Origin of the sequence: Nonomuraea sp. NPDC049637 (assembly GCF_040675235.1) — a bacterium.
In the GTDB taxonomy this organism is placed as follows: domain Bacteria; phylum Actinomycetota; class Actinomycetes; order Streptosporangiales; family Streptosporangiaceae; genus Nonomuraea.
In genome coordinates this window covers 54400-165982 of the sequence record NZ_JBFAOM010000016.1, presented here as the reverse complement: position 1 = coordinate 165982, position 111583 = coordinate 54400, and the positions used below count along the sequence as shown (strand labels likewise).

At 70.9% G+C, this 111583-nt stretch carries 116 protein-coding genes and 1 pseudogene (2 of these 117 running past the window's edge); 46 read left to right on the top strand and 71 right to left on the bottom strand.

Annotated features, from left to right (window positions below):
• From nuoE to AB0J71_RS23360, 8 genes are all read right to left on the bottom strand, one after another.
• Positions 1-219, bottom strand: partial view of an NADH-quinone oxidoreductase subunit NuoE gene (nuoE, locus tag AB0J71_RS23395; protein ID WP_364415929.1) — the start only. Its footprint begins 438 nt before the window's first position; only the first 219 of its 657 coding nucleotides appear in the window; it begins with the start codon at positions 217-219; its stop codon lies beyond the left edge, outside the window.
• Entirely contained in the window at positions 216-1541 is a 1326-nt protein-coding gene (locus tag AB0J71_RS23390; RefSeq protein WP_352322511.1) for an NADH-quinone oxidoreductase subunit D, read from the bottom strand. Before AB0J71_RS23390 ends, nuoE begins: the two co-directional genes overlap by 4 nt.
• Positions 1538-2143 carry an NADH-quinone oxidoreductase subunit C gene (locus AB0J71_RS23385; protein ID WP_352322542.1) on the bottom strand — a complete coding sequence of 202 codons (606 nt, stop codon included), beginning with the start codon at positions 2141-2143 and terminating at the stop codon, positions 1538-1540. The genes AB0J71_RS23390 and AB0J71_RS23385 overlap by 4 nt, the downstream gene beginning before the upstream one ends.
• A gap of 98 nt (positions 2144-2241) precedes the next feature.
• Positions 2242-2793, bottom strand: a complete 552-nt coding sequence (locus tag AB0J71_RS23380) for an NADH-quinone oxidoreductase subunit B family protein (protein ID WP_352322512.1) — start codon at positions 2791-2793, stop codon at positions 2242-2244.
• Positions 2794-2795: 2 nt separating this feature from the next.
• Positions 2796-3191: an NADH-quinone oxidoreductase subunit A gene (locus AB0J71_RS23375; RefSeq protein ID WP_352322513.1), complete on the bottom strand. Its 396-nt coding sequence runs from the start codon at positions 3189-3191 to the stop codon at positions 2796-2798.
• Between the two features lie 64 nt (positions 3192-3255).
• Entirely contained in the window at positions 3256-4509 is a 1254-nt protein-coding gene (locus AB0J71_RS23370; RefSeq protein ID WP_352322514.1) for a geranylgeranyl reductase family protein, read from the bottom strand.
• Between the two features lie 183 nt (positions 4510-4692).
• Entirely contained in the window at positions 4693-4806 is a 114-nt protein-coding gene (locus AB0J71_RS23365; RefSeq protein WP_352322515.1) for a DUF397 domain-containing protein, read from the bottom strand.
• A 425-nt stretch (positions 4807-5231) separates the two neighbouring features.
• Positions 5232-5948, bottom strand: a complete 717-nt coding sequence (locus AB0J71_RS23360; protein WP_352322516.1) for a demethylmenaquinone methyltransferase — start codon at positions 5946-5948, stop codon at positions 5232-5234.
• Positions 5949-6121: 173 nt separating this feature from the next.
• On the opposite strand from AB0J71_RS23360, the gene AB0J71_RS23355 reads away from it, so the two are divergent.
• Positions 6122-7327: a hypothetical protein gene (locus tag AB0J71_RS23355; RefSeq protein WP_364415927.1), complete on the top strand. Its 1206-nt coding sequence runs from the start codon at positions 6122-6124 to the stop codon at positions 7325-7327.
• Here the strand turns inward: AB0J71_RS23355 and AB0J71_RS23350 are convergent.
• Complete coding sequence (locus AB0J71_RS23350; RefSeq protein WP_352322518.1) at positions 7324-7542, bottom strand: DUF4229 domain-containing protein; 219 nt, start codon at positions 7540-7542, stop codon at positions 7324-7326. The two genes, AB0J71_RS23355 and AB0J71_RS23350, sit on opposite strands and share 4 nt — an antisense overlap.
• 256 nt (positions 7543-7798) lie before the next feature.
• Between AB0J71_RS23350 and AB0J71_RS23345 the strand changes: the two genes are divergently transcribed.
• Positions 7799-8020, top strand: coding sequence for a BldC family transcriptional regulator (locus AB0J71_RS23345; protein ID WP_026214226.1), 222 nt, complete (start codon positions 7799-7801; stop codon positions 8018-8020).
• A gap of 165 nt (positions 8021-8185) precedes the next feature.
• Here the strand turns inward: AB0J71_RS23345 and AB0J71_RS23340 are convergent, their stop codons facing one another.
• The gene (locus AB0J71_RS23340; protein ID WP_352322519.1) at positions 8186-8428 is read right to left on the bottom strand and encodes a hypothetical protein; all 243 of its coding nucleotides are present in this window, start codon (positions 8426-8428) and stop codon (positions 8186-8188) included.
• Positions 8429-8438: 10 nt separating this feature from the next.
• The gene (locus AB0J71_RS23335) at positions 8439-9416 is read right to left on the bottom strand and encodes a hypothetical protein (protein WP_352322520.1); all 978 of its coding nucleotides are present in this window, start codon (positions 9414-9416) and stop codon (positions 8439-8441) included.
• Positions 9417-9539: 123 nt separating this feature from the next.
• Here AB0J71_RS23335 and AB0J71_RS23330 point away from each other — a divergent pair, with 123 nt between their 5' ends.
• Positions 9540-9827, top strand: a complete 288-nt coding sequence (locus AB0J71_RS23330) for a PLDc N-terminal domain-containing protein (RefSeq protein ID WP_352322521.1) — start codon at positions 9540-9542, stop codon at positions 9825-9827.
• Here the strand turns inward: AB0J71_RS23330 and ccsA are convergent.
• From ccsA to AB0J71_RS23305, 5 genes are all read right to left on the bottom strand, one after another.
• Positions 9824-10783 (bottom strand): cytochrome c biogenesis protein CcsA, encoded by a 960-nt coding sequence (gene ccsA, locus AB0J71_RS23325; RefSeq protein ID WP_352322522.1) that lies wholly within the window; start codon positions 10781-10783, stop codon positions 9824-9826. The two genes, AB0J71_RS23330 and ccsA, sit on opposite strands and share 4 nt — an antisense overlap.
• Positions 10773-12335: a cytochrome c biogenesis protein ResB gene (locus AB0J71_RS23320; RefSeq protein WP_352322523.1), complete on the bottom strand. Its 1563-nt coding sequence runs from the start codon at positions 12333-12335 to the stop codon at positions 10773-10775. The genes ccsA and AB0J71_RS23320 overlap by 11 nt, the downstream gene beginning before the upstream one ends.
• Complete coding sequence (locus AB0J71_RS23315) at positions 12335-13057, bottom strand: cytochrome c biogenesis protein CcdA (RefSeq protein ID WP_352322524.1); 723 nt, start codon at positions 13055-13057, stop codon at positions 12335-12337. The genes AB0J71_RS23320 and AB0J71_RS23315 overlap by 1 nt, the downstream gene beginning before the upstream one ends.
• Complete coding sequence (locus tag AB0J71_RS23310) at positions 13050-13613, bottom strand: TlpA disulfide reductase family protein (RefSeq protein WP_364415925.1); 564 nt, start codon at positions 13611-13613, stop codon at positions 13050-13052. Before AB0J71_RS23310 ends, AB0J71_RS23315 begins: the two co-directional genes overlap by 8 nt.
• 71 nt (positions 13614-13684) lie before the next feature.
• Complete coding sequence (locus AB0J71_RS23305; protein ID WP_352322526.1) at positions 13685-14323, bottom strand: histidine phosphatase family protein; 639 nt, start codon at positions 14321-14323, stop codon at positions 13685-13687.
• A gap of 241 nt (positions 14324-14564) precedes the next feature.
• Between AB0J71_RS23305 and AB0J71_RS23300 the strand changes: the two genes are divergently transcribed.
• A complete protein-coding gene (locus tag AB0J71_RS23300; RefSeq protein ID WP_352322527.1) occupies positions 14565-15425 on the top strand; it encodes a DMT family transporter in 861 nt (286 codons plus the stop codon).
• A gap of 55 nt (positions 15426-15480) precedes the next feature.
• Here the strand turns inward: AB0J71_RS23300 and AB0J71_RS23295 are convergent, their stop codons facing one another.
• Positions 15481-16401, bottom strand: coding sequence for a LysR family transcriptional regulator (locus AB0J71_RS23295; protein ID WP_352322528.1), 921 nt, complete (start codon positions 16399-16401; stop codon positions 15481-15483).
• Positions 16402-16584: 183 nt separating this feature from the next.
• On the opposite strand from AB0J71_RS23295, the gene AB0J71_RS23290 reads away from it, so the two are divergent.
• On the top strand, positions 16585-17484 hold the full coding sequence (locus AB0J71_RS23290) for an EamA family transporter (protein ID WP_364415923.1): 900 nt from the start codon (positions 16585-16587) through the stop codon (positions 17482-17484).
• Here AB0J71_RS23290 and hemL read toward each other — a convergent pair.
• The 7 genes from hemL to AB0J71_RS23255 form a co-directional block, all read right to left on the bottom strand.
• Complete coding sequence (gene hemL / locus AB0J71_RS23285; RefSeq protein ID WP_364415921.1) at positions 17426-18715, bottom strand: glutamate-1-semialdehyde 2,1-aminomutase; 1290 nt, start codon at positions 18713-18715, stop codon at positions 17426-17428. The genes AB0J71_RS23290 and hemL overlap by 59 nt on opposite strands.
• Before the next feature lie 48 nt (positions 18716-18763).
• Positions 18764-19393: a bifunctional DNA primase/polymerase gene (locus tag AB0J71_RS23280; protein WP_352322531.1), complete on the bottom strand. Its 630-nt coding sequence runs from the start codon at positions 19391-19393 to the stop codon at positions 18764-18766.
• 128 nt (positions 19394-19521) lie between these two features.
• The gene (gene hemB / locus AB0J71_RS23275; protein ID WP_364415919.1) at positions 19522-20505 is read right to left on the bottom strand and encodes a porphobilinogen synthase; all 984 of its coding nucleotides are present in this window, start codon (positions 20503-20505) and stop codon (positions 19522-19524) included.
• Entirely contained in the window at positions 20502-22007 is a 1506-nt protein-coding gene (locus AB0J71_RS23270; RefSeq protein WP_352322533.1) for a bifunctional uroporphyrinogen-III C-methyltransferase/uroporphyrinogen-III synthase, read from the bottom strand. The genes hemB and AB0J71_RS23270 overlap by 4 nt, the downstream gene beginning before the upstream one ends.
• A 35-nt stretch (positions 22008-22042) precedes the next feature.
• Positions 22043-22948: a hydroxymethylbilane synthase gene (gene hemC, locus AB0J71_RS23265; RefSeq protein ID WP_352322534.1), complete on the bottom strand. Its 906-nt coding sequence runs from the start codon at positions 22946-22948 to the stop codon at positions 22043-22045.
• Positions 22945-24201 carry a glutamyl-tRNA reductase gene (locus tag AB0J71_RS23260; RefSeq protein ID WP_352322535.1) on the bottom strand — a complete coding sequence of 419 codons (1257 nt, stop codon included), beginning with the start codon at positions 24199-24201 and terminating at the stop codon, positions 22945-22947. The genes hemC and AB0J71_RS23260 overlap by 4 nt, the downstream gene beginning before the upstream one ends.
• Positions 24198-24875 carry a redox-sensing transcriptional repressor Rex gene (locus tag AB0J71_RS23255; protein WP_352322536.1) on the bottom strand — a complete coding sequence of 226 codons (678 nt, stop codon included), beginning with the start codon at positions 24873-24875 and terminating at the stop codon, positions 24198-24200. Before AB0J71_RS23255 ends, AB0J71_RS23260 begins: the two co-directional genes overlap by 4 nt.
• A gap of 113 nt (positions 24876-24988) precedes the next feature.
• On the opposite strand from AB0J71_RS23255, the gene AB0J71_RS23250 reads away from it, so the two are divergent.
• The gene (locus tag AB0J71_RS23250; RefSeq protein WP_352322537.1) at positions 24989-25222 is read left to right on the top strand and encodes a glutaredoxin family protein; all 234 of its coding nucleotides are present in this window, start codon (positions 24989-24991) and stop codon (positions 25220-25222) included.
• Between the two features lie 10 nt (positions 25223-25232).
• Here the strand turns inward: AB0J71_RS23250 and AB0J71_RS23245 are convergent, their stop codons facing one another.
• Positions 25233-26642, bottom strand: coding sequence for an antibiotic biosynthesis monooxygenase (locus tag AB0J71_RS23245; RefSeq protein WP_364415917.1), 1410 nt, complete (start codon positions 26640-26642; stop codon positions 25233-25235).
• 288 nt (positions 26643-26930) lie between these two features.
• On the opposite strand from AB0J71_RS23245, the gene AB0J71_RS23240 reads away from it, so the two are divergent.
• The 3 genes from AB0J71_RS23240 to AB0J71_RS23230 are packed head-to-tail and all read left to right on the top strand — an operon-like array spanning position 26931 to position 29097.
• On the top strand, positions 26931-27494 hold the full coding sequence (locus tag AB0J71_RS23240; protein WP_352322539.1) for a sigma-70 family RNA polymerase sigma factor: 564 nt from the start codon (positions 26931-26933) through the stop codon (positions 27492-27494).
• Positions 27495-27554: 60 nt separating this feature from the next.
• Positions 27555-28205 carry a DUF5667 domain-containing protein gene (locus AB0J71_RS23235; protein ID WP_364415915.1) on the top strand — a complete coding sequence of 217 codons (651 nt, stop codon included), beginning with the start codon at positions 27555-27557 and terminating at the stop codon, positions 28203-28205.
• A gap of 22 nt (positions 28206-28227) precedes the next feature.
• Positions 28228-29097, top strand: coding sequence for an HAD-IB family hydrolase (locus AB0J71_RS23230; protein WP_364388508.1), 870 nt, complete (start codon positions 28228-28230; stop codon positions 29095-29097).
• Positions 29098-29193: 96 nt separating this feature from the next.
• Here the strand turns inward: AB0J71_RS23230 and AB0J71_RS23225 are convergent, their stop codons facing one another.
• The 9 genes from AB0J71_RS23225 to AB0J71_RS23185 all read right to left on the bottom strand — a co-directional run bounded on the left by AB0J71_RS23225 (position 29194) and on the right by AB0J71_RS23185 (position 36456).
• Positions 29194-30207, bottom strand: a complete 1014-nt coding sequence (locus AB0J71_RS23225; protein WP_352325269.1) for an LCP family protein — start codon at positions 30205-30207, stop codon at positions 29194-29196.
• 2 nt (positions 30208-30209) lie between these two features.
• Entirely contained in the window at positions 30210-30791 is a 582-nt protein-coding gene (locus tag AB0J71_RS23220) for a sigma-70 family RNA polymerase sigma factor (RefSeq protein ID WP_352325268.1), read from the bottom strand.
• A gap of 58 nt (positions 30792-30849) precedes the next feature.
• A complete protein-coding gene (locus AB0J71_RS23215; protein WP_352325267.1) occupies positions 30850-31635 on the bottom strand; it encodes an SDR family NAD(P)-dependent oxidoreductase in 786 nt (261 codons plus the stop codon).
• A 117-nt stretch (positions 31636-31752) separates the two neighbouring features.
• Positions 31753-32622, bottom strand: coding sequence for a lysophospholipid acyltransferase family protein (locus tag AB0J71_RS23210; protein WP_352325270.1), 870 nt, complete (start codon positions 32620-32622; stop codon positions 31753-31755).
• A gap of 26 nt (positions 32623-32648) precedes the next feature.
• Positions 32649-33644, bottom strand: a complete 996-nt coding sequence (locus AB0J71_RS23205; protein WP_352325265.1) for an NAD-dependent epimerase/dehydratase family protein — start codon at positions 33642-33644, stop codon at positions 32649-32651.
• Between the two features lie 22 nt (positions 33645-33666).
• Positions 33667-33765, bottom strand: coding sequence for an AURKAIP1/COX24 domain-containing protein (locus AB0J71_RS23200; protein ID WP_018654693.1), 99 nt, complete (start codon positions 33763-33765; stop codon positions 33667-33669).
• Positions 33766-33940: 175 nt separating this feature from the next.
• Positions 33941-34144 (bottom strand): helix-turn-helix domain-containing protein, encoded by a 204-nt coding sequence (locus AB0J71_RS23195; protein ID WP_026214222.1) that lies wholly within the window; start codon positions 34142-34144, stop codon positions 33941-33943.
• 312 nt (positions 34145-34456) lie between these two features.
• Positions 34457-35239: a phosphatase gene (locus tag AB0J71_RS23190; RefSeq protein ID WP_364415913.1), complete on the bottom strand. Its 783-nt coding sequence runs from the start codon at positions 35237-35239 to the stop codon at positions 34457-34459.
• Positions 35240-35292: 53 nt separating this feature from the next.
• Positions 35293-36456, bottom strand: a complete 1164-nt coding sequence (locus AB0J71_RS23185) for an acetoin utilization protein AcuC (protein WP_352325263.1) — start codon at positions 36454-36456, stop codon at positions 35293-35295.
• Between the two features lie 205 nt (positions 36457-36661).
• Between AB0J71_RS23185 and AB0J71_RS23180 the strand changes: the two genes are divergently transcribed.
• The 4 genes from AB0J71_RS23180 to AB0J71_RS23165 all read left to right on the top strand — a co-directional run bounded on the left by AB0J71_RS23180 (position 36662) and on the right by AB0J71_RS23165 (position 40079).
• Positions 36662-37711 carry a histidine kinase gene (locus tag AB0J71_RS23180; RefSeq protein WP_352325262.1) on the top strand — a complete coding sequence of 350 codons (1050 nt, stop codon included), beginning with the start codon at positions 36662-36664 and terminating at the stop codon, positions 37709-37711.
• Entirely contained in the window at positions 37708-38367 is a 660-nt protein-coding gene (locus tag AB0J71_RS23175) for a response regulator transcription factor (protein ID WP_352325261.1), read from the top strand. Before AB0J71_RS23180 ends, AB0J71_RS23175 begins: the two co-directional genes overlap by 4 nt.
• Positions 38368-38448: 81 nt before the next feature.
• A complete protein-coding gene (locus tag AB0J71_RS23170; protein ID WP_364415911.1) occupies positions 38449-39339 on the top strand; it encodes an ABC transporter ATP-binding protein in 891 nt (296 codons plus the stop codon).
• Positions 39336-40079, top strand: a complete 744-nt coding sequence (locus AB0J71_RS23165) for an ABC transporter permease (RefSeq protein WP_352325259.1) — start codon at positions 39336-39338, stop codon at positions 40077-40079. Before AB0J71_RS23170 ends, AB0J71_RS23165 begins: the two co-directional genes overlap by 4 nt.
• A gap of 62 nt (positions 40080-40141) precedes the next feature.
• On the opposite strand, the gene proC is transcribed toward AB0J71_RS23165, so the two are convergent.
• Together proC and AB0J71_RS23155 are read right to left on the bottom strand one after the other, a co-directional pair.
• A complete protein-coding gene (proC, locus tag AB0J71_RS23160) occupies positions 40142-40936 on the bottom strand; it encodes a pyrroline-5-carboxylate reductase (protein WP_352325258.1) in 795 nt (264 codons plus the stop codon).
• A 40-nt stretch (positions 40937-40976) separates the two neighbouring features.
• Complete coding sequence (locus AB0J71_RS23155; protein WP_364415909.1) at positions 40977-41858, bottom strand: proline dehydrogenase family protein; 882 nt, start codon at positions 41856-41858, stop codon at positions 40977-40979.
• An 81-nt stretch (positions 41859-41939) separates the two neighbouring features.
• Here AB0J71_RS23155 and AB0J71_RS23150 point away from each other — a divergent pair, with 81 nt between their 5' ends.
• The 7 genes and pseudogenes from AB0J71_RS23150 to AB0J71_RS23120 all read left to right on the top strand — a co-directional run bounded on the left by AB0J71_RS23150 (position 41940) and on the right by AB0J71_RS23120 (position 50093).
• Positions 41940-42383 carry a hypothetical protein gene (locus AB0J71_RS23150; protein WP_364415907.1) on the top strand — a complete coding sequence of 148 codons (444 nt, stop codon included), beginning with the start codon at positions 41940-41942 and terminating at the stop codon, positions 42381-42383.
• A gap of 236 nt (positions 42384-42619) precedes the next feature.
• Positions 42620-44491, top strand: coding sequence for a molecular chaperone DnaK (gene dnaK / locus AB0J71_RS23145; RefSeq protein ID WP_352325253.1), 1872 nt, complete (start codon positions 42620-42622; stop codon positions 44489-44491).
• Positions 44491-45090 carry a nucleotide exchange factor GrpE gene (gene grpE, locus AB0J71_RS23140; RefSeq protein WP_352325252.1) on the top strand — a complete coding sequence of 200 codons (600 nt, stop codon included), beginning with the start codon at positions 44491-44493 and terminating at the stop codon, positions 45088-45090. The genes dnaK and grpE overlap by 1 nt, the downstream gene beginning before the upstream one ends.
• A 21-nt stretch (positions 45091-45111) precedes the next feature.
• Positions 45112-46293: a molecular chaperone DnaJ gene (dnaJ, locus tag AB0J71_RS23135; RefSeq protein ID WP_352325251.1), complete on the top strand. Its 1182-nt coding sequence runs from the start codon at positions 45112-45114 to the stop codon at positions 46291-46293.
• A gap of 3 nt (positions 46294-46296) precedes the next feature.
• A pseudogene (locus AB0J71_RS23130) lies at positions 46297-46578 on the top strand (helix-turn-helix transcriptional regulator); the annotation flags it as partial.
• A gap of 72 nt (positions 46579-46650) precedes the next feature.
• On the top strand, positions 46651-49221 hold the full coding sequence (gene clpB / locus AB0J71_RS23125) for an ATP-dependent chaperone ClpB (RefSeq protein ID WP_364415905.1): 2571 nt from the start codon (positions 46651-46653) through the stop codon (positions 49219-49221).
• A gap of 218 nt (positions 49222-49439) precedes the next feature.
• The gene (locus tag AB0J71_RS23120) at positions 49440-50093 is read left to right on the top strand and encodes a hypothetical protein (protein WP_364415903.1); all 654 of its coding nucleotides are present in this window, start codon (positions 49440-49442) and stop codon (positions 50091-50093) included.
• A gap of 153 nt (positions 50094-50246) precedes the next feature.
• Here the strand turns inward: AB0J71_RS23120 and AB0J71_RS23115 are convergent, their stop codons facing one another.
• Positions 50247-50777: a tetratricopeptide repeat protein gene (locus AB0J71_RS23115; protein WP_352319079.1), complete on the bottom strand. Its 531-nt coding sequence runs from the start codon at positions 50775-50777 to the stop codon at positions 50247-50249.
• Positions 50778-50950: 173 nt separating this feature from the next.
• Here AB0J71_RS23115 and AB0J71_RS23110 point away from each other — a divergent pair, with 173 nt between their 5' ends.
• Entirely contained in the window at positions 50951-51310 is a 360-nt protein-coding gene (locus AB0J71_RS23110) for a hypothetical protein (protein ID WP_352319081.1), read from the top strand.
• A 190-nt stretch (positions 51311-51500) separates the two neighbouring features.
• Here AB0J71_RS23110 and AB0J71_RS23105 read toward each other — a convergent pair whose 3' ends face one another.
• From AB0J71_RS23105 to AB0J71_RS23095, 3 genes are all read right to left on the bottom strand, one after another.
• Positions 51501-52169 carry a TetR family transcriptional regulator gene (locus tag AB0J71_RS23105; RefSeq protein WP_352319083.1) on the bottom strand — a complete coding sequence of 223 codons (669 nt, stop codon included), beginning with the start codon at positions 52167-52169 and terminating at the stop codon, positions 51501-51503.
• A 577-nt stretch (positions 52170-52746) separates the two neighbouring features.
• Positions 52747-53820, bottom strand: coding sequence for a CapA family protein (locus AB0J71_RS23100; RefSeq protein WP_352319085.1), 1074 nt, complete (start codon positions 53818-53820; stop codon positions 52747-52749).
• 59 nt (positions 53821-53879) lie between these two features.
• Positions 53880-54707 (bottom strand): helix-turn-helix transcriptional regulator, encoded by an 828-nt coding sequence (locus AB0J71_RS23095; protein WP_352319086.1) that lies wholly within the window; start codon positions 54705-54707, stop codon positions 53880-53882.
• Between the two features lie 109 nt (positions 54708-54816).
• On the opposite strand from AB0J71_RS23095, the gene AB0J71_RS23090 reads away from it, so the two are divergent.
• Positions 54817-56226 carry an MFS transporter gene (locus AB0J71_RS23090; RefSeq protein WP_364415901.1) on the top strand — a complete coding sequence of 470 codons (1410 nt, stop codon included), beginning with the start codon at positions 54817-54819 and terminating at the stop codon, positions 56224-56226.
• A gap of 265 nt (positions 56227-56491) precedes the next feature.
• Here AB0J71_RS23090 and AB0J71_RS23085 read toward each other — a convergent pair whose 3' ends face one another.
• Complete coding sequence (locus tag AB0J71_RS23085; protein WP_352319089.1) at positions 56492-56716, bottom strand: DUF397 domain-containing protein; 225 nt, start codon at positions 56714-56716, stop codon at positions 56492-56494.
• Between the two features lie 56 nt (positions 56717-56772).
• On the bottom strand, positions 56773-57636 hold the full coding sequence (locus AB0J71_RS23080; protein WP_352319091.1) for a helix-turn-helix transcriptional regulator: 864 nt from the start codon (positions 57634-57636) through the stop codon (positions 56773-56775).
• Positions 57637-58305: 669 nt separating this feature from the next.
• Here AB0J71_RS23080 and AB0J71_RS23075 point away from each other — a divergent pair.
• From AB0J71_RS23075 to AB0J71_RS23050, 6 genes are all read left to right on the top strand, one after another.
• Positions 58306-58521: a hypothetical protein gene (locus tag AB0J71_RS23075; protein WP_364415899.1), complete on the top strand. Its 216-nt coding sequence runs from the start codon at positions 58306-58308 to the stop codon at positions 58519-58521.
• Between the two features lies 1 nt (position 58522).
• Entirely contained in the window at positions 58523-59173 is a 651-nt protein-coding gene (locus AB0J71_RS23070; protein ID WP_364415897.1) for a hypothetical protein, read from the top strand.
• A 119-nt stretch (positions 59174-59292) separates the two neighbouring features.
• A complete protein-coding gene (locus AB0J71_RS23065; RefSeq protein WP_364415895.1) occupies positions 59293-61518 on the top strand; it encodes a molybdopterin-dependent oxidoreductase in 2226 nt (741 codons plus the stop codon).
• Between the two features lies 1 nt (position 61519).
• Entirely contained in the window at positions 61520-62131 is a 612-nt protein-coding gene (locus AB0J71_RS23060; protein ID WP_352319099.1) for an HD domain-containing protein, read from the top strand.
• 120 nt (positions 62132-62251) lie between these two features.
• Entirely contained in the window at positions 62252-63073 is an 822-nt protein-coding gene (locus AB0J71_RS23055; RefSeq protein ID WP_352319100.1) for a Rieske 2Fe-2S domain-containing protein, read from the top strand.
• A 29-nt stretch (positions 63074-63102) separates the two neighbouring features.
• Positions 63103-63942, top strand: coding sequence for an NAD(P)H-binding protein (locus tag AB0J71_RS23050; RefSeq protein ID WP_352319102.1), 840 nt, complete (start codon positions 63103-63105; stop codon positions 63940-63942).
• Here the strand turns inward: AB0J71_RS23050 and AB0J71_RS23045 are convergent.
• From AB0J71_RS23045 to AB0J71_RS23035, 3 genes are all read right to left on the bottom strand, one after another.
• Positions 63939-64169, bottom strand: a complete 231-nt coding sequence (locus tag AB0J71_RS23045; protein ID WP_352319104.1) for a hypothetical protein — start codon at positions 64167-64169, stop codon at positions 63939-63941. The genes AB0J71_RS23050 and AB0J71_RS23045 overlap by 4 nt on opposite strands.
• A gap of 51 nt (positions 64170-64220) precedes the next feature.
• Positions 64221-65147 (bottom strand): SPFH domain-containing protein, encoded by a 927-nt coding sequence (locus tag AB0J71_RS23040; protein WP_352319105.1) that lies wholly within the window; start codon positions 65145-65147, stop codon positions 64221-64223.
• A 95-nt stretch (positions 65148-65242) separates the two neighbouring features.
• Positions 65243-66031 carry an ABC transporter ATP-binding protein gene (locus tag AB0J71_RS23035; protein WP_352319106.1) on the bottom strand — a complete coding sequence of 263 codons (789 nt, stop codon included), beginning with the start codon at positions 66029-66031 and terminating at the stop codon, positions 65243-65245.
• Between the two features lie 89 nt (positions 66032-66120).
• Between AB0J71_RS23035 and AB0J71_RS23030 the strand changes: the two genes are divergently transcribed.
• Positions 66121-66837: a hypothetical protein gene (locus tag AB0J71_RS23030; RefSeq protein WP_364415893.1), complete on the top strand. Its 717-nt coding sequence runs from the start codon at positions 66121-66123 to the stop codon at positions 66835-66837.
• Between the two features lie 36 nt (positions 66838-66873).
• On the opposite strand, the gene AB0J71_RS23025 is transcribed toward AB0J71_RS23030, so the two are convergent.
• Entirely contained in the window at positions 66874-67497 is a 624-nt protein-coding gene (locus tag AB0J71_RS23025) for a response regulator transcription factor (RefSeq protein WP_352319110.1), read from the bottom strand.
• On the bottom strand, positions 67494-68612 hold the full coding sequence (locus tag AB0J71_RS23020; protein WP_364415891.1) for a GAF domain-containing sensor histidine kinase: 1119 nt from the start codon (positions 68610-68612) through the stop codon (positions 67494-67496). Before AB0J71_RS23020 ends, AB0J71_RS23025 begins: the two co-directional genes overlap by 4 nt.
• A gap of 112 nt (positions 68613-68724) precedes the next feature.
• Between AB0J71_RS23020 and AB0J71_RS23015 the strand changes: the two genes are divergently transcribed.
• The 4 genes from AB0J71_RS23015 (at position 68725) to serB (ending at position 72351) form a co-directional block, all read left to right on the top strand.
• Entirely contained in the window at positions 68725-69381 is a 657-nt protein-coding gene (locus AB0J71_RS23015) for an SDR family oxidoreductase (protein ID WP_352319114.1), read from the top strand.
• Positions 69378-70388 (top strand): S-adenosylmethionine:tRNA ribosyltransferase-isomerase, encoded by a 1011-nt coding sequence (locus AB0J71_RS23010; protein WP_352319116.1) that lies wholly within the window; start codon positions 69378-69380, stop codon positions 70386-70388. Before AB0J71_RS23015 ends, AB0J71_RS23010 begins: the two co-directional genes overlap by 4 nt.
• Positions 70389-70484: 96 nt before the next feature.
• Positions 70485-71060 carry a hypothetical protein gene (locus tag AB0J71_RS23005; protein WP_352319117.1) on the top strand — a complete coding sequence of 192 codons (576 nt, stop codon included), beginning with the start codon at positions 70485-70487 and terminating at the stop codon, positions 71058-71060.
• A gap of 73 nt (positions 71061-71133) precedes the next feature.
• Entirely contained in the window at positions 71134-72351 is a 1218-nt protein-coding gene (gene serB, locus AB0J71_RS23000) for a phosphoserine phosphatase SerB (RefSeq protein ID WP_352319119.1), read from the top strand.
• Here the strand turns inward: serB and AB0J71_RS22995 are convergent.
• The 5 genes from AB0J71_RS22995 to AB0J71_RS22975 all read right to left on the bottom strand — a co-directional run bounded on the left by AB0J71_RS22995 (position 72341) and on the right by AB0J71_RS22975 (position 80059).
• Positions 72341-74494, bottom strand: a complete 2154-nt coding sequence (locus tag AB0J71_RS22995) for an FUSC family protein (protein ID WP_364415889.1) — start codon at positions 74492-74494, stop codon at positions 72341-72343. The genes serB and AB0J71_RS22995 overlap by 11 nt on opposite strands.
• Before the next feature lie 15 nt (positions 74495-74509).
• A complete protein-coding gene (locus AB0J71_RS22990; protein WP_352319123.1) occupies positions 74510-74980 on the bottom strand; it encodes a histidine phosphatase family protein in 471 nt (156 codons plus the stop codon).
• Positions 74981-75296: 316 nt separating this feature from the next.
• The gene (locus AB0J71_RS22985) at positions 75297-77609 is read right to left on the bottom strand and encodes a sodium-translocating pyrophosphatase (protein WP_352319125.1); all 2313 of its coding nucleotides are present in this window, start codon (positions 77607-77609) and stop codon (positions 75297-75299) included.
• Between the two features lie 1672 nt (positions 77610-79281).
• On the bottom strand, positions 79282-79707 hold the full coding sequence (locus AB0J71_RS22980) for an ATP-binding protein (RefSeq protein WP_352319127.1): 426 nt from the start codon (positions 79705-79707) through the stop codon (positions 79282-79284).
• A 1-nt stretch (position 79708) separates the two neighbouring features.
• On the bottom strand, positions 79709-80059 hold the full coding sequence (locus tag AB0J71_RS22975; RefSeq protein WP_043629845.1) for an STAS domain-containing protein: 351 nt from the start codon (positions 80057-80059) through the stop codon (positions 79709-79711).
• Between the two features lie 409 nt (positions 80060-80468).
• Here AB0J71_RS22975 and AB0J71_RS22970 point away from each other — a divergent pair, with 409 nt between their 5' ends.
• Positions 80469-82823 (top strand): DEAD/DEAH box helicase, encoded by a 2355-nt coding sequence (locus AB0J71_RS22970; RefSeq protein ID WP_364415887.1) that lies wholly within the window; start codon positions 80469-80471, stop codon positions 82821-82823.
• On the opposite strand, the gene AB0J71_RS22965 is transcribed toward AB0J71_RS22970, so the two are convergent.
• Together AB0J71_RS22965 and AB0J71_RS22960 are read right to left on the bottom strand one after the other, a co-directional pair.
• Positions 82820-84814, bottom strand: a complete 1995-nt coding sequence (locus AB0J71_RS22965; RefSeq protein WP_364415885.1) for a hypothetical protein — start codon at positions 84812-84814, stop codon at positions 82820-82822. The two genes, AB0J71_RS22970 and AB0J71_RS22965, sit on opposite strands and share 4 nt — an antisense overlap.
• Before the next feature lie 967 nt (positions 84815-85781).
• Positions 85782-86240, bottom strand: coding sequence for a MarR family transcriptional regulator (locus AB0J71_RS22960; protein WP_352319133.1), 459 nt, complete (start codon positions 86238-86240; stop codon positions 85782-85784).
• A 64-nt stretch (positions 86241-86304) separates the two neighbouring features.
• On the opposite strand from AB0J71_RS22960, the gene AB0J71_RS22955 reads away from it, so the two are divergent.
• Together AB0J71_RS22955 and AB0J71_RS22950 are read left to right on the top strand one after the other, a co-directional pair.
• The gene (locus AB0J71_RS22955; protein ID WP_352319135.1) at positions 86305-86673 is read left to right on the top strand and encodes a VOC family protein; all 369 of its coding nucleotides are present in this window, start codon (positions 86305-86307) and stop codon (positions 86671-86673) included.
• Positions 86660-87523 (top strand): NAD(P)H-binding protein, encoded by an 864-nt coding sequence (locus tag AB0J71_RS22950; protein ID WP_364415882.1) that lies wholly within the window; start codon positions 86660-86662, stop codon positions 87521-87523. Before AB0J71_RS22955 ends, AB0J71_RS22950 begins: the two co-directional genes overlap by 14 nt.
• 172 nt (positions 87524-87695) lie before the next feature.
• On the opposite strand, the gene AB0J71_RS22945 is transcribed toward AB0J71_RS22950, so the two are convergent.
• From AB0J71_RS22945 to AB0J71_RS22910, 8 genes are all read right to left on the bottom strand, one after another.
• Positions 87696-88058, bottom strand: coding sequence for an Rv3654c family TadE-like protein (locus AB0J71_RS22945; RefSeq protein WP_352319139.1), 363 nt, complete (start codon positions 88056-88058; stop codon positions 87696-87698).
• Between the two features lie 227 nt (positions 88059-88285).
• Positions 88286-88666 carry a TadE family type IV pilus minor pilin gene (locus tag AB0J71_RS22940; RefSeq protein ID WP_352319141.1) on the bottom strand — a complete coding sequence of 127 codons (381 nt, stop codon included), beginning with the start codon at positions 88664-88666 and terminating at the stop codon, positions 88286-88288.
• Positions 88663-89043 carry a DUF4244 domain-containing protein gene (locus tag AB0J71_RS22935; protein WP_364415880.1) on the bottom strand — a complete coding sequence of 127 codons (381 nt, stop codon included), beginning with the start codon at positions 89041-89043 and terminating at the stop codon, positions 88663-88665. Before AB0J71_RS22935 ends, AB0J71_RS22940 begins: the two co-directional genes overlap by 4 nt.
• Before the next feature lie 167 nt (positions 89044-89210).
• Positions 89211-89999, bottom strand: coding sequence for a type II secretion system F family protein (locus AB0J71_RS22930; RefSeq protein WP_364415878.1), 789 nt, complete (start codon positions 89997-89999; stop codon positions 89211-89213).
• A gap of 159 nt (positions 90000-90158) precedes the next feature.
• Positions 90159-90848: a type II secretion system F family protein gene (locus AB0J71_RS22925; RefSeq protein WP_364415875.1), complete on the bottom strand. Its 690-nt coding sequence runs from the start codon at positions 90846-90848 to the stop codon at positions 90159-90161.
• 37 nt (positions 90849-90885) lie between these two features.
• Positions 90886-92049, bottom strand: coding sequence for a TadA family conjugal transfer-associated ATPase (locus AB0J71_RS22920; RefSeq protein ID WP_364415873.1), 1164 nt, complete (start codon positions 92047-92049; stop codon positions 90886-90888).
• Positions 92046-93086: a septum site-determining protein Ssd gene (ssd, locus tag AB0J71_RS22915; protein WP_364415871.1), complete on the bottom strand. Its 1041-nt coding sequence runs from the start codon at positions 93084-93086 to the stop codon at positions 92046-92048. The genes AB0J71_RS22920 and ssd overlap by 4 nt, the downstream gene beginning before the upstream one ends.
• A gap of 733 nt (positions 93087-93819) precedes the next feature.
• Positions 93820-94599, bottom strand: coding sequence for an oxidoreductase (locus AB0J71_RS22910; RefSeq protein WP_352319200.1), 780 nt, complete (start codon positions 94597-94599; stop codon positions 93820-93822).
• Between the two features lie 461 nt (positions 94600-95060).
• Here AB0J71_RS22910 and acs point away from each other — a divergent pair, with 461 nt between their 5' ends.
• From acs to AB0J71_RS22890, 4 genes are all read left to right on the top strand, one after another.
• Positions 95061-97034: an acetate--CoA ligase gene (gene acs, locus AB0J71_RS22905; protein ID WP_352319202.1), complete on the top strand. Its 1974-nt coding sequence runs from the start codon at positions 95061-95063 to the stop codon at positions 97032-97034.
• 186 nt (positions 97035-97220) lie between these two features.
• The gene (locus AB0J71_RS22900) at positions 97221-97661 is read left to right on the top strand and encodes a phage holin family protein (RefSeq protein ID WP_352321392.1); all 441 of its coding nucleotides are present in this window, start codon (positions 97221-97223) and stop codon (positions 97659-97661) included.
• Positions 97651-98568: an alpha/beta hydrolase gene (locus AB0J71_RS22895; RefSeq protein WP_352321390.1), complete on the top strand. Its 918-nt coding sequence runs from the start codon at positions 97651-97653 to the stop codon at positions 98566-98568. Before AB0J71_RS22900 ends, AB0J71_RS22895 begins: the two co-directional genes overlap by 11 nt.
• A 16-nt stretch (positions 98569-98584) precedes the next feature.
• The gene (locus AB0J71_RS22890) at positions 98585-99028 is read left to right on the top strand and encodes a DUF309 domain-containing protein (protein WP_364415869.1); all 444 of its coding nucleotides are present in this window, start codon (positions 98585-98587) and stop codon (positions 99026-99028) included.
• Here AB0J71_RS22890 and AB0J71_RS22885 read toward each other — a convergent pair.
• Positions 99025-100215, bottom strand: coding sequence for a MarP family serine protease (locus AB0J71_RS22885; RefSeq protein WP_352321387.1), 1191 nt, complete (start codon positions 100213-100215; stop codon positions 99025-99027). The two genes, AB0J71_RS22890 and AB0J71_RS22885, sit on opposite strands and share 4 nt — an antisense overlap.
• A 103-nt stretch (positions 100216-100318) precedes the next feature.
• On the opposite strand from AB0J71_RS22885, the gene AB0J71_RS22880 reads away from it, so the two are divergent.
• Positions 100319-100810 carry a HEAT repeat domain-containing protein gene (locus tag AB0J71_RS22880; RefSeq protein ID WP_352321385.1) on the top strand — a complete coding sequence of 164 codons (492 nt, stop codon included), beginning with the start codon at positions 100319-100321 and terminating at the stop codon, positions 100808-100810.
• A 57-nt stretch (positions 100811-100867) separates the two neighbouring features.
• On the opposite strand, the gene AB0J71_RS22875 is transcribed toward AB0J71_RS22880, so the two are convergent.
• Together AB0J71_RS22875 and nth are read right to left on the bottom strand one after the other, a co-directional pair.
• Entirely contained in the window at positions 100868-101533 is a 666-nt protein-coding gene (locus AB0J71_RS22875) for a CoA pyrophosphatase (RefSeq protein ID WP_352321383.1), read from the bottom strand.
• A 49-nt stretch (positions 101534-101582) separates the two neighbouring features.
• Positions 101583-102305 carry an endonuclease III gene (nth, locus tag AB0J71_RS22870; RefSeq protein WP_352321382.1) on the bottom strand — a complete coding sequence of 241 codons (723 nt, stop codon included), beginning with the start codon at positions 102303-102305 and terminating at the stop codon, positions 101583-101585.
• Between the two features lie 76 nt (positions 102306-102381).
• Between nth and AB0J71_RS22865 the strand changes: the two genes are divergently transcribed.
• Together AB0J71_RS22865 and AB0J71_RS22860 are read left to right on the top strand one after the other, a co-directional pair.
• Positions 102382-102810, top strand: coding sequence for a hypothetical protein (locus AB0J71_RS22865; RefSeq protein WP_352321380.1), 429 nt, complete (start codon positions 102382-102384; stop codon positions 102808-102810).
• A gap of 133 nt (positions 102811-102943) precedes the next feature.
• Complete coding sequence (locus AB0J71_RS22860; RefSeq protein WP_352321378.1) at positions 102944-103624, top strand: Crp/Fnr family transcriptional regulator; 681 nt, start codon at positions 102944-102946, stop codon at positions 103622-103624.
• Here AB0J71_RS22860 and AB0J71_RS22855 read toward each other — a convergent pair.
• The 4 genes from AB0J71_RS22855 to AB0J71_RS22840 are packed head-to-tail and all read right to left on the bottom strand — an operon-like array spanning position 103606 to position 105869.
• A complete protein-coding gene (locus AB0J71_RS22855) occupies positions 103606-104394 on the bottom strand; it encodes an MBL fold metallo-hydrolase (protein WP_352321376.1) in 789 nt (262 codons plus the stop codon). The genes AB0J71_RS22860 and AB0J71_RS22855 overlap by 19 nt on opposite strands.
• Complete coding sequence (locus AB0J71_RS22850) at positions 104391-105209, bottom strand: NUDIX hydrolase (protein ID WP_352321374.1); 819 nt, start codon at positions 105207-105209, stop codon at positions 104391-104393. The genes AB0J71_RS22855 and AB0J71_RS22850 overlap by 4 nt, the downstream gene beginning before the upstream one ends.
• Positions 105210-105258: 49 nt before the next feature.
• The gene (locus AB0J71_RS22845; protein WP_352321372.1) at positions 105259-105717 is read right to left on the bottom strand and encodes a RidA family protein; all 459 of its coding nucleotides are present in this window, start codon (positions 105715-105717) and stop codon (positions 105259-105261) included.
• On the bottom strand, positions 105714-105869 hold the full coding sequence (locus tag AB0J71_RS22840; protein ID WP_352321370.1) for a hypothetical protein: 156 nt from the start codon (positions 105867-105869) through the stop codon (positions 105714-105716). The genes AB0J71_RS22845 and AB0J71_RS22840 overlap by 4 nt, the downstream gene beginning before the upstream one ends.
• Before the next feature lie 131 nt (positions 105870-106000).
• Here AB0J71_RS22840 and AB0J71_RS22835 point away from each other — a divergent pair, with 131 nt between their 5' ends.
• Together AB0J71_RS22835 and AB0J71_RS22830 are read left to right on the top strand one after the other, a co-directional pair.
• Positions 106001-107005 carry an ArsA-related P-loop ATPase gene (locus tag AB0J71_RS22835; protein WP_352321368.1) on the top strand — a complete coding sequence of 335 codons (1005 nt, stop codon included), beginning with the start codon at positions 106001-106003 and terminating at the stop codon, positions 107003-107005.
• On the top strand, positions 107002-108129 hold the full coding sequence (locus tag AB0J71_RS22830; RefSeq protein ID WP_352321366.1) for an ArsA family ATPase: 1128 nt from the start codon (positions 107002-107004) through the stop codon (positions 108127-108129). The genes AB0J71_RS22835 and AB0J71_RS22830 overlap by 4 nt, the downstream gene beginning before the upstream one ends.
• A gap of 53 nt (positions 108130-108182) precedes the next feature.
• Here the strand turns inward: AB0J71_RS22830 and AB0J71_RS22825 are convergent, their stop codons facing one another.
• Positions 108183-108479 (bottom strand): WhiB family transcriptional regulator, encoded by a 297-nt coding sequence (locus AB0J71_RS22825; protein WP_090771382.1) that lies wholly within the window; start codon positions 108477-108479, stop codon positions 108183-108185.
• A gap of 244 nt (positions 108480-108723) precedes the next feature.
• Here AB0J71_RS22825 and AB0J71_RS22820 point away from each other — a divergent pair, with 244 nt between their 5' ends.
• Positions 108724-111075: a transglycosylase domain-containing protein gene (locus tag AB0J71_RS22820; protein WP_364415867.1), complete on the top strand. Its 2352-nt coding sequence runs from the start codon at positions 108724-108726 to the stop codon at positions 111073-111075.
• A gap of 317 nt (positions 111076-111392) precedes the next feature.
• Here AB0J71_RS22820 and AB0J71_RS22815 read toward each other — a convergent pair whose 3' ends face one another.
• Positions 111393-111583, bottom strand: the final stretch of a protein-coding gene (locus AB0J71_RS22815; protein WP_352321362.1) for a GatB/YqeY domain-containing protein. Its footprint extends 265 nt past the window's final position; only the last 191 of its 456 coding nucleotides appear in the window; the start codon falls outside the window, past its right edge; its stop codon occupies positions 111393-111395.

Genomic DNA, 111583 nt, shown 5'->3' with positions numbered 1-111583 from the left:
CTTGTACATCGTGTAGAAGGTGGCCACGCCGGTGACCTCGGCCTTGCTCAGGCCCAGCATCTCGGCGCAGAACTCCTTGCCGTCGTCGGAGACGTAGCCGTCGGCCGACTGCACGAGGTGGAGCAGCGGCAGCAGGGCGGACCGCGTCTTGGGGTAGCGGCCGATGATCTCCTTGGCGTCCTGTTCGAGACGCTCGCGGACTTCCGGTGAATAAGTCACCGGTCCACACCTCCCATGACGGGGTCGATAGAAGCCACCGCGGCGATCACGTCGGCGACCTGGCCGCCCTCCGCCATGGCGGGGAAGCCCTGCAGGTTGCAGAAGGAAGGCTCGCGGAAGTGCACGCGGTACGGGCGGGTGCCGCCGTCGCTGACGACGTGCGCCCCGAGCTCGCCCTTGGGCGACTCGATGCTCGCGTACGCCTGGCCGGCCGGGACCCGGAAGCCCTCGGTCACCAGCTTGAAGTGGTGGATCAGGGCCTCCATCGAGCTGCCCATGATGTGCGCGATGTGGTCGGGCGAGTTGCCGAAGCCGTCGGGGCCGAGCGCGAGCTGCGCGGGCCAGCCGATCTTCTTGTCCTCGATCATCACCGGGTCGCCCTTGAGCGGGCCGGCGATGCGGTCGAGAGCCTGCTCGATGATCTTGAGCGACTCCTCCATCTCCCGCATGCGCACGAGGTAGCGCGAGTACACGTCGCAGCCGCGCTCGGTGGCGACCTCGAACTCGTACGTCTCGTAGCCGGAGTAGGGCTGCGACTTGCGCAGGTCCCAGGGCAGCCCGGCGGCGCGCAGGATCGGGCCGGTGATGCCGAGCGCCATGCAGCCGGTCAGGTCGAGGTAGCCCACGTCCTTGGTGCGGCGCACGTAGACGGGGTTCTCGTCGAGGAGCTTGCGGATGTCCTTGATCCGCTTGGGCATTTCCTTGAGGAACTCGCCCACCTTGTCGACCGCGCCCGCGGGCAGGTCGACGCTGACGCCGCCCGGCCTGACGTAGGCGTGGTTCATGCGCAGACCCGTGATGTACTCGAACAGGTCCATGATCATTTCGCGGTCGCGGTAGCCGAACAGGAACGGCGTGGTCGCGCCCAGCTCCATGCCGAACGTGCCCATCGCGACCAGGTGCGAGGCGATGCGGTTGAGCTCCATCATCATCACGCGGATGGCCTGCGCCCGCTCGGGCACGCGGTCGGTGATGCCGAGCAGCTTCTCCACGCCCAGGCAGTACGCGGTCTCGTTGAAGATCGGCGAGAGGTAGTCCATGCGGGTCACGAACGTGGTCCCCTGGGTCCACGTCCGGTACTCCATGTTCTTCTCGATGCCGGTGTGCAGGTAGCCGATGACGCTGCGCGCCTCGGTGACCGTCTCACCGTCGAGCGTCAGGACCAGGCGGAGCACGCCGTGCGTGGACGGGTGCTGCGGGCCCATGTTGACGACCAGGCGCTCTTCCTCGGTGTCGCGCGCGCCGCCGACGACCTCGTCCCAGTCTCCGCCGGTGACCGAGTAGACCTTGCCCTCTGTCGCCTCGTCATAAGCGGTGCTCATGAGTAAGACCTCCTCTGGTCCGGCGAGGGGATGGTGGCGCCCCGGTACTCGACCGGGATGCCGCCGAGCGGGTAGTCCTTGCGCTGCGGGTGACCGTCCCAGTCATCCGGCATCATGATCCGGGTGAGTGACGGATGGCCGTCGAAGACGATTCCGAAGAAGTCGTACGTCTCCCGCTCATGCCAGTCATGACCAGGGTAAACGCCCACGGTGGATGGAATGTGCGGGTCGGCGTCCGGTGCGCTGACCTCCAGGCGCACGCGCCTGTTGTGGGTGATCGAGCACAGGTGGTAGACGGCGTGCAGCTCCTCGCCCTTCAGGTGCGGGTAGTGCACCCCGGAGACGCCGAGCGACAGCTCGAAACGCAGGGCCGGGTCGTCGCGCAGCTTCTGGCAGACCTCCACCAGGCGCTCGCGGCGGACGTGCAGGGTCAGCTCGCCGCGGTCGACCACGACGCGCTCGATGGCGTCGTCGAGGGCGAGGGCGTCGACCAGCTCGTCGAAGTAGCCGCCGTACGGGCGGGGCGTGGAGATCTGCGGCGCCCGGCGGACGACGAGACCGCCGTAGCCGGAGGTGTCGCCGGAGTCGTGCGCGCCGAACATGCCGTGCCGGGCGACGGGCGCCTCGGGGACGGCCGGGACCGAGGCGGCCTCGGGGGCCTCCCCGCTCTCCGGGCTCCCGGGAAGGTGGTCGGGCGAGGTCACTTTCCGGCCCCCTGGTCGATCAGCGGCAGCGTGCGCAGCGCCCGCAGTTCGAGGTCCTCGATCTGCTTGGCGCGGTGGGCGCCGAACTTCATGTTCTGGATCTTGTCGTGCAGCTTCACGATCGCGTCGATCAGCATCTCCGGCCGCGGCGGGCAGCCGGGCAGGTAGATGTCGACCGGCACGACGTGGTCGACGCCCTGCACGATGGCGTAGTTGTTGAACATGCCGCCGCTGGAGGCGCACACGCCCATGGCGATGACCCACTTGGGCTCGGCCATCTGGTCGTAGATCTGCCGCAGGACGGGCGCCATCTTCTGCGACACGCGCCCGGCGACGATCATGAGGTCGGCCTGGCGAGGAGACGCCGAAGCGCGCTCCATGCCGAAGCGCGCCAGGTCGTAGTGGGGGCCACCGGTGGCCATCAGCTCGATGGCGCAACACGCGAGGCCGAACGTGGCCGGCCACACCGAGCTCTTCCGCGCCCATCCTGCGGCGGCTTCGACCGTGCTGAGGATGAACCCGCTGGGGAGTTTCTCTTCAAGTCCCATTTTCAGTCCCAGTCCAGACCCTTGCGGCGCCACACGTACGCGTAGGCGACGAGCACGGTGACGATGAACAGCAGCATCTCGACCAGCGCGAACAGCCCGAGGCCGGACGCGATGGTGGTGCCCGCGTCGTTCTTCAGCGGCGCGAAGGAGACCGCCCACGGATAGAGGAAGATGATCTCGATGTCGAACACGATGAAGAGCATCGCGGTGATCATGTATTTGAGCGGGAACCGTCCGCCACCGACCGGCTGGGGCGTCGGCTCGATGCCGCATTCATAGGCGTCAAGCTTCGCGCGGTTCCAGCGCTTGGGTCCGGTGAAGGGAGCGATGGCGACCGAGAAGATCGCGAAGCCCCCCGCGAGAACGGCGAGCACCAGGATGGGCACGTAAAGGTCCATCGCTACGCCTCCTCTGGAGTCGCCGCGCGCGCCGGCGCGCAGCTTGATGTGTCTGTCGTGGGAATCATGCTGGTGGGGCGACCTTCGAGAGAGCGTTGATGATCATGTCGGACGCATCGCCTCGCCGGTCGGTGAGATTACCAAGGAGCTTGAGCGCGAAGCGCATCAGCCTCGGGTGTGGCAGGCCGTGCCTGGTCCCGAAGCTCATCACACCCGGCTTCCCAATCGCCTCGACGAACAACCTCCCCAGGGTGAAGTAGCCGCCGTAGGCGTCCTTCATCACCTGGGGGTAGGTCCTCAGGATCCGCTCGCGCTGTGCGGGAGTGGTGTCCTTGAGTGCCTTCGCGATGATCTCGGCGGCGATCTCGCCGGTCTCCATGGCGTAGGCGATGCCCTCGCCGTTGAACGGGTTGATGGACCCGCCGGAGTCACCCACGAGGATAAGACCCCGCGTGTAGTGCGGCTGCCTGTTGAAGGCCATCGGGAGAGCGGCGCCGCGGATGGGGGCCGTCATGTTCTCCTCGGTGAAGCCCCAGTCGGCCGGCATGGCCCTGCACCAGCGCTTCAACAGGTCGCGGTAGTCGATGTTGCCGAACTGGGCGCTGGTGTTGAGCAGCCCGAGCCCGACGTTGGCGGTGCCGTCGCCGACCCCGAACACCCAGCCGTAGCCGGGGAGCAGGGTGTCGCCGTCCCACAGCTCCAGCCAGGTCTCCAGGTAGTCGTCGTCGTGGCGGGGGCTCTCGAAGTAGGTGCGGACGGCCACGCCCATGGGCCGGTCCTCCCGCTTGTGCAGGCCCATGCCGATCGCCAGGCGGGTGCTGTTGCCGTCGGCCGCCACGACCACCCGGCTGCGGTACGTCGCGCCGTCCTTGGTGCGCACGCCGACGATGTGCCCGCTGCGGTCGTCGAGCACCGGCCCGGTCACGGTGACGCCCTCCATGAGGCGCACGCCGTTCTTGACCGCGTTGGCCGCGACGATCTGGTCGAAGTCCTTGCGGGTGCGGACCAGGCCGAAGTCGGGGAAGCGCTCCAACTGCGGCCAGTCGAGCTCGAAGCGGAGGCCGCCGCCGACGACGCGCAGGCCCTTGTTCCTGATCCAGCCGGGCGCGTCGATGTCGACGCCCATGTTGAGCAACTGCTTGACGGCACGTGGCGTCAGGCCGTCGCCGCAGACCTTCTCGCGGGGGAACCTGGTCTTCTCCAGGAGCAGCACGTCGAGACCGGCCTGAGCGAGGTAAAAGGCGGTTGCGGAACCGGCGGGACCGGCGCCGACGACGATGACGTCGGCGTCAGCCTGTATGGCTGGTGGCACGGTCACTGGACTGTCCTGTCCTACACGCTCGAAGGCCTCGGGGTCTTGCGCCTTCGTTCCTTTGTGAACCCCTTCACAAACTTGTCGGCCCGCAGTCTACTGCTTTTCCTGTACATAGTGGCAGTCGGGGTACGGATCCTGGACACGACAAGGCCCTCCGTCGTCAACGAAGGGCCGGGCACGGGAACGTCAGACTTCGAACTCGGCGTTGCGCACTCCACCGACGAACTCGACGCAGTCGCCGGCGGCCGCGCTGAGACTGCTCCTGCGCCATCCGTCCGGCGAGACAGTGGGACCGCTCATCGGACGGACTACCTCCCGAGTCTCATTGGTCTGGACCAATGACGGTAGCCAACAGAAGATCGGCCGAGCCTGCAAGACACGCCACGATAACCATGCCGTTACGATTGTTGTGCCGTTGGCAGAGCGCGCCCGGCCAAGAAGGCCGTCTTCCTCTTCCTCGGCGAGGGTCACCCTCGCCGGCGGCCCGTCCTGGCCCGGATCCGGCGTTCGGCCGGTGAGCGGGACGCTCGGCGGCGGGCTTGCGGTGGCGGCGGGCTTTCTCCGATCCCTGGATCCCTTCCGAGAAATCGCGAGATATGCCCACAAAGGCCGACGGCAACCGGAAAGAGGCCCTGTCGTCATCCGGCGAGAATTTCCCTCCGGCAAAAGACGGAAAACGATTCCAGGAACTTTCGCCATGACCGCCCGCCCGTGGCCGGAGCGGCTCAGGCGGGCTTGAACGCCCGGTGGACGGCGACGATGCCCATCGTCAGGTTGCGCCAGGCGACCCGCTCCCAGCCGGCGTCGCTGATCGTCCGGGCCAGCGTCCGCTGGTCGGGCCAGTCTCTGATGGACTCGGCCAGGTAGTCGTAGGAGTCGTCGTTGGAGCCGAACACCTTGGCCACCTTGGGCAGGGCCCGCATCAGGTATTCGCGGTAGACCAGGTCGAACGGCCCGAACGTGACGTGCGAGAACTCCAGGATCACCAGCCGGCCGCCCGGCCGGGTCACGCGGAGCATCTCGCGCAGCGCCTGCGAGGTGTCGTGCACGTTGCGCAGCGCCACCGAGATCGTCACCGCGTCGAAGACGTCGTCGGCGAACGGCAGCCGCATCGCGTCGCCGGCCACGAAGGGGATGCCGGGCCCGCTCAGCGAGTTGCCGCCGTGCCGCTGCACGCCCGTGCGCAACATGCCGAGGGAGAAGTCGGAGGCCACCGCGCGGGCGCCGAGGCTGGTGAAGCTGTCGGTGGAGGTGCCGGTGCCCGCTCCCAGGTCGAGCACGACCTCGCCGGGCCCCGCGTCGACGGCGGCGGCCACGGCCTTGCGCCAGAGCCTGACCTGCCACAGCGAGGCCACGTCGTTGACCAGGTCGTAGCGCCGGGCGGTGCGATCGAACATCGCGGCGACCTCGTCCGGCTGCTTGTCCAACTGAGCGCGCGTCATGCGGACAAGAGTACTCACGCGGCCAGGGGGGTATTCGCCGGGCGTTACGGCCTTTGACCAGCCCCCACTACGGCCTTTGACCAGCCGCCGCCGGGCCGCCGGCGAGCCAGGCCCTTGCGGCAATTCACGCAAAGTAGCGGCACCGCTACCGAACGTCTGCTAGTTGTTGGTGAATGCTTGCCCGTGTCGCCCTTGCGGCGATCATCGCCTCGGCCCCCGTCGCGCACCCCCGCGTGGTCTCGGCCGACCCGGTCGACAACACCCCCCACGTCCTCGACGGCATCGTCAACGCCATCGCGCTGGTCGGTGGCACCGTCGTCGTCGGCGGCTCGTTCAGCGAGGTCAGCGATGCCGGGCGCACGTACACGCTGCGCCGGGCCAACCTGTTCGCCTACGACCTGGCGACCGGCCGCATCCTGCGCGACTTCGCGCCGTCCGTCGCCGGGCCGGTCTACGGGCTGGCCGCCGGCGACCACGGCACGGTCTACGTGGGCGGCGCCTTCCCCGGCGTCAACAACGTCGGCGCCCGCGCGCTCGCCCGGATCAGCGTCGCCGACGGGCAGCTCGTCGACGGCTTCCTGCCCCGGATCGAGGGCGGCATGGTCACGACCCTGGTCAGGAACGGCTCCAGGCTCTACGTCGGCGGCGACTTCGTCCGGCCGCGCATCGCCCTGGCCGGGCTCGACGCCGCGACGGGCGTGGCCGACCCCGGCTTCGCCGTCACGCCGGGCGAGCCGCTGACGTCCAGGGTGAAGGTCCAGGCCCTCGCCCTGTCGGGCGGCCGGCTGGCGGTCGACGGCTCGTTCACCACGCTCGGCGGGCGGTCCCGGCCGCAGCTCGGGCTGATCGACGTCAGCGGGCCCGTGGCCAGGGTCGCCGACTGGCGGACCGAGGTCTACGCGCAGCGCTGCGCGGAGGCGTTCCCCTCCTACGTGCGCGGCCTCGACTTCGCCCCCGACGGCCGCTCCTTCGTGGTCGTCACGACCGGGGGCCCGAAGGGCCGCATGTGCGACACGGCCGCCCGGTTCGAGACGTACGCCGCAGGCCCGGACGCCAGGCCGACCTGGACCAACGCCACCGGCGGCGACTCGCTCTACGCGGTGGCGGTCACCGGCTCAGCGGTGTACGTCGGCGGCCACCAGCGCTGGCTGGACAACCCGCAGGGCCGCGACTCGGCCGGCCCGGGAGCGGTGCCCCGCGAGGGCATCGGCGCCATTCATCCGCGCACGGGAAAGGCGCTCGCCTGGAATCCCGGCCGTGAGCGGGGCATCGGCGTGAAGGCATTTCTGGCGCACAAGACCGGCCTACTAGTCGGTAGTGACACAACGCGACTCGGACGGGAGTACCATGCCCGGATTGGCATGTTCCCCCTGCCCTAGTCGTCCTGCGGCTCCGGCCGGTCGATCCGGCCGCTGAGGCGGGCGCTGACGGCGTCACGCTGCTTCGACAGCAGCACGTAGCTGGCTATGCCGCTGATGACGAAAGCGGCCGCGAGCAGGAACAGCGGGTTTTGCAGGCCGACGAGGTACAGAACACCCAGGGTCACGACAAACAGGGCGATCCGCGACGCGGTGTAAACGAGAACGGGATGCACAGGTTCGAGGTTACTCGTCCCTGCGTAGCGGTCGCTCTTCGCATCGGACGCGAGCGCTGCTACTGTTCCAGTAAGGGTGTTTCGTAAAGAAACACCCACGAGAGCCCCAAAGAGGCTCTATCATATAACAATCGGGCAGTCAGCTGATAACAACCCGTGATCTTTGTCGAAAACCACGGATAAATCAGGCTTCGCTCGACACACTGGTTACCTGTCCGCCCGCTGGCAGGAAGCGGGATGCGAGGGGGAGAGATTGGTGGAGAGTAGCAGCGAGCGTCTGCTGACCCCAGGAGAGGTTGCCGCCCTCTTCCGGGTAGACCCAAAGACGGTTACGCGCTGGGCTGCGGCAGGCCGCATCAGCAGTATCCGCACCCCCGGAGGGCACCGGCGCTTCCGCGAGTCGGAAGTGCACGCCCTTCTTCGAGGCGAGGACGTTCTCACGGCCGACAGGCCAGCAGGTGAGTCCCCGCGCGTGTGACGTTCCGTCTAGTCGGTGATCCTGAGATCCGCCAGGATCACCGCTGGCGGGACCTCTATTCGCCTCATCTCGTGAGGCCGTGAACGAGCATGCCTGCGGGCCACACTTCCCGAGGGCAGGCACGGGGCGGCGCCAACCGCCGACCGTGGCTGGCGTCTGTCCTTCTCAGACGTCCTCCTGGCTGGCCTTGAAGGCCAGGAACTCGCGTTCGAGGTCGTCGTTCTCCTCTTCCCAGCGACTGCGGCGCTCGGCCGCCTCCTCCTCGGTCACCGACTCGGGCAGCCACTTGTCGTAGTCGGGATCGCCGGGCTGCACGTCCACGTACGCGTTGCCGATCAGACGCCCGTCTTCGCTGGTCAGGCTCTGCGGCACGCGCAGGGTCCCGTCAGCGAGCCGGATGACGTACATGGGTGATCACCTAGATTCCGTAGCGCCGGTTGAAGAAGAGCATGACGTCGAGCGCCATCCGTGTGTCGCCGCCGAGCATGTCGACCAGGGCCGGGCGCTGGCGGGCGGCGATGGCGGCGAAGGCGTCGGCGAAGAACTCCTTGCGGCCCAGGCCGTTGCCCTGGCGGTGGAAGGTCGAGGCCAGCTTGGGGAAGGCGTTCTCGTAGAGCCGGACGAACTCCGGCGAGTCCGACACCCATTCGCCGTGGAAGGAGTCCAGGTCGTCGATGGCGTGGCCGACCTCGTGCATCATCACGTCCGGCGTGGGTGAGGGGCGGTCGCCCACCACGATCTTGCGGTCGCCGTACGCGCCGGCGCAGATGTCCCAGGTGGCCCGGCCGGACGGGAGCGGCGCGCCGCGTAAGTAGCCCATGTCGTCGAGGTCGGGGACGCCGCCGGGGCCGACGTAGATGCCTTCGAGGCCGGCGGCCAGCAGCTCCTTCAGCCGGTCGGGCAGCCGGGCCAGGCTCTCCACGGCGCGTACGGCGTCCTTGGAGGGCGGGCCGTGCCGGGCGTCCCACTGGCGGTGGAGGATCTTCTCCAGCTTGCCGCAGTGGCGCAGTCCGTCGCCGATGGAGGGGGCCTCCGGCCTGTTGGGCTGGGCCCTCGGCGGCGTGTCGTCGAGCTCGAAGTCGTACCAGGTGTAGCGGGGGCGTTCGGCGACGGCGGCGGGCAGGCGGGCTGCGCGCTCGCGCAGCGAGAGGCCGTCCCAGGTGACCTCGCGCCGCTGGGGGTCGCCCGGACGGGCGAACCGTTCCGGCTGCTGCTCCCTGCGCCGCTCCGCGCCCTTGAGCTGCTCTCTCGGGACCTCGGGGCGGCTCTCCCTCCGCCGGGACCAGAAGGAACGGTCCGCGTCCGGAGGAGCCTCGTCACGCCGCGAGAAGAGGTACGACCCGCGGCGCCACCAACGGCCGCGCCGATGTCGGCCCTTGTCGTGAGAAAAGGCCATCGCACCCCTTCACGCCGCTTCCATGGCGAACCGGGTTCCACGGTACGACGCTGATCTTCCCTAGTCATCCGAAACGGGACATCGTCCGACACGATCACGTCGCGGATGGCTTACAGTTCGGGCATGGCAGGTGTTCTGATCGGCCTGGCGTTGCTGGCCTTCTGGCTCTTCTCGCTCTTCGACGTCATCACCGCACCCGAGGAAGAGGTCCGGAACGTACCAAAGGCGCTGTGGGTCCTCATCGTCGTGCTGGTCCCGCTGCTCGGCGGCGTGATCTGGATGCTGCGCGGGCGGCCCAGGGCCGAGCGCGACCCGTGGCCGGTGCCGCCGGGCCCGGGCGCGCCGAAGGGCCCGGACGACGACCCCGACTTCCTGAGAGATCTCGACCGGCGGATGCGCGGCGAGGACTAACCGCTGACGTCGGCGTAGCTGTGCAGGCCGGAGATGAAGATGTTGACGCCGACCAGGTTGAAGATCAGGCACCCGAACGCCAGCAGCTGCACGATCATGGCGGCCCTGCCCCGCCAGCCGGCGGTCACCCTGGCGTGCAGGTAGGCCGCGTACGCCACCCAGGTGATGAACGACCAGACCTCCTTGGGGTCCCAGCCCCAGTATCGGCCCCAGGCGCGGTCGGCCCAGAGCGCGCCGGCGATGACGGCGAACGTCCACAGCGGGAAGGCCAGCACGATCGCGCGGTGGGCCACCCGCTCCAGGTCGTCGCGGCTGGGCAGGCGCGACAGCCCCTCGCCGCGCACCAGGAACAGCACGCCCGACACGCCGGCCAGCGTGAACAGCCCGCTGGCCAGGATCGCCGCGGTGACGTGGATCGCGATCCAGTACGAGTTCAGCGCCGGCACCACGGGACCGGCCGCCGTGTAGAGCACCTTGACCGCGAACCCGAGCCCGAGCGTGGCGGCGATCATGACGAACGCGCCCAGGAACCGCACGTTCTGGCGGACCTGGGTGAACAGGAACGCGGTCACGGCGGCGAAGCAGATGGCCACCACGAACTCGTACATGTTGCCCCACGGCCACCGGCCGACCGCCAGGCCGCGGGTGATGATGGCGCCGAGGTTGGCGGCCCACCCGATCCAGGCCAGCACGAGCGCGACCCGCCCGGCCCTGGCCCCGCCCGCCATGACGGGCACGGGCTCGGCGACGGGCGCCTCGGCCTCGGTGGCGGCGTCGCCGTCGGAGGGGGCGCCGACCGTGACGGGCTGCCGGGCGGCCCGCTTCACGGCCGCCTTGCCCAGGACGGCCCTTCCGAAGGCCAGCTCCATCGCGAAGCCCACCATGGCGATGATGTAGAGCAGGACGGCGCCGACGACGAAGTTGTCGCTCAGCCCGGCCAATTGCTCAGCGGACATGCTGTTCTCCTGCTGATAGAGCCTTGACGATCTCGGCGAACTCCTCGGCGAAGCCCGCCGCGGAGCCCTCGGTACGGGTCAGGCCGCCCACGTCGACCCGCCCTTCCCTGACCCGCACCCAGACGCGCCGGCGGCGGATCATCAACGACAGCGCGATGGCGACCACCGCGACGGCAGCGGCGACCAGCGCGGGCACCCGCCCGGGGTCGTAGGCGGTCTGGAGCGTGATCCACTCCTTGACGCCGGTGAACTCCAGCTTCCCCGCGCCGCCGGGCAGCTCGGCGGACTCCCCCACCGACAGCGGCTTGGTCGCGAACGATCCCCGCACCACGGGGACGACCTTGCCGTCGAGCTCGTCCGGCAGGATCTTGTAGACCGACTGCGGCTTGCCCGACCGCATGCCGAGGTCGCCCACGTAACCGCCGAGGAGCTGCACCTGCGGCTGGAGCTCGCCGGGGAAGGCCGAGGCGTAGGTGCCGTCGGTTAGCGGCACGCTGGTGGGCAGGAAACGCAGCAGGAACCCCAGCTGGGACGGCTGCGCGTCGGGCGCCTTGACGACGCACGACGAGGTCAGCGTGGCCTTCTGGTCGATCAGGCAGGCCACGGGCCCTTCGTAGGCGACCTGGCCCTTGCCGTCGGTGACCTTGAAGACGGGTGCGTAGCCGTGGCCGATCAGGTACGTCTGCGTCCCGTCGACCTCCAGCGGGTCGTTGACCTTGAGCTCGTAGTCGCGGGCGGGCGCGCCGGGCCGGTCGTGCACCTTCAGGTAGGCGGAGTAGTCGAGCTCCTGGCCCTTCTTGTCGCCCTCGACCTGGTAGGTGGCCTTGAAGTCGGTCAGCTCGAACGAGAACGGCTGGAGGGACTCGGCCGAGACCTGACTGCCGGGGATGAACCTGTCGTAGGCGGCCACCGTGTTGGCGAAGCCGTCGCCCTCGACGACCAGGACGTTGCCGCGGTAGCCGTACAGGGAGCCGAAGCCGACCGCGAGCAGGATGCCGAGCAGCGCGACGTGGAAGAACAGGTTGCCGGTCTCGCGCAGGTAGCCCTTCTCGGCGGCCACCCAGCCGTCGCCGGTGACGACGCGGAAGCGCATCTTGCGCAGCCGCCCGGCGGCCTCCTCCACGGTGAGGTCGCCCTCGAAGGAGTCGGAGTGCGGCAGCCGGGACAGGTTCTTGGGCGCGGCGGGCGGCTTGCGGCGCAGCTCGCGCAGGTAGGTGGCGGTGCGCGGGATGATGCAGCCGACGAGCGAGGTGAACAGCAGCAGGTAGACGGCGGCGAACCAGACCGAGGTGAACACCTCGAAGAGCTGGAACCGGTCGTACCACTCGGCCAGGGTCGGATTCTGCTGGTAGAGCTGGGCCACCTTGTCGGGTTCGACGCTGCGCTGGGGCACCAGCGAGCCCGGGATCGAGCCGAGCGCCAGCAGGAAGAGCAGGATCAGCGCGGTCTTCATCGAGGTGAGGGTGCGCCAGCCCCACCGGAGCCAGCCGACCGGCCCCATGCCGGCCTGCCGCGGCTCGCGCTCCTCGCGCACCAGCTCGTCGACGCTCATCAGATCACCGGCTCGAACGCGCCGATGAGCCCCTGCATGGCCGCGATCATCGCACCCCACAGTCCGGTGACGAGCAGCAGCCCGACGGCCACCATCATGCCCCCGCCGATCCTGGTGATCAGCCGGGTGTGCCTGCGCACGGCCTGGAACGTGCGCAGCGCCTTGCTGTAGGCCAGGGCGGCGGCCACGAACGGCAGCCCGAGGCCCAGCGCGTAGGCGACGGCCAGCAGGGCGCCGCGCGAGGCGCTGCCCTCGTTGAGCCCGAGCGTGAGCACGACGGCCAGCGTGGGGCCGATGCACGGCGTCCAGCCCAGGCCGAACACCACGCCGAGCAGCGGCGCGCCGGCCAGGCCCGCGGCCGGCAGCTTGTGGATGCGCACGTCGCGCATCAGGCCGGGCAGCACGCCGAGGAAGGCCAGCCCGAGCAGGATCGTCAGGACGCCGAGCACCCGCGTGATGACCTGGGCGTTGCCCAGCATGATCGAGCCGAGCCCGCCGAACAGCGCGCCGCTGAGCACGAACACCAGCGCGAACCCGGCCACGAACAGCACCGTGCCGAGCACCAGCCGCCCCCGCTTGGGGTCGGCGCTCATGCCCGTGACGTACGACAGATAGCCCGGCACCAGCGGCAGCACGCACGGCGACAGGAACGACACCACCCCGGCCAGCAGCGCGATCGGCACCGCGAGCAGCAACGAGCCCGAGGCGACGACGTCACTCATCGTGCACCTTGGTCACCGTGTTCATCAGGTCGGTGTACTTGACCGCCCCGAGCGCCCTGGCCGCGATGCGCCCCTGCTTGTCGATGACCAGCGTGGACGGGATCGCCGCGGGCGGCACGGTGCCCTGGAAGGACAGCGCGACCTTGCCGGGCTGGTCGAAGATGTGGGAGTAGCCGGTCTGCTCGGTGCGCTCGAAGGCGAGGGCGTCGGCCTGGCGGTCCTTGAAGTCGATGCCGAGGAACTGCACGTCGCCCTTGGTCTTGGCGGCGACCTCCTTGAGCACCGGCGCCTCGGCCCGGCACGGGCCGCACCACGAGGCCCAGAAGTTGATCACCACGACCTTGCCCTTGTGGGCGGCCAGCGAGGCCGTGCCGCCGTCGAGCGTGGGGCCCTCGACCGGCGGGGCCGCCTTGCGGTCGGCGGCGTCGAAGACCTGCATCTTGCCGTCGCCCGCGACGAACCGGGTGTCACCCACCTGGGGCTGCCCGCTCTGGTTGGCCGCGCAGCCCGCGGCCAGCGCGGCCAGGAGAACGAGGGAGATGGACGTCGCGCGCACGGAGGATGATCTCCTTGTACTACAACCGGTAGAGCTTGCAACTCTACCGGCGGGCAGACATGGCCCCGACATCAGGCCCCTGGTACCGACGGCCCCGAACTCAGCGATCCGGCCGGCTCGCTGTAGCCGACGCTGACCAGGCGGTCGCCCTCGAAGGTGAAGGTGGTGAGGCTGGCCAGCGCGCACTGCCTGCGGCGCGGGTCGTGCCAGAGCCGGCGGCCCTCGGCGGCCATCCTGATCGTCCAGATCGGGAGCTGGTGGCTGACCAGCACGGCCTCGTGCCCGCGCGCGGCCGCCCTGGCGTCGTCGACGGCCGCCTTCATGCGCGCCACGATCGCCGGGTACGCCTCGCCCCACGACGGGCGCAGCGGGTTCCAGAAATAGCGGTAGTTGCGCGGGTTGCGGAAGATGGCCAGCCCCTGGCCGACCGGACGGCCCTGCAGCATGTTCGCCGCTTCGAGCAGGCGGTCGTCCTCGGTCACGTCGAGGCCGAGCTTGTCGGCGAGCGGGGCCGCGGTCTCCAGCGCGCGTTCGAGCGGCGAGCTGTGGATCGCGACGATGTCGCGGCCGCCGACGGCCTTGGCGACCGTCTCGGCCATGAGCCTGCCGGTGTCGGACAGGTGGTAGCCGGGCAGCCTGCCGTACAGGATGCCGCCGGGATTGTGCACCTCACCGTGGCGCAAAAGGTGGACGACGGTCGTTTCAGCCATGGTGTGCCACAGCCTATCCGTTTCGATGCCGGTCATAGTCAGGGGCTGCCTGGTCCGGCATTTCGCGCGCAGGTATGGTCGGGACGACTGCGCCTAGGGTTCCGCGTCCGGTCCGCCTCCCCCGTCACACAACCAGGGCCGGAAGACAGGTCCGAGCGGCGCCGCGGCCCGCCGGGCCGTACAGCTGACGGGACAAAAGCCTGGAGGCTCCTCTCCGTCACCGCTGGAAGGAGTCGCCCGGATGAGCCCTTGGGCGCTGGTCCTCATTCTCGTCGCCGCCGTCGCGCACGCCACCTGGAACCTGCTGAGCAAGAAGGCGGCCCAGGCCGACGGCATCGTCTTCCTCTGGCTGGTCGGGGTCGTGGCCATGGTGGTGTGGAGCCCGCTGTTCGCGGGGTTCCTGCTGGTCACGGGCGCCCGGCTGTCGTGGGGCGACCTGGCGGTGATCGGCGGCAGCACGGCCCTGCACCTGGGGTACTTCGTGCTGCTCCAGCGCGGCTACGGCGCCGGCGACCTGTCGCTGGTCTACCCCGTCGCCCGCGGGACGGGGCCGATGCTGGCCAGCCTGGTCGCCGTGTTGTTCCTGGACGAGCACCCGGCGCCGGCCGGCGTGGCCGGGATCGTGCTCGTCGGCGTCGGGGTGTTCATGATGAGCGGCGGCGCGGCCGGGCGGGGCGACCTGCGGGGGCTGGCGTCGGGGCTGGTCGTGGGGCTGTTCATCGCCGGGTACACGGTGTGGGACTCGCAGGTGGTCAGCGCGTTCGCGGTGGCGCCGATCATGCTCAACTACCTCGGGGAGGTCGGGCGGGCGCTGGCGCTCACGCCGTTCGTCGCCGGGGCCAGGCGGCGGCTGGTCGGGGCCGTGTGGCGGGAGCACCGGTCGCGGATCGTGGGAGCGGCGTTCCTGATCTTCCTGTCGTACCTGCTGGTGCTGGTCGCGTTCACGATGGCGCCGGTGAGCGTGGTGGCGCCGGCGCGCGAGGTGAGCGTGCTGATCGCGGTGCTGCTCGGCGGGCGGCTGCTGGCCGAGGGCGACCTGCGGCGGCGGCTGCTGGCGGCGGGCGTGATCCTCGGCGGCGTGGTGGCGATCGCGCTCAGCTGAGCGCGGGTCGGGCGGGTGCGCGGCCGGGTGCAGGGCCGGCTGCGCGCCTGGGTGCTCAGTTGACCGCCCAGGCGTTCTCCTGTTCGCGGCTGACGCCGATCAGCGCCTCGACCGTGGCCCTGATCGCGGGACGGCGGGCCGCGTCGGTGCGCCACACCGCGTAGATGCGGCGCGTCTGCCGCGGCATGATCGGCACCAGCCGCACGCCGTCGGGCACGCAGTCGCGGCCCAGGCGCGGCACGATCGCGCAGCCGAGCCCGGCGGCGACCAGCGCGAGCTGGGTGGGGTACTCGTCGGCCATGCACGCGATCTCCGGCTCCAGCGAGGCGTTGCGCAGCGTGAAGACCAGCCAGTCGTGGCAGACCGTGCCGGGCGACGAGCTGATCCACCGCTCGCCGTGCAGCTCGGCCAGCCCCACCTCCCTGCGCCCGGCCAGCGGATGGCCGGCCGGGATGGCGACGTCGGCCACGTCGTCGAGCAGCGTGGCCCTGGACAGGCCCTCGGGCATGGCGATGGGCCGGTTGAGCCAGTCCTGCATCACGCCCAGGTCCAGCTCGCCCCTGGCCACCTCGCGCAGCACCCGCTCCGGCTCGCGCTCGTAGAGCTGCACGTGCAGGTCGGGGTGGTGCCTCTTGAGCTGGACGAGCGCGCCGGGCATCAGGCCGCGGGTCGCGGTGGCGAAGGCGGCGATGCTGAGCCGGCCGACGACCTCGCCGCGCAGCGCCTCGAAGTCCGCCTCCGCGGTCTCGACCAGGGCCAGGATGCGCTCGGCGTGCTCGGCGAGCAGGCCGGCGGCGTCGGTCAGCCGCACGCCGCGGCCGTTGCGCTCCATGAGCCGGGCGCCGGTCTCCCGCTCCAGCTTGGCGATCTGCTGGCTGACGGCCGACGGGGTGACCATGAGCGCGTCGGCCGCCGCGCCGACCGACCCGTACACGTGCACGGCGTGAAGGGCCTTGAGCCGGTTCAGGTCCAACATGTAAGCCAGACTAAAGGGTTTAGCGTAGAAAGTCTCGCTTGTCCTTGTATCTGAAGCAGATGAAAATATATGCATGCGAATCATTAAGAGCAGGAAGCCCGAGACCCGTTCCACCTCGTACCTGAAGGTCCTCGCCGAGCAGGCCCGCGAGCAGCGCAACCGGTACCAGAAGACCCGCTCTGCGTGAGCCCCCGCCACCTCGCCCTAGCCGTCGGCCTCGCGGCCGTGTGGGGCTTCAACTTCGTCGTCATGCAGGTCGGCCTGAAGCACTTCCCTCCCCTGTTGTACGCGGGGATCAGGTTCACCCTGGCGGCGTTCCCCGCCCTGCTGATCGTGGGGCGGCCCGGAGTCCCGTGGCGCTGGGTCGCCGGGGTGGCGGCCACTCTCGGAGTGGGTCAGTTCGGCCTGTTGCTGGTGGGCATGCGAGCGGGCATGCCGGCCGGACTGACCTCTCTCGTCCTGCAGATGCAGGCGTTGTTCACCGTGCTGTTCGCGGTGACGCTGCTCGGCGAGCGGCTCACCGCCCGTCGCGTCCTCGGCCTGGCGGTCGCCTTCTGCGGCCTGGCCCTGGTGGCGTTCGACTTCGGGGTGTCCGGCCCGCTGGGCGCGTTCGCCCTGTGCGTGGCCGCCGCCGCGGCCTGGGGGCTCGGCAACGTGGTCCAGCGCAGGGCCGCGCCGCCGGACTCGCTGCGGTTCATGGTCTGGGTGAGCGCCTTCTCGGCGCCGCCCCTCCTGCTGCTGTCGTTGCTGGTCGAGGGGCCGCCGGTGCTGGCCGCCCCCGCCGAGGGCTGGTTGTCGCTGGCCTACGTGGCCTTCGTCTCGACGCTCGGCGGGTTCGGCGTGTGGGGCTGGCTGCTGCGCCGGTACGACGCCTCGACCGTGGCGCCGTACACGCTGCTGGTGCCGGTGTTCGGCATGTCGTCGGCCGCGCTGGCGGCCGGCGAGCCCCTCTCCTGGACCGAGGTCCTGGCCGCGGCCCTCATCGTCGCCGGCGTGCTGTACGCCGGCACCAGACCGCGCCGCGCTACAGAACCGCCGCGGCCGCCTTCGCCGCTGCCGGCAGGGCCTCGCCGATCCGGTTGAGCGCCTCGTCGTCGTGCGAGGCCGACAGGAACCACGCCTCGTACGCCGACGGCGGCAGGTAGACGCCCTGGTCGAGCATCGCGTGGAAGAACGCGGTGAAGGCCACCGTGTTCTGCGCCTTGGCCTGGTCGAAGTTGCTGACCTCGCCCTCGGCGAAGAAGATCGAGAACAGGCTGCCGGCACGCTGCAACCGGTGGGGCACGCCCGCCTTCGCCAGCGCGTCGGCCGCCGCGTCGCCCACCGCGAGCGCCGCGGCGTCGATGCGCGCGTAGGCGTCGGCGTCGAGGGCGCGCATGGTCGCCAGGCCGGCGGCGCAGGCCAGCGGATTGCCGGACAGCGTGCCCGCCTGGTAGACCGGGCCCTCCGGAGCCAGGAAGGCCATCACGTCGGCCCGGCCGCCGAACGCCGCCGCGGGCAGGCCGCCGCCCATGACCTTGCCGAACGTCATCAGGTCGGCGTCGACCGGGTCGAGGCCGTACCAGCCGGCGGAGGAGACGCGGAAGCCGGTCAGCACCTCGTCGACGATGAGCAGCGCGCCGTTGGCCGTGCACAGCTCGCGCAGCCGGGCGTTGAACCCGTCGCGCGGCGGGACGACGCCCATGTTCGCCGGGCACGCCTCGGTGATCACGCAGGCGATCTCGGCGGCCGCGAACGCCTCCTCCACCGCCTGCACGTCGTTGTACGGCAGCACGATCGTGTCGGCCGCCGACGCCCCGGTCACCCCGGGCGTGTCCGGCAGCCCGAACGTCACCACGCCCGACCCGGCCGAGGCCAGCAGGGCGTCGACGTGCCCGTGGTAGCAGCCGGCGAACTTGATCACCTTGGACCGCCCGGTGAAGCCGCGCGCCAGGCGCACCGCGCTCATCGTCGCCTCGGTGCCGGAGCTGACCAGGCGCACCTTCTCGACCGGCGCCATCCGGGCGACGATCTCCTCGGCCAGCTCGACCTCGCCCGGCGTGGCGGTGCCGTAGGAGAAGCCGTGCGCGACCGCGCCGGAGACGGCCTCGACGACCGCGGGATGCCGGTGGCCCAGGATCATCGGGCCCCAGGAGCAGACCAGGTCGACGTAGCGGTTGCCGTCGACGTCGGTGATGTACGGCCCCTGGCCCGAGGCCATGAAACGCGGCGTGCCGCCCACCGCGCCGAATGCGCGCACGGGCGAGTTGACGCCGCCGGGCACCACTTCCCTGGCGCGGGTGAAAAGACCTTCGGAGTTCTGTGTACGGCTCACCCGACCCAGGTTAGTCCCGCAGGTCCGTGCCCCCGCCGCGGGGCGTGCTCAGTCGGCGAGCCATTCCAGGATGCGCAGCGGGTCGGGCAGCGGACGGCCGTCGGGGGGCCGCAGCCAGGAGACCGGCTGGCCCGAGGGCAGCATCGAGGGCGGCGCGAGCACGTAGCTGTCGCGGCAGTGCCAGCGCAGGCCCGGCGTGTCGTCGATGGTGGCCGGGTCGCAGTCGAGCTGGCAGGACCACCACTCGTCCTCGTCCTCGGGATTGCCGCGGGTGGCCACATAAAACAAGACCCGGTCGCCTTGAGCGGCGACCGGGCCTGGGTGGGCTCCGGCGGCGTCGATCCTGGTGAGGGCCGACAGGCCGGCGGCGAGCGGTACGTCGAACACGTCGAACACGCGCCCTGTGGGCAGGATCACGCCGGCCTCCGGCTCGCTCTCCCACCAGCGGGTGAGCAGCGTCGTGTCCGTCGTGGCCTGCATGTGCCAGGCGGGCGAGAGCGGATGGGCGCCGGGGTCGGGACAGCCGACGCGGTCGCACGAACACGCGCGCGGGCCGTGCCGCAGCGGATAGGCACCCGGCACGACCGGCCAGCCCAGGGACGCGTACTCCAGCACGGAATCGATGCGTGTCGGGCGCGACCGCTTTCTGGTACGCCGAGCCAGTGGTACCCCCACCATGGTGTCTCCCGTCGAGTCAGCGCCTGAGGAGGTCCCGGCTCCGGGCCGTTCGCACACCGCGGGACACACCAGCACTTGTCATCGCACTCTAACGCACACGCCTCAGGAGTTGACGGGAAACCCCTTGGTTAGAGCTGGCGCGCCACTTCCGTCGCCCAGTACGTGAGGATCATGTCGGCGCCGGCGCGCTTGATGGCGACCAGCGACTCCATGATCGTCCGGTCGCGGTCGATCCAGCCGTTGGCCGCCGCCGCCTCGACCATCGCGTACTCACCGCTCACCTGGTAGGCCGCCACCGGCACGTCGACCGCGTCGCGCACCCGGGTGATGACGTCGAGGTAGGCCAGCGCCGGCTTGACCATGACGGCGTCGGCGCCCTCGGCCAGGTCGAGCCTGACCTCGCGCAGCGCCTCCTCCAGCGGACCGGCCGGGTCCTGCTGGTGGGTGCTGCGGTCGCCGAACTGCGGCGCGCACTCGGCGGCCTCGCGGAACGGGCCGAAGAAGGCGGAGGCGTACTTGACGGAGTAGGACAGGATCGGGACGTCGGCGTGGCCGGCCCCGTCGAGCGCGGCGCGGATGGCGCCGACCTGGCCGTCCATCATGCCGCTCGGCGCGATCATCTGGGAGCCTGCGTCGGCCTGGGCCAGCGCGATGGAGGCGTAACGCTCAAGCGTGGCGTCGTTGTCCACCTCGCCGGACGGGGTCAGGATCCCGCAGTGGCCGTGGTCGGTGAACTCGTCGAGGCAGGTGTCGGCCATGACCACGAGGGCGTCGCCGACCTCGGCGGTCACCTCGCGCAGCGCGACCTGGAGGATGCCGTCGGGGTCGTCGGCCGCCGACCCGGTCGCGTCCTTGACCGCGGGGATGCCGAACAGGATCAGGCCGCCCACGCCCGCCTCGGCCGCGTCGTGCGCGGCCTTGCGCAGCGAGTCGCGGGTGTGCTGGGACACGCCCGGCATGGACGCCACCGGCTGCGGCGCGTCGATGCCCTCCTTGACGAACAGCGGCAGGATCAGGTCCGCGGCGTGCAGCCGCGTGCCCGACACCATCCGGCGCAGCGCCTGGCTGCGACGCAGGCGCCGGGGACGTGCGACGGGGTACTGGGCGCTCACTTGGCTCTCCTCCTGGCGCCACGGCGGTTCTGGGAGGGCCTGCGCGGGCTGTCACCCGCGGCCACGGCCGCCTGGCGCTGCTTGGCACCGAACTCGGCCAGCGCTGCGGCCAGGGCTGATGCGGATGGCTTGTCGGACATGACGTCGACCCGGAGGCCGAACTCCTCGGCCGTCTTGGCCGTCTGCGGGCCGATCACCGCGATGACGGTGACGTTGTGCGGCTTGCCCGCGATGCCGACCAGGTTGCGCACGGTGGAGGACGAGGTGAACAGCACGGCGTCGAAGCCGCCGCCCTTGATCGCCTCGCGGATGGGCGCGGGCGGCGGCGCGGCGCGCACCGTCCGGTACGCCGTCACGTCGTCGCACTCCCAGCCCAGCTCGGTGAGCCCGGCCACCAGCGTGTCGGTCGAGATGTCGGCCCGGGGCAGCAGCACCCGGTTGATCGGGTCGAGCATCGAGTCGTAGGGCGGCCACTCGGCCACGAGCCCTTCGGAGGACTGCTCGCCCGAGGGCAGCAGGTCGGGCTTGACGCCGAACTCGACCAGGGCCCGCGAGGTGGCCTCGCCCACGGCGGCCACCTTGAGCCCGGCGAAGGCCCGCGCGTCGAGCCCGTACTCCTCGAACTTCTCGCGCACCGCCTTGACGGCGTTGGCGCTGGTGAAGGCCACCCACTCGTACCGGCCGGTGACCAGGCCCTTGATGGCGCGGTCCATCTGCTGCGGCGTGCGCGGCGGCTCGACCGAGATGGTCGGCACCTCCTCGGGCACCGCGCCGTAGGCCACGAGCTGCTCGGACAGGCTGCGGGACTGCTCCTTCGTCCGCGGCACCAGCACCCGCCAGCCGAACAGCGGCTTGGTCTCGAACCACGACAGCCGCTCGCGCTGCCCCACGGCCTCGCCGACCACGATCAGCGCGGGCTCGGTGAACCCGGCGTGCTTCAGGTCGGCCTGCAGCCGGCCGAGCGAGGACACGACGGTGTACTGCTCGGTGGTGGTGCCGCCGCTGCTGACGGCGACCGGCGTGGTGTCGGGCTTGCCGCCGGCGATCAGCGCCTTGCCGATGGCGACGGCCTCGGCGATGCCGTTGTAGATCACCAGCGTGCCGCGGGTGGCGGCGTGGGACGACCAGTCCTGCTCCTGAGCGGCGTCGACGACGCGGAACTCGGGCACGGCCGTGGCCGCCGGGATGCCGGCGTAGGTGAGCACCGCGGTCGCGGGCGGCACGCCGGGCACGATCTCGAAGTCCACCTCCGCCGCCACGCAGGCCGCGACCTCGTCGTCGATCGAGGAGAACAACATGGGGTCGCCCGCGCACAGGCGCACCACGAGCTGCCCGGCCTTGGCCCGCTGGACGTAGTCGCCCTCGGCGACCTCGACGCCCTCGCGGCAGTGCTTGAGCAGCGGGCCGGACTGCTCGTCGTCGAGCACGACGGCGTCCGCCTTGCCGAGAAGTTCGGCGGCGCGGAGCGTCAGCAGGTTGGGGTCACCAGGACCCGCCCCCACGAAGGCGACGAAACCGGAGGTTGGACTATCGGAGCTCAATGGGATTGCTCCCCCATCAATCTGTCGGCCCCTTCGGCGATCATCTCGGCCGCCAGGAGGCGGCCCAGCTGTGCAGCCTCCGAAGGAGAACCGGCGGCGGACTTGCGGACCGCTTCGCGGCCGTCGATGGAGACGACCACTGCGGTCAGGTTCAGAGTGTGCCCGTCATCGGCCGCGAAAGCACCCACGGGGGCGGCGCAGCCTGCTTCCAGGGCGGACAGGACGGCGCGTTCGGCGGTCACCGCGCTGCGCGTGCGCGGGTCGTCGAGCACGGACAGGATCTCGATGAGGTCGGCGCGCGCGGCCAGGCACTCCACGGCGAGCGCGCCCTGGCCGGGGGCCGGCAGCAGCTCCTCGACCTCGAAGATCTGCGCGATCTCGCCGGCGCGGCCGAGCCTGGTGAGCCCGGCGCTGGCCAGCACGACGGCGTCGAGCTCGCCCGCGGCGATCTTGCCGATGCGCGTGTCGGCGTTGCCGCGGATCGGGACGTACTCCAGGTCGGGGCGGAGCGCGCTCAGCATGGCGACGCGGCGCGGCGAGCCCGTGCCGACCCTGGCCCCGGCGGGCAGGTCGGCGAACTTGTGCGAGCCGACCAGCGCGTCGCGGTGGTCATGGCGCTCGGGCAGCGCGGCCAGCGTGAAGCGCGGGTCCTGCTTGGTCGGCAGATCCTTCAGCGAGTGGACGGCGAAGTCGATCTCGCCCTCGACCAGCTTGTCGCGCAACGCGCTGACGAACACGCCGGTGCCGCCGAGCTGCGCCAGGTGCGCCTTGGTCACGTCGCCGAAGGTCGTCACGCCCACCAGCTCGACCGGGCGCCCGGTGCGCGCGGTGAGGGCGTCGGCCACCATCTGGGACTGCGTGGTCGCCAGCATGCTGCGGCGGGTGCCCAACCGCAGGTTCACAGCTCCACCTCCCTCACGGCCGCGGGCATCTTCGGATCGAGATTGAACAACTCACGCAGGGCTTCCGCATAATGATCGCCTCCTGGACCGGCGGCGAGCTGCTTGACACGCACAGTCGGCTCGTGAAGCAGTTTGTCAACGACCCTCTGCACGGTCATGGCGATTTCGTCCCTGGCCTTGTCGTCGAGATCGGGCATGCGCATCATCAGGCGGCCCAGCTCGGACTCCACCACGCCCGCCGCCTTGCTGCGCAGCGCCACCACGGTAGGGGTGACGCGGGCCGCGCGGGCGGCGTCGAGGTAGGCGTTCAGCTCCTCGGCCACGAGCGCGCGCACGGACTCGACGGCGTCGCCGCCGCGCGCGCCGACGCCGGACTCCTGGATCGTCTCCAGGTCGACCAGCGTGACGCCGGGCACCTCGCGCACGGCCGGGTCGATGTCGTGCGGCAGCGCCAGGTCGAGCAGGAACACGCCCCTGGTCAGCATGTCGGGGGTGATGACGTGCCGCCCGGCGCCGGTGCAGGTGATGACGACGTCGGCGCCCGCCAGCTCCTCGCGCACGGCGGCGAACGCGACGGCCCGGCCGCCGACCGATTCGGCCAGCCGCGCGCCCCGCTCGTACGTGCGGTTGGCCACGACGATGTCGGTGACCCCGGCGCGCTGGAGCGTGACGGCGGCCAGCGAGCTCATCGAGCCCGCGCCCACCACCAGCGCCCGCCGCCCGGCCAGGTCGCCGGCGAGCGCCAGGCCCGCCGAGACCAGCGAGGGGCCCGCCTGGTCGATGCCGGTGTCGGTGTGGGCGCGCTTGCCGACGCGCAGGGCCTGCTGCGTCAGCTCGTTGAGGGTCGCGCCGACCGTGCCGTGCTTCTGGGCGAGCTTGAGCGCCTGGCGGACCTGGCCCAGGATCTGGCCCTCGCCGACGGCCATGGAGTCGAGGCCGCACACCATCGAGAACAGGTGCTCGACGGCCCGCTCCTCGTAGTGCACGTAGAGATGCGGGGTCAGCTCGTCGGCCGGCACGCCGGAGTGGACGGCCAGCAGCCCGCTGATCGAGGTGACCGCGGCGTGGAAGCGGTCGACCGTGACGTAGATCTCGACCCTGTTGCAGGTCGAGATCACCATGGCCTCCGCGACGCTGGTGTCCTGCTGCACGTCGTGCAGCAGCTTGACCAGCGCGTCACCGGTCACCGAGACGCGTTCGAGAAGCGCCACCGGAGCGGTCCGGTGGCTGAGTCCGATCGCCAGAACACTCATTGACCGTCCACCGCCATGAGTGGCCCCCCAGCTTTGCGTTGCTCGTGGAACGCGAGAATCTGCAGTTCGATTGACAAGTCGACCTTCCGGACATCGACGGTGTCCGGAACGGTGAGAACGACTGGGGCGAAGTTCAGGATGCTGGTCACGCCCACGGCGACAACACGATCGCACACTTCCTGCGCCGCTGCCGCCGGTGTCGCCAGTACCACGATCGAGACTCCACGCCGCTTGATGACGGCTTCCAGTTCGTCGATGTGCTCCACATTCAACCCCGCGATGGTGTCGCCCACGACTTCGGGGTCGGCGTCGAAGAGCGCGGCCACGCGGAAGCCCCTGGAGACGAAGCCGCCGTAGTTCGCCAGGGCGCGGCCGAGGTTGCCGACCCCGACGATCGCGACCGCCCAGTCCTGGGTCAGGCCGAGTTCGCGGGAGATCTGGTAGACGAGGTACTCCACCTCGTAGCCTACGCCGCGGGTGCCGTACGAGCCGAGGTGCGAGAGATCCTTGCGGAGCTTGGCCGAGTTCACGCCCGCGGCCACGGCCAGGTCCTCCGAGCTCACGGTCGCGACGCCGCGCTCCGCCATCCCGTGCAGCGCCCGCAGGTACAGCGGAAGCCTGGCGACCGTCGCCTCGGGGATGCCGCGGTCACGGGACTGGGACGTGCTCTTCACGTGCCGGAGCTCCAGGGAACGGGCGGTGGGGACCGCTGAACGGATTAGAACCGTCTTTCAGGTTAATCCCTTTGTGAACCGATGCACAAAGTAGGGGCGCTACCGTTGGTGACATGCATCGCATCACCTTGCTCGGCAAACCCGGCTGCCACCTCTGTGACGACGCCCGCGCGGTCATCGCCAGGGTGGCCGGAGAGCTGGGCGTGCCGTGGGAGGAGGTCAGCATCGACTCCTCCGAGGAGCTCAGGGAGAAGTACTGGGAGATGATCCCGGTGACGCTGATCGACGGCGTGCAGCACGACTTCTGGCGGGTCGACGAGGCCCGCCTGCGCGCCGCCCTCGCCTAGAACATGACGGTCAGAACATGACGGTGGGCAGCGGCACCACCTTCGCGGCGTTGACGTTGAGCTCGATGACGTTGGTGGCCAGCACCATCGCCTGACGCTCGTTGAGGAACCGCTCGACGTGCGGCTGGCGCTGGTGGTCGCGGTAGGCGACCTCGTCGCGGTAGAGCTCGTAGACGATGCGCTGCAGCGGGGCCGACTTGACGGCGTGGCAGGCGTAGACGAGCGTGTCGGGCTCGCCGCGGCGCACGGCCTCGACGGTGGCCTCGGCCAGGCGGTCGAACGCGTCGCCGGCGCCGTCCATGATGGTGAAGACGGTGAGCAGGCCGTAGATGCTGGGTGAGGGCCTGCCGCCCGCCTGCTGGGGCTGCGGCGGGGTGAACAGCTCGGCGCCCGGGTAGACCACGCCGGTGCCGGGCATCGCGTAGTCGGGCCGGGGGGGCTGGGCGTCCATGCGCGGGGAGGTGTCCATGCGCGGGGGCGGGGAGCCGTTCATGATGTAGCCGGTCGCGGGGCCCGAGTCGGGCGCGGCCCCCATCCGGGCGGCGTGGTCGACCTGCTGGTCGCCCGCCCGGTATTCGGCCACCAGGTCGCCCAGGCCGGGCGAGCGGCGCGGGGCCGCCACAGGGGGCGCCACAGGGGGCGCCACGGGAGGCGGCACGGCGGCCGGCACGGGCTCGGGCGCGGCCCTGCGGCCCGGCCGGCGCTCCACGTCGTCGTGCTGCGGCGCCTCCAGGTCGTCCTCGTCGTCCTCGTACGGCGCCAGCGGGCGCAGCACGGTGTACCAGATCGCCGCCGCGCCCACCGCGAGCAGCGCGGTGGTGAACAGGGGCGGCACCGAGAACCGCATGGCCCCGACCAGGGCGATGCTCGACGGCGCGATGACCAGGACCGCGTGGAGGTTGTCGGTGTCGTACTCGTCGCCGCCGCGCCACTTGAGCCCGGCCACCACCACGCACGCCAGCAGGACGACCACGTCGATCGTGTGCACGCCGATGAGCAGCTTGTCCGGGATGAGCCCCCACATGGAAGAGCCGGACGGCAGCGCCTTGCCCAGGTCGGTGGACCTGAGCGGGTCGAAGGTCAGGATCGCGACGGAGACGACGGTGAGCGCGATGCCGAACAACCAGGCCAGGAACCTCGGCGGCACCTTGTCGGACAGCAGCTGGATGAGGCCCACGGCCAGCCAGAGCGGCGCCAGCAGCGACCCGGTCACCTGGTAGAGGCGGAAGGTGACCGGCCCGAACCCCAGGACGTAACCGACGCCGATCGCGGCCAGCGACAGGCACAGGGCGCCGGCTGCAACGGTCCAGGCGATCAACCAGCCCTCGGGCTCGTCGCGCAGCCGCCTGATCAGGGCTCCGGTCGCGACGGCGGCGAGGAGCGCACCGGCAAGGGCTATGACAGCAACGAGGATCTCCATGGTGACTCCAATGCTGCCGGACGATGCCTCCCGGCCGGTAGCCGAAGAGGAAACAGGCGCTCCATGAGGGGCTTCGCCGCAGGCTGTGGGGTATGCGCCTATACGGTATAGGGCGATTACTCGTAGCCAGGCCAGCAGGCGCGGATTGTGGAATTTCCAGTTGATTTCTAGAGTATTCGAGCACGCCGCACCCCTTACCCCTAGGGATACCGGATGCCTGATTCGTGGCCGTTCGCCGGGCTGCTTGCTCCAGCGGTCGCTGGACCTGCCCGGACGGGCGAGCTTGGCGTGCGCGAAGAAGTGCCCGACGACATCCGTACGCTGGTGCTGCACGCCAAGAACGGATGCACGGACTCCTTTGGCACGCTCTACGACCGCTACGTGGACCTCGTCTACCGCTACATCTACTTCCGGGTCGGCTCCCACCAGCTCGCCGAGGACCTGACCAGCGAGACCTTCCTGCGCGCGCTGCGCAGGATCGGCGACTTCACCTGGCAGGGCCGCGACTTCGGCGCCTGGCTCGTCACCATCGCCAGGAACCTGGTGGCCGACCACTTCAAGTCCGGCCGTTACCGACTGGAGATCCCGACGGGAGAGCTGATCGACGTGCCGCTCGAAGGCGCGCACATCCCGGAGAACGCGGTGGTCACGGCCATCATCAACGACCGGGTGCTGCGCGCCGTCCGCGATCTCAATCCCGACCAGCAGGAATGCGTGGTGCTGCGCTTCCTGCACGGCCTCTCGCTCGCGGAAACCGCGTTGATCATGGGGAAGAAGAGTGGAGCGATCAAAGCGCTGCAGTTTCGGGCCATTCGAACGCTCGCCAGGGCACTCAAGCACGACCTGGCGTAACCTCTCCCACCCGCACCTCGTTAGGCCAGTTGTCACGGCTGGATCCCTCAGGGAGCTGTCATGAGTAGGGCGCGCAGGCGGCGGGAGCTCGTCATCGAGCGTCTCACGGAGCTGCACGGCCCGTCTCAGGGCGGCGGACCCGGGGCGGCCTTCCGCGAGCGCCTGCGCGAGGACCTGGTCTCCGGCCGCCTGCTGCTGACGGCCCCCGACGAGGAGCGCGCGCCGGGCCCGGCCGTTCCGGCCGTGCGCCGGCGACGCCGTCCGCTGTTGTCCCAGGTCGCCACGCTGGGCCTGGCGGGGGCGATGATGGTGGCGTCCTTCGCCACCTACCAGGCGGTCCCCGGTGACACGCTCTACCCGCTCAAGCGGGCCGCGGAGAGCACCCTCGTGCACCTGAGCACCGACGACGCCCAGCGGGGCGAGCGTGAGCTGGCCTCGGCCGAGACCCGCGCCAAGGAGGTCGCCAGCCTGCTCGGCTCGTCCACCGACAGCCCGCTGGTCGGCCAGACGCTCAAGGACATGGAGGACTCCACCCGCTCCGGGATCAGCCGGCTGACGCGTACGCAGCCCCGCTCGTCCAAGATCAAGAAGTTCGCCCAGAAGCAGCGGGAGACGGTCGAGCCGATGCTGGACCACCTCAACGAGGCACAGAAGGGACAGGCCGCCGGCTACCTCGACTACATCGAAGGGCTCGTGGCACCGGCTAGGTAAGCTGAACCGCATGTGGCGGCTAATGCGACGACGACACGAGGTTGAGGCCGAGGCCGCCGGCGAGGCCGCGGCGCGGGCGGCGGTCACCGTCGCGCCGGCCGAGCCGGTCGAGCCGGACCTGGAGGCGGCGGCCTTCTTCGACGTCGACAACACCATGATGCGCGGCGCGTCCATCTACCACTTCGCCCGCGGGCTGGCCACGCGCGGCATGTTCACCACGTCCGATCTGTTGAAGTTCGCCGTCGGCCAGGCCGTGTTCCGGTTGCGCGGCAACGAGAACCCCGAGCACATCGCGGTCGCCCGGGAGACCGCGCTCGCCTTCGTCGCGGGCGCCAAGGTCGACGACGTCGTCCGCCTCGGCGAGGAGATCTACGACGAGGTCATGGCCGACCGCATCTGGGGCGGCACCCGCGCGCTCGCGCAGAGCCACCTCGACGCCGGCCAGCGGGTCTGGCTCGTCACGGCCACGCCCGTCGAGCTGGCCCGGGTCATCGCCCAGCGGCTCGGCCTCACCGGCGCGCTCGGCACGGTCGCCGAGACCGCCGGCGGCGTCTACACCGGCCACCTGGTGGGCGACCTGCTGCACGGCCCGGCCAAGGCGGAGGCGGTGCGCGCGCTGGCCCGCCGCGAAGGGCTCGACCTGACCCGCTGCACGGCCTACAGCGACTCGGCCAACGACCTGCCGATGTTGTCGCTGGTCGGCAGCGCGGTGGCGATCAACCCCGACAGCGAGCTGCGCGAGCACGCCAGGAAGCACGACTGGCCGGTCAAAGACTTCCGCACCGGCCGCAAGGCCACCATGACCGCCCTGCCGATCGCGGCCGGGGTCGGCGCGATCGCGGGCGGCGTGGCGGCGGGCATCGCCCTGCGCAGGCACTACCGCTCCCACTGACCGCCCGCCCGACGCAGCCGCCGACGAGGCCGCCGGCGCGGCCCGGCGGCGTGGACGGCTCCTTGACGTCCACGGCCGGGCGTGCGCCGGCGCCGGTCATCGCAGGCGTTCGAACAGCTTCCTGGCGTCCGGTTGCAGCCATTCGATCCGGTTGGGGTCGTCCTGGGCCGGTTTCCAGGGCACGGTGACGAACGTCACCTTCGTCGCGGACGTGGCTCTGGCCAGCTCGACCATGGCCTCCAGGCTCAGGTCCGTCCTGACCGACTTGCGCACCTCGCCGAGGAAGCCGCGCAGCCGGGCCGGGTCGGCGGCCGCGCTCCTCGCCTTCTTCAGCATCGCCAGCAGCAGGATCTGCTGCCGCTTGATCCGCTGGATGTCCGAGCCGTCGCCGTAGCGGCGCAGCCGGGCGTAGCCGAGGGCGGCCTCGCCGTTCAGGGTGACCTTGCCGGCGGGCAGTCTCAGCTTCGCCGCCTTGTCGTCCACGGGGGACCTGAGCGTGATCTGCACGCCGCCGAGGGCGTCCACCATGCCCTTGAAGCCGGCGAAGTCGACCTCGACCGTGTGGTCGATGCGGACGTCGGTCAGCTTCTCCAGCGTCTTGACCAGACAGGACGCGCCGCCGGTGTTGTACGCCGAGTTGACCATGTCCTTCCGCGCCGGGTCGGACCCGCACGGCGGGATCTGCACGATCGAGTCGCGCGGCACGCTGACCCCGACGGCCTGGCCGCGGTCGGCGGGCACGTGCACGAGCAGGATGGTGTCGGAGCGCCTGCCGCCCTTGTCGGGCGTCCTGGCCAGGTGGGGCCCGTACTTGGCGTTGCCCGGCCCGTCGCGCGTGTCGGAGCCGATCACCAGGATGTTGCGAGCGCCGCTCATGTCGACCGGCCGCGCGCCCGTCGACGGTCCGGCCACGGTGTTGCCGTTGACCAGCGCGGTCGGCACCGCGACGGCCGCGGCCGTGCCCACGGCGACCAGGCCGGCCGTCCAGTAGGCGTTCCATCTGCGCCGCGGGCGCTCCCGCAGCAGGCGGTCGCGCTGGCGGGCGAGCGTCGGGGGCGGCTCGTGCTCCAGTTCCCCGCCGAGGTCGCGGAGCATCCGCAGGTCGTCCATGGTCACTCCTCCTCCAGCATGGGGTTGGTGTCGCCGAGCGCGGCCCGTACCTTCCGCCTGCCCCTGTTGAGGCGGGAGCGCACGGTTCCGATCGGGATGCCGAGCGCCCGGGCGACCTCTTCGTAGGTGAGGTCGCCCCAGGCGATCAGCAGCAGGACGTCCCGGTCCTTGGCGGGCAGCGCGGCCAGCGCGCCCGCCAGGCGGGGACGGGCGGCCTGCGCCGTGACCCCCGCCGCGACGCGGTCGGCGGGCGACTCCACGTGCTGGTCGAGGGGGGCCCGCAGGAACGCCCGGTACCGCGCCGCCTCCTTGCGGTGGTGACGGGAGATGAGCTTGGTGAGGATGCCGAAGAGCCACGGCCTGGCGTCGGGGCAGGACAGGTCGTAGCTCTTGCGGCGGGAGAACGCGACGAGGAACGTCTCGCCGACGAGGTCCTCGGCCGGCTCAGGGCCGAGGCGTTTGGAGACGTACCGGTAGAGCATGGCGGAGTAGCGGTCGAACAGTTCGGCGAACGCCTCCGGCTCGGTCAGGGAGGCGCTCACGAGCTCCGAGTCCGCCCCCCTGGTGGCGGGTTGCGTGATCATCTCCGCCCTTCTGTGGAGAATCGGTCACGGATGTCTTGCCACAACCCGCCAAGAGGGTTCAGATCTCCTTCAGGAACCCGCCGTCCACGGCGATGTCGGCGCCGGTCGTGCTGCCCGAGCGCGGCGAGACCAGCAGGGCGACCATGTCGGCGATCTCCTGCGGGCTCACCAGGCGTCCGGTGGCCAGCTTCATCATGCCGGGGGCGACCTGGGCGATGACGTCCTCCTTCGAGGCCCCGGCCATCCCGGCGATGACGTCGGCGGCGCCGCCGTCCTTGGTCCACCAGTCGGTCAGCACCGGGCCGGGCGAGATCGTGTTCACCCGGACGCCCTGCGGGCCGTACTCCTCCGAGACGGCCTTGCTCACATGGTTCATGGCGGCCTTGGCCGCGCCGTAGTCCACGTTCATGGCCCCCGGCTGGCGGGCCGAGCCGGAGGAGATGTTCACGATCGAGCCGCCGCCGCGCTCCACCATGAGGGGCACGGCCGCGCGGATCATGCGTACGGCCGCGAACAGGTTGAACTCGAACATGGCCTGCCAGTCGTCGTCGCCCGGGGCCATGAACCCGACCCGGGGCAGCGTCACGCCGGGGGGCGGCCCGCCGGCGTTGTTGACCAGGATGTCCACCCCGCCGAACTCCTCGACGGCGCGGGCGATCACCCGGGCGGGCGCCTGCGGGTCCATCAGGTCGACCGCGACGTGCGTCACCTTGGCGTCGGGCGCGGTCCGCGAGGCCGCCACGACGTGCGCGCCCTCCTCCGCCAGGGTGCGCGCGACGGCCAGGCCGATGCCCTTGGACGCGCCGGTGACGACGGCCACACGGCCGGAAAGCTGGAGATCCATCGAAGAGGTTCCTCTCGGGTGTCAGTGACTACACCCGCGAGAACACCGGCCGGGCGCGACCGGTTGCACCCTTCACAGGAACGGCGGTCACAGGAACGGCGGTCACAGGAACGGCGGTCACAGGAACGGCGGGAAGGCCGGCCCCCTGCGCAGCCGCAACTCGTTGAGCATCTGCTGGACGACCTCGCGCACGTGGTCGGTCAGGTTGAACACCAGCATCGGGTCGTCGGCCGCGGCGGGCTCGTACTCGTCGGTGCGGATCGGCTCGCCGAACTCGATCATCCACTTGGACGGCAGCGGCACCAGCCCGAGCGGCCCGAGCAGCGGGAAGAACGGCGTGATCGGCACGTAGGGGACGCCGAGCATGCGGGCCAGGAACTTCAGGTCGCCGATCTTCGGATAGATCTCCTCGGCCCCCACGATGGCCGTGGGCACGATGGGCACGCCCGCGCGGATCGCCGAGGCCACGAACCCGCCCCGGCCGAACCGCTGCAGCTTGTAGCGCTCGGAGAACGGCTTCCCGACGCCCTTGAAGCCCTCGGGGAACACGCCGACGAGCTCGCCCTTGCGCAGCAGCCGGTCGGCGTCCTCGGGGCAGGCCAGCGTGTGGCCGGTCTTGCGGGACAGGTGACCGAGCAGCGGGAGCTGGTAGACCAGGTCGGCCCCGAGCAGGCGGACGGCCCGGCCCGCCTCGTCGTGCAGGGCGACCTGCATCATGAGCGCGTCGACCGGCAGCGTGCCGGAGTGGTTGGCCACCACCAGAGCGCCGCCCTCGGCGGGCACGTTCTTCAGCTCGGCCGTCTCGACCCTGAACCAGCGGTGGTAGAGCGGTCTGATCAGCTCAAGGAGCACCTTGTCGGTCAGCTCGGGGTCGTAGCCGAACTCGTCGACCTCGTACTCGCCGGTGATGCGCCGGCGGACGAACGCCAGCAGCCGGGCCAGCGGGTCGGGCTCCTCGTAGGACGGCGCGGCGCTGATCGGGATCACCCGGCCCTCCTCCTCGTGCGGCACGCTCACGGACGCACACCTCCGAACGGGTGCATACCCCGTGAACGCACGAAGTCGTCGAAGGCCGCCGCGGTGGTGTACTTGGGCCGCCAGCCCAGCTCGGCCTCCAGCCTGGCGGTGTCGACCGCCCGGCCGTAGCTCATCAGCCGCAGCTGCTCGGGCGAGTACTCGACGAGGCCGAGCCTGCGCACGGTGTTGCCGAGCGTGCGGAAGACGGGTGCGAACAGCGGCAACGACGCCCGCCCGGCCCGCCGCGCGCACTGCGACAGCAGCAACACGCCTGCCCCGGCCACGTTGAACGTGCCGGGGTGGTCTTCGTTCGCCATCCTGCGCAGCACCTCGACCGCGTCGTCCTCGTGGACGAACTGCAACCGCGGGTCGAAGCCGAACACCGTCGGCAGGACGGGCTGGGTGAAGTACCGCGTGAGCGGCGAGTCGACGCCAGGACCCATGAAGTTGGCGAAGCGCAGCAGCGACACCGTCACGTCGGGGCGGCGGCGCGCGAAACCGCGCACGTAGCCCTCGACCTCCGCCGCGTCCTTGGCGTAGCCGTGGACCGGGCCGACGTGCGGCTCCAGGTCCTCGGTGAACACCGCGGGATCGCGCGGGGACGAGCCGTAGACGGCGGTGGTGGAGCGCACCACCACGCGCCGCACGGTCGACGACCGCTGGCAGGCACCGAGCAGTTGCATGGTGCCTATGACGTTGTGCTCCTTCATGGCAGCCCTGCCGTCGCCCTTGGACGGGGCGCTGACCAGGCTCATGTGCACAACGGTGTCGATGTCCGCGGCCGCGATCACCTCAGCGATGTCGGGGCTGCGCAGATCGACCCGGACGAACTCCGTCCGGCCCAGAGTGATGCCGCCGTCCCGCGTCAGCGAGGGGGGCGGCACGGTGTCCACTCCGATGACGCGGCTGATCTCCGGGTCAGCCGCGAGGACGCTCGCCACCCGGGCGCCTATGTGGCGCGAGACCCCGGTGACAAGCACGGTGTGGGTCATCAGCGCCTCGCAGCTGCGTCGGTTACTTCTTGTTGCGCCGCTGGATGCGCGTCTTCTTGAGCAGCTTGCGGTGCTTCTTCTTGGCCATCCGCTTGCGGCGCTTCTTGATCACAGAGCCCACGGGACCCCCAGGTACTGATAGCAAGTCTGAATCGATGTGCGAGCGCACACCGGGTCACAGACTACCGGCGATCCGAGGTAGATCGCCCCTTGGGGGGTGAGAGCCCGGCCTCGTGGTGCGCAGGCCGGGCTTCTCCCGCGACCGAATTCACGGCGCGTTCGGGCGCGCCGCTACTTCAACCTGCCTCGATGTAGGCCTCCCGCAGATAGTCGTGGACCGCCTGCTCGGGCACTCTGAACGACCGGCCAACTCGGATGGCCGGCAGCTCACCTGAGTGGACGAGCCGGTACACCGTCATCTTGGACACCCTCATGACCGTCGCGACTTCAGCCACGGTCAGGAACTTCACCTCGCTGAGAGGTCTTTCGCCTGCACCCATCGGACGCCTCTTCCGCACGTGTTTCCGGGTTATCCCCACTGGTGCCATTGCTCACGCACGTGTACTGCCGTCAGCGTAAGTCGGGACTCCGGGTGCGCAAACCCCCTATTTTCTCAGTCCGCGGAGCCACCTGTCAGCCGGACCAGTAAAGTCGCTGGTTAGCAGCCGGGCCGAGCACCTCGCCTGGACCTTGGAACTGTCCAAGTTGCCACACATAAGAGTCGCCCAAGCCCCATCAAAAGTTGGCAAAGGGACAGCGAGCCTCTTGGAATGCAGGCGCGAAAAGACGGTATGGGGAGGGCCGTTTTCGACTCAAAGGGCTCGTGAGACCAGAGTGACCAACCGCTCGGTCAGCGGAGCGTAATAGCGGGGTAGCACATTGTCGTCGAGTGGCACGACGACGTCGATCTTTCCCTCGGCCTCGCCGAGGAACAGGCCGGGGTCGTTGCTGTCGGCGAAGGCCACCGTCGGCACGCCCGCCTCGCCCGCCGCCCCCGCCCAGCCGTGGTCGGCGATCACCAGGTCGGGCAGCTCGCCTTCGAGCTCGTCGAGCATGTGCCGCATCGGGGCCGAGTCGTGGGTGTGCACGAAGCCGCCGCGGTCGTCGAGCATGGCGACGTCCTGGAGGTAGCGCAGGCGGCGCGGGCGGCCGAAGCCGGAGCCGGCGTACGTCCAGCCCTCGGCCGGGGTGAGCAGGGTCGCGCCGCGCTCGACGGCGAACCTGGCCAGCGGCAGGTGGACGGCGAGCAGCCCGGTCGGGTGGCCGGTGGCGAACAACACCCGCGGGGACGGCCGCGACAACACCGACGCGATGCGGGCCGCCATGGCGTCGATCGCGTCGATCGTCAGGTCGGGATCGATGGTGTCCTGGCCCCGCCGGTGGCCGGGATCGGCGACCACGCCGGCCGACTTGGCCATCAGGTCGAGGACGTCCCGGAAGCTCCACGGCTGCTCGAACGTCAGGCCGAGCATGTAGTACGGGTCGCGGTTGGCCAGCGAGCTGTAGTGGTCGAGGTTGTTCTCGCGCGACGTCGCGACGTCACCGGCGATGCGGCTGTGGATCAGGTGTCGGCGGAGTTCGTCGCGGCTCAGCACAGGTCTTCCTCATCAGGGGCATCGAGGGCCGTCAGGCGTCCTCAGGGCGGTCGTCAGGGCATCGGATCGAGGCCGTGCAGAGGGAACACCGCCTGCCGGGTCGCCATGACCGCACGGTCGATGGGGTCCGCTGGGTCATAACCGCCGGAGATGTCGTGAAATTCCGGGTTGCGGCCATCGGTCATGGTCAGCGGGGGCGCCTCGCCGGTGCGCTCCCTGACGTACTGGCGCCAGGCGTCGGGGGTGGGCGTGGCCGGATCGACGGGATGGCCGGCGGCCACGGCGATGAGGTGCGTCCAGATGCGCGGCACGACCTGGACGAGCTCGTAACCGCCGCCGCCCACCGCGATCCACCGGCCGCCCGCCGTCTCGTGCGCCAGGTCGTGCAGGGCGGCGTAGGCGGCGCGCTGGCCGTCGATGCTGAGCATGAGGTTGGCGAGGGGGTCGAGGGCGTGGCTGTCGCAGCCGTGCTGGGTGACCAGGATCTGCGGGCCGAACTCGCGCAGCAGCGGCGGCACGACCGCGTGGAAGGCGCGCAGCCAGCCGGAGTCGCCGGTGCCGGCCGGCAGCGCCACGTTGACGGCCGTGCCCTCCGCGCCGGTCTCGTGCGGGAAGCCGGTGCCCGGGAACAGCGTGCGCGGGCTCTCGTGCAGGCTGATCGTCAGCACCCGGGGGTCGTCGTAGAAGACGGCCTGCACGCCGTCGCCGTGGTGCACGTCGACGTCGACGTAGGCCACCCGGGTGGCCCCCTGCTCCAGCAGCCAGGCGATGGCCAGAGCAGGGTCGTTGTAGACGCAGAAGCCGCTGGCCGCGGCCGGCATGGCGTGGTGGAGCCCGCCCGCGACGTTGACGGCGTGCTCGGCCGCGCCCTCCCAGACCGCGCGCGCCGCCGCCAGGGACGCCCCCGCGATCAGCGCGGACGCCTCGTGCACGCCCTTGAAGGCCGGATTGTCGGTGGTGCCGAGCCCCGCCCGCAGGTCGGGCACGCCGGCCACGGAGACGCCCTTGACCGCCTCGATGTAGGCGCGGTCGTGCACCATGGCCAGCTCGTCGTCACCGGCGGGCGCGCAGCCGGCCATCTCGACCTTGTCGAGGACGCCGAGCGAGCGGGCGAGCGCGATCGTCAGCTCGACCCTGATGGGCGCCAGCGGGTGGCTCGGGCCGAAGTTGTAGGAGGTGAGAGCGTCGTCCCAGATGACTCGTGCCGTTCGGCTCATGCCCCGCCCTCCGCGCGTCCCTCACCTTGCGCCGACGTTACCGCAGCGCCCTGTTCCGGTTGTAGCCCGGGTGATCGTCGGGGACGGCCTCGGTCGCATCAGAAATTTCGTGACTTAGTGTTTTATGGTGCGCTGGGCACGACCTTTCCGCAGAATCTTCAATTTCTTCCGACGTCCCCGGGTTTTCGACACCACGATCGTGGTCGTGCTCGCCGTGTTCGCGAGCCTCGGGGTGATCGTGTCGTCCGTCCAGACGGGGGTCGACGGGGCGCTGGGGTCGGCGCACTTCCTGCTGACCAGCGTGCTGCTGCTCGTCCGCCGGAGCAGGCCGGTGCTGGTGGCCGGGGCCGTCACGGTGGTCGACCTGATCGGCATCGCGGCCGGGCTGGTGACGTCGGCCACCATCCCGGAGGGCATCGCCTTCTACAGCCTGGCGCGCCACTCCTCCGGCCGTCCCTCGCTGGTCATGGCGGTGGCGGGGATCGTCGCCTACGGCACGGTGATGGAGATCAAGGGGCCGGGCATCGGGCAGTTCCTGGCCGGCGCCTTCGTCGTCGCGATCCCGGCCGGCATCGGCGCGCTGGTCAAGACCAGGGCCGAGCTGAACGAGCGCAGCAGGCTGGAGGCCGCCGACGCCGCCGTACAGGCCGAGCGGCGGCGCATCGCGCGGGAGCTGCACGACGTCGTCGCGCACCACATCACGGTGATCAACGCCCTGGTCGGCGGCGCGCGGGCCACGCTCGCGCCGGAGCAGGAGGTCACCCGCGAGGCGCTGGAGAGCGCCCAGCAGACCGCCCGCCAGGCGATGTCGGAGATGCGCCGGCTGCTGCACGTGCTGCGGGCCGACGGCAACGACGGCCCGGACGCCGCGACCGGCGTGGGGGCCGACCGGCTGCCCGCGCTCATCGGCGAGGCCAGGAGCGCCGGGCTGCCCGCCAGCCTGACCGTCACGGGCGAGCCGGTGGCGCTGCCCTCGGCCGTGGACCACGCCGTCTACCGGATCGTGCAGGAGGCCCTGACCAACACCCGCAAGCACGCGGCCGGCGCGAGGGCCAGCGTGCGCCTGGCCTACGGGTCCGAGGCGGTGGAGGTCGAAGTGCTCGACGACGGCGTGCCGCAGCCGGGCGGCACGCCGGGGTTCGGGCTGGGCGGCATGGCCGAGCGGGTCGCGCTGTGCGGCGGCCGGCTTTCGACCGGCCCGCGTCCCGGGGGAGGATTTCGCGTGCACGCCCGCATCCCCCTGGAGGCAACATGATCACTGTGCTGCTGGTCGACGACCACGAGCTGGTCCGCAAGGGGTTCCGGCTGATGCTCGACGCGCAGCCCGACCTGTCCGTGGTGGGCGAGGCCGGCGACGGCGAGTCGGCCGTCGAGCTGAGCCGGCGGCTGCGTCCCGACGTGGTGCTGATGGACCTGCACATGCCGGGGCTCGACGGCGTGCGGGCGACCGAGCTGATCACCTCGGAGCTGCCGGGCGTGCGGGTGCTCGCGCTGAGCACGTTCGACCTGGACGAGAACGTGGTCGCGGCGCTGCGCGCGGGCGCCGACGGCTTCCTGCCCAAGGACGTCTCCCCCGAGGAGCTGATCGAGGGCGTGCGCGTGGTGCACCGGGGCGAGTCGGCGGTCGCGCCGCGGCTGCTGACCCGGCTGATCGGCACGTTCGTGCGGGCGTCGAGGCCGCCGGCCGCGCCCGCGCCGCGGGGGCTGGACGCGCTGACCGAGCGCGAGCGGGAGATCCTCGTGCTGATCGCCAGAGGCCGGTCGAACACCGAGATCGCCGGGCAGCTGGCCGTCTCCCCCTCGACCGTCAAGAACCACGTGACCAGCCTGTTCGCCAAGATCGGGGTCAGGGACCGGGCGCAGGCCGTGATCGTCGCGTACGAGGCGGCGCTGATCAAACCTGGAGACTAGGACCAGGCTCCCAGGCCGCGCCCGGCAAGAACGTCCTCACGGCCGAAGAGAACGGCGGGCGCCGGCGGCACGCTTGGTGACATGACGGCGATTCGCGCAACCAATCTGAGCAAACGCTACGGCGCCACCCATGCCGTCGCGGGCCTGTCGTTCGACGTCGAGCCCGGCCAGGTGACCGGGTTCCTCGGGCCCAACGGCGCCGGCAAGTCCACGACCATGCGGATGATCCTCGGCCTCGACCGGCCGTCGAGCGGGTCCGTGCTGGTGGACGGGCGGCCGTACCAGGAGCATCGGCACCCGCTGCGCAAGGTGGGCGCGCTGCTGGACGCCAAGGCCGTGCACGGCGGCCGCAGCGCCCGCAACCACCTGCTGGCCATCGCCCAGAGCAACGGCATCCCGGCGGGCCGGGTGAACGAGGTGCTGGAGGCCGTCGGCCTGCGCGAGGTGGCACGGCGGCGGATCGGCGGCTTCTCGCTCGGCATGTCGCAGCGCCTGGGCATCGCGGCCGCGCTGCTCGGCGACCCCGAGATCCTGCTCTTCGACGAGCCGGTCAACGGGCTCGACCCCGAGGGCATCCTGTGGATCCGCACGTTCATGCGCAAGCTGGCGGCCGAGGGGCGCACGGTGTTCGTCTCCAGCCACCTCATGAGCGAGATGGCCCAGACGGCCGACCACCTGATCGTGATCGGCCGGGGCCGGTTGATCGCCGACACGAGCGTGCAGGAGTTCATCGGGCGCAGCTCGCAGGGCTACGTACGGGTGCGCTCGCCGCGCCTGGCCGAGGTCGCCGACCTGGTCAAGGTGGGCGACCTGTACCCCGACCACCTGCGCGTCACCGCGATGAGCACGCTGGAGATCGGCACCCTGACCGCTCGGGCCGGGATCCCCCTGGAGGAGCTGACGTTCGTGCAGCCCTCGCTCGAAGCGGCGTACATGGAGCTCACCAAGGACAGTGTGGAGTACTCGTCATGACCGACATCCTGAGGTCCGAATGGACCAAGATCCGTTCGGTGCGTTCGACGGTGTGGACGCTCGCCGTCACCGCCCTGCTCCTGATCGGCCTGGGCGGGCTGCTGTCGGTCGCGTCCAGGGCCACGGCCGACGGGCAGCCCATCACCGGTGACCAGGCCGTCATGACGAGCCTGACCGGCATCATGTTCGCCTCCCTGTCCATGGCCACGCTGGGCGTGCTGGTGATCTCCAGCGAGTACCGGACCGGCGGCATCCGCACGTCGTTGCTGGCCGTGCCGAGGCGGATGAGGCTGCTCGCCGGCAAGATCGTGGTGTTCACCGTGACGGCGCTGGTCGTCTCCACGGTCGCGGCGGCCGCCGCGGTGGCCGTCGGCGTGGCGATCCTGCGGCCGGGCTCGGTCGACATGGGCACCGCGGCGCAGTCGGTGTTCGGGGCCGGGCTCTACCTCACCGCCTGCGGCCTGTTCGGGCTGGGGCTCGGCACGCTGATCCGGCACACGCCGGGCGCGATCGTCTCGGCCATCGCGCTGATGATGGTGCTGCCGCAGCTCACCAACGCGCTGCCCGGCGCGTGGGGCAAGGCCGTCGCCGACCACTTCACCACCAACGCCGGCCTGGAGATCGTGCTGGACCAGCCCGGGAACCCGCTGGGGCCGTGGAGCGGGCTCGGCGTCTACGCGCTGTGGGTCGCCGTCGCGGTGGCGGCGGGGGCCGTGCTCATGCAGCGGCGGGACGCCTGAGCAGCACGGCAGGCTGCCCCGCCGCGGGTCACCCCGAGGCGAGCTGGCGCCCCCGCCGCGGGTCAGCCCGAGGCGAGCTGGCGCCCCCGGTCGCGGGCGGCCTCGATGGCGGCCAGGAAGGCGGCGCGCACGCTGTGGCGCTCCAGCTCGGCGATGGCCGCGATCGTGGTGCCGCCCGGCGAGGTGACGGCCTCCCGCAGGATCACCGGGTGCTCCCCGGAGTCGCGCAGCATCACGGCGGCGCCGACGATCGACTGGGTGACCATGTCGAGCGCGGCGGCCCGCGGCATGCCGAGCAGGATGCCCGCGTCGACCATGGCCTCGACCAGGTAGAAGAAGTAGGCGGGGCCGCTGCCGGACAGCGCGGTCGCGGCGTCCTGCTGGGACTCGGGGATGCGCAGCACCTTGCCGACCGGCTTGAGCAGGCCCTCGGTGAGCTTGAGGTGCTCCTCGCCGGCGTGCGCGCCCGCCGAGATCACGCTCATCGCCTCGTCGAACTTGATCGGCGTGTTGGACATGACCCGGACCACCGGCACGTCGACGCCGAGCCGCTGCTCCACGAACGCGGTGGTGATGCCGGCCGCCGCCGTGATGACCAGACGGTCGGCCGGGACGTAGGGGGCGATCTCCGCCAGCAGGGTCGCCATGTCCTGGGGCTTGACGGCCAGGATCAGGGTGTCGGCCGACTTGGCCGCCTCGGCGTTGTCGACCGTGCGCACGCCGTAGGTCTCGCGCAGCGCCTGCGCCCGCTCCGGACGGCGGCTGGTCGCCATGATGTCGCCCGGCTTGAACCCGGCGCGCAGCAGCCCGGACAGCAGGGCCTCGCCCATCTTGCCGGTGCCCAGAATCGCGATCATCTCGACCTCTCGAAGGGGGAACGGACGCCGGCCCAGCCTACTAGCCCCGCGACAGCAGCGACCTGAGGAAGAACGCCAGGTTACGGGGGCGTTCGGCCAGGCGGCGCATGAGGTAGGCGTACCAGTCGGCGCCGTACGGGACGTACACGCGCACCTGGCCGCCGAGGCCGGCCAGACGGCGCTGCTCGCCGGGGCGCACGCCGTACAACATCTGGTACTCGAAGCCGTTGACGTCGCGGCCGTCGAGCACGGCCAGGGTGGAGGCGATCTGGATCATCCTGGGGTCGTGCGTGGCGATCATGGGGTAGCCGGTGCCCGCCATGAGGATCTTGAGGCAGCGCACGAACGAGCGGTCGACGTCGGCCGGCCTGCTGTAGGCGCCGGGGGCGGTGTAGGCGCCCTTGCAGAGCCGGACGCGGGCGCCGGCCAGCTTCTCGCAGCGTTCGAGCGCGTCGGGCAGGTACGCCTGGACCACGATCCCGACGTCGGGGTGCTCCTTGCGCAGGGTGGCGTGCACGAAGTGCAGGCCGCCGATCGTGTCGTGCTCCTCGGCGTCGAGCGTGACCGTGATGCCGCGGGCGGCCGCCGCCTCGCAGATGGTGGCCGCGTTGTCGAGCGCGACCTGCTCCGACAGCCGCAGGCCGAGCGCGGTCAGCTTGACCGAGGCGTCGCCGCCCGGCGGCAGCCGGTCGAGCAGCGACAGGTACTCGCGCACGCCCGCCTCGGCCTGTCTCCTGTCGGTCACCTCTTCGCCCAGGTGGTCGACGGTCACCAGCAGGCCCTCGTGGGACAGCGCGCGGATGACCTCGCCGACGTCGTCGGCGACGTATCGCTTGACCACGTCCCTGGTCAGCGGCGATGTGGTGATGACGCGTTCGGCGCGTTCGCTCTTGGAGACGGCGAGCATTGCCTGACGGAGCACATGACCCACACTAACCGCCCACTTCCCGGGTATATCGCTGAACCGCGGACCTGCCCTTTTCGTCTTAGGGATATGCGCACAATGACGACAGCGACTCTTCTCGCCGGTTCTCTGGTGCTCGCGACGGGTTGTGCCACATCGCCGCCGGCCGCCCGTCCGCTGCCGCAGACGCCCGCCGAGCACGTCGTGACACCGGTCACCTCCGCCCCCAGCAAGGCCCCCGAGCCGGTCAAGCCCACCGGCGACGCCATCAACGTGCACAAGGTCCGCTGGACCAAGGCGGCGTCCTTCGCACGCGGCAAGCAGGTCAAGCTCACCTGGTGGTCGGGCGTGGAGCCGTGCACCGTGCTGGACAAGGTCAAGGTGAAGGAGACCGCCAGGAAGGTCACCATCACCCTGTACGAGGGCACGTCCCCCAAGGCCAAGAGCGTCTCCTGCATCATGCTGGCCGTGGAGAAGACCACGACCGTCAAGCTCAAGCACGCCCTCGGCAAGCGCAAGCTCGTGGACGGCGCGAAGCCCTAAGCCCGACGTCCCCCCGGCCGCCCTCCTCATGACCGCGAGGTGGGCAGCTTCCTCATGCCGGTGGAACCGCCGGGCGTCCGCCCCCGTTACGCCTGATGTGTGGAATCACCCCAGTTCGTGGGAATGCCGACGCGCCCATGGGGGTTGAGTCGGGTAGGCTCAAGTCGTTTGACAAAGACGACACGAATCCGTAGCTTGAGTCCAACCGACTCAACTTTGACTACAAGGACGTACTCATGGCACGTGCGGTAGGTATCGACCTTGGGACGACCAACTCCGTCGTCTCGATCCTCGAGGGCGGTGAGCCCACCGTCATCGCCAACGCGCAGGGCTCGCGGACCACGCCGTCCGTGGTCGCCTTCGCGAAGAACGGCGAGGTCCTGGTGGGCGAGGTCGCCAAGCGGCAGGCCGTCACCAACGTTGACCGGACGATCCGCTCGGTCAAGCGCGAGATGGGCACCAACTGGTCCCAGGAGATCGACGGCAAGAAGTTCTCCCCCCAGCAGATCAGCGCCTTCGTGCTGCAGAAGCTGAAGCAGGACGCCGAGGCGTACCTGGGCGAGAAGATCACCGACGCGGTGGTCACCGTCCCGGCCTACTTCAACGACGCCCAGCGCCAGGCCACCAAGGAGGCCGGCACGGTCGCGGGCCTCAACGTCCTGCGCATCATCAACGAGCCGACCGCCGCGGCCCTCGCCTACGGGCTCGACAAGGAGCAGGACCAGACGATCCTGGTCTTCGACCTCGGCGGCGGCACCTTCGACGTCTCGCTGCTCGACGTCGGCCAGGAGGACGGCCACGGCTTCGTCGAGGTCAAGGCCACCTCCGGCGACAACCACCTCGGTGGCGACGACTGGGACCAGCGCGTCGTCGACGAGCTGGTCAAGCGCTTCCAGAACGCCCACGGCGTCGATCTCGCCAAGGACAAGATGGCCCTCCAGCGCCTGCGTGAGGCCGCGGAGAAGGCCAAGATCGAGCTGTCCAGCCAGGCCGAGACCAACATCAACCTGCCCTACATCACCGCCTCCGCCGAGGGCCCGCTGCACCTCGACGAGAAGCTGACCAGGGCCGAGTTCCAGCGCCTGACGGCCGACCTGCTCGAGCGCACCAAGGGCCCGTTCCACCAGGTCATCAAGGACGCCGGCATCAAGGTCTCCGACATCGCGCACGTGGTGCTCGTCGGCGGCTCGACCCGCATGCCCGCCGTCACCGAGCTCGTCCGCGAGCTGACCGGCGGCAAGGAGCCCAACAAGGGCGTCAACCCCGACGAGGTCGTCGCCATCGGCGCCGCCCTCCAGGCCGGCGTGCTCAAGGGTGAGGTCAAGGACGTCCTCCTGCTCGACGTGACCCCGCTGTCGCTGGGCATCGAGACCAAGGGCGGCATCTTCACCAAGATCATCGAGCGCAACACGACGATCCCGACCAAGCGCTCGGAGGTCTTCACCACGGCCGAGGACAACCAGCCGTCGGTGCAGATCCAGGTCTACCAGGGCGAGCGCGAGATCGCCTCGTACAACAAGAAGCTGGCCACCTTCGAGCTGACCGGCATCGCCCCGGCGCCGCGCGGCATCCCGCAGATCGAGGTCACCTTCGACATCGACGCCAACGGCATCGTCAACGTCTCCGCCAAGGACCTGGGCACGGGCAAGGAGCAGACGATGACCATCACCGGCGGCTCCGCGCTGCCGAAGGACGACATCGAGCGCATGATGCGCGAGGCCGAGTCGTACGCCGAGGAGGACAAGAAGCGCCGCGAGGAGGCCGAGGTCCGCAACAACGCGGACGGTCTGGCCTACCAGACGGAGAAGTTCCTCCGCGAGAACGACGACAAGGTCCCCGGCGACATCAAGACCGAGGTCAACGACGCCCTGGCCGAGCTGAAGAAGGCTCTTGAGGGCACCGACACCGACGTCATCCGCACCTCCGCGGAGAAGCTCGCCACGGTCAGCCAGAAGATGGGCTCGGCGATCTACGCCGCCGGCCAGGGCCAGCAGGCCGGCCCCGAGGGCGCTCCGCAGGACGCCTCGGCCGGTCAGGGCGCCAAGGCCGACGACGACGTGGTCGAGGCCGAGATCGTCGACGAAGACCAGCCGAAGAAGGACCAGTGATGCCGGCGCGCGACAACGGGCACGAGGAGCCGGTGATCCGCGACAAGCGCAAGATCGACCCGGAGACGGGCGAGGTTCGGGAGACCTCGGGCGAGCAGCCCGAGGCGCCCGCCGAGCAGGCGCCGGCGGCGGCCCACGACGGTGAGCTGGCGGCCCAGCTCGCCGAGCGGACCGCCGACCTCCAGCGCCTCCAGGCGGAGTACACGAACTACCGCAGAAGGGTCGAGCGCGACAGGGTGGCGGTCCGCGAGCAGGCCGTCGCCGGCGCGCTGACCGAGCTGCTCCCCGTGCTCGACGACATCGGACGGGCCCGTGACCACGGCGAGCTGACCGGCGGCTTCGCGAAGGTGGCGGAGTCGCTGGAGTCGGCGCTCACCAAGCTGGGCCTCAGCGCCTTCGGCCAGAAGGGCGACCCGTTCGACCCGACGGTCCACGAGGCGCTGATGCACAGCTACTCGCCCGACGTGACCGAGCCCACCGCGATCGAGGTGCTGCAGCCCGGTTACCGGATGGGTGAGCGGGTGCTGCGCCCGGCGCGGGTGGCGGTGGCCGAGCCCGAGGACGCTCCTCCCGCGTCCAATGACGACGAAGCAAACTGACAAAAGGACGAAGGGCCGTAGATGAGCACCAAGGACTACCTGGAAAAGGACTACTACGCCGTCCTTGGTGTGCCCAAGACCGCCACCGCCGACGAGATCAAGAAGGCGTACCGGAAGCTGGCCAGGCAGTACCACCCGGACACCAACCAGGGCGACGCCGCCAAGGAGACCAAGTTCAAGGAGGTCTCGGAGGCGTACGACATCCTGTCCGACAGCAAGCGCCGCAAGGAGTACGACGAGGCGCGCACGCTGTTCGGGTCCGGGGTGGGCGGTCAGCGCCCCGGCGGTGGCGGTTTCCCGTTCGACTTCGGCGACCTGTTCGGCGGCACCGCCGGCCAGCAGGGCGGGGGCGCCGGTGAGCGGCTCGGCGACCTGTTCGGCGGGCTGTTCAACCGCGGTGGGGCGGGGGGCTCCACCCGCACGACGAGCGCGACCAGACCGCGCCGCGGCCAGGACGTCGAGTCCGAGGTCACGCTCTCGTTCACCGAAGCCGTCGAGGGCACCACGGTGTCGCTCAGGCTGACCAGCTCGGCCGCCTGCACCGCGTGCAGCGGCACCGGCGCCAAGGCGGGCACGACCCCCCGGGTCTGTCCCACCTGCGAGGGCACCGGCGCGGCCAGCCGCAACCTGGGCAACTTCGCCTTCTCCGAGCCCTGCCGCGACTGCAAGGGCCGCGGGCTGCTCGTGGACGACCCCTGCCCCGTGTGCGAGGGCAGCGGCCGGGCCAAGAGCACCCGCACGATCCAGGCCAGGATCCCCGCGGGCGTGGCCGACGGGCAGCGGGTCAAGCTCAAGGCCAAGGGCGCGCCGGGCGAGAACGGCGGCCCGGCCGGCGACCTCTACATCCTGACGCACGTCAAGCCGCACCCCGTGTTCGGCCGGACGGGCGACAACCTCACGATCACGGTTCCCGTGACGTTCTCGGAGGCCGCGCTGGGCGCCGAGATCAAGGTGCCGATCCTCAAGGGCATGCCGGTGACCCTGCGCATCCCGGCGGGCACGCCCAACGGCCGCACGTTCCGCGTGCGGGGCAGGGGCGTCACCCGCAAGGACGGCACCAAGGGTGACCTGCTCGCCAGCGTCGAGGTGCTCGTGCCGAAGACGCTCGACGACAAGTCGCGCGAGCTCCTCACCGAGTTCAACACCGCGACCGCGGGCGACGACCCGCGCGCCGATCTGATTCAGCGAGCCAGAAGCGAGTAGCCGATGGACGCCAACTATTTCGACCTGTCCGACGACACGCCTGTTTATGTGATTTCGGTGGCCGCGCAGCTCTCCGGGCTCCACCCGCAGACGCTGCGCCAGTACGACCGGCTCGGCCTGGTCAGCCCGGGCCGCACCGCCGGGCGCGGCCGCCTCTACTCCACAAGAGACATCATCCAGCTCCGCGAGGTCCAGCGGCTCTCCCAGGAGGAGGGCATCAACCTCGCGGGCATCAAGCGGATTCTCGAGCTCGAGAACGAAGCTCTGCGGCTGCGTGAGGAGGTTCACCGCCTGCGCGCCGAGATGCGGATGGTCCGGGCGCTGATCCGCTACGAGCTGCCACCGGGGGCCTAGGTTATGGACTACAAGCTCACCCAGAAGAGCCAGGAAGCTCTCTCGGGTGCCATGCGGCGCGCCGCCGCCGAGGGCAACCCGGAGATCTCTCCGGCCCATCTGCTCTCCACGCTCCTCTCCCAGACCGGCGGCACGGCCGCGCCGCTGCTCGAAGCGGTCGGCGCCGACTGGCGCACGCTGCGGGCGCGCGTCGAGGAGCAGCTCGCGGCGCTGCCGAAGGCTCAGGGCGCGACAGTGGGCGCGCCGTCGAGCTCGCGGCAGCTGCTCACCGTCATGAACACCGCCGCCCAGCACGCCAACCGCCTCGAAGACCTCTATGTCTCCACCGAGCACCTGCTCGTCGGCCTGGCGGCCGACGGCGGCGCGATGGCCGAGCTGCTCAAGTCGCAGGGCGCGACCCCGCAGGCGCTGCTCGACGCCTTCGAGAAGGTACGCGGCCACGCCCGCGTCACCAGCGAGACGCCCGAGGACACCTACCAGGCGCTGGAGAAGTACGGCGTCGACCTGACCGAGCGGGCCCGCGGCGGCGGCCTCGACCCGGTGATCGGCCGCGACTCGGAGATCCGCCGCGTGGTCCAGGTGCTCAGCCGCCGCACCAAGAACAACCCGGTGCTGATCGGCGAGCCCGGCGTCGGCAAGACCGCCGTCGTCGAGGGCCTGGCCCAGCGCATCGTGGCCGGCGACGTGCCCGAGTCGCTGCGCAACAAGCGGCTGATCTCGCTCGACCTGGGCGCGATGGTGGCCGGCGCGAAGTACCGCGGCGAGTTCGAGGAGCGTCTCAAGGCCGTCCTCTCCGAGATCAAGGAGAGCAACGGGCAGATCGTGACGTTCATCGACGAGCTGCACACCGTCGTCGGCGCGGGGGCCGCCGAGGGCGCCATGGACGCCGGCAACATGCTCAAGCCCATGCTGGCCCGCGGCGAGCTGCGCATGATCGGCGCGACCACGCTCGACGAGTACCGCGAGCGCATCGAGAAGGACCCCGCGCTGGAGCGCCGTTTCCAGCAGGTCTACGTGGGCGAGCCCACGGTCGAGGACACGATCGCGATCCTGCGCGGGCTCAAGGGCCGCTACGAGGCCCACCACCAGGTGCAGATCGCCGACAGCGCCCTGGTCGCCGCCGCCGCCCTGTCCGACCGCTACATCACCAACCGCTTCCTCCCCGACAAGGCCATCGACCTGGTCGACGAGGCCGCCTCGCGGCTGCGCATGGAGATCGACTCCCGTCCGGTGGAGATCGACCAGCTCCAGCGGAGCGTCGACCGCATGAAGATGGAGGAGCTGGCCCTGACGAAGGAGACCGACGAGGCGTCGGTCCAGCGGCTCGACCGCCTGCGCCAGGAGCTGGCCGACCGCCAGGAGGAGCTCAACGCCCTGGTCGGCCGCTGGGAGCACGAGAAGGCCGGGCTCAACAAGGTCGGCGAGCTGAAGAAGCAGCTCGACGAGGCCAGGGGCGCCGCCGAGCGGGCCCAGCGCGACGGCGACTTCGAGGCCGCGTCCCGGCTCATGTACGCCGAGGTGCCCCGGCTGGAGCAGGCCCTCCAGGCCGCCTCCGACGCCGCGCCGCCGGACAACGCCATGGTCAAGGAGGAGGTCGGCGCCGACGACATCGCCGAGGTCATCTCCTCCTGGACGGGCATCCCCGCGGGCCGCCTGCTGGAGGCCGAGACGGCCAAACTGCTGCGGATGGAGGAGGAGCTGGGCCGCCGGCTCATCGGCCAGCAGCAGGCCGTACAGGCCGTCTCCGACGCCGTGCGCCGCAGCCGGGCCGGCATCGCCGACCCCGACCGTCCCACGGGCTCGTTCCTGTTCCTCGGACCCACCGGTGTGGGCAAGACCGAGCTGGCCAAGGCGCTGGCGGAGTTCCTGTTCGACGACGAGCGGGCGATGACCCGCATCGACATGAGCGAATACTCCGAGAAGCACAACGTGGCCAGGCTCGTCGGCGCGCCTCCCGGCTACGTCGGCTACGAGGAGGGCGGCCAGCTCACCGAGGCCGTCCGGCGGCGGCCGTACACGGTGGTGCTGCTGGACGAGGTGGAGAAGGCGCACCCGGAGGTGTTCGACATCCTCCTCCAGGTGCTCGACGACGGACGCCTGACCGACGGCCAGGGCCGCACGGTCGACTTCCGCAACACGATCCTGATCCTGACCTCCAACATCGGCTCGCAGTTCCTGGTCGATCCGAAGCTGGAGAACGACGCCAAGCGCGAGGCCGTCATGGGGGCGGTGCGCGGCTCGTTCAAGCCGGAGTTCCTCAACCGGCTCGACGACGTCATCCTCTTCGACGCGCTCGGCTCCGAAGAGCTGGCCCAGATCGTCGACCTCCAGGTCGACCGCCTGGCCCAGCGGCTGGCCGACCGCCGGCTGACGCTGGAGGTCAGCCCTGCCGCCCGCGAATGGCTCTCGCTGACCGGCTACGACCCCATGTACGGCGCCCGCCCGCTGCGCCGCCTGGTCCAGTCGGCCATCGGCGACAAGCTGGCCAAGGCCGTGCTGTCCGGCGAGATCGCCGACGGCGACAAGGTCAGGGTGGAGCTCGGCGACGACGAGCTGCTCATCCAGCGCGGCTGAGGCCGTGCCGTCGAGCCCGGAGATCCCCGCGGATCTCCGGGCTCCGGCATGTCATGCCAGGGTCATGTCCCGTCGCCGCGGGGTAAGGTTCCCGCCACCCTTCGGACAAGCCGCACGCGACCGGCCGGACACGTGGCTAGCTTCGGCGTTCGTCAGATCACCGATTCCGATCAGAGGGACGTGCGGTGTCATCTCGTAAGATCCGAAGCATCCTCACGGTGGCCGCTCTGACCGCGGGCCTCACCTGGCCGGTCGCCGGTCCTTCGGTGGCCGACACCTGCCGGCCGCGATCCGAGGCCATCGCCTCGTACTGCGACGGCCACGCCAAGCTCCAGCTCAACGAAGGCAGGACGAACGGCCACCGGGTCGTCACCGAGGAGGTCGGCAAGCTGGCCATGGCCGCTGGCGACATGGCCAGGCGGCTCGGCCTGACGGGTCTGGCGGCCGCCAGGTCCGCCATGGGCCCGCTGGCCGACCTCGGCGGCGTCGGGGCGACGTGGGGCATGCCCTCGCTGAACAGCGCCTCGCCCGCGCTGTTCCCCGCGGCCTCCGGCAACAGCGGGATGCGTGACCTGGCGACGACGCTGCAGGTGCCGGCGCTGCCCGCCCTCCCCGCGTTGCCGCAGACTCCGGTCGCGGCCCGGGTGCCGGCCGAGGCGACGCTCGACGAGAGGCCGACCGCCCCCGCCTCGGCCCGCGCCGCGAAGTCGCCGGGCAAGGCGCGGCAGCCGGTGCGGGAGGTCGGCGAAGACCTGATCTCGACCCTGCTGCCCAGGGCCGTGCAGAGCATCGAGGGCGCGTCGGCGCTGCCCGGCGGCTACCCCGCGATCGACGGCTTCAGCCGCCTGCTGCCCGGTCTCGACCTGCACTGAGCCAATGCGTCCGGGCGCGGGTCGTGCCTGCCGCGCCCGGGCTTCCTCAGCCGGAGGGGTCGTGGCCGCGCACTGTCGCGGCCCCTCCGGCCCGGCTTCGCGGGCACGCGACAAGCCGGGCCCCGCGCGGGGGCCCGCCGGCCGGCCCCCGGACTAGGAGACGAGCTCGTCGAGCTCGTCCTCCGGAAGGCCGAGGTCGACCCTGATCCGGTATCGCGTCCGCAGCAGCGCCACCTGCTCGGGGTCGCCCTCGTCGCAGCCCAGCACGGCCTGGGTGGCCCATTCGAGGCCGCCCCGCAGATCGCCGTAGGCGACCAGGGTCTCCGCGATGGTGTGGGCCGTCGCCGTGGAGACGTCGCCCTCCGCGCGGATGGTCTCGATGAGCTCCCGGGCCTCGTCGGGCCGTTCGAGCTCGAAGAGGGTGTCGGCGATGCCTGCGCGCGGGTCGAAGCCCGCGTCGCCGCCGTCCTCCACGGCGCGCTGGAAACACTCCATCGCGCGTGCGGGCTGTCCCGCCGCTCGCCACTCCTCGGCGGCCAGGACGAGGATGGACGCCCTGGAGACGTCGCCGGACGAATAACCGAGCGCGACGTCGTAAAGCCGACTGGCCAAGGAACTGTGGTCGTCGGCCAGCAGGGCCTGCTCCAGCAGACGATCAAGGTGCTCTCGGGTCACATGCGCCACACCCGCGAGACTACCGAGCCGCCAGGCGGTTTGCCCGGTCAATGCGCATCGCCGGTCACATGCAAATTCGGCAACGTCTCGTCCAAGGCTGGTCACGCTGCGCGTGTATGCGCAGGTCAGCGGGCATATACGGCATGCTTTGCGGTACGCGGGCGGAGGGGGCTGTAATGGGCATGTCCAGGCAGATGACCTTCACGCTGGCCTGCGCCGTCGTTCTCTCGGCCCTCGGGCCCGGTGTGGCCGGGTATCTGTCGGCCCGGCTGGAGGCGATCCAGACGGCCGAACGCAACCTGCACGCGCTGCGGGCCAGGCTCGACGTCCGGCAGGCCCGGGACGTCCGGCCGGTGTCGTTCCCGCTGCCCTGCCTGCGCACGCCGGTGACGCCGCGCATCCAGCAGGTGCCCGCGACCGCGCTGGGCGACCGGCAGTCCGCCAGACGCCGGCACCGGGAGGCGGCGCCCCTGGTGCCCGAGTCGTGGCGGCGGGCCGCGCCCGGCGCCCACCGGCCGGTCATCGCCGGCACGGCCCGGTGATCCGGCCGGCGACCGCGGACCGCACGGCCCGGGCGAGCCCGAGCGCGACGCGGACCGGCCCACGCCTGTTGCGGGGGTCGAAGGGGGCACTGCGCTTGAAGGCGGACGGCGGAAGCTCGTACATCCTCACCTCAGGAAGACCCGTGACGGACAGCGACGATCGCTCGTCGCTGTCATGCCCAGATCTCGGTCAGCGTCCCACCTCGCCCTCGGTCAGCACGTGCGGCGACCACGACTTGAGCTGACGCGACAGGAACCCCCGCACCAGGTGCTTGGCGGCGTCGATGATGTCGGGCGCGCCGGCGGGGTCGCGCCGGAAGGCCAGCTTGAGCACCGCGTCGCCGGCCTCGACCGCGACCAGCACGGCCAGGTCGAGCGTCTCGCTGTCGGCCAGCCCGAACTCCTTGAGCAGCAGGCCGCGCAGCCTGCCCGCGATGACCGTGTTGTTCTCGGAGTCGGAGTCGAGCAGGTTGAGGTCGACGACGTCGCCGAAGTGCAGGCTCCTGAAGCCGGGGACCGTGCGGTGCATGTCGACGTACTCGTCGATGATCGCGTCGACGGCCTCCCACCAGCCGCGGTACTCCTCCTCCATGAACCGCAGCCCCACGCGCGCCACGAACTGCTCGACGTTGCGCCGGGTGAGTTCCTGGGTGATGGCCCGCTTGTCGGGGAAGAACTGGTAGACCGAACCGATCGCGACGCCTGCCCGCTCGGCTATGCGGGTGGTGGACAGGGCCTCGTAGCCGGTCTCGTCGAGGAGTTCGGCGCAGGCGTCGAGCATGCGCTCGACGCGCCGGGCGCTGCGGCGTTGGGCCGGCTGCCGCCGGAGAGCTTTGGGGTGGACGCAGTCATCATCCATTTGCGGCGAAGACACGGATTCATCTTCTCTCGTCTGCACGATCGTTACCTACTAATTTGCGGGATTTCTCGGACGACCGCCCGCCGCGTCGCCCATGGCGAAATCCACGGGCCGGCATAACCGAATATCCGTACTGGTCGGCGCGCCGAATCCGGCCCGGCCCGCGACCCGCGGCGCAGCGCGGACGCCCGGCGGCCCGGTGCCACCGGAGGGGAATGCGGCCCGGGACGACACCCCCGCCGATGATATGTTCGATAAAATGTTCCGGACGACGACCGCCATATTGTTCAGCACAATGCCCGGCACACTATATTGCGAGACGATATTTCGCGAATAATCTTCAATTCGAGCGATATCAGCGACACCGGGCCGCACAGTCGTCGCGTGGCGGCCCCCGCCGCGGGTGCACGGCGCGAACATGTTGCGCCGGTGGAGCTCCAGCCCGTTGAGCGCGCCCCTGACGCGGCGGGTCGGCAGCAGGATCGCGGGCGCGACGGGGGCGCCCTCGAAGACCGCCGGTCGCACCCAGCCGCATGGGCGACCTCCTATTGGACGAACTGTCCAGAGGATGGATCGATCATGGCCGCGCGGCCAGCCCCGAGCACGAGCGCAGCGCCTTCCAGTCGCTCACGGCCTGGCTCCTGGCCGCGCCCGTCATGGGGATCGGGATGCCGCCCTGGATCGTGGCCGGGGTCCACTGGTCCTTGAGCACCTTGCGGCCGTTGATCGTCAGCGTCAGCACGCCCGTCCTGCCCGTGGTGCCCGGGGTGGAGTTGTAGAAGACGAAGTTGCCCATGCCGTAGCTGACGTAGGCGTCGTCCAGGTATCCGGCGCCGAGCAGGATGTGCGCGTGCCCGCCGACCACGACGTCGGCGCCCGCCGCGACCAGCTTGGGGGCGAGCGAGCGCTGGGCCTCGTTGGGGCACTTCTGCATCTCGGTGCCCCAGTGCAGGTGCACGATGACGGTGTCGGAGGTCTTGCGCGCCTGGCGCACGGCCTTCAGCAGGCTGGCCTCGTCCTTGGCCGAGGCGAGTCCGCCCTTGTCGGCCGTGGCCGTCCACGACTGGATGAACTCGGCGTCGAGCACCTGCGTCGCGCCGATGATCGCCACCCGGTTGCCGTTCACCGTCTTGCGGAAGGGTCTGTAGGCCTGCGCGGCGTTCGCCCCGATGCCCACGATCGGGAACTTGCTGCGCTTGATGGCCGCCAGCGAGTCGGCCAGGCCGCTCTCCATGTAGTCCATGCCGTGGTTGTTGGCCATGGAGGCGACGTCCACCCCGGCCGCCTTGAGCGCGCTGAACGCGGTCGCCGGCGCGCGGAAGGTGAACTGCTTGCCGGGCGCGGGCGTCCCGGCCGTGGTGATGGCGGTCTCCAGGTTGACCATTGTCAGGTCGGCCTTGCGCAGCACGTTCGCGATGGGTCCGAGGGCGGTGCCCGGGTTGGCGAGCCTGCCGCGCAGGACGCCCTCGAAGTGCACGTCGCCGCCGAAGGAGATGGTGAACGGCCGGCGCGCGGGCTTCGGCTTCGAGCTCGGCGACCCGGCCGCCTGCTGCTCGACCTGCTTGCTCTGGGGCTCTTTGTCAGGTGCCGACGAGCATGCCGCGAGGGAGGCGGCGACGACCAGCACCGGTAGGACACGGGGGAGTCTCATCTACCGCCATTTCCGCTCGATCCAGACTTTTACGGATCGAGCATTCTATGGGCGGCAGATTAGGACTTGGTACCCATCAACCAGGTCAAAGCGGACCTGGTGGCGTCGTCCTTGGGGCTGTAGACGATCAGCCGCGTCTCGGGCGTGGCGGAGACGTTCAGGCTGGTCGTGCTGAAGCGGAGGTCGCCGGCGACCTCGTGCTTGAAGACCTTCACGCGGGGGCCCGGCTCGGCCACGTCCTGCCTGGCCCACATGCGGGCGAACTCGGCGCTCTCCGCGCTCAGCCGCCGTACGAAGTCCTGCCAGCAGGGGTCGTCGGCGTGCCGGCTGTAGGCGCCCCTGAAGACCGCGACCGCGCGCGGCAGCTCCGACTCGCGGTTGACGAGGGTGGTCGGGGCCTCCGTGTTGACGAACGTCTGCCACAACGAGTTCCGCTCGCCGTCCGGGGCCTCGACGACGTGCGGGAACAGGGCGGCGTAGGCCGCGTTCCAGGCCAGCAGGTCCGAACGGCTGTTGGTGACGGACGCGGGCATGTCGCCGAGCTGGTCGAGGATGCCCTGCAACTCGGGCGGCATGCGGCTGGCGTCGGCGACGGCGGGAGGCTCGGCCTGGCCGGTGAGCCGGTAGAGGTGCTGCCGCTCGGCGTTGTCCAGCATGAGCGTTCGGGCGACGGCGTCGATCACCTGGCCGCTGACGTTGATCGGCCGGCCCTGCTCCAGCCACGTGTACCAGGTGACGCCCACCCCGGCGAGCTGGGCGACCTCCTCGCGGCGCAGCCCCGGCGTACGCCTGCGGGGGCCCGGCGCGAGGTTCACCATCTCGGGGGTGATGCGCGCCCGGCGAGTCCGGAGGAACGCCGCCAGATCCGTACGTCTTGCCTCGGTCACGGTCACACCTCCACTATGGGGGCATCCGCGCACACTTATCCAGGTGCCGCTAATACCAGCATAAAGGGACTCTCGTTACTGGTATCGGATTCGCTAAATAATGAAACACATGACCGAATCCGCCACTGTCACCACTCCTGTCCACGTCACCCCACCGGACAGGGCCAAGGCCAGCGGTCTGCTCCTCGCAGTGATCCTCGTCGGGCAGTTCCTGGCCATCCTCAACGTCAACATCGTCAACGTGGCCACCCCGACCATCGAGGCGGACCTGCACTCCTCCGGCGCGGGGCTGCAGATGATCGTCGCCGGTTACACCATTGTCTATGCCGTCCTTTTGATCACCGGCGCCCGGATCGGCGACCTCTTCGGCTACCGCAACGCCTTCCTCGGCGGTCTGGCCGTGTTCACCCTCACCACGCTCGGCGCCGGCCTCGCGCCCTCGACGGGCTGGCTGATCGGCTTCCGCCTCGCCCAGGGCGCCGGCGCGGCCCTGATGATGCCGCAGGTGCTGACCCTGATCCAGCGCAACTACCAGGGCGCGGCCCGCGGACGGGCGATCGGGCTCTGGTCACTGGTGATCAGCGGCGGCATCGTCGTGGGCCAGGCGCTCGGCGGCATCCTGCTCGGTTTCGGAGCCGGCTGGCGGGTGGTGTTCCTGGTGCTCGTGCCGGTCGGGGCGGTGCTGCTCGGCATCGGGTTCCGCGCCCTGCCCGCCGACGAGGGCGGCGGCAGGACCGGGCTCGACCCGTGGGGCCTGGTGACCCTGTCGGCGGCCGTGCTGCTGTTCGTGGTGCCGCTGGTGCTCGGACGTGACCTGGGCTGGCCCGTCTGGGGCTGGGTCTCGATGGGGCTCAGCGTCGTGATGTTCGTGGCGTTCGTCCGGGTCGAGCGCTGGGTGACAGGCCGGGGCGGGCGTCCGCTGGTGGACGCCAAGGTGCTGGCCGCGCCGGGCATGCGTCCCGGCCTGGCGATCCTGCTGTTCGGCCCGGCGACGTGGGGCGCGTTCCTGTTCACCTCGGCCCTGCACCTGCAGGGCGACCTGCACCTCTCCCCGCTCGGCTCGGGCATGATGCTGGTGCCGTGCGCGCTCGCCTTCGGCCTCGTCGGCCTGCTGTGGCCGCGGCTGCCCGCGGGGCTGCAGCGCCCGCTCGTCCCGGTCGGCTACGTGGTGGCCGCGCCCGCCTACCTCGGCCTCGGCCTCGCCGCCGACGGCGGCGTCCTGTACGCGGTCATGAGCGCCCTCATCGGCGCCGGGCTCGGCGTGCAGGTGGCGGTGACCAACATGGCGACCGAGCAGGTCGACGGCGCGTACGCGGCGGACGCGAGCGGCGCGCTGCTCACCGTGATGCAACTCGGCCAGGTCATCGGCGTCTCGACCGTGGGCACCCTGTTCATCTCACTGAGCCAGGGCCACGGCACCGTCTCGGCCTCCCTCATGGCCGCCGTCGCGATGGCGGCCCTGGCCGTCCTGGCGGGCCTGAGCAGCCTCTTCCTGATCCGCCGCCGCGCCAGGCGCTGACCGCCGGACCGGTGCACGGGCGTACGCGATGCTTCGGGGCTCCTGGCCGATGGAGGGAGGGGCCCTGGGGCTTGGCGACGCAAGGGGCCAGGGCCGTTCGTCACCTCGGGCGGGCGCAGACCTTGATCACCCGGGTGGTCCTCATGCGATGATGTAGGCGTCTTCACTGCTCACAAGCTGGGCGACCGAAGTACGGTCGTGGCCGATGCGGCCTCGTCCGGAGCGGCCCTGAGAGGTTGTGCCACCAACTCGCCAGGGCCGCTTTTCACACGCCGGCGGCCAGGGAGTCCAGGTCGAACTCACCGTCGCGCACGCCGGCCGTGAAGGCGGCCCACTCGGACGGCGTGAAGACGAGCACCGGGCCGTCCTGCACCTTGCTGTCCCGCAGGGCGACGTTGCCGTCGCCCAGAGGTGCGACCTCGACGCAAGAAGACGCTCCGTTGCAGAAGCTGCTCTTCCGCCAGGCCCGGATCGTAGTAGTGGTGTGCATTTTCTCCCCAAAAGGTATAGGCAGGCCCCATTGCCCGCCTACTGGGACCGCGTGCTCTAGCGCCGCCACAACATGGCTTTGCGTTGGATGAGTACGCGGGATTCGTCCTCGTCGAGTGCCTCTGCCCACATGTGGTCAAAAGCGTTCTCATAGCCGGCGACTCGTTCGAGGTCCTCTACGAAGTGAGCAGTGTACAAGTGCTCCAAATAGACGACATCGTCGAAACCGGTGAACTTCAGGTGAATGAACGCCCCGGTATTGACCGGATGGAGCGAGTCCAGCGGCAACACCCGGACGTTGACGTGCGGCAACAGGGAGACCTCGATGAGGTGTTCCATCTGCTCCCGCATGACCGAGGGCTCCCCGAAGCGCCGCATCAGCACCGCTTCGTCGAGCACCACGTTGAGGCGGCAGGGATCGGGCCGGTGCAGAACCCGTTGCTGACGGTCGAGGCGGGCCTCGACGCGACTGCGCACGCCGCTGTGCGTGATCCGGACGATTCCGCGCGCGGAGAGGATGACCTCTCGCGCGTAGTCCTCGGTCTGGAGGAGACCGGACACCAACTGGGGTTCCCAGTTGCGCTGAACCGTCGCCTCCGCCTCCAGCCCGAGAAGCCTGATGTACTCCTCGGGAAGGGAGTCTTCATAATCTTCCCACCACCCGCGCTGCTCCGCATCTCGCAGGAGGCCGAAGAGTTCGTCAAGTCTGTCGCCGTCGAGGCTGTAGAGCTCGCCCAACGCCTTGATGTCGGCGGCGCTCGGCATGGTCTTCGCGGCTTCGATGCGGCTGACCTTGCTGGCCGACCAGCCGAGCTCGCGCGCCGCCCGGGCCCCGGTGAACTTCCGTCGTTCGCGAAGGAGGCGCAACTCCTGGCCTAGGCGGAGCCTGCGCACTGTCGGACTGCCCTGCTGCGATGGCACCGTCCACTCTCCTTGTCGGGAATGAAGGTGTGGCGGGAACGGATCGTTTGGCAACCCGGTTTGTGGGCCGTTCACTCAATCTTACACTGCAACTTGCACGAACTCTGCCGCATGGGGTTGCCCGAAGGCTTTCACGGAGAGAGCGTGGGAGCAAGACAAGGCTTCACGTAGGTATAGAGGTCGGGGGGAGGATTTACGGCCGTCCCGGACGTCTCATATACACCTGACAGAACGCATGCAAGTTGCACGGCAACTGGAACAGCAACCTGCGAAGAAACTTAATTCTTCCCTTGCTCGATGTATTGCAGCATCTCCGTACGCGGAGGACGATCGAGCCAGGAGGGTTCTCGACCGACGAGGGGAGGCCGGGATGACGAAACGGCCCCGCGCGTCGGGCTCTCCGCTCACGATCGGGCGCCCGCGACAGGGCCGCCTCACCGGCAACGGAGCCGTCCCGGATACGAATGTCCGCCCAAGGGAGGCCGCTTGCCGGAAGGACCGTCCCATCACCTGAAAAGCGTGTCGCTCATCGGAGCACGAAAGAAATTGCCGGGCCGAGACCGGATCCGCGTTCGCCGCATATGGGCTGCCACCCTGCGGCGGGACGGGGACCCGACCTGCGACCCGGCGAAGAAGCCACCTCTGGAAATGCCGCGAAAGGGGTCTTCTATGTACTCACAAGGTACCAAGGGGCTCGGCCGAATCAAGACCCGGATCCGGGATCTGATCGCATGGACGGACCGCGAGATCTGCATGGAGCCGGACGAGTTCGCCATCTACCGGGGCTGGACGGTCACCAGGACGGGCTTCGGCGCCCGCGCCTACCGCGACCCGCGCTTCGACCAGCTCACGGTGGCGTCACGGGTGCCCGAGGAGGTGTCCTGACGTGCCGAGGAACCCGCGCAACCAGATCTACCCGGCCGTCGAGGACCTTCCGGGCGCGGGCGGCGGGGGCCCGCTGACGCGGATCTGGCGCGTCCGCAGCGAGCTCATCGTGCTCGGGGCGCTGGGGCTGCTGGTCCTGGCCCTGCTGGGCGCCGCGCGGGACGGCCACTGGGTGCCGTTCGTCCTGCTGAGCAGCGCCGTCTCGGTGCCCGCCGTCACCAGGACCGGCCGCAACTGGGCCCTGGCCCACTTCTGGTGCGTGGTCTCCCGCCACCGCCTGCAGCGGGTCTGCCTGGAGACGACCATGCACACCCGGTCGGGACGGATCCCGCTGGTGCTCTGGATCACCCCCTCGGCCAGGGGCGAGAAGGCGCTGGTCATGACGCGGGCGGGCATCTCGGCCGAGGAGTTCGACGCCTACGCCGCGGAGATCGCGGCAGCCTGCTGGGCCAGGAGCGCCACCGTCCACCGGCACCGCGACCGGGCCCACCTGCTGCTGGTGGAGATCGTCCGGCGGGACGAGTTGCCCGGCGTGACCGCTCCCGGCCTGGAACGCCTGTACGGCCGCCATTCCTGGACGCCGCTGCGGTCCGACCTGGAGGAGCCGCACGATCTGCGCACGCCGCTGGCGTTGCCGCAGGTCGTCCGATGACCTAGGGAAAGCGGGACATCTCCCTAGGAACGGCCCCGGGGACCGCGGGGGCTCCCGGGGCTTCCCCCTGCGGACGGGACGGGCCAAGATGAGTTCACCTGGCGAACTCAGGAGTCGCGATGACCTCGACCGTCCACCGCACCTGTCCCCTCTGCGAGGCCGTCTGCGGCCTGACGCTCACCCTCGACGACGGCGGCCACGTCACCGGCGTCCGCGGCGACCGGGACGACCCCTTCAGCAAGGGGTTCATCTGCCCCAAGGGCGCGAGCCTGGGCCGCCTCGACGAGGACCCCGACCGCCTGCGCAAGCCGCTGATCCGCGAGGGCGACCAGTGGCGCGAGGCGAGCTGGGAGGAGGCGTTCGAAGCCGTCGGGCAGGGCCTGGCCCGCGTCACCGAGCGGTACGGACGCCGGTCGGTGGCGGTCTACCTGGGCAACCCCAACGCCCACACGATGGCCGGCGGCCTCTACGCCGGGCCGCTGATCAAGGCGCTCGGCACCCGGAACGTCTTCACCGCCGCGACCGCCGACCAGATGCCCAAGCACGTCGCCAGCGGCCTGATGTTCGGCCACCCGCTGGCCGTCCCGGTCCCCGACCTGGACCGGACCGACTTCCTGCTGATGCTGGGCGCCAACCCGCTGGAGTCGAACGGCTCGCTGTGCACCGCCCCCGACTTCCCCGGCCGGCTCAAAGCCCTGCGCCGGCGCGGCGGCAGGCTCGTCGTGGTGGACCCGCGCCGCACCAGGACGGCGGCGCTGGCCGACGAGCACGTCTTCGTCCGGCCGGGCTCGGACGCGTACCTGCTGTTCGGGATCGTGCACACGCTGTTCGCCGAGGACCTTGCCAGGCCGTGGCACGAGGTCAACGGGCTGGCCGAGGTGCGCGAGGCGGCCAAGCACTTCCCGCCGGAGGCGGTCTCCCGGCGTACCGGCGTGCCGGCCGCGACGATCGTCCGGCTGGCCAGGGAGCTGGCCGGCGCGCGGACGGCCGCCGTGTACACCCGGATGGGCACCTGCACGGCCGAGTTCGGCACGCTGGCCCAGTGGCTCGTGGACGTGCTCAACGTGCTCACCGGCAACCTCGACCGGCCCGGCGGGGCCATGTTCCCCAAGCCGGCGACCGAGTTCGGGGCGCGGCGGCGGCCGTACGCGACAGGGCGGTGGCGCAGCCGGGTGCGGGGGCTGCCCGAGTCCAACGGCGAGCTGCCCGTGGCCACGCTGGCCGACGAGATCGAGACGCCGGGCGAGGGCCAGGTCAGGATGCTGGTCACGATCGCGGGCAACCCGGTGTTGTCCGCGCCGCACGGCGACCGGCTGGCGGCGGCCTTCGCCGGGCTCGACTTCATGGTGAGCGTCGATCCGTACCTGAACGAGACCACCCGGCACGCGCACGTGATCCTGCCGCCGCCGCGCGTGCTGCAGTCGGGCCACTACGACTTCGCGCTGCTCGGGTTCGCCGTACGCAACTACGCCCGTTACTCGCGCCCCGCGCTGCCGCTGGACGGACGGCCCAGCGAGGCCCGGATCCTGGCCAGGCTGGCCGTGATCGCGTCCGGCATGGATGGGCCGGGAGGGCCGGACGGGCCGGACGGGCCGGAGGCGGCCCTGGACGAGTTCCTGATCGGCGAGATGCTGCGCAAGGCCGTGCAGACGCCCGGCTCCGGCGTCGAGGGGCACGACGTGGCCGCGCTGCGGGCCGCGCTGGAGGGCGAGACGGGCGCCGAGCGCAGGCTGGACCTCATGCTCCGGCTCGGCCCGTACGGCGAGTGGGCCGGCAAGGGCGACCTGTCGCTGCGCAAGCTGCTCGACCACCCGCACGGCCTGGACCTCGGCGCGCTGGAGCCCCGGCTGCCCGAGGTGCTGAAGACCGCCTCCGGCGTGATCGAGCTGGCCCCGCCGCAGCTCGTCGAGGACGTCGAGCGCCTGCGCGGCAGGCTGGCGGAGGAGCCGCCGGACATGGTGCTGATCGGGCGGCGCCACCTGCGCTCCAACAACAGCTGGCTGCACAACGTGGGCCCGCTGGTCGGCGGCACCAACACCTGCACGCTCCAGATCAACCCCGCCGACGTGGCCAGGCTCGGCCTGGATGGCCAGGCCGTGGTCACCTCGGCCACCGGAAGTCTCACGGTGACGCTGGAGCCCACCGACACGATCATGCCGGGCGTGGTCAGCCTGCCGCACGGCTGGGGGCACGCGGGCAGCACGCAGCAGGTGGCGGCCCAACACGCCGGTGTCAACACGAACGTGCTGACGGACGAATCCGCCCTGGATATCCCAAGTGGTAACGCAGTGTTCAACGGAGTTCCGGTCACGATTTCACCAACCGGGGTGATCACCGCACATTAGGGTGTCGCGCGTGACTATCGCGCCAGAAGAGGACCGCCTGTACGCCCAGATCGCGTTCGCCGTCGAGATCGACAAGTTGAAGCGGATCATCCGCCGCAACCATCTGATCGACGGGTCGCGGCGGGAGAACTCCGCCGAGCACTCCTGGTACGTGGGCACGCTGGCGATGGTCCTCGGCGAGCACGCCCCGCCCGGAACGGACCTCCAGCGGGTGGTGGCGATGTTACTCGTGCACGACCTGGTCGAGATCGACGCCGGCGACACCTTCGTCTACGACCACGTGGCGGTCGCCGCCCAGGCCGCCGCCGAGACCGCCGCGGCCGACCGCATCTTCGGCCTGCTCCCCGCGGAGCAGGGCGCCCGGCTGCGCGAGCTCTGGGACGAGTTCGAGGCCAGGCAGACGCCGGAGGCCAGGTTCGCCAAGGCGCTCGACCGGTTCGCGCCGATCCTGGCCAACCACCACACCGAGGGCGGCACCTGGCCGCTGTTCAAGGTGACGGCCGGCGAGGTCAGGGAGAAGGTGCGGATCATCCAGGAGGGGTCGGCCTCCCTCGGCGCGTACGCGCTGGAGCTGGTAGAACTCTCCGTGGCCAGGGGACACCTCTCCGAGTGATCCCGTCTAGGCCGGGGTAGGGGACTTGTCGTGAAAGAGACAGTGCGAGCGAGACGTCGGCAATTGCGGGGTTTCGTCGGTCCGGTTGACCTCGCCGATCGACTCGAGAAGTCGAAGGCGATGGACAAACCGATCCGGGGGCTGGCCAAGGTCGTACGCGAGCGCCTGCGTCAGGGCACTCTGCGCGACCTGCTGCACGGCGTGCCCACGGGGAAACCGCTGCACCCGCCGCTGGCCACGGTCACCCTCGGCTGCTGGTTGTCGGCCGCCGTGCTCGACCTGGCCCACGCCGACCCCAGGGCGAGCAGGCTGCTCCTGGCCACGGGCATCGCCAACGCGCTGCCCACGGCGGCGGCCGGGCTGACCGACTGGTCCTCGCTCCACCGCGAGCAGCAGCGCGTGGGCTTCGTGCACATGGCGGCCAACATGACCGCCCTGGGCCTGATGTCGGCCTCGCTGGTGGCCCGGCTGCGCGGCGCCGAGCGGGCCGGGCGCGTGTTGTCGTACGTCGGGCTCGGGCTGGGCGGGCTGGGCGGCTACCTCGGCGGCCACATGGCCTACCGCCAGGCCGCGGGGGCCAACCACGCGCCGCAGGTCGCCCATCTCGTACCGCTGGGCTGGCACGACCTGTGCCCGCTCAAGGACCTGCCCGACGGCAGGCCGGTCGCCCGCCGGCTCGGCTACATCCAGCTCTTCGTGCTGCGCCAGGGCGACGGGGTGACCGTGCTGGCCGACCGCTGCCCGCACCTGGCGGGCCCCCTGCACCAGGGCCGGCTGGTCATGGAGGACGGCGAGGCGTGCGTGGTCTGCCCCTGGCACAGCAGCACGTTCCGGCTGGCCGACGGCTCGGTGAAGCACGGTCCCGCGACCGCGCCCGCGCCCATGTTCGAGACCCGCATCCGCCGCGACGGCACGATCCAGGTACGGCCGGGGTTGACCTGAACTTAACTTGAGGTCCTACCGTCGGGGCCATGAGCAAGATTCTGGTGACCGGCGCGACCGGCAATGTGGGCAAACATGTGGTCTCCCAGCTCGCGGAGGCGGGCCTGGACGTGCGGGCGCTGGTCAGGAACCCCGACAAGGCCCGGCTCCCCGAGGGCGTGGAGGCCGTGCGCGGCGACCTGACCGTGCCCGAGACCCTTGAACCGGCGCTGCGGGACGTCGAGAGCGTCTTCCTGCTGTGGCCCGGCTACTCCGAGGCGGCGACCGCGGGCGCGGTGACGGCCCTCGCCCGGCACGCCCGCCGCGTGGTCTACCTGTCCGCCGACGTCGAGGACCTGGCCGACGGCGAGGAGCCGACGCTGTTCCACCAGAGCGTCGAACGGCTGATCCGGCATTCCGGCCTGGCCTGGACGTTCCTGCGGCCCGGCGGCTTCGCCGCCAACACGCTGGGCTGGGCCGCCCAGATCCGGCAGGGAGTCGTGCGCTGGCCGTTCGGGCAGGCGGTCAGGGCGCTGATCCACGAGAAGGACATCGCCGCGGTGGCCACGCACGTGCTCACCTCGGCCGGCCACACGGGCGGCAGGTACGTGCTCTCCGGCCCCGAGCAGCTCACCCAGGCCGAGCAGGTGCGGATCATCGGCGAGGTGGCCGGGCACGAGGTGCGCTGGGAGGAGCAGCCGCTGGACGAGGCCCGCGCGCACCTGACGGCCGCCTGGGGCGATCCCGGGTTCGTGGAGGCCGCGCTGAAGGGCTGGGGGGCGGCGGTGGACAACCCGGAGCGGGTGACCGACACGGTGGAGCGGCTGCTCGGCCGGCCCGCGCTGACCTTCCGCCAGTGGGCCGAGGACCACGTGGCGGACTTCCGCTAGTCGTCCCCGGCGGCCTCGTCGGCCGGATGCTCCACGAGGGCGAGGATCCGGCTGGACATGAATCGGGCCGTGCGTACCGGCGTGCCGCTCCGGGTGACCTCGCTCACCTCCACCAGCCCGCGCCGGTTGGCCACCTCGACGCGCCGGCCCGCGCGGGTGGCCGTGACCTCGTAGGTTCGCGGGGAGCCGCCCGCGTCGATGACGATCTCCACCCGATCACCCTTCATGTACTGATTTATACCCACTTAGGCCGGTATTTATCCGTACATGTGTTTGAGTTATTCTTCGGGGTTCTTGGGCGCAGGCGGGGCGAACAGCCCGCCCAGCCCTTCCAGCACCTTGCCCATCTCCGAGGGCACGATCCACACCTTGTTGGCGTCACCCTTGGCGATCTCCGGCAGGGTCTGGAGGTACTGGTAGGCCAGCAGCCGCTGATCGGGTTTGCCGTCGTGGATGGCCTTGAAGACCATGCCGATCGCGTCGGCCTGGCCCTTGGCGCGCATGGCCTGGGCCTCGGCGTCCGCCTGCGCCCGCAGCACGGCGGCCTCCGCCTCGCCCCTGGCGCGCAGCACGGCCGCCTGCTTGTCGCCCTCGGCGGCCAGGATCGCCGCCTGACGCTGCCCCTCGGCGGCCAGCACGGCGGCGCGCTTGTCCCGGTCGGCGCGCATCTGCTTCTCCATCGAGTCCTGGATGGACACGGGCGGGTCGATGGCCTTCAGCTCGACCCGGTTGACCCGGATGCCCCACTTGCCGGTTGCCTCGTCGAGGCTGCCGCGCAGCTCGGTGTTGATCTCCTCACGCGAGGTCAGCGTGCGTTCCAGGTCCATGCCGCCGACCACGTTGCGCAGCGTGGTGACGGTGAGCTGCTCGACGCCGATCAGGAAGTTCGCGATCTCGTACGTGGCCGCCTTGGGGTTGGTGACCTGGAAGTAGATCACCGTGTCGATCGACACCACCAGGTTGTCGGACGTGATCACCGGCTGCGGTGGGAACGAGACGACCTGTTCCCGCAGGTCGATCAGGTCTTTGATGCGGTCGACGAACGGGACCACCATGTTGAGCCCGGGCGTCAGCGTGCGGTGGTAGCGGCCCAGCCGTTCGATGATGGCCGCCGTGGCCTGCGGGACGATGCGGATGCTGCGGACCACCACGAAACCCATCGCCGCGACCACGACGAGGGCGACGACGAGCTGCTCGGTCGACATGGCGAAGCTCCGGAGTCGAGGGGACCGACTCGGTGCATGATATTTCGTTTCACCTTTAGGCGACCGATATCCGCATAAATGGTGATCCAGTGAGGTCAGTGTGCCCTGGCGTACCAGCGGCCCTCGGCACTCCGGTCGAGCGTCAGCGGCACCCCGAACGTCCGGGAGAGGTTGTCGGCCGTCATCACGTGGTCGAGCGGCCCCTGCGCCACCACCGAACCGTGCCGCAGCAGCAGGCCGTGCGTGAACCCGCTCGGCACCTCCTCGACGTGGTGCGTCACCAGCACCAGCGTCGGCGAGCGGTAGTCGCCGGCCAGCGCCGACAGCCGGCGCACCAGGTCTTCCCTGCCGCCCAGGTCGAGGCCGGCGGCCGGCTCGTCGAGCAGGAGCATCTCGGGGTCGGGCATGAGCGCGCGGGCGATCTGCACCCGCTTGCGCTCACCCTCCGACAGGGTGCCGAACCGCCGCCTGATCAGGTGGGCCGCGCCCATCATGTCGATCAGCTCGACGGCCCTGGTGACGTCGTTGGAGTCGTACTCCTCCGTCCAGCGGCCCATGATGGCGTACGAGGCGGTCAGGACGAGGTCGATGACCTTCTCCTCCGGCGGGATGCGCTCGGCCAGCGCGGCGCTCGCCAGCCCGATGCGCGGCCGCAGGTCGAACACGTCGGTCTGACCCAGCCGCTCCCCCAGCACCTCGACCACGCCCTCGGTCGGATAGAGCAACGTCGCGGCGACCTGCAACAACGTGGTCTTGCCCGCGCCGTTGGGACCGATGACGACCCAGCGCTCGTCCTCGTTGACCGTCCAGTCGATGCCGCGCAGCAGGGCCGCTCCGTCGCGCCTGACGGCGACGTCCTGGAGCCGCAGCACCTGACCACCCATCCCCGTTCCCTCCTTAGGAGTCACCCTGGGGACCTCTGGAGTCACCCTGGGGACAAACCTATTGCAGGGCGAGCGCTTATCGTGGATCGGTGCACCCTGAATCACCTGTCTGTCCCTCGCTGGTCGCCTGGGGCAACGCGTGGCTCTCCGGTCACGTCGGCCTCGACGAGGCGGCTGACCACGTGGAAGCCGTCGCGGGGCCCGTCGTCGCCGGTGACGTGCCGCTGCGTAAATACCTCGCAAACCTGCGGTCCGACGGTCTGCACGAGTTCCGGCTCGCCCTTCCCGCGCCCGGCGACCCGCTGGGGCTGTCCGGGCCGGCGCCGTTCAACTCCTCCGCCGTGGAGGCCGGGCAGGCCGCCGTCGCCGTGCTGCGCGACCGGCGGCTCGGCCTGGTGCCCGTGCCCGACCGGCGCGGCTCCTCCTACGTGGGGACCCGCCTGGAGGTGCACGACGCCGGGCCGGTACGCCAGGACCTGCCCTCGCTGGCCGAGGCCGAGCACGAGCTGTCGTCGGCCATGCGCGCCGCCACCGAGGCGCTGACCGGCGTCGACGGCCCGGCCCAGACGCGGCCCGACCGGCCGCAGCGCGGCGGCGAGCTGGCCCCCGGCTACCCGGCCCGCGCCCACCGCGTCTCCACGCTGGCCACCCGGCTGGCCGCCGTCCTCGTCCTGGCCGACGACCGCGGGCTCACCTCGACCCAGGTGGCGGCCAGGGCCACGGCCCTGCGGGAGCTCGACCGGGCGGTCCGCCGCGCCCTGGTGGCCGCCCATCACGCCATCTTCGAGCCGGCACGCCACTCGTAGGCGGCCCGGGGGCCCGACCGGCGAAGGCCGCCGAGGTCAGGCCAGGCCGTGCCGCACGGCGTACAGCGCGGCCTGGGTCCGGTCCTGGACGCCCAGCTTCATCAGCACGTTCGACACATGGGTCTTGACGGTCTTCTCGGCGACGGCGAGGCTGCGCGCGATCTCCCTGTTGGACCGCCCGGCCGCGATCAGGGCGAGCACCTCGCGCTCCCGCTCGGTCAGCGGCGCCGGCCCCGGCACGGCGGCCGCGGGCGCCGGGGCGGCCAGCATCGCCTCGGCCGCCTCCGGCGCGAGCAGCACCTGACCGTTGTGCACCGCGCGCACGGCCTGGACCAGCGCGGACGGATCGACGTCCTTGTAGAGGAAGCCCGCGGCCCCCGCCCGCATCGCCGGGCCGACGTCGGACCGGTCGCTCACGGACGTCAGCACCACCACCCGCGTGGCCGAGCCGGCCAGCCGCTCCAGCGCGCCGAGCCCGTCGAGCACCGGCATCTTCAGGTCGAGCAGCAGCACGTCGGGCCTCAGCTCGCCGACCAGCTCGACGGCCTGCGCGCCGTCGGCCGCCTCGCCGACGACGGTGACGTCGTCCTGGAGGTCGAGGAACGTCCGCAGCCCCTGCCGGACCACCGGATGATCGTCGGCGATCAGCACCCGGATCACACGCCCACCTCCACGCGTACGGTGGTCCCCTGGCCGGGGGCCGAGGAGACCGTCATCGCCCCGCCGACCGACTCCGCCCGGTCGCGCATCGACACCAGGCCCAGGCCGCGCGACTCCCCCTGCTCGAAGCCGTCGCCGTCGTCGTGGACGGTCAGCGCCAGCGCCCCGTCGCCGAGGGCCAGGCGTACGGACACCCGCGAGGCCCCGGAGTGCCTGAGCGCGTTGTGCAGCGCCTCCTGGGCCACCCGCAGCACGGCCACCTCCACCGCCGAGTCGAGCGGCGGCAGCTCGTCGCACTCGAACGTGACCAGCGAGGGGTGGAGCCGGTCGAGCATGCGCACGTGCTTGCGCAGCGTCTCGGCGAGCCCGTGGCGGTCGAGCTCGGCCGGGCGCAGCTCGACGATCACCGCGCGCAGCTCCGACAGCGCCTCCCCGGCCAGGCGCTGGACGCGTTCGAGCTCGGCGTGCGCCTTCTCGGGGGCCTTGTCCAGCATGGTGGCGGCGGCCTGGGCGGTCAGCCGGAGCGAGAACAACTTCTGGGTGACCGCGTCGTGCAGCTCGCGGGCCACCCGGTTGCGCTCCTCCAGCATGGCCAGCTCGCGCCCGCGCTCGTAAAGCCTGGCGTTGGTGAGCGCGATGGCGGCGTGCGCGGCGAACAGCGTCAGCAGCTCCTGGTCCTCCTGCGTGAACCCGCCGGGGGTGCGCTTGTTGGCCAGGAAGATGATGCCGATCACCTGGTCGGCGTCGCGGATCGGGACGCCGAGGAAGTCCTTCATCACCGGGTGCGCCTTCGGCCACCACTCGAACCGCGGGTCCTCCCGCAGGTCGGGCAGCCGGGCCGGGGTGCCTTCGCGGAGCATCGCGCCGAGCATGCCGTGCTGCCTGGGCAGCGGGCCGATGGCCTCCCACTGCTTGTCGGTGATGCCCTCGGCGACGAACTCGGCGAACGAGCCGTCGTCGTCGGGCACGCCGAGCGCGGCGTAGCGGGCGTCGAGGAGGCGCTGCGCCGACCGTACGATGACCTGGAGCACCTCGCGGACCGACAGATGCCGGGTGACCGCGAGCACGGCGGAACTCACCGCCTGCAGGATCTCGTCCCGGTCCGATGAGCTCACGGACCCACTCTAGGGTCCCGCTCCAGGGGCGGAGTCCTAGGACGATGTGCCCAGGCCGGGGCGGGCCCTGCGTCCGATGCCGGCGCGGCGCGCCGATCCTAGCGTCGATGTCATGACGAACACCGCTCTCATCACCGGCGCCTCCCGCGGCCTCGGCCTCGCCCTGGCGAGGTCCCTGGCGGAGGCGGGCTGGTCCCTCGTGCTCACCGCCCGCGGCGCCGACGAGCTGCGCCGGGTCGCCGACGAGCTGGGCGCCACCGCGATCCCCGGCGACGTGACCGACCCGGAGCACGTCGCGCGGCTGGGACGGGCCGTGCCCGAGCTGGACCTCCTGGTCAACAACGCCAGTGACCTCGGGGTGACCCCCCTGCCGCCGCTGGCGGGCTACCCGCTGGAGGCGTTCCGGGTCCTGCTGGAGACGAACGTGACCGCGCCGCTCGCGCTCATCCAGGCCACGCTGCCCGCCCTGCGCGCGGCCGGCGGGGCCGTGGTCAACATCACCTCCGACGCCGCCACCGGCGCCTACCCGGGCTGGGGCGGCTACGGCGCGACCAAGGCCGCCCTGGAGCAGCTGTCGAACGTGCTGGCCGCCGAGGAGCCCGGCCTGCGGGTCTGGTGGGCCGACCCGGGCGAGATGAACACCCGCATGCTCGCCGACGCCGTCGGGGCCGAGGAGGCGTCCGCGGCGACCGACCCCGCCAAGGTGGCCGCGGCGCTGCGCGACCTGGTCACGTCCCGGCCGGCGGGCGGGAAGGTGAGCCTGCAATGACGGCGCTGCTGGACTTCGCGCTGCCCGACGACCTGTCGGCCCACGAGCCGCCCGAGGCGCGCGGGCTGGCCAGGGACGCGGTGCGCCTGATGATCTCGCGCGGCGATGCCGAGCCCGCCCACCACCGGTTCGGGGACCTGCCCGGACTGCTCGACCCCGGCGACCTGATCGTGGTCAACAACTCGGCGACGCTGCCCGCGGCGGTCCGGCTCGACCGGCTCGCCGTGCACTTCTCGACCGCCCGCGAGGACGGCACCTGGCTGGTCGAGCTGCGCCGCAGGACCGCCAAGGCGTCCGAGCCGTACGGCGGCGGGGAGCCGGGCGAGTGGCTGCCGCTGCCCGGCCGGGCCACGCTGCGGCTGATCGAACGGGAGACGCCGCGGCTGTGGCGGGCGCGGCTGGACCGGGACGTGCTGCCGTACCTGCGCGAGCACGGCCGTCCGATCCGCTACTCGTACGTGCCGGCCGACTGGCCCATCGACGCCTACCAGACGGTGTTCGCCACCGTGCCGGGCAGCGCGGAGATGCCGAGCGCGGCCCGGCCGTTCACCTCCGAGCTGGTCACCGCGCTGGTCTCGCGGGGCGTGACGATCGCGCCCGTCACGCTGCACACCGGCGTGGCCTCGCCCGAGAAGGACGAGCGGCCCTACGCCGAGCGGTACGAGGTGCCCGCCGCCACCGCCCGGCTGGTCAACCTGACCCGGCGGAACGGCGGCCGGGTGATCGCCGCGGGGACGACCGTCGTGCGCGCCCTGGAGACCGCCGTGGGCCCGGACGGCCAGGTCGGCGCCGCCTCCGGCTGGACCGGCCACGTCGTCACCCCGGCCGTCGGCGTACGGGCGGTCACCGGGCTCATCACCGGCCTGCACGAACCGCGCTCCAGCCACCTGCTCATGCTGACGGCGATCGCCGGCGAGAAAGCGCTGGCACGCGCGTACGAAGAAGCGCTGCGGAAGGGATATCTGTGGCACGAGTTCGGCGACACGCACTTGATTCTGGATAAATAAGCTTTACATGGATTTTGCCCTCGTGATAGGAACAGCGGACATTTACGGGGGCTTGTTCGTGCGCGTCCCCGTGCCACTTCCTCTCCGGAGACGTTGATGCGCAACTCCCTCACTAAGGTCGCCTCGCTGGCTTTGCTGGCCGGTGCGCTGATTGTCCCGGCGGTGCCCGCGTCCGCCACGACGACCACCGCCGCCCACGCCGCCAAGGCGGCCGACGCCCCGTTCGCGGTCTTCGACATCAAGCTGCAGGCGTCGAAGACCGCCAAGGCGGGCGGCCAGATCAGGTACAGCCTCAAGGCCACCAACACCGGCCCGTTCTCGGCCGACGCCTGGTTCGTCGGCGGCCAGTTCCCGAAGGGCGTGGACCTGCGCAGGGTCCGCTACGACGCTCCGAAGGGCACCGTCTGCACCCTCGACGGCCGCGCCCTGTACTGCAGCGTCCCCTACGTCCTGGAGAAGAAGGACTGGGTGCGCCTCGACTTCTACGCGAAGCTGAAGAAGAACGCCACGGGCACGCAGAAGGCGACCCTCGGCGTGGTCTCCTACGACGTCCAGCAGGGCATGTGGGACCAGGAGAAGGGCACGTGGGCGCTGGCCGAGGAGGAGCTGGAGCGCGTCGGCGTCCCCGTGCACGGCTACGCCAAGACCGTCAGGACCAGGATCGTCCGCTAGTCACGCTGCGCCCGTGTCCGAATGGCGAGCCTGCTGCGCGGGCACCGGACCGGGCGCAGTACCGTGGCTGGATGTGGACCAGCGCACCCTCCTGATCACCCTGACCGGCCCCGACCGGCCCGGTGTCACCTCCAGGCTCTTCTCCGTGCTGTCCGGGTTCCCGGTGACGGTCGCGGACATCGAACAGGTCGTCATCCGCGGCAGGCTCACGCTCGGCGTGCTCGTCGCGTACGCCGGCGGCCCGTCCACCGGCACGGGCACCACCCTCGGCGCGATGTGGACCGCCGTCGAACGGGTGGCCGAAGACCTCGGGATGGAGGTCGAGCTCTCCACCGGCTCCCAGGCCAAGGAGCAGCGCCGCCGCGGCCGCCTGTCGGTCAGCGTGCTGGGCGCCACCCTCCAGCCCGCCGCCATCGCGGGCATCGCCGGCCGCATCGCCGCCGCCGGCGCGAACATCGACCGCATCGAACGCCTCGCCCAGTGGCCCGTCACCTGCATCGAGCTGTCGGTCTCCGGCGCCAACCCGGCCGCCCTGCGCGTCGAGCTGGCCGCCGAGGCCGCCGCCCAGGAGGTCGACGTCGCCGTCCAGCGCACCGGCCTGTCCCGCCGGGCCAAGCGGCTCATCGTCATGGACGTCGACTCCACCCTCATCCAGGGCGAGGTCATCGAGCTGCTGGCCGCGCACGCCGGCTGCCTCGACGAGGTCGCCCGGGTCACCGAGCAGGCCATGCGCGGCGAGCTCGACTTCGCCGAGTCGCTGCGCCGCCGGGTCGCGCTGCTGGAAGGGCTGCCGGCCGAGGTGTTCGAGCAGGTGCGCCAGGAGGTCGTGCTCACCCCGGGCGCCCGCACCCTCGTCCGTACGCTCAAGCGCCTCGACTACCGCTTCGCCATCGTCAGCGGCGGCTTCACCCAGATCACCGACGCCCTGGTCGAGGAGCTGGGCATCGACTACTCGGCGGCGAACGTCCTGGAGGTCATCGACGGCAAGCTCACCGGGCGGGTCGTCGGCGAGATCGTCGACCGGCCGGGCAAGGCCCGCGCGCTGGAGCGGTTCGCCAGGGAGGCCAGGCTGCCCATCTCCCAGACGGTGGCCATCGGCGACGGCGCCAACGACCTCGACATGATCGCCGCGGCCGGGCTGGGCATCGCCTTCAACGCCAAGCCCGTCGTCCGGCAGGCGGCCGACACCGCGGTCAACACGCCCTACCTCGACTCGATCCTCTACCTCCTGGGCATCTCCAGGGACGAGGTCGAGGCCGCCGACGCCGAGGACGGCGTGCTCACGTCCTGAACCGGGCGGTGACCTCGGCGGCCAGGTCGAGCGCGTCCTTGCAGAGCGACCTGAGCGCCGGGTGGGCGGTCACCGCGTGCCGCAGCCGCCTGCGCACGGCCGTGCCCTCCCCCGCCGCCGCCTCCTCCATCAGCGAGCTGACCTCGCGCGCCACCTCGTCCAGCTGCGACTCGAACGCGTCGGCGGCGGGCGGCGGCTCGCGCTCCCGTACGGCCTGCCCCACGGCGTCCAGCCGGTCGGCCACCGCGTCCAGCACGCCGGCGGTGGCGTCCGAGCCGGGTTCGGCCCCGCGCAGCACGGCGCCGAGCAGGATCGCGTCGTCCCTGAGCTTCCTGGCCAGCGTCAGCGCGGCGCGCAGCTCGGCCGGCGCCCTGCCGCCCGGCTCCTTGTCCAGCTTGTCCAGCGACTCGCGCAGCCGGTCGGCCGCCGTCCCGGCGGACTCCGTACGGTCGGGCAGCCGGTCCAGGTCGCCTTCGGCCAGCGCGCGGACCAGGCACGCGTGCTCGCGCAGCAGCTCGGCGGCCAGGCCGCGCAGCCGTCCCGCCTGGCCGCGCGGCCACAGCAGCCGGGCCGCCGCCAGCGCCAGCACGCCGCCGGCCGCGGTGAGCGCCAGCCTGATCCCCGCCGCCTCCCAGTCGAGCCGGGTCGAGAAGTCGGTGAGCATCATGGCCAGCGGCGTCGCGAAGATCGACCAGTAGCCGTAGCTCACCTCGCGCAGGGCGAACCCGAGCGTGCCGAACACCAGCACCGTCCCCACGATCGTGTAGGGCCCCGGCACCGCCGCCAGGATCAACGCCGCCCCCGCGGCCCCCGCCACGGTGCCGGCCACCCGCAGCACCACCCGCTCGACGGTGTCCCCGTAGGTGGGCCGCACCGCCAGCAGCACGGTGAACACGAACCATTTGCCGTACTGCTCGTGCACCCCCAGCATCAGCGCCATCGCCACGGCGGCGGTGAGCCCCAGCCGCCCGGCGTGCTCGGGCCCCGAACCGCCCGGCGGCGGCTTCCACGGCAGCCGCGGGAACAGCCGGCGACCCGCCGCAGGCTTCCCGGGCAACAGCCCGCGGCTCTCCGGCGGCTTTTCCGGCAACCCGGCCAACAGCCCGCCGCCCGTCGGCGGCCTTCCTGGCAACCCCGGCAGCAGCCCGCGGCCCGCCGGTGGCACGTGCCGGGCGGCCAGGAGGCCGACCGTGCGCACCCCCACCGCGATCCGGTCCAGGCAGCGCCGGGCCTGCCCGAGCACCGCGCCGCTGCGCAGCGCCGCCGGGTCGGCGCCCGGCTCGCGCGCGCCCAGGCGCTCGGCGTAGTCGGCGGTGACGGCCAGCGCCTCCACCACCCCGGCCCGCCGCCCGTCCGCGGCCTCCCGCAGGTCCGCGGCCAGCGTCGTGGCCACGTCGTCGATCCCGTCCTGCTCGTCCGGGGCCGTCGCGCGCAGGGCGCGCAGCGCCACCGTCTCGTGGAAGATCCGGACCAGCGCCTCGACGTACGCACCGGCGGACCGGCCGGCCGCGTCCATGCTCTCGAACGACGCCGACGCCGTGGCCGCCGTCTCCAGGGCCTTGGACGCACGTTCCCTGCGCTCGTCCCAGTCGTCGCCGGCGAGCCCGTCGATCAGCCCGGCCACGGCGCGGACGGCCTCGCCCAGCGCCGTCGCCAGCGGGTCGAACCGGCGCAACGGCCACAGGGCCAGGGCGAGCACGGCGTACAGGAGGCCGCCGAACACCATCAGCTCGGGCGGCCCGAAACCCGCGGGCACCGCCAGATAGAACCCGGTGACCAGGGCGAACGCGGGCGGCGTCCCGACCGTACGCCACCGGCCGCCCGCCGCGGCGACCGCTCCGAGCGCCAGCACCGCCCACCAGGGCCGGTCCGCCAGATACAGGCCCAGCCAGCACCCGCCGGCGATCAGCACGATCTTGATGGCCATGGACCGCGCCCGCGCCGCGTACGGCTGCCCGTACGTGTCCCCGAACGCCGTCAGGTAGGCCCCGAGGGCCAGGAACGCCCCCGACTGCGGCCGGCCCGCCAGCACCCCGGCCAGCAGCGGCCCGGCCACCGCGAGCCCGCACAGCAGCCCGTACCCCCAGGGCGGACGCGCGGGCAGCGAGAAGCCGTCACGCAGCGCTCTGGCGGCCCCCCGCATAGGCGTCGTCCCCGGTCAGTGCTCCTTGGGAGCCCAGTGCATGACCAGGCGTCCCTCCCCCGGCCACAGGTCTACCCACGCCGCCTCCACCTGGATCACCGCGAACGCCCCGGGCCGGAAGCCGTAGTCGCCGCCGCCCAGTTGCAGGGCCAGCTCGTGCACCGCGGGATTGTGCCCGCACAATACGACCGTGCCCAGCTCCGGGTCGGTCCTGCGGAGCAGTTCCAGCAGTTCTTCCGGATATGCCTGGTAGATGTCGCGTTCGTAGCTGATCTCCATGCCCGGGAAGGCCAGCTCGGCGGTGCGCCTGGTCCGCAGCGCCGGTGAGCAGAGCACCGCGTCGGGGCTCAGCCCGGCCGCCCTGATCTCGTCGCCGGCCCGGCCGGCGTCGCGCTCGCCGCGCTCGGTCAGCGGACGTTCGCGATCGGCCAGGCCGGGCACCTGTGCGGCCTTGGCATGGCGGAGCAGTATCAGGGTCCGCGTCACGTCGTCACCTCGACCCGTCATTCGCTCGACTTGTCGTCGACCCGTCCATGCGTCGACCCGTCATTTCCTCGACTTGTCGTCGACCCGTCCATGCGTTGACCCGTCATCCCCTCGACGCCCAGATCCCGAGCCCGATGATCACGCCCAGGATGACCAGCATCGCCAGCAGGATCAGGCCCAGCGTCTTCCCGCCCGAGGGCCGGTTGTCCTCTTCCACCCGCCCAGTTTCCCACCGCGCCCCCGCCGTCCCCGCGCCACCCACCCACATGCGAAGACGCCCGCCCCTGGCCGGGACGGGCGTCTCGCCGATCGGTCGTTACGAGGCCACGGGCTCGTGCTCGCGGTCGTTGTTGGCCGGCTCGCTCGTCACCGACCTGCGCTTGGAGACGACGATGGCCGCCACCACCACCGCCACCGCCACCACCGTGATGCCGACCCGCAGCGCGGCGTTGCCCGCGTACAGGACGACGGCCGGCGCGACCAGCAGCGCCACCAGGTTCATCACCTTGATCAGCGGGTTGATGGCCGGGCCCGCGGTGTCCTTGAACGGGTCGCCGACCGTGTCGCCGATGACCGTGGCGGCGTGGGCCTCGGAGCCCTTGCCGCCGTGGTGCCCGTCCTCTACCAGCTTCTTCGCGTTGTCCCAGGCGCCACCGGAGTTGGCCAGGAAGACGGCCATCAGGGTGCCGCAGGCGATCGCGCCGGCCAGGAACGCGCCGAGCGGCGCGTAGCCGAGCGCGAACCCGACCGCGATCGGGGTCATCACCGCCAGCAGGCCGGGCGTGGCCAGCTCGCGGAGCGAGTCGCGGGTGCAGATGTCCACGACGCGGCCGTACTCGGGCTTCTCGGTGCCGTCCATGATGCCCGGCTTGTTGCGGAACTGGTCGCGTACCTCGAAGACCACCCGCATGGCCGCGCGGCCGACCGCCGAGATCGCCAGGCCGGAGAACAGGAACACCACCGCGGCGCCGACGATCAGCCCCACCAGCACGTTGGGCTGGTCGATGCTGAGGCTGAAGGTGGAGAAGGCGCCGAGCGCCGCCTTGATGTCCTGGCCGGCCTTCGAGAGCTGGTCCTCCACCGCCGTGCGGAACGCGCCGAACAGCGCCGTCGCCGCCAGCACGGCCGTGGCGATGGCGATGCCCTTGGTGATGGCCTTGGTGGTGTTGCCGACGGCGTCGAGGCTGGTGAGCACCCGCGCGCCCTCGCCCTCGACGTCGCCGGACATCTCGGCGATGCCCTGGGCGTTGTCGGAGACCGGGCCGAAGGTGTCCATGGAGACGATGACGCCGACCGTGGTCAGCAGGCCGGTGCCGGCCAGGGCCACCGCGAACAGCGCGATCGTGACGTTCCCGAACCCGAGCAGGAACGCCCCGTAGACCGCGCCGCCGATGATCAGCGCCGAGTAGACGGCCGACTCCAGGCCGACGCTGATGCCGGCGAGGATGACGGTGGCCGGGCCGGTGGCCGAGCTCTCGCCGATCTCGCGCACCGGACGGCGGTTGGTCTCGGTGAAGTAGCCGGTCAGCAGCTGGATGGCGCTGGCCAGGACCAGGCCGATCAGCACCGCGCCCACCGCGATCAGGCGCGGATCGGCGTCGGAGGTGACGGTCGAGCCCGACAGGGCGCCGAAGCTGCTGGGCAGATACCAGAAGGCCGCCGCGGCGACCAGCACCGCCGAGATCCCGGCCGAGATGAAGAAGCTGCGGTTGATCGCCGCCATGCCGCTGCGGTCTCGGTCGCGCAGCCCGGTGACGAAGATGCCGATGATCGCCGTCAGCACGCCGATCATGGGCACGATCAGCGGGAAGATCAGGCCCTGCTCGCCGAAGGCCACCTTGCCCAGGATGAGGCTGGCGACCAGCATGACCGCGTACGACTCGAACAGGTCGGCCGCCATGCCCGCGCAGTCGCCGACGTTGTCACCGACGTTGTCGGCGATCGTCGCGGCGTTGCGCGGGTCGTCCTCGGGGATGCCCTGCTCGACCTTGCCCACCAGGTCGGCACCGACGTCGGCGGCCTTGGTGAAGATGCCGCCGCCGACTCGCATGAACATCGCCAGCAGCGCCGCCCCGAACCCGAAGCCTTCGAGAACGTGGGGCGCCTCGCCCTGGTAGATGAAGACGACCACGGCCGCACCGAGCAGCCCGAGGCCGACGGTGAACATGCCGGCGACGCCGCCGGTGCGGAAGGCGACGCGCATGGCGCGCTTCTCGCCCGACTCGTTGGCCGCGGCGGCGACGCGCACGTTTCCGCGCACCGCCAACCACATGCCCATGAATCCGGTCAATGCGGAGAACACCGCACCGACCACGAAGAAGATCGAGCGACCGACGCGTACGTCCATTTCGCCCGGCAGCAAGAGCAACAGGAAGGGAATGACGATCACGAAGATCGCCAGTGTGCGGAATTGGCGCGCGAGATAGGCAGCCGCGCCTTCCTGCACGGCTCGCGCGATGTTCTGCATGCGTTCGGTGCCCTGGCCGGCGGACAGCACCTCGCGTACGAGGCCGCCGGCGACGGCTAGCGCGATCAGCGCGACCGCGGCTACCACGATCACTATGGTGAGATTGTTACCGCTCAGGGACAGATTGGGCGCTGGCGCCAATGCCAGCATGTGCCTGCTCATCGTTCTCCTCGGCAAGACCGGTCGTCTCGCCCGAACGGTGCTGCGGATCTCTCGGCGGGCGGGTGCGGCACCATCCGGGTTGTGGGTGCCGCTTCCGGTTGAATCCGCGGTTCCGCCGGATCACCTTGGCCGGTGCCGGGAGTCTACGCAGGCACTGAACGGATATGAAGGCTCTCGGGGCGGGTATTTGCGCGGGCGTTCAGTAATCCCCTGACAGCGGGCCGGTTTGAGATCTGACAGGCGAAATTTCCTCAGGTTTACGGGCGTGACAACCCCACAAATCGGACCGCCCGAAACCCAGATTTAATCCCCACGACACGCCGACCCCCTTCCACACACACCCCGCCCCCACCACCTGGCGGCACCTCCGCACACCACCGCCGGACCGTCACCTCCCGGCCCCGCCCCCTGGCCAGCTTCCGGCGCCACCTACCGGCCCCCTTCCAGCGCCACCTTCCGGGACCACCTTCCCTTCCAGCGCCACCTTCCGGGACCACCTTCCCTTCCAGCGCCACCTTCCAGCGCCACCGCCGCGAGATGCGGCGGGGCGCCACGACCGGCGGACGCGCCCTCCGTGACTCGGGCCGCCGGCCGCGGCCTGACCGACGCGGCACAACGCCACGGCCTCGCAGGGACACAGCCAGGCCCACACGGCCCGCCGCCACACGCCCCGCGACACACGGCGCCCAGCGCAAGCCCTTCCAACAACCCGGCCGACTATCCCCCACTCATCCACAGCCTGTGGACAACTCCCACCCCTGTCCACAGACACCACTGCGGCGGCAAGAGCCATGGGCAGTCGTATTGCTCTACCAAGGCACGTCAGGCAGCCCAGCCACGCCGCCGTCCTGGCCTTCCGCCCCTCAGGCGCGCCCCTCGCCGGCGAAGTCGTCGCACCGTACTGAGCTCTCAGCCCAGCCCCTTGCCACGCTGTCCTTCGGACTCCAGCCTCCGGCTGCGCTGCCGTAGATTTTCGCCCTTCGATCCCAGCCGCTGACCCGCCCCCTGCAGAACCGCCTGCACCGCCGGCCCGCAGTCCGCGCCCTCGAGCTACCGCCCGATCGAAACTTGGACGTCTCGCCGCACAACACAGCGGTTGAACGCGCGAAGCGGACTTGGGCCTGCTCTGAGGCCGAAGCCCAGGCAGCATGCGACGTAGAGACGTGCGATGTAGAGACGTGTGGCGTAGAGACGTGCGACCTGGAGACGTGCGACCTGGAGGCGTGCGGCCTGGAGGCGTGCGGCCCTCGCACTGCTTCGATGCCGCGCCAGCCCCGCGCGGGCCGCTCTGAGCTCTTCGGCCGGTCCACGCCGAGCCCCTACGGCGCTGAACCCCTGCATCGGGACCTCGCTGAACGGCTCCCGCAGGACCCCTGCACCCCGGCTTCGCTAAGCCCTGCACCAGGCCTGGCCAAGACCCTGGGCGGGTCCGCCGGCGACCGAGCACACGCTGCCGCTTCTCTCGGATCGATGCAGGCCGTCCGGACATGCCGACAGGACGAGGCACCGAGCGCCCTCGTCAGGACATGCAGAAACGTGGCGCGACTCGACAGGGAGGAAGGCATGCCACGACCGGACATCCCCTCATCCCCGTCTATCGCCCCTGAAACCACACCCGACCAGCTCGAACACGCCCCTTGGGAGACAAGGGACCGATCCAAGCGATGTCAGGTCAGGAACCCGCCCCGTTGGAGGCGGGCCAGCTCATCCGGATGTTCGTCCCCTTGGGGCTGGGGAAGACCTCGACGTCATCGGCCAGACCCGTGATGACGGCGATGCCGAAGCCTGACATGAACGAGTCAGAGAGCATGCCCAGATCGAGCGGCTGCTCCTGCTTGATCTCGTCACTGGGGGCCAGATCGCTGACCGTGACCTCGAAACGCCCGGAGTCGTCACGTAGCTCGATGCGGATGGGCTCGCCCGGGCAGTGAAGTCGATGCGCCTCGACCGCCCGGGAGCATGCCTCACCCACGGCGAGCCTGACTTCGTCCAGCAGCGATTCCTCCACGCCGGTACGACGGGCGATCGCCGTGGCCACCAGCCGGGCGGTCCGCACATGCGCGGGGAGAGCGCTGAACGTCAGCTCGACGGTAGCCATGCTACTTGTCTTTGCCGTGAGCTTCCTTGGCCTCGTCGACGGAAGCGTAAATCCCGAAGACCTTGGTCAGACCGGTGATGCGGAAGATCTTGAGGATGCGCTCCTGGGTGCACACCAGCTCGAGCGAGCCGTCGTGCGCCCGGACCCTCTTGAGCCCTCCGACGAGCACTCCCAACCCCGTGGAGTCGAGGAAGTCGACCTTCTCCATGTTCACCAGAAGGTGGAAGTTGCCCTTGTTCACCAGGTCGATGAGGAGCTCACGCAATCTCGGCGCCGTGTAGACATCGATCTCACCCTCGACCTCCACGATGGTGAGTCGGTCTTCGGTGCGGTGATCCAACTTCAGATCCACAGATCCTCCAGCGCCTCGCCTGCGAAAGTACTCTTGCGGGCCTGGCAATCTGGAGCGTGGCCCCAGATTGTCCGACCCTGACGCGCGGCATTCAACCACGCGTCTGGCTTGTGTCTATACGAAATCACGATTCCCGGCGACTTTGCCCATCGATGCAAGACTGGAAACAGTGACTTCCTCGGCATCCTCCCCACAACAGGCAGGTCCACTCCTCGCCCACCTGCTCGGAGTTCCCGCACGTCATGAGCGTGTCACCCATGTGGAGCATGTTCCTGCACGTCAGGCGGGTCAAGCGCGTTGGCCGGACTGGGCGCCGGAAGTCCTGGTTACGCGCTTGGCGAACCGTGGAGTTACAGGACTCTGGCCTCACCAGCACGAAGCCGCCGACCTGGCTTTCCGTGGCCGAAACGTGATCATCAGTACCGGAACGGCCTCGGGCAAGTCCCTGGCGTACCTCACGCCGGCGGTCGCCTCCTGCCTCGACGGCGGCACCGTCCTGTACCTGACGCCGACCAAGGCCCTGGCCGCCGACCAGCTCCGCGGCCTGCGCGAACTGCGCATCACGCAGGTGCGCGCCGCCTGCTTCGACGGCGACACCCCCTTCGAGGAACGCACGTGGATCCGCCAGCACGCCAACTACGTCCTGACCAATCCGGACATGCTCCACCGCGGCGTGCTGCCCCGCCACGCGCAGTGGTCCTCGTTCTTCCGCCGCCTCCGCATGGTGGTCGTGGACGAGTGCCATGGATACCGCGGCGTCTTCGGCTCGCACGTGGCCCAGATCCTGCGCCGCCTGCGCCGCGTCTGCGCCCGGTACGGCTCGCGCCCCACGTTCATGCTCGCCTCGGCCACGGCGAGCGAGCCCGGCATGTTCGCCATGAGGCTGACGGGGCTTGAGATGGACGAGGTGACCACGGACGCCTCTCCGAAGGGTTCTACGACCATCGCGCTCTGGGAACCGCCCCTGACGGACCTGCGGGGCGAGGGAGGGGCTCCTGTGCGCCGCACGGCCACTGCGGAGGCCGCTGACCTCCTCGCGGACCTGGTCCTGGCGAACGTACGGACGCTCGCGTTCGTGCGTTCGCGACGCGGCGCCGAGACGGTCGCCCTGTCCGCCCGCGCCAAGCTGGCCGACGTCGCCTTCTCCGTCACCGCCCCCTGGCCCCCGCACGCCACGCCCGAAACCGCGCCCTGGCCCCCGCACGCCACGCCCGAAGCCACGCCCTGGCCCCCGCACGCGACACCCGAAGCCACGCCCCCGGGCTTCTCCCCCGGCGCCGAGTCCTCGCCGCTCGCCTCCTCCTCGACCCCTCAGGATTCCACTCCCCCCACCGGAAGCGCCGCATCCGACGTCCAGGACCCGCGCCACTCCACCCCGCCGAGCCCGCTCACCTGGGCCATCCCCGACGACGTCCAAGACCTGGCCGCCCTCCCCGACAAGGTCGCCGCCTACCGCGCCGGCTACCTCGCCGAGGACCGCCGCCTCCTGGAGAAGGCCCTGCGCGCCGGCACCCTCATGGGCCTGGCCACCACGAACGCCCTCGAACTCGGCGTGGACGTCTCGGGCCTGGACGCCGTGCTGATCGCCGGCTGGCCCGGCACCCGCGCCTCCCTCTGGCAGCAGGCCGGCCGGGCAGGACGCGACGGCCAGGACGCCCTCGCCGTGCTCATCGCCAGGGACGACCCCCTGGACACCTACCTCGTCCACCACCCGCAGGCCCTGTTCGGCCGGCCGGTGGAGGCGATCGTCCTGGACCCGGAAAACCCGTACGTCCTGGGCCCTCACCTGTGCGCCGCCGCCGCCGAGATCCCGCTGACGGACGACGACCTGCCCGTCTTCGGCGCCACCACCGCCGACGTCCTGGAAGACCTGGTCGCCCGGAACCTCCTGAGACGCCGTCCCGCAGGCTGGTTCTGGACCCGCCGCGAACGCGCCACCGACCTCGCCGACATCAGAGGCGGCGGAGGCGCCCCGATCCAGGTGGTCGAGTCGTCGACCGGCCGCCTGCTCGGCAGCGTGGACGAGCCGTCCGCCCACACCACGGTCCACACCGGCGCGGTCTACCTCCACCAGGGCGAGACCTTCCTCGTGGAGACCCTCGACCTGGACGCCGGAGTCGCCCTGGTCGAGGCAGCCAATCCCGACTACTCCACGTTCGCCCGCGACATCACCGACATCTCCATCCTCGCCACCCAGCGCTCGCGCCCCCTCGGCCCGGGAACGCTGCACTTCGGCGAGGTGGAGGTGACCAGGCAGGTGGTCTCGTACCTGAAAAGACGCCTGCAGTCAGGCGAGATGCTCGGTGACGAACCCCTCGACCTGCCGCCGCGCACCCTCCGCACCCGCGCGGTCTGGTGGACCCTGCCCGCCACGGCGGTCGCGCCGCTCGCGGCGGCGGACATCGACCTCGGCGGCGCCGCGCACGCCGCCGAGCACGCCTCGATCGGCCTGCTCCCCCTGTTCGCCACCTGCGACCGATGGGACATCGGGGGCGTCTCCACCGAACTGCACGCCGACACCGGCCTGCTCACCGTCTTCGTGTACGACGGCCACGAAGGCGGCGCGGGCTTCGCCGAACGCGGCTACGCGCGGGCCACCGACTGGCTGACGGCCACGCGTGAGGCGATCGCGTCCTGCGAGTGCGAGCGCGGGTGCCCGTCCTGCATCCAGTCCCCGAAGTGCGGCAACGGCAACGAGCCCCTGCACAAACGCGGCGCGCTCCAGCTCCTGGACATCCTCCTCGCCCCCGGCCCTCTGTCCTAACTGTCACCCTTCTCCGGCCGGCGCCCCGCATACGCCCGCTCATCGTCATCGTCATCGTCGTCGTCGGAGGCCCAGAAGTCGCCGGCGCCCGGCAGCGGACGCTCCCAGAAACCGCTGTCCTCCATGCACCTGGGCGACGGTGGCAGGTAGTCGTCCCAACGCTGCTCCAGGGGGGTGGCGGGTGGGACGACGGGGCCGGTGGCGGGCTCGGGAACGTCCGTAACAGCCGAACTGGGCAACGCGATGCGCGGCGGATTCTGCGGATCCTGCCCTGCCTCCCCCGCCGTTTCCCGGCCCGTTTCCCGGCCCGTTTTCGGCCGAGCCTCGTGACGGCCTGTCTCCCGTGCTTTCTGGGCCGCGCGTAAGTCCTGCACGCTCAGATGGATCGGCAGAGCGACCGGCACCTGCCTCGACGCCCCACCCGGCATCCGAGCCCCCCTTGGCTCCGCCTCCCGCCACCCCCGAACGTCGTACGCACCCTGAGCCTCCCCCGCCCTGGGGGCCGCGCTTTCTGGAAGCGGACCAGGTGCGGCGGCCGCCCCTTCGAGAGCACGCTGCGGCGTCTCACGCGCCTGGCCCTGCGCATCCCCTGCCCTCTCGTCTTCGCCGGCGCCTTGCCTGATCGCAGGCTCGGGCAGGGGCGTCGGGGGGTTCGGCTGGGGAGGTTCCGGCATGCGTGTCCTGGCGACGGCGAGCACCACGGTAGGACGTCGGGACGCTGTCCTGGCTCGCGGAACCTCGTCGGGGTTGGGCTGAACCGCCCTGCTTCCTGCTGATGTGGCTGCACGGCTGGCCGAAGCCGCGGCGCTCGCACCGCCACGCCCGGCGCCGGTGGCCAGCGCGCGCCGCCGAGCCCATGCACCGGCGTGCGCCGCGAGCAGGAGAAGCAGCAGGCCTCCTGTCACGTACATCCCGTACTGCCCGAAGTTCCCCGTCGGCGACTCGTCCGACTGCGCCCTGACGCCGCCCGCCTGGATCGCAGCCGCTTCGGTGTCGTCGTCCGCGCGCTTGTTCGTCCCGGACGCTTCCTCGCGGCCCGGGTCGGCCGCGGTCGAGGTCGGGAGGCTTTCCGGCATTGCGGGCAGGGCGGAGGTGTGCCTGCGGGTCGTCGTGGGCTTGCGGGTGGGTACGGTCGTGGGCCTGACGTGCTTCTTGGCCGGGAGGGTCGGCAGCGGATCGACCCGCGTCCTCCCGTCCGTCTTCGTCGTCTGCTGCTTGGTCGTCTGCTGCTTGGTCGTCTGCTTCTTGGTCGTCTGCTTCTTGGTCGTCTGTTGCTTGGTCGTTTGCTTCTTGGGCTGGGACGCGGCCGGCGCGGGAACCGTGACGTACGCGACACCCGATTTGCCCGACGCGACCGAACCACCGTCCCCGTCGCCGCGGAACGCCTTGACCGTGATGCCCACGCGCCGCCCCGCCGCCTTGGCGGGCACCGCGAGGACGGCCTTGCACGAGGACCCGGAGCACGCGTTGTCCACGGACAGCCGGCCGACGACGCCGGACTGACTTGTGGAGACCTCATAGGACTGGAGATCCGGCTCCGAGCCCTTGCTCCAGGTCACCTCGACCTTGGTGGTGCCCTCCAGACGCGCGTCCACGTTCCCCGGGGGCTCGGGAGGTCGCCGCAGTTTGAACGTGCTGGTGGCGTACCTGGTGCCCGTGATGTCTCCTTTGAGCGTCACGGTGAAGGTGCCGTTGGGCGCGCTGCCGGCGTCGAACGTACCGGAGATCGTCTGGTTCGCCCCGCCTCCGGCGACCCTCTGGCTCGGCGTGGCGGGGCCTTCGACGTACAAACCCATCTTGAGCTGCATCAACCCGGTCTGGGCAGAAACCGTCACGGACGACCCCGTGACCACCTGGCCGTCGGAAGGCGACGTGATCTGCCCAGAGGCTTCGGCCTGCCGCGTCACCACAGCCGCCTGCGCCGACCCGCCCAGGACGATCGAACCCGCCACGACCGCCACAGCGGCCACCACTCTGCCAACCACCGTCACGACGATTCCCTCCACAGAGAGCCTCGCGCCGCATGACCGTCCAGGGGGCGTGCACGCGACGACCGGAAGTGCAGTCCGCCCGGCCGATGCGGTCACCGACCGCTCCTGAATTCGCCCTGTTGGCGACGTTCTGGAAGCGCGCCGTGGATGGCATGAACCGAGGGTAAGCGGAACCTTATGCGACGTAGCGAACTCTTGGACACCGCGTCCAAGAAGTCGTGACTCGATTGCGACATTGCACCGCAACTCACAGAAATATCGCCTGTTTGATGGGGATGATCCAAAAAGACCAATAAACCCCAGCCGAAAAGGCGCCTCTCCCATCAATCACACAACTTCGGCCCCAGACTTTCGCGCAATACCTCACCTAAGAACAAATCCCGAGAATCTCCGCGCCCCGCCTCACACCGAAACGCCCCGGGCCTCCCCGCAACGCTTCACATGGGAACGTCTCGCGCACCCCCTCAGCGCTTCACACCGGAAAGTCCAGCGAGCCTCCTCAGCGCTTCACTCCAGAACGCCCCCGCGGGACTCCCTGCAACGCTTCACACGAGAACGCCCCCAAGAACATCCCGTGGCGTTTCACAAGGGACACGCCCCACGAACCCTACGTGGCGTTTCACGCGACACACCCCGCCGACCCCACCCTGGCTTCAACTTGCTCCGCCAGGTTCCAGGCGAAGCCGCCGTCGACTCATCCCCGCGCCCCTCGCGCCTTACTCCGCACGCTTCAAGCGGAAAGCCCCAGCGCACGAGCCGCCACGCCTCGCACCTCACACCCTCTGATTCGCACGCCACCATCGATGCCCGCAGCCCACGTCACAAGGCCCTTATCCATTTCGCTCGCCTGACGATTTATCAGCCCATCGCAGAACAGGGTGGCCAGTAGTTCGAGGTCCCTCGCACAGACTTCCACGCTCCGCCACACCACTGTCCCGACGCGACGAATCGTGCACCGAGAAACCAGCTATGCCCCGTCGTCGCCATCGCGCAGCGAATGAATCATGCTCTGCAAAATCCGGAACGCGTCCGACTGCTCGGCCTCGGTCATGCCGGCCAGCATTCTGACCTCGACGGACCGGACCGCCGCGCTCGCCTTCTCCAGGCTCCGTCGGCCGCGAGGCGTGAGCCGCGCGGGAAGCGCCTTCCCGACGGGCGCCTCCGCGGGCCTGGTGACGTAGCCGTCTCGCTCCAGGGTCTGGAGCAGCACGTTCATCGACTGCCGGGTCACGAACGCGCCACGCGCCAGCTCGGAGTTCGACAAGCCCGGCCGTTGAGCCAGCAACTCCAGGCAGGAGTAGTGCGTCACGCTCATCCCGAGTGGCCGCAGCACCTCCTCCATGGCTGCACGCAGGGTGCTGGAAGCCTCTTTCAGCAGGTAGCCCAGCGATTTGTCCAGGTCGACGCCGGCACCGTTTTGACTCATGTCAGTATTCTGACATACATTGATGCGTGTCAGAAAACTGACATAGAGCTGAAGGAGCATCCTCATGCCCGTCACCGGCCCCGACTTCATCTCACTGCAAGCGCGCGACCTCGACGCTTCGCAGGCGTTCTACGAGCGGTATCTCGGCCTCGTCCGTTCGCAGGCCGGCCCTCCGCACGCCGTCGTCTTCGAGACGAAGCCGATCGCCTTCGCACTCCGCGAGGTCGTTCCCGGCACCGATCTCGGCTCCGTTGCCCAGCCCGGCATCGGTGCCGCGATCTGGCTGCACGCCACCGACGTCCAGGCCATCCACGACGCCCTCCTCGCCGACGGTCACACCATCGTCTCCGCACCGATCGACGGCCCCTTCGGCCGCACCTTCACCTTCGCCGACCCCGACGGCTACCAGATCACCCTCCATGACCGCGCCTGAGGCGAGCACCCTGGTCTTCGGAGCTACCGGGGCACTCGGCCGCCACCTCCTGGACGCGCTGGTCGCTCGTGGAACCAGCCCCGGAACAATCACCGCGGCCGGACGGAACCAAGCACGTCTGGGGGAACTCGCCTCCGCCGGGTTCAGCACCGCCGCCGTCGACCTGTCGGATTCAGCCGGCGTCGCAGAGCTGGTCGCCAGGCACTCCGACATCGTGTTGATCTCGGGCAGAGACCCGAACCGTCTCGCTCAGCACGAGTCGGTCATCGAGGCGGCGAAGAACGCGAACGTCCGACACCTCTACTACACCAGCGGAGTTCGAGCCGACGACGACCGGTTCGAGATCAACGCCGACCACAGAGCGACAGAGGACGCTCTCACCGCTTCCGGCGTGACGTACACGATCCTGCGGAACACCTGGTACATCGAGAACTACATCCAGACGCTGGCAGGCCCCCGCTTCACCGGCGTTCTCGCCGCAGCGACCGGCGACGCCGTCGTTGCCGCAGCCAGCCGGAAGGACCTGGCTGAGGCGTTGGCCATCGTCGTCACCACAGCTGGGCACGACAATGTGACTTACAGCCTCTCCGGCGACACGAACTTCACCTACGCCGACATTGCCGACGCGATGTCGGTCGTCCTGAAGCGGGAGGTCACGTACCGCCCTGTAACTTCCGCAGAGTTGCGGGTAGCACTGATCAACTCCGGGATGGACGGCGAGCTGGCCGGCTTCTTGGCACGTCTCGACGAGACCATCGCCGCGGGAGTTTTCGCTCGCGTCGGTGACGATCTTTCTCGACTCCTCGGCAGGCCGACCACCGGCCTGGTCGAGGGACTGACGGCAGAGTGAGCACCGGAGCCGGCGCAGGCGCGTTGGCCTCTCGGCTCGCGCCGTCCCGTCTCCCGATCAGCCAGTGGCCGGACTCGCGCGCGACGCCCCGAGGCCTGCATGTGTCGCGGTCGATCACGCGCCCCCAAGGCCCTAGGACGGCGGCCTGACGACGGGACGCCGCGATCAGCTGCTACCCAGGCGACATCGTGACCGGCCCTGCGCGAGACCTGCCTGTAAGGGTGTGTGCTCCGGCGATCGGCAAGGTGATCGACAAAGAGGTCCGGACGTCCGCGATCTCTCCCGTGAGCTCACAAGCCGCCAGCCGGACACCGTTCTTTCTGGCCAACGCGGCCGCCCTGCCGCACGCGCCCTCGGGGTCGACGATGGCCGTTCTGGCCGCGGCCAGAGCGCTCAGATCGGCCGCGCTGTCAACCCGATGGCGGGCCACACGAACCGCCCCCACGGAGGCCAACCCTCCGGCAACCGCCATCAGGAGCCCCATGAGGGCCACTCCCCATAAGGTCGCCGACCCTCGTTCCCTGTGCTTGATCATCCTTGTCCTCGCCGTGATTGATCGGTGAAAGGTCGTCGATTCGCCGAGCTTGAGACGCTTCCGCACCTCCCGCGCTGACGATCTCCGCGCCGCGTCGCGGAGTTGTTGTCTCTTCTTGTGGGTAGAAGACGCCGTAGGGGTTGGAGATTTCGCCCCCCGGCTGCCAGGAGGACACGAGGGCTCATGTCCTCCTGGCAGATCTCATTTCGGCAGGCACCTGCGTGACGTCACGGTTCTGTGGCGGCTGTCGCCGAGGCCGACACGCGGACGGCCGGCAGCGAAGCGCCCCAAGCTGGTCGTACATCTACTGCGATCTCTACGTGGGTGAATTCTGCGTCGCGGGCGATCTCTACGTGTGCGTCTGGGCGGGTGGCGGAGCGGGCGAGTTCGCGGACCTGGTCCAGCGGCTCACCTCGGGCTGCGGCGCGCACTGCCGCTCGGGCTGTGTCCACGCATTCCAGTTGGACGTTCACCGCTTGTATGGCCCAGAGCGCGGCTGCCAGGACGATCATGAGCGCGGGCAGCATGGCGGCGGTCTCGGCCGTCACCGAGCCGCGTGATGCCGACCGTTGCCTGGTGGCGGCGTTCCGCGTCTGGTGGAGGGTCATCCGGTCATCTTGAGCGCTCGGTCTATGAGGGACTTCAGCATCTCCTGCACCTCCGGGCTGCTGACCACTTTGAACAGGAGCGCGGCGAAGGCGCAGGCCGCGATGGTGCCGACTGCGTATTCGGCTGTGGACATGCCGCGCTCTCGGTTCGCGACAGCGCAGGTGATCCACTTGCCGGGGTACCAGCGTGAGCTCTGCCCGGTGGGATCGCCGGGAGGTGCGGGGACGGTCGAGGAAGCGTGGGTGGCTGCCGTCTCGACGTCGGAGGAGTCGTCGGCTTCGGGGGGCGGCGTGGTGGCGGCCGGCTCGGTGCAGGCGGTGGGCCAGGATGAGGTGGCGTACGCGTGAGCTGGAGCGGGGCTGAGGGTGCCTGGCATGGTGGCGGGACCTTGCATCGTGCCTCCAGGTGGTCGGAGCCGGGTCTTGTCCGGCGGGAGTCCAAGGTTCGCCGAGAAGGCACAGCCGCCGTCAGGCCGAATGGCGTTCTGGGGATTGTCGGCGAGTCGGCCCCCAGCCTGTGGACAAGTCCGCCGCCAAGGGGACGTCACGGCAGGACGATCGTGGAAGCGAGGCCGGCGATCACCGGGATGATGCCGAGGAGGACGAAAGTCGGCAGGAAGCACAGGCCCAGCGGGGCGACCGCCTTCACGCCCACGGTCCGGGCGGCGGCGAGTGAGGCGGCTCTGGCAGTGTCTCGGGCGTCATCGGCCAGCCGGGTCAGGACGTCCGCCAGCGGGGCGCCGGTCTGCGCGGCCCGGCTCATGGCTCTCGACAGCTGGCTCAGGGCCGGGTCCTTCGCCAGGGTCGCCCAGGTCGGCTCGGGGTCGGCGCCCAACCGGAGTTGGCTGCCCACCCATGCCAGACGCTGACCGAGGGGGCCGCCGATCGTGGTCGCGGCCAGGTCGGTGGCGGCGGTCACCGGTTGTCCGGCGAGAAGGCAGGCGGTCATCAGGTCGGCGGCGAAGGGGAGGTCGGCGGTGATCTGCTCGCGTTCCTGGCGGGACCGCGGAGGTTCCTTCCTGTGCAGGATCAGGGCGGTCACCGGGGTCAGCAGAAGGGCCACCGCGATTCCTGGGAGGCCGCCGATCAGGAGGGCCGTGATCACGCCGGTGACGGCGGCGGTGGTGACGGTTCTGCGGCTCGGGCGGCGGTGGTGGGGATCCTTCTTGTCGAGCCAGTCGGGCTGGGCGGGGACGTCCGTCGGAGAGGTGGCGGGGCTCGACGGCGGGCCGGGCGCGGGCAGGAGGCGGCTGAGGCGGTCCGCCGGGACGCGTGGGGCTGACCACAACCAGGTCGCGAGGGCTGCGCAGAGGGCGGACAACAAAGGGAGCATCGGACGAAATCCAGAGGTTCGGTTGGCAGAGATGAGGACGCCTCGCCGGAGTACCGGCTTACAGATCACGCCGGAGTAGCGGCCTACAGATCACGCAGAAGTGCCGGCCTACAGATCACGCAGGAGTACTGGCCTACAGGTGTCGAAGGCGTGGCGGGGTCAGGGTTGGGCTTTGGTGGCCATGCGGTGGGTCCACCACAGGCCGCAGGCGTCGAGGGCGGTGCCGGACAGGAGGCAGAGCAGGCCCGGCCAGGTGCCGAACAGGAAGCTCAGCGGATGCATGTCGAGCGCTCCCGCCATGAGCAGGCCGAGGACCGGCAGGCCCGCGAGCATCCGGGCCGTCGTGCGGGGGCCCGCCAGTTGGGCGGCGACGTCCTGGCGGTGGGTCTGGGCGGCGCGGAGCGTGCCGCCGACTCGTTCGACGAGGGCGGACATGCCGGCGCCCACGGTGAGGCTGACGTCCCAGCAGGCCGCGAGCCGGCGGAGGCCCTCGCCGCCCTGAGCCGGCGCCGCCGCCGTGAGGGCCGCGGAGACGTCGCCGCCGTCTCGCGCGGCGGCCAGGGCGGGGCGCAGGGCTTCCGGGTCGGGGAAGTCGACTGTCGTGATGGCCCGGGTCAGGGCTTCGCCGGGGGTGCGGCCCGCGGCGAGCTCGGCCGAGAGCGACTGGCACAGCTCTATGGAGGCCCGGCGCCAGGAGTCGGCGCGGCGGGCGGGACCGGGGCGGGTGAGGGTGGCCCGCAGCAGGTGTTGCCATGGGAGACGGCGATGGCGAGCGATCAGGAGCGCGTGCAGGCGGCGGGCGGGCGTGGCGGGGCCGGTCCACAGCCAGATGGCGCAGGCTGTGGACAAGGCTGAGACGAGCGCGGCGGTCATCGCCCGGAGGCCTTCACGATGCCCTGCGCAGCAGGGATTCGTAGCCGGGGCCGGTGTGGGAGGAGCCGTTCGCGGCGAAGGTGAGGGCGGGGACCGATTCGACGAGGCCGGCCGGGGTTCTGGAGAGCAGGCAGATCTCGGCGACGCGCCTTCGGCCGTCGCTGCGGGTGCGGGTCAGGTGGACGACCACGTCGAGGGCCGCGGCCAGCTGGCTGTGCACGGCCTCCCTGGTCAGCCCAGCCGCGCAGCCGAGGGCTTCCAGGCGGGGCGGCACGTCGGCCGCGGCGTTGGCGTGCAGGGTGCCGCAGCCGCCCTCGTGGCCGGTGTTCAGGGCGGCGAGCAGGTCGACGACCTCCGCTCCCCTGACCTCGCCCACCACGAGACGGTCGGGACGCATGCGCAACGCCTGGCGCACCAGGTCGCGCAGGCCCACCCCGCCCGCTCCTTCGAGGTTGGCCGGGCGGGTCTCCAGACGGACCACGTGGGGGTGCAGAGGGCGCAGCTCGGCGGAGTCCTCCACCAGCAGGAGCCGTTCGGCCGGGTCGGCCTGGGACAGCAGGGCCGACAGGAGCGTGGTCTTGCCTGTGCCGGTGCCTCCGGTGACGAGGAAGGCGAGCCGGGCGTCGACCATCGCCGTCAGCACCGTGACGGCCGCCGGGGCGATCGTGCCGGCCGACACCAGGTCGGACAGGGTGAAGGTGCGGCGCGGCGGCAGACGCAGCGACACGCAGGTGCCACCGGACGCGATCGGCGGCAGCACGGCGTGCAGCCGGACGCCGCCGGCCAGCCGCGCGTCGACGTAGGGGGACGCGTCGTCGAGCCGGCGACCGGCGGCGGCCGCGAGGCGCTGGGCCAGCCTGCGGACCGCCCCGTCGTCCGTGAAGGTGACGGAGGTGCGGCGCAGGCCGCCGCCGTCGTCGATCCACACCTCGCGTGGGCCGTTGACCAGGACGTCGGTGACGTCGGGGCGGGCCAGGAGCGGCTCCAGCGGGCCGGCGCCGATCAGGTCGGCGCACAGGGCGCGGGCCACCGCCAGGATCTCGGCGTCTCCGTAGACCGAGCGTTCGGCCCGGAGCGCCACGGCCACCTGGGCCGCCGTCGGCTCCACACCGGCGCGCGCCAGGCGGACGCGGACGGCCTCCACGAGCTCCGGCGAGACCTCCTCTGCGGCGCTCATGCCGGGAGCAGGTCGCGGAGGAGGACGGCGCAGAGGGCCCCGAGGACCGTGCGCGGGCCAAGCCCGGGCAGCTCGCCCCGGTTGAGGGTGGCGGTGAGCCTCGGGTGGTCGGGCAGGCGGGCGGCGACGGGGATGCCGAGGGACGCCGCGGCCGTCTCCTCGTCGAGGACGCCGGGACGGAGGACGGCCCGCACGTCGGAGGTGTGTTTGCGGAGCTCCCCCAGGACCTGGACGGTGGACAGGATGCCGCGCAGGTCTGCCGTGGTGACCGTCAGGGTCGTGGTCGCCCTGGTGAGGGCTTCCACGGCGGCCGGGTCGAGATGGCGTGGCAGGTCGACGACGATCAGGTCGAAGCCGCGCCGGCCCGCTTCCAGGACCGAGCGCATGGCCTGGGACGGGATCGCGGCCACCGCGCCCCGGTGGAAGGACAGGACCGCGAGGTCGCCGAACGACGGGAGCGCCGCCCGCAGGGCGGTGGAGCTGATCCTTCCCTCCCTCGCCACGAGGTCGCCCCAGCGGGCGCCCGCCGCCTCCTCGTGGCCGAGCAGCGCGTCGATGCCGCCGCCCAGCGGGTCGGCGTCGACCAGCAGCGTACGGAGGCGGTCGCCCGAGGCGCGCAGGGCCAGGCAGGCGGCGACCACGCTCGCGCCCGCCCCGCCGTGGCCGCCGACGACGCAGGTCACCGCGCCGGACCGGGGTTCGGGCTCCATGGCGTCGGCGAGACGCTCCACGAGGTGGCGCTCGTCGCCGGGCAGGCGGACGACGCCCTGGGCGCCCACGGCCACGCATTTTCGCCAGGTGTCGGGGTCGTCGGGGACGCGGGTCACCAGGAGCACCTGGTCGCGGGCGGGCGGCGAGGTGGCGGAGAGCGCGTCGGCCTGGTCGGGGCCGACGGCGACCAGGGGGGCGAGGTTCCAGTAGGGGCGCGCGCCGGCGGGGGACTGGGCCACGTCGAGCTGGGCGCCGGCGGCGGCCGCGATGCGGACCAGGTCGTCGAGGAGGTCGTGGTCCTCGGTGATGACCAGGGGGCGGTGCACGGGGTCCTCCTCTTGCGGGGGCGTGGGAGGCCAACCCTGCCGGTGAGGAGGGACGTCGCGAGAGGGCGAACGGGATTCTGTGGACGGCGGCGCCGAGGCACGTGCCGCCTGTGGACAACCGGTGAGCCCGAGACGACCTGGGGCGGAAAAAGGGCGACCCCCGCCGGGGGGGAGAGCGGGGGTCGCCTGATCGGTCCGGCTCCGGGGGGGTAGAGCCGGTCCCGTTTCAGAAGAAAGCTTTCATCACTTCACCGGAGCATGGCAAGAGACTTGCAAAGCAATCCCTCACTCAGTCGCTCCAGTTTCGGGCGATACCACCGTATGCTGCCCGATCCACTCGAGTTTCGTCGAGCAGTAATCTGGCATTTTCGCCAAGTTTTTTCGCCACCCCATAACGATCGCATAAAGGCGATCACTGTCCGTAATCGTCACAGGTAGGTAACGGGTTGGCGTTCGCGGGCGCCGCAACGGAACCCTCCCGGCCGCCTCAGGGCCCGGTAAAGGTCTTGTGCCAAGGGGTTCCCATCAGGGGGGATCCGACGTAGAAAGGTGTTACGGACCACTTGTCCGGGTGCATCAGCCGGGCACCCACGTGCGACCAGCCGCGGGAGGCGCGTCGTGACGGGCTTGACCCGCTCCGACGAATTGAGGTGCACGCTTGGTAACCCGGTGTGATGCACCGGCAGACGGCGTCTCGCACGAGACGCCGTCAGCTATGTGACCAGCCCGTCCGTCAGCCCCGCTGCATCGCTTCGCAGATCGCGGTCGTCTCCCGCACCCCCAGGCTTACCGCCGAGGCACAGTGTTGTACCCACTGACCGACGCCCTCGGGGGTGCCGGTCAGGTACGCCCGCAGCGCCTCCGCGTACGGCAGCTCCAGGTGCCCGATCTCCACGACGACCAGCGACTTCGGGTCGAGCCCGTACTCGACCAGGGTCAGCCGCTCCGCCGAGCGGGCCACGACGCCGTCGCACGTACCGAACGGACGCAGCACCGCCAGCTCGGCGTGCACCACGGCGGCCAGCACGATCGCCGGGGCCTTGCCCGCCCCTTCCAGCAGCCGGAGCAGGGCCTCCATCCGCGTCGCGGTCTCCGCGGCCCCCGGCGCGGGGCCGAGCCCGAGCGGGTCGGGGGCGGAGTCGTCCGTACGGGGACGTCCCAGGTCGGGCTGGTCGGCGAGTCCCGCGGCGGCGACGGTGTGCAGGCGGGCCAGCACCTGCCTCGGCGCCTTCCGCCAGGTGGCGCCGAGCCGGCCCATCTCCGCGGACGCCCGCAGCGCCCCCTGGACCAGCGGGTCGTGCACCTCGTCGCGGCGCAGCGCGTCCAGCGGCACGTCGGCGCCCTCGATCGCGGCCGAGGCCCGCGCGCCGCGCAGGGACGACTCGGTGGACACCGCCGGGCTCGCCCGGCGCAGGACGCGATGCCGATAGAGCCTGTCGACGGCCTGCCGGGCCTCGTCAACCGCCTCGGACACGCCTGGGAACCGCGCGATGACGGCCAATGGGTCACTCACGGAAACCGACCTTACCGGCGGGTACACCGTGCCCCACCATGGGCCACACCACCGCCGCGAAAGGCATCACGCCATGCCCCGCCACGGGCCCACACCACCGCCGCAAATGGCACCACACCATGCCCTGCCCTGGGTCACACCGCCGCCGCAAAAGGCATCACGTCATGCCCGCCCGAGACCACGGCCACCGCCATATGAGGCGCCACGCCGCCCCTCGCCATGGACCGGACCGCCGCCGGATTAGGCGCTACGGCACCCCCCGCTTTTTCCCGCCACGCCGAACCGCATATTCTCCTGATTTCAGGATGACAACAGTTCAATTGCGTTTGTCATGCGAGCTGATAATCGTGCGGCCACCCACGCGAATCGGTACAGACCTGTCTAGACCTCTTGTGTGGGGAGGCCGTGAGCTGGTGAAGTGGGACCCGACCTATCCCACCTGGCCATAGAAGGAGCACGAAGTGGCCCCGGAGACCCCTGGCAACGAGACCCAGGCGCTGTCCAACCTGCTGCAGGAGAACCGCCGGTTCGCACCACCGGCTGAGCTGGCCGCGGCCGCGAACGTGACCGCCGCCGCCTACGCCGAGGCCGACGCCGACCGTCTCGCCTTCTGGGAGCGCGCGGCCGAGCGGCTGACCTGGGCCAGGCGGTGGGACACGACGCTGGAGTGGAACGCGCCGTTCGCCAAGTGGTTCGTCGGCGGCGAGCTCAACGTCGCCTACAACTGCGTCGACCGGCACGTCGAGGAGGGACGCGGCGACAAGGTCGCCTACCACTGGGAGGGCGAGCCCGAGGGCGACAGCCGCACGCTCACCTACAACGACCTCAAGACCGAGGTCAGCAAGGCCGCCAACGCCCTTCAGGAGCTCGGCGTGGGCAAGGGCGACCGGGTGGCCATCTACATGCCGATGATCCCCGAGCTGCCGATCGCGATGCTGGCCTGCGCCCGCATCGGCGCGATCCACTCGGTGGTGTTCGGCGGCTTCTCCGCCGGCGCGCTCAAGAGCCGCATCGACGACGCCGACGCCAAGCTCGTGATCACGGCCGACGGCGGCTACCGCCGCGGCAAGCCGAGCGCGCTCAAGCCCACCGTGGACGAGGCCGTCGCCGAGTGCCCCCAGGTGGAGAACGTGCTCGTCGTACGGCGCACCGGCCAGGACGTCGCGGTGGGCGAGAAGGACGTGTGGTGGCACGACCTGGTCGAGCGCCAGAGCGACCAGCACGCCGCCGAGCCCCACGACGCCGAGGACCCGCTGTACATCCTCTACACCAGCGGCACCACCGGTAAGCCCAAGGGCATCCTGCACACGACCGGCGGCTACCTCACCCAGACCGCCTATACGCACCACGCGGTCTTCGACCTCAAGCCCGAGACCGACATCTACTGGTGCACGGCCGACATCGGCTGGGTCACCGGCCATTCCTACATCGTCTACGGCCCCCTCGCCAACGGCGCGACCAGCGTCATCTACGAGGGCACCCCGGACACCCCGCACCGCGGCCGGTTCTGGGAGATCGTGCAGAAGTACAAGGTCACGATCCTCTACACCGCCCCCACGGCGATCCGGACGTTCATGAAGTGGGGCGACGACATCCCCGCCAAGTTCGACATGTCCAGCCTGCGCGTCCTGGGCTCGGTCGGCGAGCCGATCAACCCCGAGGCCTACGTCTGGTACCGGGAGAACATCGGCCACGACCGCTGCCCGGTCGTGGACACCTGGTGGCAGACGGAGACCGGCGCGATCATGATCAGCCCGCTGCCGGGCGTCACCTCGGCCAAGCCGGGCGCGGCGATGCGGCCGCTGCCGGGCATCAACGCCGACGTGGTCGACGACCAGGGCAACAGCGTGCCCAACGGCGGCGGCGGCTTCCTCGTGGTGCGCGAGCCGTGGCCCTCCATGCTGCGCACGATCTGGGGCGACGACCAGCGCTACATCGACACGTACTGGTCGCGTTTCGAGGGCATGTACTTCCCCGGCGACGGCGCGAAGAAGGACGAGGACGGCGACCTGTGGCTGCTCGGCCGCGTCGACGACGTCATGCTCGTCTCCGGCCACAACATCTCCACCACCGAGGTGGAGAGCGCGCTGGTGAGCCACCCCAAGGTCGCCGAGGCGGCCGTGGTCGGCGCCACCGACCCGGTGACCGGCCAGGCCATCGTGTCGTTCGTGATCCTGCGCGGCAGCGTGGAGGAGAGCGACGACATCGCCGCCGAGCTGCGCGACCACGTGGCCAAGACGCTGGGCCCGATCGCCAAGCCGCGGCAGATCCTGGTTGTCCCCGAGCTGCCGAAGACCCGCTCCGGCAAGATCATGCGTCGTCTCCTGCGCGACGTGGCCGAGAACCGCAGCATCGGCGACGTCACCACGCTGGCCGACAGCACGGTGATGAACCTCATCTCCGAGAAGCTGCCCGCGGCCAAGTCCGAGGACTGATCAGGCCGCAGGACAGCTGAGGCGCATGCCCGAACCGGGCATGCGCCTCAGCTGTCTCCACCGGACGGCGTTATCGTGGGCGATCGGGTAGTTCTGTGAGTAGCAGCGTCCTCGGCGTGTTCGGTGGCGCCCAGCCGTCAGTACGGGATGTTTGACACGGCCACCAGGCCTCGATAGGAGACGTTCATGCCGCAGACTCCCGAGGAAGAATCCCTGGGCTCGCTGGTCGCCCAGGCCAGCAGCCATATCTCCGACCTCGTCCGCTCCGAGATCGAGCTGGCCAAGGCCGAGTTCAAGTTCGACGCCAAGCGGGTGGGCATGGCCGCGGGCCTGTTCGCCGCCGCCGCGTTCATGGCGCACCTGTGCCTGATCCTGGCCTCGTTCACCATCGCGTACGTGCTCGCCCAGTGGCTGCCCAACTGGCTGGCCTTCCTCATCGTGACCGTCTTCTACCTGGTGGCCGCGGGCCTGCTGGTGCTGGTCGGCGTACGCCGGCTGAAGGGCCTGGCCGGGATGAAGCGCACCGCCAGGTCGATCAAGGGCCTCAAGGAGATCGCGACGCCGGAGGAGCAGCCGCTTCCCGTGCCCAGTCCCGAGGGCCAGCCGGTGAGTCGTGATGGCACCTGACGAGTCGGTCGTCCAGATCGACGGCCCGTGGACACACCGGGCCGTGCACGCCGGCGGCACCCGCTTCCACGTCGTGGAGGCCGGCGAGGGGCCGCTGGTCCTGCTGCTGCACGGGTTCCCGCAGTTCTGGTGGACCTGGCGCAACCAGCTCACCTCCCTCGCCCGGGCCGGTTTCCGGGCGGTCGCCGCCGATCTGCGCGGCTACGGCGGCAGCGACAAGCCGCCGCGCGGCTACGACCTGCCCACCCTGGCCGCCGACGCGACCGGCCTGATCCGCGCGCTGGGCGAGACCGGCGCGGTCGTCGTCGGGCACGGCTGGGGCGGCCTGCTGGCCTGGACGATGGCCGTGCTCGACCCCAAGTGCGTGCGCCGGCTGGTGGCGGTCTCGGCGCCGCACCCGCTGCGGCTGCGCAACGCGCTGATGACCGACCCCGCCCAGTTCAAGGCCGGCCGGCACGCGCTCGGCTACCAGCTCCCGCTGCTGCCCGAACGCCGGCTCACCCGGCACGACGCCGCCCTGGTCGGCCGCATCCTGACGAGCTGGTCGGCGCCCGGCTGGCCCGACGCCGAGACCGCGCGCACCTACCGGGAGGCGTTCCGGATCCCCGCCGTGGCCCACTCGGCGCTGGAGTACCACCGCTGGTTCGGCCGTTCCCAGCTGCGGCCGGACGGCCGCCGCTACGCCCGGGTCATGCGTACCGAGATCGAGGCGCCGACGCTGCACCTGCACGGCGCGCTCGACCCGTGCGTGCTGCCCCGCACCGCCCAGGGCTCCAGCCGGTACGTCGCCGCCCCCTACCGCTGGCGGCTGTTCGAGGGCGCCGGCCATTTCCCCCACGAAGAGATCCCCGACGTGTTCGACACCGAGCTGCTCGGCTGGCTGGCCGACCCCGAGCCCGACCGATGAGGAAGCCCCGCGAGCGATGAGAGACCGCGACCCCCAGGGCAAGCCGCGCAACGCCAGGCCACGCGACGCGTACGGCAGGCCGCTCCCCTACGGCTCGCCCGGCGTCGACCGGGTCCCCGACGACTACGCCCCCACCACCGAACGGGCGCTCGCCGACGCGCGGCGTTTCCTGGCCGAAGGGCTGCCGTTCAACGCCCACGAGGTCTTCGAGGGCCGCTGGAAGTGCGCGCCCGAGGAGGAGCGCGAGTTGTGGCAGGGGCTCGCGCAGATCTGCGTCGGCCTGACGCACCTCCAGCGCGGCAACGGTCGCGGCGCGGTCACCCTGTTCAGCCGCGGCGCGGCCAGGGCGCAGGCGTACGGCGGCGACTACGACGCCGTCGGCAGGGCGGCCACCGGCCTGACCCAGGACAGCGACCCCGCCGAGGCGATCGCCCTGATCCTGGGCGAGCTGCCCGGTTAGTCGCACTCCTGGGTGCTGGCCGCGGAGGTGTCGTTCCGGCCCTGGCCGGCGTCGGGCGCGACCTCCTCGGCGGTCAGCACGTAACCGGTGTCCTTCTCGCTGACCGCGGCGGCGAAGATCACGCCGTAGACGCGGCCGTCGACGGTGAGCAGCGGGCCGCCGGAGTTGCCCGGCAGCACCTTGCCGCGGATCGCGTAGACCTTCCGCCGGACGTTGCTGCCGTGGTAGATGTCGGGGCCCTCGGCGTCGAGGCGGCCGCCGATGCGGGCCGGCTCGGCGGTGAAGCCCTTGCCCCTGGGGAAGCCGGCGATGATCGCGTTGGCGCCGCGCTTGCCGTCGGCCTCGAAGCTGAGCTGCGGCAGGTCGAGGCCGGGCACGTAGAGGATCGCGATGTCGCGCTGGGGGTTGTAGCGCACGACCTTGGCCGGGTGGCGCACGTTCTTGTAGTCGATGACCTCGAGATCGCGGGTGACGCCGGCGACGACGTGGGCGTTGGTCATGATCCGGTCGTCGGCGTAGACGAAGCCGGTGCCCTCGATGTGCTTGTTGCAGCTCTCGGCGTTGCCCTGGACCTTGACGATGGCCCGCTGGGCCCGGCCCAGCTTGGCGCCCTGGAGGATGCTCTGCGCGGGCGGCGGCACGTCGATCAGCGTGTCGGCGCCGATCGCGTCGAAGACGGGCGGGAACTCCGACCTGTCGACGAACTTCTTGAACGGCTGCTGCCAGTTGCGCGCGGCCTGCGGGATCGCGTCGTCGACGGTGGTCAGCAGCGCGGAGTTCTTGACCTGGTCGACCAGCGGGGTGAACGTCGTCGAGACGATCAGCGACCCGATCAGCCAGGCGATCACCAGCACGGACAGCGCGCTGGCGAACGTGCCGCCCACCGCGTCGGCCATCTTGGCCGGCTCCCACGTCACGTGGCTGCGCACGACCGCGCCGACCGTGGAGGAGGCGAACTGGCCGATCGTGGCGGCCAGGAAGACGATCACGATCGCGAGCAGCGCCTGCGGGGTGTCGCCGTCGACGACGGCCTTGGCGATCGGTGGAGCGATGAAGATGCCGAGCACGGCGCCGCCCACGAACCCCACGAAGCTCATCGCGCCGATGATGAAGCCCTGTCGGTAGCCGGATACGCCGAAGGCGATCACGAGGCCGATCAATATGAGGTCAAGCAGATCACCGCGCACGCTTCAAAGGTAGCCAGCGATACGGTCAAGTGTGCACGTCTTCCGCCAGGACGGCGTCACCCGCCTGGCTATCTTGAGCGGTATGCCGCCGGCCGAGGGAACAGTGCGCGATCTCATCCAGGCAGCTCTCAGCGACACCGATCCGGACGGCCCGCTGCGCTGGCACGTGATCTGCCAGCTGCGCCAGCGGGCCGACCTGGAGTCGTTCATCGAGGCACGCCGTCTGTGCGCTGCGGACAACGTGGCCGAGCGCCTGCTCGGGGTGGACATCATGGGCATGTTGCGGCCGTTCGTGGACCGTACGCTGCCGGTGCTGCGCTACCTGGCCGCCAGCGAGGACGACGCCATGGTCCTGTACTCCGTGCTGATCGCCTTCGGCCACCTGGCCGACCCCCGCTCGCTGCCTTCGGTGATCGACCTGGCCTGTCACGGCGACGCCCGGGTGCGGTACGGGGCCGCGTACGCGCTGCAGCACGTGCTCGGCGACCCGCCCGACCGGGCCGGCCTGGAGATGCTGCGCACCCTGGCCGCCGACGACGACGCCGACGTGGCCGACTGGGCCTCGCTGGGCGTCTCGCTCAGGGCCCCGGAGTGACCCCGGCCCGGCGTCCCGCGTCAGGGCGCCGGAGCGACCCTGGCCCGGCGTCCTGCGTCAGGGGGCCGGAGTGGTGCGCTCGCGCAGGCCGAGCCGCACGACCTCGGCCGGCAGGTCCTCCAGCCGCGCCTGGTCCCAGGGACGTTCGAGGCCGCCCTCGCGCAGCACGGCGTCGAGCACCATGGCGGTGAACCCCCACACCAGCATGCCCCGCACGTGGAAGGCCGGGCCGGCGAGCCCGCTGGGATGCCGCAACATGACCCGGTTGCCCGGATCGACCAGTTCGGCGATCGGCACCCGCTCCACGGACTCCACCTCGTCCGGCGAGGCCGCGTGCACGGCGGAAGGCGTGTGCCACCAGCCGAACACCGGGGTGACCCGGTTGTCGCTGTGATCGAGGTAGAGCTCGGGCATCGTGCCGAGGACGCGGACGCCGCGGGGATCGACGCCGGTCTCCTCCTCCGCCTCGCGCAGGGCCGCGCCGACCGGGCCGCCGTCGCCGGGATCGACGCCGCCGCCGGGGAAGGCGGGCTGGCCCGCGTGCCTGCGCCCGCGTGAGCTGCGCTGGATGAGCAGCACGTCGGGGCCGAGCGGGCCCTCGCCGAACAACATCAGCACCGCGGCCGGGCGCCCGCCGTCGGCCGGGGGACGCAGGTATCGGGGGACCGTGATGCGCGCGGCCTGCGCCGCCAGCCGTTCGAGCCAGTCGGGCACTTCTGTCACGCCAACCTCCAACACGGCACGGCCTCGATCACTTCCCGCGGCTCGGGGATCAGGAGAAGGGACCGGGCCTGACCAGCTTCTCGGCCTCCGCCTCGCCGGTGGGCCCGGTGCCGAAGGAGGGGCACAGGTTCGCCAGCGGGCACACGCCGCAGGCCGGACGGCGGGCGTGGCAGATGCGGCGGCCGTGCCAGATCACCCGGTGGGAGAAGATCGTCCACTCGCGCCGGGGCAGCAGCTCGGCCACGATGTGCTCGATCTTGACGGGGTCGGTCTCCTCAGTCCAGCCGAAGCGGCGCACGAGCCGCTGGAAGTGCGTGTCGACGGTCAGCCCCGGCACGCCGAACGCGTTGCCGAGCACCACGTTCGCGGTCTTGCGGCCCACGCCGGGCAGGGTGACCAGGTCTTTGAGCCGGCCGGGCACCTCGCCGCGGTAACGCTCGCACACGGCCTGGGCCATGCCGATGATGCTGTTGGTCTTCGCGCGGAAGAAGCCGGTCGAGCGGATGATGTCTTCCATCTCGGCGCGGTCGGCGGCGGCGTAGTCCTCGACGGTGGGGTATTTGGCGAACAGGGTGGGGGTCACCATGTTCACCCGCTTGTCGGTGCACTGGGCCGACAGGATGGTGGCGACCAGGAGCTCCAGCGGGTTGCGGAAGTCGAGCTCACAGTGGGCGTCGGGGTAGGTCTCGGCGAGGATACGGTTCATCTTGCGTGCCCGCCGTACCAGGGCGAGCTGGGTCTCCGGCTTGCGCCCCGCCGCGTTCGTGGCCATGCCGCAAGACTATGGGAACGGTTGAACCTTCTACGCCGCGTTCGCGTACAACCTGGCGGCTTGGAGGGCGGCGACCATGGGCGATCGGCACAAGGGCGAGTCACTGACCGAGTTCGTCCGCGCGGGCGGGCCGTTGCGCGGCGCGGCGCTGCACCGGCTGGCGCTGGGCAGCGCGGCGGCGATGGCGAGGATGCACGCCCACGGCGTGACCGGCCTGCGGCTCACCCCGGACAACGTCGCGCTCGGCACGCGCGGCCAGGTGCTGGTGGGCGTGCAGGGCTCGCCCGGTCGCGGCGGCCCGGCCGCCGACGTGCGGGACTGGGCCGAGCTGGTGAGGTTCGCGAGCGGGTCCGGCGCGCTGCCGCAGCCGCTGCGCGGCGTCGTCGAGCGGTGCCGCCGTCCGGAGCCGGCCGGCCGCCCTTCGGCGGCCCATGTCGTACGCGTCCTGCTGGGCCACACGATGGCGACGGCGGTCGCCTCCGTGGACGACCTCCTGCGGAAGTAAGCAGGTCACCCGATTTGTTCATACACTTCAGTGCGCCACACAACAGGGCAATACCGGGCTAACCCGGGCATTCCCATAGCCTGTGTGTGCCGCCCGGAGTGGGGTGAGTCACAATGGCAGCAGAGGAGGCAGAGTGAACACCGAAGATGTGCTGGGCAAGGCCCCCCTGTTCGCCGCGCTCGACCGCGAGAGCGCCGCGGCGCTGCGGACGAGCATCACCGAGGTCCAGCTGTCCAAGGGACAGACCCTCTTCCACGAGAACGAGACCGGCGACCGGCTCTACGTCGTGCTCGAAGGCAAGATCAAACTTTCCCGCACGTCGCCCGACGGCCGCGAGAACCTGCTGAGCGTGCTCGGCCCGAGCGAGATGTTCGGCGAGCTGTCGCTGTTCGACCCGCGTCCGCGCACCGCCACGGCGACGGCGCTGACCGACGTGCGCCTGGCCGGTCTGGGCCACGACGACCTGCGCCCGTGGCTGACCGGCCGCCCCGAGGTGGCGCTGCACCTGCTGCGCGCGCTGGCCCAGCGGCTGCGCCGCACCAACGACGTGCTGGCCGACCTGGTCTTCACCGACGTGCCCGGCCGGGTCGCCAAGCAGCTCCTCGACCTGGCCGAGCGGTTCGGCGCCAAGACCGACGACGGCATGCGCGTGCACCACGACCTCACCCAGGAGGAGCTGGCCCAGCTCGTCGGGGCCTCGCGCGAGACGGTGAACAAGGCCCTGGCCGACTTCGCCCAGCGCGGCTGGCTGCGCATCGAGGCCAAGGCCGTGGTCATCCTCGACATGGACCGGCTCTACAACCGTTCCAGGTAGTCGAGCTGGGCCCGCACGGAGACCTCCGCGGCGGGCCAGAGCGACCTGTCGACGTCGGCGTACACGATCTCGACGACCTCCCGCGGCGTGCGCGCGCCCTGCGCCTGCGCCGCCCTGATCTGGTCGAGCCGCTGCCGCCGGTGGGCGATGTAGCCGTCGAGGGCCGCGATCGGGTCGGGCAGCACCGGGCCGTGGCCGGGCAGCAGCGCCCGCGCCCCCAGGCCCTCGGCCGCCGCCCGCAGCCGGTCGAGGCTGCGCAGGTAGTCGCCGAGGCCGCCGTCCTGGGCGATGATCGTGGTGCCCCGGCCGAGGACGGTGTCGCCGGTCAGCATGGCCCGATCCTGGGCCAGCCAGAAGCACAGCGAGTCGAACGAGTGGCCGGGCGTGGCGTGGACGTGCAGCTCCAGGCCGTCGACCGTGATCACGTCGCCGTCGCCGAGCCCTTCGTCGCCGAGCCGGTGGCGCGGGTCGAGGGCGCGTACGGGGGCGTCGACCAGCTCGGCGAACCGCTTGGCGCCGCCGCTGTGGTCGGCGTGGCCGTGCGTGAGCAGGATCTGGGTGACCCGCCGCTCGCCCAGATGGTCGCGTACGCGCAGCAGGTGCGCCTCGTCGTCGGGCCCGGGATCGACCACGACCGCGTCGCGGGTGCCGATGACCCAGGTGTTGGTGCCGTCGAGCGTCATGGCGGACGGGTTGGGCGCCAGCAGGTTCTCGGCGTGCTCGGTACGGGAGCCGTCGGGCGTGCCGAGCGGGATGTGCAGGCCGCTCACGGCGTCATCAACCTCATCTCCCCCTCGACCTCCACGGCCGCCGGCAGGATCGCGGTGATCCGCCGCTCCTCGGCCAGCACGGACGTCACGCTGTCGTGCCCGGCCAGCTCGGTGAGCGTGTGCGAGGTGGGCGGCATCAGGAAGATCTCGCCCGCGCGCCACAGCTCGATCGCCTCGGCCGGCCGCCGCCACACCACGTGGTCGGCCTCGCCCCCGACGTCGCGCGTGCGCTGCCCCTCGGGCAGCACCGCCACGAAGAACCGGGTGTCGAACCTGCGCTGCTCGATCTCCGGCGTGATCCAGTGGGCCCACGGCTTGAGCAGGTCGGACCGCAGCACCAGGCCCCGCTTGGCCAGGAAGTCGGCGAAGGCCAGGCTCCGGTCGATCAGCGCCAGCCGGTCGGCCTCCCAGTCGTCGCCCGTGGTGTCCTCGACCACGCTGTCCGGCCCCGGGCCCGCCAGCAGCACCCCGGACTCCTCGAACGTCTCCCGCACGGCCGCGCACACCAGCCCGCGCGCCACGTTCTCACTGGCGTGGAAGACCTCTCCCCACTCCTTGGGGGACGGCCCGGCCCAGGCCACCGCCTGGTCGGTGTCGCGTGGATCGACGGAGCCGCCGGGGAAGACGTAGGCGCCCGCCGCGAAGGCCATCGTGGACTTCCGCCGGAGCAGGTAGACCTCGGGCCCGCCGCGCGGGCCCGAGCCGCGCAGGATCACCACCGTGGCGGCGTCGCGCGCCGGGACGGGGGCGAGCCGCCCGGCGATGATCTCTCTGGCTCGCGCGGCGAGCTCGTCGGGAAGGGGAAGACCGGCCACCTGACCTCCTACTAGAACATCACTCGGTCATGGTGACACATCCTGATGGTCAGGAGACCTCCGCGATCAGCTCCACTTCCACGGGGGCGTCCAGCGGCAGCGCGGCCACGCCCACGGCGCTGCGGGCGTGCTTGCCCGCCTCGCCGAACACCTCGGCCAGGAAGTCGCTGGCGCCGTTGGCCACCTGCGGCTGCTCGGTGAAGCTCGGCGCGCTGGCCACGAAGACCACGACCTTGACGATCCGCCGCACCCGGGACAGCTCGCCCAGCTCGGCCTTCAGCGCGGCCAGCGCGTTGAGCACGCAGATGCGCGCCTGCGCCTTCCCCTCGTCGACGCCGAGGTCGACGCCGAGCTTGCCGGTCTGGTGCAGCTTGCCCTCCAGCATGGGCACCTGGCCGGAGGTGTAGACCAGGTCACCGGTACGGGCGGTCGGCACGTACGCGGCCAGCGGCGTCACCGGCTGGGGCAGCTCGTACCCGAGCTCGGCGATCCGCTCCTCGGGGGTCATGCCTTCTCCCGCTTGAAGTAGGCGACGAGCTGCTCGGGCGAGGCGCCCTGGACGATCTGGACGAGCTCCCAGCCGTCGGACCCGAAGTTGTCGAGGATCATCTTCGTGTTGTGGATCAGCACCGGAGCGGTGAGGTACTCCCATTTCTTCATGGCATGACGATCTCATGGAAAGCCGCTTCCCGGCCTGTCACCCCACCCATACGGGAGGCGGTGACCACAATGTGAGCAATCAAACGGTGGCCGTCGGGTTTCGACAAGTAACCGTTCGGTAGCCTCGAAACGTGGACTTCCCGGACACGGATTGGGGCGACGTGCGGCTGCACGTCGTCACCGGCAAGGGCGGCACCGGCAAGACGACCGTCGCCGCCGCCCTCGCCCTCGCACTGGCCGCGGGCGGGCGCAAGGTGCTGCTCGTCGAGGTGGAGGGCAGGCAGGGCATCGCCCAGATCTTCGACCTGCCGCCACTGCCCTACGAGGAGCGCAAGATCGCCGTCGCGCCCTCCGGCGGCGACGTGTACGCGCTGGCCATCGATCCCGAAGAGGCCATGCTCGAATACATGGAGATGTTCTACGGCATGCGCAGGGCCGGGCGCGCGCTGACCAAGATGGGCATCGTCGACTTCGCCACCACCGTGGCCCCCGGGTTCCGCGACGTCCTGGTCACCGGCAAGACGACCGAGGCCGTGCGCAGGCGGGGCAAGAACGGCCGCCGGGTCTACGACGCCGTCGTCCTCGACGCGCCGCCCACCGGCCGCATCACGCGCTTCCTGAACGTCACCCAGGAGGTCGCCGGCCTGGCCAAGGTCGGACCGATCAAGAACCACTCGGAACTCGTGAACGGCGTCGTGAAGTCCAGGGAGACGATGGTGCACTTCGTCACCCTCCTGGAGGAGATGCCGGTGCAGGAGACCCTCGACGGGGTCGCCGAATTGCGCTCGGCCGGGCTCCCCGCAGGTTGCGTTTTCATCAACATGGTCCGTGAATCACTGCTTCCACAGGCCGCTCTTGACATGGCTGTCAAGGGCCGATTCGACGTGGGCGAGCTGGCGCTCGGGCTCAAGGCGGCCGGTCTCGCCGACACCTCCGACGCCGCCGCGATGGCCGAGGCGCTCGCCGAGGAGGTCGTCGAGCACGCCCGCCGCACCGAGCTGGAGCACGCCGAGCGCGAGTCGCTGGCCGAGGCCGGCCTGCCGCGCGTCGAGCTGCCGCTGCTGGCCGACGGCGTCGACCTGGCCGGCCTGTACGAGCTGGCCGAGATCCTCCGCACCCACCGGGGAGCCGCGTGAAGAAGCCCATCCCCCTCGACGTCGACGCGATCCTCGACGACAAGGGCACCCGGATCATCGTCTGCTGCGGCTCCGGCGGCGTCGGCAAGACCACGACCGCCGCGGCCCTCGGCCTGCGCGCCGCCGAACGCGGCCGGTGCGCGGTGGTGCTGACCGTCGACCCGGCGCGCCGCCTGGCCCAGTCGATGGGCCTGACCGAGCTGGACAACACCCCGCGCCTGGTCAGCTCGCCCGAGGGCGGCGGCCAGCTCTTCGCCATGATGCTCGACATGAAGCGCACGTTCGACGAGATCATCGAGGCGCACGCCGACCCGGAACGGGCCCGCCAGATCCTGTCGAACCCCTTCTACCAGTCGCTGTCCTCCAGTTTCTCGGGCACGCAGGAGTACATGGCGATGGAGAAGCTCGGCCAGCTCCGCCGCTCCGACGAGTGGGACCTGATCATCGTGGACACGCCGCCCTCGCGGTCGGCGCTGGACTTCCTCGACGCGCCCGAGCGGCTCGGCCGCTTCCTCGACGGACGGTTCATCCGGCTGCTCACCGCTCCCGCCAAGGCGGGCGGACGCAGCGCGTTCCGGCTGCTCAACGCCGGGTTCGGGTTGATGGCCGGGGCGATGACCAAGCTGCTCGGCGCGCAGGTGATCAAGGACCTGCAGACGTTCGTGTCCGCGCTGGACGCCGTGTTCGGCGGGTTCAGGCAGCGGGCCGAGATGACGTACAAGCTGTTGCAGGCGCCGGGCACGGCCTTCCTCGTGGTGGCCGCGCCGGAGCGCGACGCGATGAGGGAGGCGTCGTACTTCGTGGAACGGCTCGCCGAGGAGCGCATGCCCCTCGCCGGGCTCGTGGTGAACCGGGTGCACGTGTCGCCCGGCTCGGCGCTCTCGGCGGCACGCAGCGCCGCCGCGGCCGAGGACCTGGAGTCGAGGGGCGAACACGAGTTGACGGCCGCTGTGCTGCGGCTGCACACCGGCCGGATGCAACTCGCCACTCGCGAGAGCCGCGAGCAGGAGCATTTCGTCTCGGCGCATCCCACGGTGCCCGTGGCACAGGTACGTGCGATGTCCGGAGATGTCCACGACCTAGCCGGCTTGCGGCAGATCGGGAACCTGTTGGCGAGCGCGTAGAGAAAGCACGGCCGACGGGCGGCGCCGGCCGTGCTTTCCCGCCGCGGGCCCGATCAGCCCGCGATCAGCTCATTGGTCCGTTCGTACTCTTCCTTCGCGGACTCGAGCAGGTCGCGCCACGAGTCCACGTCGGGCCGGCGCCTGAGCAGCGCGCGGCGTTCGCGTTCGGTCATACCGCCCCACACCCCGAACTCGATGCGGTTGTCCAGCGCATCGGCGAGGCATTCGGTACGGACCGGGCATCCTCGACAGATCAGCTTCGCCCTGTTCTGTGCGGCGCCCTGGACGAACAGCGCGTCCGGGTCCGCACCCTTACAGGCGGCACGGGAGGTCCAATCCGTGATCCACATTTTTCGACCCCACTCCCCTTAGGTGGTCAGTCGTCATTTGGGGCCGACGGGCGCGGGCGCCGAGCCTCCGTATTCAGTTGCCGCAGAGGATGAACGTACGCAACTTCACGTTCGGGCCGACAGACCCCAGAGGACCAATTTCTCGCCGGACTGTTGACCGGGAATGACTAGTCACCCCTCCCAGTCAAGGCGAAATGGTGTCGTGTTACCGATAAGGACAGTGTTTCGACGTACCCTTGGGAGCGTGCAAGCGAAGCGCAAAGACCGCTCCCACCCGCTCGTCAGCGTCCTGCGTCTGATCATCGCCGGGACGGCGGCGGGTGTGCTGGCGGCGGCGGTGGCGCTGCCGGCGGTGGGCGGGGCGGGCGTGTCGGCCAAGACCGCCATGGACGGCCTCGAACTCAAGCCCCAGGAACTCGACGAACCCCCGCTGCCCGAACGCACGAAGCTGGTCGACGCCAACGGCAAGCAGATCGCCCAGTTCTACTACGAGAACCGGCAGTCCGTGACCCTCGACAAGGTCGCGCCCATCATGCAGACCGCGCTGATCGCGATCGAGGACTTCCGCTTCTTCGAGCACGGCCCGATCGACGTCGAGGGCACCGCCCGCGCCCTGGTGAAGAACCTCACCGGCGGCGGCGTCATGCAGGGCGGCTCCTCGATCACCCAGCAGTACGTCAAGCAGGTGCTGGTCAACAAGGCCGAGACGCCGGAGGAGCAGCAGGCGGCCATCGCCCCGACGATGTCCCGCAAGCTCCAGGAGCTGCGGTACGCCATGGCGATCGAGCGCAAGTACAGCAAGCAGCAGATCCTGGAGAAGTACCTCAACATCGCCTACTTCGGCGCGGGCGCGCACGGCATCCAGGCCGCGGCCAGGCGTTTCTTCGACAAGCCCGCCTCCGAGCTGGACCTGTCGGAGGCCGCCACGCTGGCCGGCGCCGTCCAGAACCCGGCCCGCACCGACCCCAACGTCGGCCCCGAGTCGCGCGAGCGGCTGCTGCTGCGCCGCAACACCGTGCTCGACCGGATGGCCGAGATCGGCAAGATCACCCGGGCGGAGGCCGACGCGGCCAAGGCCGAGAAGCTCGGCTACAAGGACGTCAAGTTCCCCGGCGGCTGCGAGGCCAGCAAGTTCCCGTACTTCTGCCTCTACGTCCAGTACGAGATCCTCAACAACGACGACTTCGGCAAGAACCAGGACGAGCGCAGGAAGCTGCTCCAGCGCGGCGGCATGACGATCAAGACCACGCTCGACCCCAAGATGCAGAAGGCCGCCGAGAAGGCCATCAAGAAGTACGTCAGCCCCAAGGACAAGCCCGTGGCCGCGCAGGCCATGGTCGTGCCCGGCACCGGCGAGATCAAGGCGATGGCGGCCTCGCGCAAGTTCGGCGGCAGCAAGAAGAAGAACGAGATGAGCTACAACGTCGTCGCCGACGCCGCGCACGGCGGCGGGCGCGGCTTGCAGCAGGGCTCGACGGCCAAGGCGTACACGCTGGCCGCCGCCCTGGAGGAGGGCCTGAAGTACGGCGACGGCTTCCCCGCGCCGGCCGGGTTCACCGCGAGCGGCTACAACTCCTTCAAGGACTGCAAGGGCGAGAACGTCGGCGACCCCTCGCACACCGCGCACAACTCCAGCGAGGGCGGCGGCGGTTTCAAGACCCTGCAGACCGGCACGTGGGGCTCGGTGAACACGTTCTTCCTCAAGCTGGAGCAGGAGGTCGGGCTCTGCAAGGTCGTCAAGCTCGCCAAGCGCCTCGGCGTCAAGCGGGCCGACGGCGGCAAGCTGCGCGAGGTCGAGACGTTCACGCTGGGCGTCAACGAGGTCGACCCCGTCACGATCGCCAACTCCTACGCCGTGTTCGCCTCGCGCGGCCAGTACTGCCAGCCGCTGGCCATCACCGAGATCAAGGACAGGAACGGCGCCGCCAAGCAGTACAAGCCGAAGTGTTCGCAGGTCATGGAGGAGGAGGTCGCCGACGCGGTCAGCGGCATCCTGTCGGGCGTGTTCACCAAGGGCACGATGAGCGGCGTGGGCGGCATCGGACGTGACGCGGCCGGCAAGACCGGAACGACCGACGACTACATGTCCGCCTGGTTCGCCGGTTACACCCCGAACCTGTCCTCGGCCGTGAGCCTCGGCGACCCGCGCGGCGCCTCCACCCACAAGCTGATCGGGGTCACGATCGGGGGGCAGTACTTCCCGTACGTGTACGGCGCCTCCATCTCCGGGCCCATCTGGAAACAAGCGATGATGCAGGCGCTCAAGGGGGTGGAGCCGGCGAAGTTCACGCCGGTGGACCACTCGCGGTTCGGCGGCTGCTCCGACAAGTGCGCGCCGAAGCCCAAGAAGAAGAAGCGCGGCGACGAGGGGCCCGGGGACGGCGACCCGTTCGACAACTTCTTCGGCGACCACAACGACCGTGGCGACGGCGGCGGGGACGGGCGCGGGCCGGGCGACTGGCAGCGGCCGGGCAACGGGTTCGGCGGCGGGCTGGGCGGCGGCCCGGGAGTCGGCGGGCTCGGCGGGCTCGGCGATGGGCTCGGCGGGCGGGCCGACACCGGGCTCACCGCCCCGGCGGCCCGAACCCGCCGCTGAGAGGCGCTGGGCGGCCCCGAACAGCCTTTGCCGCCGGATTGCCCTTCCATGGCCGCCCAGCCCCTCCTGCAACGCCTCCAGAGGCTTCCCAGGGACGGCCCTCAACAGCCGCCCCTGGCCACCTCCCACAACACCTCTCAGACCGACACCGCCGCGAGGCCACGACACCGCCCGGTGAACCGGCACCGCCACTCCCTCGGACCGCCGCCGCCATGTAGGACCGCCGCAGTCACGTCCCAAGGGCGGCGTCCCACGCGAAGGCGTCCCACGCGAAGGCGGCGCGAGGGTGGCGGTCGGTGGGTGAAGTGGTGCCGGGGTCAGGCGGTGAGGCGGGCGCGGACGGCGGCGGCGACGCGGCCGCCTTCGGCCCTGCCCGCGACCTTGGGGTTGACCACCTTCATGACCTGCCCCATGGCCTGCGGCCCCGACGCGCCGGTCTCGGCCACGGCCGCGTCGACGATCTGGGCCAGCTCCTCGTCGGAGAGCTGCGCCGGCAGGTACTCCTCCA

Bases quoted from the DNA above. Each gene is read 5' to 3' on its own strand.
- AB0J71_RS23390 (WP_352322511.1), bottom strand. From the start codon at position 1,541: ATGAGCACCGCTTATGACGAGGCGACAGAGGGCAAGGTCTACTCGGTC.
- AB0J71_RS23385 (WP_352322542.1), bottom strand. From the start codon at position 2,143: ATGTTCGGCGCGCACGACTCCGGCGACACCTCCGGCTACGGCGGTCTC.
- AB0J71_RS23380 (WP_352322512.1), bottom strand. From the start codon at position 2,793: ATGGGACTTGAAGAGAAACTCCCCAGCGGGTTCATCCTCAGCACGGTC.
- AB0J71_RS23375 (WP_352322513.1), bottom strand. From the start codon at position 3,191: ATGGACCTTTACGTGCCCATCCTGGTGCTCGCCGTTCTCGCGGGGGGC.
- AB0J71_RS23365 (WP_352322515.1), bottom strand. From the start codon at position 4,806: ATGAGCGGTCCCACTGTCTCGCCGGACGGATGGCGCAGGAGCAGTCTC.
- AB0J71_RS23360 (WP_352322516.1), bottom strand. From the start codon at position 5,948: ATGACGCGCGCTCAGTTGGACAAGCAGCCGGACGAGGTCGCCGCGATG.
- AB0J71_RS23355 (WP_364415927.1), top strand. From the start codon at position 6,122: ATGCTTGCCCGTGTCGCCCTTGCGGCGATCATCGCCTCGGCCCCCGTC.
- AB0J71_RS23340 (WP_352322519.1), bottom strand. From the start codon at position 8,428: ATGTACGTCATCCGGCTCGCTGACGGGACCCTGCGCGTGCCGCAGAGC.
- AB0J71_RS23335 (WP_352322520.1), bottom strand. From the start codon at position 9,416: ATGGCCTTTTCTCACGACAAGGGCCGACATCGGCGCGGCCGTTGGTGG.
- AB0J71_RS23330 (WP_352322521.1), top strand. From the start codon at position 9,540: ATGGCAGGTGTTCTGATCGGCCTGGCGTTGCTGGCCTTCTGGCTCTTC.
- ccsA (WP_352322522.1), bottom strand. From the start codon at position 10,783: ATGTCCGCTGAGCAATTGGCCGGGCTGAGCGACAACTTCGTCGTCGGC.
- AB0J71_RS23320 (WP_352322523.1), bottom strand. From the start codon at position 12,335: ATGAGCGTCGACGAGCTGGTGCGCGAGGAGCGCGAGCCGCGGCAGGCC.
- AB0J71_RS23315 (WP_352322524.1), bottom strand. From the start codon at position 13,057: ATGAGTGACGTCGTCGCCTCGGGCTCGTTGCTGCTCGCGGTGCCGATC.
- AB0J71_RS23305 (WP_352322526.1), bottom strand. From the start codon at position 14,323: ATGGCTGAAACGACCGTCGTCCACCTTTTGCGCCACGGTGAGGTGCAC.
- AB0J71_RS23300 (WP_352322527.1), top strand. From the start codon at position 14,565: ATGAGCCCTTGGGCGCTGGTCCTCATTCTCGTCGCCGCCGTCGCGCAC.
- AB0J71_RS23295 (WP_352322528.1), bottom strand. From the start codon at position 16,401: ATGTTGGACCTGAACCGGCTCAAGGCCCTTCACGCCGTGCACGTGTAC.
- AB0J71_RS23280 (WP_352322531.1), bottom strand. From the start codon at position 19,393: ATGGTGGGGGTACCACTGGCTCGGCGTACCAGAAAGCGGTCGCGCCCG.
- AB0J71_RS23260 (WP_352322535.1), bottom strand. From the start codon at position 24,201: ATGAGTGTTCTGGCGATCGGACTCAGCCACCGGACCGCTCCGGTGGCG.
- AB0J71_RS23250 (WP_352322537.1), top strand. From the start codon at position 24,989: ATGCATCGCATCACCTTGCTCGGCAAACCCGGCTGCCACCTCTGTGAC.
- AB0J71_RS23245 (WP_364415917.1), bottom strand. From the start codon at position 26,642: ATGGAGATCCTCGTTGCTGTCATAGCCCTTGCCGGTGCGCTCCTCGCC.
- AB0J71_RS23235 (WP_364415915.1), top strand. From the start codon at position 27,555: ATGAGTAGGGCGCGCAGGCGGCGGGAGCTCGTCATCGAGCGTCTCACG.
- AB0J71_RS23230 (WP_364388508.1), top strand. From the start codon at position 28,228: ATGCGACGACGACACGAGGTTGAGGCCGAGGCCGCCGGCGAGGCCGCG.
- AB0J71_RS23225 (WP_352325269.1), bottom strand. From the start codon at position 30,207: ATGGACGACCTGCGGATGCTCCGCGACCTCGGCGGGGAACTGGAGCAC.
- AB0J71_RS23220 (WP_352325268.1), bottom strand. From the start codon at position 30,791: ATGATCACGCAACCCGCCACCAGGGGGGCGGACTCGGAGCTCGTGAGC.
- AB0J71_RS23215 (WP_352325267.1), bottom strand. From the start codon at position 31,635: ATGGATCTCCAGCTTTCCGGCCGTGTGGCCGTCGTCACCGGCGCGTCC.
- AB0J71_RS23205 (WP_352325265.1), bottom strand. From the start codon at position 33,644: ATGACCCACACCGTGCTTGTCACCGGGGTCTCGCGCCACATAGGCGCC.
- AB0J71_RS23195 (WP_026214222.1), bottom strand. From the start codon at position 34,144: ATGGGTGCAGGCGAAAGACCTCTCAGCGAGGTGAAGTTCCTGACCGTG.
- AB0J71_RS23185 (WP_352325263.1), bottom strand. From the start codon at position 36,456: ATGAGCCGAACGGCACGAGTCATCTGGGACGACGCTCTCACCTCCTAC.
- AB0J71_RS23175 (WP_352325261.1), top strand. From the start codon at position 37,708: ATGATCACTGTGCTGCTGGTCGACGACCACGAGCTGGTCCGCAAGGGG.
- AB0J71_RS23170 (WP_364415911.1), top strand. From the start codon at position 38,449: ATGACGGCGATTCGCGCAACCAATCTGAGCAAACGCTACGGCGCCACC.
- AB0J71_RS23165 (WP_352325259.1), top strand. From the start codon at position 39,336: ATGACCGACATCCTGAGGTCCGAATGGACCAAGATCCGTTCGGTGCGT.
- proC (WP_352325258.1), bottom strand. From the start codon at position 40,936: ATGATCGCGATTCTGGGCACCGGCAAGATGGGCGAGGCCCTGCTGTCC.
- AB0J71_RS23150 (WP_364415907.1), top strand. From the start codon at position 41,940: ATGACGACAGCGACTCTTCTCGCCGGTTCTCTGGTGCTCGCGACGGGT.
- dnaK (WP_352325253.1), top strand. From the start codon at position 42,620: ATGGCACGTGCGGTAGGTATCGACCTTGGGACGACCAACTCCGTCGTC.
- grpE (WP_352325252.1), top strand. From the start codon at position 44,491: ATGCCGGCGCGCGACAACGGGCACGAGGAGCCGGTGATCCGCGACAAG.
- dnaJ (WP_352325251.1), top strand. From the start codon at position 45,112: ATGAGCACCAAGGACTACCTGGAAAAGGACTACTACGCCGTCCTTGGT.
- clpB (WP_364415905.1), top strand. From the start codon at position 46,651: ATGGACTACAAGCTCACCCAGAAGAGCCAGGAAGCTCTCTCGGGTGCC.
- AB0J71_RS23110 (WP_352319081.1), top strand. From the start codon at position 50,951: ATGTCCAGGCAGATGACCTTCACGCTGGCCTGCGCCGTCGTTCTCTCG.
- AB0J71_RS23105 (WP_352319083.1), bottom strand. From the start codon at position 52,169: ATGGATGATGACTGCGTCCACCCCAAAGCTCTCCGGCGGCAGCCGGCC.
- AB0J71_RS23100 (WP_352319085.1), bottom strand. From the start codon at position 53,820: ATGAGACTCCCCCGTGTCCTACCGGTGCTGGTCGTCGCCGCCTCCCTC.
- AB0J71_RS23090 (WP_364415901.1), top strand. From the start codon at position 54,817: ATGACCGAATCCGCCACTGTCACCACTCCTGTCCACGTCACCCCACCG.
- AB0J71_RS23085 (WP_352319089.1), bottom strand. From the start codon at position 56,716: ATGCACACCACTACTACGATCCGGGCCTGGCGGAAGAGCAGCTTCTGC.
- AB0J71_RS23075 (WP_364415899.1), top strand. From the start codon at position 58,306: ATGTACTCACAAGGTACCAAGGGGCTCGGCCGAATCAAGACCCGGATC.
- AB0J71_RS23065 (WP_364415895.1), top strand. From the start codon at position 59,293: ATGACCTCGACCGTCCACCGCACCTGTCCCCTCTGCGAGGCCGTCTGC.
- AB0J71_RS23055 (WP_352319100.1), top strand. From the start codon at position 62,252: ATGGACAAACCGATCCGGGGGCTGGCCAAGGTCGTACGCGAGCGCCTG.
- AB0J71_RS23050 (WP_352319102.1), top strand. From the start codon at position 63,103: ATGAGCAAGATTCTGGTGACCGGCGCGACCGGCAATGTGGGCAAACAT.
- AB0J71_RS23045 (WP_352319104.1), bottom strand. From the start codon at position 64,169: ATGAAGGGTGATCGGGTGGAGATCGTCATCGACGCGGGCGGCTCCCCG.
- AB0J71_RS23040 (WP_352319105.1), bottom strand. From the start codon at position 65,147: ATGTCGACCGAGCAGCTCGTCGTCGCCCTCGTCGTGGTCGCGGCGATG.
- AB0J71_RS23035 (WP_352319106.1), bottom strand. From the start codon at position 66,031: ATGGGTGGTCAGGTGCTGCGGCTCCAGGACGTCGCCGTCAGGCGCGAC.
- AB0J71_RS23015 (WP_352319114.1), top strand. From the start codon at position 68,725: ATGACGAACACCGCTCTCATCACCGGCGCCTCCCGCGGCCTCGGCCTC.
- AB0J71_RS23010 (WP_352319116.1), top strand. From the start codon at position 69,378: ATGACGGCGCTGCTGGACTTCGCGCTGCCCGACGACCTGTCGGCCCAC.
- AB0J71_RS23005 (WP_352319117.1), top strand. From the start codon at position 70,485: ATGCGCAACTCCCTCACTAAGGTCGCCTCGCTGGCTTTGCTGGCCGGT.
- AB0J71_RS22995 (WP_364415889.1), bottom strand. From the start codon at position 74,494: ATGCGGGGGGCCGCCAGAGCGCTGCGTGACGGCTTCTCGCTGCCCGCG.
- AB0J71_RS22985 (WP_352319125.1), bottom strand. From the start codon at position 77,609: ATGAGCAGGCACATGCTGGCATTGGCGCCAGCGCCCAATCTGTCCCTG.
- AB0J71_RS22980 (WP_352319127.1), bottom strand. From the start codon at position 79,707: ATGGCTACCGTCGAGCTGACGTTCAGCGCTCTCCCCGCGCATGTGCGG.
- AB0J71_RS22960 (WP_352319133.1), bottom strand. From the start codon at position 86,240: ATGAGTCAAAACGGTGCCGGCGTCGACCTGGACAAATCGCTGGGCTAC.
- AB0J71_RS22955 (WP_352319135.1), top strand. From the start codon at position 86,305: ATGCCCGTCACCGGCCCCGACTTCATCTCACTGCAAGCGCGCGACCTC.
- AB0J71_RS22950 (WP_364415882.1), top strand. From the start codon at position 86,660: ATGACCGCGCCTGAGGCGAGCACCCTGGTCTTCGGAGCTACCGGGGCA.
- AB0J71_RS22945 (WP_352319139.1), bottom strand. From the start codon at position 88,058: ATGATCAAGCACAGGGAACGAGGGTCGGCGACCTTATGGGGAGTGGCC.
- AB0J71_RS22940 (WP_352319141.1), bottom strand. From the start codon at position 88,666: ATGACCCTCCACCAGACGCGGAACGCCGCCACCAGGCAACGGTCGGCA.
- AB0J71_RS22935 (WP_364415880.1), bottom strand. From the start codon at position 89,043: ATGCCAGGCACCCTCAGCCCCGCTCCAGCTCACGCGTACGCCACCTCA.
- AB0J71_RS22930 (WP_364415878.1), bottom strand. From the start codon at position 89,999: ATGCTCCCTTTGTTGTCCGCCCTCTGCGCAGCCCTCGCGACCTGGTTG.
- AB0J71_RS22920 (WP_364415873.1), bottom strand. From the start codon at position 92,049: ATGAGCGCCGCAGAGGAGGTCTCGCCGGAGCTCGTGGAGGCCGTCCGC.
- AB0J71_RS22900 (WP_352321392.1), top strand. From the start codon at position 97,221: ATGCCGCAGACTCCCGAGGAAGAATCCCTGGGCTCGCTGGTCGCCCAG.
- AB0J71_RS22895 (WP_352321390.1), top strand. From the start codon at position 97,651: ATGGCACCTGACGAGTCGGTCGTCCAGATCGACGGCCCGTGGACACAC.
- AB0J71_RS22890 (WP_364415869.1), top strand. From the start codon at position 98,585: ATGAGAGACCGCGACCCCCAGGGCAAGCCGCGCAACGCCAGGCCACGC.
- nth (WP_352321382.1), bottom strand. From the start codon at position 102,305: ATGGCCACGAACGCGGCGGGGCGCAAGCCGGAGACCCAGCTCGCCCTG.
- AB0J71_RS22865 (WP_352321380.1), top strand. From the start codon at position 102,382: ATGGGCGATCGGCACAAGGGCGAGTCACTGACCGAGTTCGTCCGCGCG.
- AB0J71_RS22845 (WP_352321372.1), bottom strand. From the start codon at position 105,717: ATGACCCCCGAGGAGCGGATCGCCGAGCTCGGGTACGAGCTGCCCCAG.
- AB0J71_RS22840 (WP_352321370.1), bottom strand. From the start codon at position 105,869: ATGAAGAAATGGGAGTACCTCACCGCTCCGGTGCTGATCCACAACACG.
- AB0J71_RS22825 (WP_090771382.1), bottom strand. From the start codon at position 108,479: ATGTGGATCACGGATTGGACCTCCCGTGCCGCCTGTAAGGGTGCGGAC.